Here is a 115343-nt window from a genome sequence, read left to right as displayed (position 1 = left end):
GTGTTGGCCCAGGTAGTGGCCAGGCTGCCCGTGTCATTCACTGGGCAGTTGTGGCTGGCCGAAGGCCTATGGCTGCTGACGGTGCTGCTGTTTGGGCTGTTCAGCCTGTTGTTTGTCGCGCGCTTGCTGCTGTTTCGCGACACCCTGTGGCCGATGCTGGATCACCCGGTGCAGTCGATGTTCCTGGGCGCGATTCCCATGGGGCTGGTGCAGGTGGTCAATGGCCTGCTGTTATTTGCCGAGCCTATGTATGGCGCGGTGGTGGTGCAGTTGGCGCACGGCCTGTGGTGGCTGGCGCTGGGCTTGGCCCTTGGGGTGGCGCTGGGCGTGCCGTACCTGATGTTCACCCGGCAAAAGCATGTGCTGGAGACCCTGACGGGGGTTTGGCTGCTGCCGATTGTCGCCCCTGAAGTGGTTGCCAGTGGTGCCGCGGTGCTGGCGCCGCATCTGCCTGCTGAGACCGCGCAGTTACTGCTGAGCCTTGGCTATGTACTGTGGGGTTTGTCCCTGAGCCTGGCGTTTGCCCTGATCGCCCTGGTGCTATTGCGACTGGCCTTGCACAAACTGCCGGACATGGATTTTGCCGCCAGCAGCTGGTTGCCACTGGGGCCGTTGGCCACTGGTTGTCTGGGTCTGATCGGTCTGGGCCAGGCTGCACCGCAGGCCTGGCAGGGAACCGCGTTACAGGGAGCGGCCGAGATGGCGCAGCAGCTTGGGCTGGTGGGTGGTCTGGCGCTGTGGGGCGCAGGCCTCTGGTGGTTGGTGGCGGCCAGTCTGTTTACCCAGCATTACATGCGTCGCGAGTTGCCTTTCAACTTGGGCTGGTGGGGTTTTACCTTCCCGCTGGGGGTGTTTACCTTGGCCACCTTTGCCTTGCAGCAGTTAACCGGGCTGGCGTTTTTCACCTGGGTGGGACTGTTGCTGGCGGCCAAACTAACGCTTATCTGGTTGCTGGTGATGCGTCACACCCTGCGTGGCCTCTGGCATGGCGAGCTGTTTCAGGCACCCTGTTTATGCACGGCGAAGCCCGTCTGAGGTGCGCGGTGAGGCGGTTATTGCCAATTGTCTTGACGCAACGACCATCTGTGATTGCCCCCATGGCCCCCGCTGGGCGAAAATAGCCGCCTTTTCGACCCCCAGTTGCCCAAGCAGCCCCGTAGGAGATTCAGTGATGCCCAGCCGTCGTGAGCGAGCCAATGCCATTCGTGCCCTCAGCATGGATGCCGTGCAGAAGGCCAACAGCGGCCATCCGGGTGCCCCGATGGGCATGGCGGATATCGCCGAAGTCCTGTGGCGCGACTTCCTCAAGCACAACCCGAGCAACCCGGAATTCGCCGACCGTGACCGCTTTGTGCTGTCCAACGGTCACGGTTCGATGCTGATCTATTCGCTGCTGCACCTGACCGGTTACGAGCTGTCGATCGACGACCTGAAGAACTTCCGTCAGTTGCACAGCAAGACTCCGGGTCACCCGGAATACGGCTACACCCCAGGCGTTGAGACCACCACTGGCCCGCTCGGCCAGGGCATCGCCAACGCCGTCGGTTTCGCCATTGCCGAGAAAGTGCTGGGCGCGCAGTTCAACCGCGACGGCCACCAGATCGTTGACCACTTCACCTACGCCTTCCTCGGCGACGGTTGCATGATGGAAGGCATCAGCCATGAAGTCTGCTCGCTGGCCGGCACCCTGGGCTTGGGCAAGCTGGTTGCCTTCTACGATGACAACGGCATCTCCATCGACGGCGAAGTCGAAGGCTGGTTCACCGACGACACCCCGGCGCGCTTCGAAGCCTATGGCTGGCAAGTGATTCGCAATGTCGACGGTCACGATGCCGACGAGATCAAGATGGCCATCGAGACCGCGCGTAAAACCGACGACCGTCCGACCCTGATCTGCTGCAAAACCACCATCGGCTTTGGCTCGCCAAACAAAGGCGGCAAGGAAGATTGCCACGGTGCGCCACTGGGCCTCGAAGAAATCGCCCTGACCCGCGCCACCCTTGGCTGGAACCACGGCCCGTTCGAAATTCCGGCCGATATCTACGCCGAGTGGGACGCCAAACAAGCCGGTGCCGCCGCTGAAGCCGAGTGGGATCAGCGTTTCGCTGCCTATGCTGCTGCCTTCCCCGAGCTGGCCAGCGAGTTCAAGCGCCGTGTCGCGGGTGAGCTGCCAGCCGACTTCGCCGAGAAAACCGCTGCCTATATCCAGGAAGTGGCCGCCAAAGGCGAAACCATCGCCAGCCGCAAGGCCAGCCAGAACACCCTGAACGCGTTTGGTCCGTTGCTGCCGGAATTCCTGGGTGGCTCTGCCGACCTCGCTGGCTCCAACCTGACCCTGTGGAAAGGCTGCAAGGGCGTGTCGGCTGACGATGCATCCGGCAACTACATGTTCTACGGCGTGCGCGAATTCGGCATGAGCGCGATCATGAACGGTGTGGCTCTGCACGGCGGCTTCGTGCCGTACGGCGCGACCTTCCTGATCTTTATGGAATACGCGCGCAACGCAGTACGTATGGCCTCGCTGATGAAACAGCGCGTGCTGTTCGTCTACACCCACGACTCCATCGGTCTCGGTGAAGACGGCCCGACGCACCAGCCGATCGAGCAGTTGGCCAGCCTGCGTGGCACGCCGAACCTCGACACCTGGCGCCCATGCGACGCCGTGGAATCGGCGGTGGCCTGGAAGTACGCCATTGAGCGTAATGACGGCCCATCCGCGCTGATCTTCAGCCGGCAGAACCTGCCGCACCAGAACCGCGATGCCCAGCAACTGGCGGACGTGGCCCGTGGTGGTTATGTGCTGAAAGACTGCGCTGGCGAGCCGGAACTGATCCTGATCTCTACCGGTTCGGAAATCGGCCTGACGGTCGCCGCTTTTGAGAAGCTGACTGCCGAAGGCCGTAAGGTGCGTGTGGTATCGATGCCGTCCACCAGCGTGTTCGACCAGCAGGACGCCGGCTACAAGCAGGCCGTGCTGCCGGTGCAGGTCGGTGCACGGATCGCCATCGAAGCCTCGCATGCAGACTACTGGTACAAGTACGTTGGCCTGGAAGGCCGCATCATCGGCATGACCACCTTTGGTGAGTCGGCCCCAGCCCCTGCGCTGTTCGAGGAGTTCGGCTTCACCGTCGAAAACGTCCTGGAAACTGCCGCCGAGCTGCTGGAAGCCTGAGTCAGAACGACGCCGTAGGGTGGATGACGTTCTTTTCATCCACCGTTACACCGCCGGTGGATCGGTGAAGCGCGATCCACCCTACGCTCACCCGAGATACCCGATGCCCAAGCGTCCCTATCGAATTGCCCTCAACGGCTACGGCCGTATCGGCCGCTGCGTGCTGCGTGCGTTACATGAGCGTGGCGCGGGGGCGCAGCTGGAAATCGTCGCACTGAATGACCTGGCCGATCAGGCCAGTATCGAATACCTGACGCGCTTCGACTCCACCCACGGGCGTTTTCCCGGCGAGGTGCGCGTCGATGGCGATTGTCTGCATATCAATGGCGACTGCGTGAAGGTGCTGCGCCAGGCGACCCCGGAAGGTGTCGACTGGGCGGCGCTGGATATTGACCTGCTGCTCGAATGCTCCGGTCAATACACCACGCGTGCCGCTGCACAGCGCTTTATCGACGCCGGCGCACCGCGGGTGTTGCTCTCGCAGCCTATGGCCGGTGAGGCGGATATCGACGCCACGGTGGTGTTCGGGGTCAATCAGAATTGCCTGACGGGCAGCGAACAGCTGGTATCGAACGCTTCTTGCACTACCAACTGTGGTGTGCCGCTGCTCAAATTACTGAATGAAACGGTGGGCATCGAGTACGTGTCGATTACCACCATCCACTCAGCGATGAACGATCAGCCGGTGATCGACGCCTACCACCACGAAGACCTGCGCCGCACGCGCTCGGCCTTTCAATCGGTGATTCCGGTGTCTACTGGCCTGGCGCGCGGTATCGAACGCTTGCTGCCGGAACTAAGCGGGCGCATCCAGGCCAAAGCCATACGCGTACCGACGGTGAATGTGTCCTGTCTGGATATCACCTTGCAAACTGCGCGTGATACTTCGGCGGCCGAGATTAATGCGGTGTTACGCCAGGCGGCTGAGAGCGGTCCGCTCAAAGGCTTGCTGGCGTATACCGAGCTGCCGCACGCCAGTTGTGATTTCAACCATGACCCGCATTCGGCCATTGTCGATGGCAGCCAAACGCGTGTCTCCGGCCCGCGTTTGGTGAATCTGCTGGCCTGGTTCGACAACGAGTGGGGGTTTGCCAACCGCATGCTCGATGTCGCCGAAAACTTCCTTTTAAAAGCCTGCCCAACTCCGTTCAACCAGCCCCCCGTGAAGGACTGATTTAATGACTGTTCTGAAGATGACCGACCTCGATCTCGCCGGTAAGCGCGTGCTGATCCGCGAAGACCTCAACGTGCCGGTAAAAGACGGTGTGGTGAAGAGTGACGCGCGCATCCTCGCGTCCCTGCCGACCATCAAGCTGGCGCTGGAGAAGGGCGCAGCCGTGATGGTCTGCTCGCACTTGGGTCGCCCTACTGAAGGTGAGTTCAGTGCAGAGAACAGCCTCAAGCCAGTCGCCGACTACCTGAGCAAGGCGCTCGGTCGTGACGTGCCGCTGGTTGCCGACTACCTGGGCGGCGTCGAAGTCGCTGCTGGCGAGATCGTGCTGTTCGAAAACGTGCGCTTTAACAAGGGCGAGAAGAAAAACGCTGACGAACTGGCCCAGCAATACGCCGCCCTGTGCGACGTATTCGTGATGGACGCCTTTGGCACCGCTCACCGCGCCGAGGGTTCGACCCATGGCGTGGCCAAGTTCGCCAAGGTGGCCTGTGCCGGCCCGTTGTTGGCGGCCGAACTGGACGCACTGGGCAAGGCGCTGGGTAATCCGGCTAAGCCGATGGCGGCGATTGTTGCGGGCTCCAAGGTGTCGACCAAGCTCGACGTGCTGAATAGCCTGAGCCAGATCTGCGACCAGCTGATCGTCGGCGGCGGCATCGCCAATACCTTCCTCGCGGCTGCTGGTTTCCCGGTCGGTAAGTCGCTGTATGAAGCTGATCTGGTTGAGACAGCCAAGGCCATCGCGGCCAAGGTTAGCGTGCCGTTGCCGGTTGATGTGGTGGTGGCCAAGGCCTTTGCCGAAGACGCTGAAGCCACTGTCAAACTGGTCGCCGATGTGGCTGAAGACGACATGATTCTGGATATCGGCCCACAGACCGCTGCGCAGTTTGCTGAGTTGTTGAAATCCTCGAAGACCATCCTGTGGAACGGCCCGGTCGGCGTATTCGAGTTCGATCAGTTCGGCAATGGCACCAAGGTACTGGCTCAGGCTATCGCCGACAGCCCGGCGTTCTCCATCGCCGGTGGTGGCGACACCCTGGCGGCTATCGACAAGTACGGCATTGGCGCGCAGATCAGCTACATCTCCACCGGTGGCGGCGCGTTCCTTGAGTTCGTCGAGGGCAAGGTGCTGCCGGCTGTAGCCATGCTGGAACAACGCGCCAATGGTTAAGCCAATCAGCCTGCTGGCGTTGCTCAGCCTGCTTGGCGCGTGCGCCAGTCAGCCGGCACCGTCGGATAACTGGACGCGTTGGGTGTGCGACAGCCAGGCCGAAGTGCTCTGGCGTTTCGCCGACAGCAGCCGCGAGTCGGTTGATGTACGTCTGGGTGGTGGCGATATTGTCTATCGCTTGAATCAGCAAGTATCAGGTTCGGGCGCGCTGTACAGCGACGGTTTGCTGTCCTTTCATACCAAGGGTGAGGAAGGGCTGGTCTACTGGACGGCTAACGATGACCTGATTGGCCGTGGCTGCAAGGCACCTTAGTAACCCATTAAATACAGAGCAGGCTTACCCCTGATCTGAATGACTTGAATAGCGCCTGCCCCTGCGGCAGGCTTGCACGATTAACGACCCCCACCGGGAGAAAGAACACCATGGCACTTATCAGCATGCGCCAGATGCTCGACCACGCCGCCGAATTCGGCTACGGCGTGCCGGCCTTCAACGTAAACAACCTTGAACAGATGCGCGCGATCATGGAAGCGGCCGACAAGACCGATTCCCCGGTGATCGTTCAGGCTTCCGCCGGTGCGCGTAAATACGCCGGTGCACCGTTCCTGCGCCACCTGATCCTGGCCGCTATCGAAGAGTTCCCGCATATCCCGGTGTGTATGCACCAGGACCACGGCACCAGCCCTGACGTCTGCCAACGCTCGATCCAGCTGGGCTTCAGCTCGGTGATGATGGACGGCTCGCTTAAAGAAGACGGCAAAACCCCGGCTGACTACGACTACAACGTGCGTGTCACCCAGCAGACCGTCGCCTTTGCCCACGCCTGCGGCGTGTCGGTGGAAGGTGAGTTGGGTTGCCTGGGCAGCCTGGAAACTGGCATGGCCGGCGAAGAAGACGGCGTTGGCGCAGAAGGCGTGCTCGATCACAGCCAGATGCTGACCGACCCGGAAGAGGCGGCTGACTTCGTTAAGCAGACTCAGGTCGATGCCCTGGCCATCGCCATCGGCACCAGCCACGGCGCGTACAAGTTCACCAAGCCGCCTACTGGCGATATCCTTGCTATCGACCGCATCAAGGCGATCCATGCGCGCATCCCCAATACTCACCTGGTGATGCACGGCTCCAGCTCGGTACCGCAAGAGTGGCTGGCGATCATCAACCAGTACGGCGGCGACATCAAAGAAACCTACGGTGTGCCGGTTGAAGAAATTGTCGAAGGCATCAAGCACGGCGTGCGCAAGGTCAACATCGACACCGACCTGCGTCTGGCCTCTACAGGTGCCATGCGCCGCATGATGGCTGAGCACCCGAGCGAGTTCGACCCGCGTAAGTTCTTCTCCGCGACCGTGACCGCCATGCGTGATATCTGCATTGCCCGTTACGAAGCGTTCGGCACTGCCGGTAACGCGTCGAAGATCAAACCGATGAATCTTGAAGCCATGTTCCAGCGTTATGCCAAGGGTGAGCTGGCCGCCAAGGTCAACTAAGCCTGGGATCAGTCCCATCGCCTGCAAAAAGCCCGCTCATTGAGCGGGCTTTTTGCTTCAGCTATTGCTGATGGGGAGTGGGCGATGCTCAACCTTCAGCCTGTAGAACGTCGCGCTGCCGGCTTCGGTTTCATAACCGGTGTTGTCCTGGGTATAAACCCCGGCCTTGAAATACAGCAGTCGGGTGGCCCAACCGCCATCCAGGCGGGCATTCCATTTTTCTTTGTTGACGGTCAGCCCCAAGGTGCCGCTCGGGGTCAGGTGGATGCTGTACTTGAGCTCCTGGTTGAGCGGGATGCCGCTGGCCAGGAAGACCGTCTGCACGACGCCGTCAGGAATCATGCGTAATTTGGCCACCACCGTGCCGGTGGCGGTGCTCGCCTTGTACTGGTACTCAAGCTTGAGCATGGGCATGTCGTTCTTGTAGCCATGGATCTGGCCGATCACCACCCGGCCGGACGAGGGCACCTGGTTGAGTTTGAGGGTGGCGCTCAGGTAGTTGTCGGCACTCGGGTAGGTCCAGTTGTGCAGTTTGCCGTCGGCAAAGGTCTCGCGCAGTTCGCTGCGCGGGTAGCTTGAGCCGCTGGTGGTACTGCCATTGACGGGCGCCCAGAAAAATATGCTGGCAGCATCGGACTGGAAGTAGTGGTCCTGATAACCACCGACCAGCAGGGGGGTGGCGATGGTGGTTGCCGGTACGCCGACAGGAATGGTGAGGTTCCAGGTTGCAAGGTCGATCATTGACTGAGTTCTCTATTGAGAACTTTCAGTCGGGCATATCTCATCCGCGAGTTAGTAGCTATGTACTCGGCATTCCGGCCTGTGCGCTCGAACTAAAAGTTAGGGCTAGGGGGAAGCGGCAGTGTTGCCACCTCGCTCGAAGACCAAGAGGTCGTCGAACAGGGGGCTTTATACGTGGGAAGACCGGGATTGTTAATTTTTTCTTGGCGCCAATAAAGTGCTGTTTTTTCGCGTGGCCATTATCTGGCCAGTAATAAAAGGCGCACAAAAAATGGCGCAGAAAAATTCGTACCTTGATAACTAAGGAGAGTTTTTTGCGAGAAGCGTCAGTTTTTTGGAAGAAACATGCAGATGAGCGTTTTTTCGTGCGGAACTATCCGACGAGTGGATGGCGTGCGGGCGAGGATCTGCCGCGTAACTTCGGCGGTTCCCCGTGGTTTCTGTGTGGCAAGGCCGTGTTGCGCCACCCAGTCGATGTGCCCGCCACGGATTGGCTGGCGTTGTATATCCGCCTGGCCGAAGCCGAGCAAAGCGCCTTTGCCTTCAATGCGCAGTGCCGGGCGCAGGCTTGTCGCCTTACGGTCGAGCAACTGCTGCAGATCTACCGCAGACAAACCCTGTGCCTTTAACGCGGCGTTTTGCCGTTTCGACTAGCGCTTAGGGTTTGGCCGGCAAACTGGCCAGAAACGCCAGAATCGCGGCCTGCACACGTGGTGTGTCATTCGGCGAGAGAATGTCGCCAGCCAGCACGTGGTGGGATGGGTCCTGGGTGTCCGTAAGGGCGATCAGTTGCTTGTGCGCCGAGCCAAAGCGGGCAAAGGCCGCTTCGATGGCCGGTGCTTGGTAAAACCATGTAAAACACCCAGCGTATGCCGCTCCGCATGCTGGTCCATACTCGGGCCACTGTCGTTTCTGGATACCCGTTTGCATGCCGAGTAAATCGCGCACCTTGCTGTATTTTCTTTTGGCTGTGCTGCTGACGAGTGTGTTGGGGGCTGTGCTGCAGACGCAGTTCAATCTGGCCAACCTGCAAGCCCTCGGTGCGCCAGTGCCGCTGACGGTGCGCTTGCACACCACTGGCTTGGACCTGCTGGGCTTCAGCCCGACTTTCGCGGTGCTGGTGATCCTCGGCTTTATCTGTGCGCTGCCGGTGGCGAGTCGATTCGCGCGCGCCTGGCCGAGTGGCCGCTGGCTGTTGTTTGCTCTGGCAGGCGCGCTGGCGGTGTGGTCAGCGCTGGCGCTGGCTAATGCGCTACTGCCGATGCCGACGCTGATTGCGGCTAATCGCAGCCTGGGCGGCACCGCTGGGCTAATGGCCTGCGGCAGCCTGGGGGCGTTGTTGTTTGCGCGGCTGTGGCAGCGTGCCGCGCCTGCCCAACTCTGACTTGTTTACCTTCGTGCAAAAGGCCCGTGCCATGTTGAAGACATCCCGCGCTCTGTTATTCCTCGGTCTGCTGGGCAGCAGCCTGGCGCATGCCATGGATTACCGCATCGAAACCGTGACCGGTGGCCTGGAGCATCCATGGTCGCTGGCCTTTCTGCCGGACGGGCGCATGTTGGTGACCGAGCGAGTAGGGCGCCTGCGCATCATCGAAGCGGATGGCCGCCTTAACCCGCAACCGGTCGGCGGCGTACCAGAGGGGTTTGTCGCTGCGCAGGCGGGACTGATGGAGGTCATGCTTGATCCGCAATTCGCCAGCAATCAGCAGCTCTACCTGAGCTACGCCTACGGCACCGCCCAGGCCAACAACACGCGTTTGGCCAAGGCGCGGCTGGTCGACGGGCAGTTGCAGGATGTCCAGGTGCTGTTCAGTGCGCTGCCGGCCAAAGCCGGGGCCGCGCATTACGGCGGGCGCATGGCCTTTCTCCCGGATAACACCCTGCTGCTGACCCTCGGCGATGGCTTTGACCTGCGCGAGCAGGCGCAGAACACGAGTAACCACCTGGGCAAAATTGTCCGGCTTAATCGCGATGGCAGCATCCCCCAGGACAACCCGCTGGTGGGGCAAGCCGGTGCCGCAGCGGAGATTTATAGCCTGGGTCATCGCAACGTGCAGGGCATCGTCTATGACGCCGAGCGGCAGCGCCTGTACAGCCACGAACATGGCCCGCGTGGTGGCGACGAGTTGAACCTGATTAAACCGGGCAACAACTATGGCTGGCCGCTGATCACCTACGGCATCGACTACAGCGGTGCGCAGATTTCCCCTTACACCGAACTAACGGGCTTGCAGCAGCCGCTGCTGCACTGGACACCGTCGGTAGCGCCGTCGAGCCTGACGCTGTACCGCGGCGCGTTATTCCCGCAGTGGCAGGGCGACCTGTTCGCCTCAACCCTGGCCGAGCGCAGCGTGCGACGTATTCGTTTGCAGAACGGCAAGCTGGCAGGGCAGGAGGTGCTGTTCGAAGAGCTTGGCGAGCGCATCCGGGATGTACGCAGCGGTCCGGATGGCGCGCTGTACCTGCTCACTGACAATGCCGATGGGCGCTTGCTGCGCGTTGTGCCGGCTACCGAATGACGCTAAAAGCCGCCCCCCGTCGCGGGCGGCTTGCGGCATAATCGCGGGCCTTAATGTGCCCGCGTCACTTCGCCCATGACCCCGCTTAAATATCTGCAAGGCTATCCAGCTCCGCTGCAAGAGAAGATTCGTCAGCTGATTGCCGAGCAGCGCTTGGGCGATTATCTGGCGCGGTCCTACAGTGGCAAGCACGCGATTCAGAGCGATAAGGCGCTGTACGCCTATATCCAGGGCCTTAAGCAGGAGCACCTGCGCAATGCGCCGGCCATCGACAAGGTGCTCTACGACAATCGCCTCGATTTGACCCATCGCGCGCTCGGCCTGCACACGGCGATTTCACGCGTGCAGGGCGGCAAGCTCAAAGCGAAGAAGGAAATCCGCGTGGCCTCGTTGTTTCGCGAGGCGGCGCCGGAGTTTCTGCAGATGATTGTGGTGCACGAGCTGGCGCACTTGAAGGAGGCTGAGCACAACAAAGCCTTCTACAAGCTCTGCGAATACATGCTGCCTGGCTACCATCAGCTGGAGTTCGACCTACGGGTTTACCTGACCTGGCGCGAGCTGGTGGGGGCCGCCGGCACGTTGTCAGCCTCGCAGCATTAGGTTGAGCTGGTCGACGACCTCGGCCCAGTCGGCGTCTTCACGAATCTCTTCACGCAGAAAAGCCGCCTGAGCGTTGTCCCAGAAGGGGGCGTCGGCGAGTTTGCAGCCTTCAGCCAGGGGTGAGTGTTGCTCGATAAATCGCTCAATGGCGGCGTCGTCATTGGGCAGGCCGAGTTGTTTGAAGAGGCTGGCAAGGTCGTGCGTCTGCGGGTACATGGCGGTCTCCTGAGACTGTGCGGGGCGGTCTTTCAGTTATAGCTGCTATCAGTCGACCGAGAGAATCGCCAACAGTTGCACGCCACTGGCGACCCGCAGGGTGATCTCATCGTCGACGCCCTTGCCGAGCAAGAGTTGCCCCAGCGGCGCTTGTGGGCCAATCACCTGCACCGTCTGGCCGTCCTGTTGCAGCTTCATGGCCGCACCGTCTGGGCCGAGGAACAAGCATTGACGCCTATCCTCGTCGTCGCTCAGCGCGATAAGGGCGCCGAGCTGAATCCCCAGTTGCGGGTCAAAGCTACGCAGCACCAGCTGTTTCCAGTTCGCCAGGGTCTGGCGAATGGCTGCTGCCCGACGCGCTTGGCCGGTTGCCAAGTAGGAGGCTTCCAGGCCGAGGGTGTCGTATTTGTTCTCGGCGATGTTCTCTTTAGCGGTGGCAGTTTCGTAGGCGGTTAATGCCGCCTGCTGGGCTTGCAAGTGGTCATCTTCAAGGCGCTTGAGCACCTGTTGCAGCAGTTCAGTCTTGTTCATGGCGGGCACTGTGTGGGCAGCTGTGCAGGGTAGCGGAAAAGCGCCAGGGCAGGGCCGCGATCCCGCACGATCGAGCGTTGCATGCATCGCCAGGCACAGCGCGAGGCGGCGCCGGGGGTTTAATCCTGAGCCTGGCCCCTGAGCAGGTGCGCGGCGAGTGTGCGCAGTGGCCCGAGCTGCCGGCAGATCAGCGCCAGCTGGGTCTGTAGCAGCCGATGTGGGTCATCCAGCTCGTCGCTGAGCGCTTCCAGCTCGCTGGCAAGCTGCTCTTCCGCATCGCTGTGAATCGCCACCGGGCGCTCGTCATGCAGGCAGCTGGCAATCTCATCCAGGCTGGCCGCTAACTGGCTGGCGCTGGCCAGCAGTAGGTGGTCGCTGCCGCTCAGGCTAGCCTCGCCGCGGTGGGCGCCGAGGCCCGAGAGGTAGCTCAAGAGGGTGTGCGACAGCACCAGAAAGCGAAAGCCGACATCTGCTTGCTTACGAAAATGCCCCGGCTCCATCAGCATATTGCCGAGCGCGGTCGACAGCGTGGCATCGGCGTTGTGGGCGTTGCGCCGGGCCAGGCGATAGCTCAGGTCGTCACGCTTGCCGCTGGCGTATTGCTGGATGATTTGCTGCAAGTAACGGCTGTTGCAGCTCAGGGTATTGGCCAGCAGGCGATTGAGGCGGCGGCCTTGCCAGTCCGGCAGGATTAACAGCACCGCCAAACCGGCGATCAGGCTGCCCAGCAGGGTGTCGACCAGCCGTGGAATAAACAGCCCATAGCCATTGCCCAACTGATTGAAGCAGAACAGCACCAGCAGGGTGATCGCCGCTGTGGCCAGGGTGTAGCGGCTGCTGCGCAGGGCAAAGAACACCACGCCGGCGACCACCGCAAACAGCGCTTGTACCAGCTGATTGGGAAACAGGTCGAACAGCGCCCAGCCCAGCAACAGGCCAAGCACGGTGCCGCTGATGCGCTGCACCAGCTTGCGCCGGGTGGCGCCGTAGTTCGGCTGGCAGACAAACAGCGTGGTCAGCAGAATCCAGTAACCCTGGGTTGGGTGAATCCAGTGCAGCACGCCGTAGCCGGCGGCCAGGGCGATAGACAGGCGCAGGGCGTGGCGAAACAGCAGCGAGGTGGGGGTTAGCTGCAGGCGCAGGCGTTCCCAGACATCCTTGAGCGACTGCGGCTCACGGTCGAGCAGGCTGCTGTCCTGTTCTTCGGCCATGGCATCAGGGTTGCTGGCGTTGCCCAGTAGCGTATCCAGGCTGCGCAGGTTGCCGGCCAGGGCTCCGAGCGAGCGCAGTAGGTGGCGCCAGGCCGGATTGCTCTGCAGCCGCAGGTGTTCGAGGGAGTCGTGCAGGTCGGTCAGCGCCTGGCGGCATAGCTCGCGGTATTCAAACGGTTGACGCAGTTCGATGGCCTGGGCCAAGCGCTGGCAGGCTTCACCATGCAAATGCAGCAGGCGTTGGCAGCGAAACATCACATCGCTATGGAAGAACGCTTCGGCCAGCTCGTTGTAAGGGTAGTGCGAGGAGCTGGCGCGCTCGTGGATATCCTGAGCGAGGAAGTACAGCTTGAGGTAGCGGCTGACTTTTGGCCCTGGCCGGCCATTGCCTACGCGGTGCAGGATGATTTCCTTGGCCGCATTCAGCGCTGCGACCACGCGACCATTTTGTTTGGCCAGGGCCAGGCGCCGCTCTTCTACATCCAGCTGGCGTAGCGGCTCGAACAGTGCCGCTTTGAGCTTGAGATACTGGCCCAGCTCACGAAAAAGCCGGGCCAGGCTGTGTTGCACCGGCTGGTTGGCGAACAGCGCATTCCACAGTACCGACAGCACGCCGTACCAGGCGGCGCCGGCGACCAGCAGCAAGGGTTCCTGCCACAGACCGGCGGCACCGCCGCGCTGCTCCACGCCGATCATGCTGTACACCGCGAGAATCAAGGTCGCCGAGCCGAGTGTGGCGTAGCGTTCGCCGAGTGCGCCGAGCATGGTCAGGGCAAAACTGGCCAGGGCCAGAGCGATGACGAACAGCCAGGGGTAGGGGAACAGGAACTCCACCGCATAGGCCGCCACGCTGAAGCAGCCGAGGGTCACCAGCAGCGCCACCAAGCGGCCCTGCCAGCTGTCGTCGGTTTCCGCCAGGGCGCTGGCGATCACCCCGAGAAACAGCGGGATCAGCGCATGCATCCAGCCTTGCGACCAGCACAGCAGCAAGACGCCGCTGAGGGCGATAAACACCCGCAGGCTGTAGCTGAATTTGTCCTGCGCCCAGAGGCGCCGCAGCGAGTGGCGTAGCGAAGGTGACGACATCAAACAGGGGCCTTGGACGTGAGACGTGCGCTCAAGACTAATGCAATAGCCTGCCCGGCGGCACGCTCTGTCGCTATCAGTCCAGGCCAAAGGCTAAATCGGCCGGCTTAACCCGTATGGTCTGGCCGCGACATCGCCTGCGCGACGCGGTAAGAGGCCTGCGGTTACAGCGGCCAGACCACGAGCAACAGCGGCACGCTGACCAGCACCACGAGGATTTCCATCGGTAGGCCGAGGCGCCAGTAGTCGCCGAAGCGGAAGCCGCCTGGGCTGAGAATTAGCGTGTTGTTCTGGTGGCCAATCGGGGTGAGGAATGAGCAGGAGGCGCCGATCGCCACCGCCATCAACAACGAGTCTGGGCTGACCCCGAGTTGGCTGGCCGCGCTTAAGGCGATTTGGCACATCACCGCAGCGGTGGCGGCATTGTTCATAAAGTCCGAGAGGGTCATGGTCACCACCAGGATCAGCGTCAGCACCACCACCGGATTGCCCTGCGCGACATGCTCCATCAGCAGGCGCGCCAGCAGGTCGGCCGCGCCGGTCGCAGACATGGCGCCAGCGACGGGGATCATCGCACCCAGCAGGACGATCACCGGCCAGTCGATGGATTGATAGAGCAGGCGCAGGGGCACGATCCGCGCCACCATAAACACCAGCACGCCAGCGGCGAAGGCCACGGCTGCCGACAGTACGCCGAACGCGGCGAGGATCACCGCCAGCACCATTACGCCAGCGGCGAAGCCGGCTTGGGCCGGGTTAGGAATGCTGATGGCGCGGTCGGCCAGCGGCACACAGGCATAGTCGTTGGCAAAGTCGTTGATGTCCGCAGAATCGCCTTGCATGAGCAGCACATCGCCGCGCTCAAATATGGTCGAGCGCAGGCGTTTGATCGAGCGGTGACTCTGCTGCGAGATCGCCAGCAGGTTGATGTTGTAACGGTGACGCAGGCGGATATTGCTGGCTGATCGGCCAATCAACTGGGAGTCCGGGCGGACCAGCAGTTCCTGCAGCACCCTGTCGTCATTGTTGCTGTCCTTCTTTTCCTCGGTCTTTTTCTCGGCTGAGGCCTCGTCGTCTTTCTCGTCCTTATCCGGCGTCGGCTTATGCGCGGCTTCCAGCTGCAACCCCAGTTTGCTGAGCACTTCGCCGAGGGATTCAGGCTCGGCCTCGATCACCAATACGTCATCGGCCTGGAGGATGCGTCGCGGGTTGGGGGCTGATAGACGCAGTTTGTTGCGCACCATGCCCACCACTTGGGCATCGGCCTCTTCGAGCAGTTGTTCGACTTCGCGCAGGCTTTTGCCATCGGCCTTGGCGCCTTCTTTGACGCGGGCCTCGGTGATGTAGGTGCCGGTGTCAAAGCTGGCGACGCCGACCACTTCCCGGCGCGGCACCAGCCGCCAGCCGATCAGCGTAATGAAAAGCACACCGGTCAGCGCCACGGCGACGCCCACGGGGCTGAAATCGAACATGGCGAACGGCCCGGCGCCGCTCTGCGCGCGGAAGCTGGAGACGATCAAGTTGGGCGGTGTGCCGATCAACGTGGTCATGCCGCCGAGAATGGTGCCGAAGGCCAGCGGCATCAGCAAACGCCCCGGCGGCAGCTCTTGTTTGCTGGCGATCTTCAGGGCAATCGGCATCAGCAGGGCGAGTGCGCCAACGTTGTTCATAAAGGCCGATAACACCGCACCAAGCCCGGTCAGGGCGGCAATCGAAAGCATGGGCCCGGCATTGGCGGGCAATACCCGTTGCGCCATGGCGTCCACCGCGCCGGTCCGCTGCAAGCCGAAGCTGAGTACCAGCACGCAGGCCACGGTAATGACCGCTGGATGGCCGAAGCCGGCAAAGGCTTCCTGATCAGGCACCAGGCCGGCGATGACGCAGGCCAGGAGGGCGCCGAGCGCGACAATGTCATGCCGCCAGCGGCCCCAGAGGAACAGCCCCATGGTGGCGGCAAGGATGGCGAATATCAGGCCTTGGTCTTGGGTCATGCGGGCAAACCATCCTTAGAGTGGGGGCGCAGGGCGCGCGACTTAATCGTGCGCAGTGCTCATGCTAGGCGCCGCACATGCGGATAGCCGCTTATACATAGTGCGCCGCCGCGTAGCCCGACGCCCAGGCCCATTGAAAGTTAAAGCCGCCCAGGTGGCCGCTGACATCGAGTACTTCACCGACAAAATACAGCCCCGGTGATTTCAACGACTCCATGGTTTTCGACGACACTTCGCGGGTATCGACCCCGCCCAGGGTAACTTCGGCGGTGCGGTAGCCTTCGGTGCCGGCGGGCACCAGCTGCCAGTCACTCAACTGCTCGGCAAGCGCCTTGAGTTCGGCGTGGGTGTACTGCTTCATCGGCTTGGAGGCGAACCAGTTGTCGGCCAGCAGCCCGGCCATTTTCTTGGTAAACAGTTCGGCCAGCAGGGTTTTCAGCTCGCTGTTCGGCCGCTCGCGTTGCTGCTGCTCCAGCCACTCGGGCAGGTCGATATGCGGCAGCAGGTTGATGCTGATAGCGTCACCAGGTTGCCAGAACGAGGAAATCTGCAAAATTGCCGGGCCGCTAAGGCCGCGGTGGGTAAACAGGATGTTTTCCTTGAAGCTCTGGCCGTTGCAGCTCACCAGGCAGTCTTCCACCGAGGTGCCGGACAGCTCAGTGCACAGCGCTTTGAGCTGCGGGTCCGTGAGGGTGAAGGGCACCAGGCCGGCGCGGGTCGGCAGCAGCTCGTGGCCGAATTGCTTGGCCACCTGATAGCCAAAGCCGGTGGCGCCCAGAGTTGGAATCGACAGGCCGCCAGTGGCGATCACCAGCGACTCGCAGCGCACTGTGCCGGCGCTGGTCTGCAGCTGATAGCCGCTGTCCAGTTTGCTGATCTCGCTCACCGAGGTGTCCAGGCGCAGCTCGACGCCGGCGTCGTCGCACTCGCTGAGTAGCAGGCCAAGAATGTCGCTGGCCTTGTTGTCGCAAAACAGCTGGCCGAGCTTCTTCTCGTGGTACGGCACGCCATGCTTGGCCACCAGGCCGATAAAGTCCCACTGGGTGTAGCGCGCCAGGGCGGATTTGCAGAAGTGCGGGTTCTGCGAGAGAAAGTTGCCGGGTTCGCAGTACATATTGGTGAAATTGCAGCGCCCACCGCCGGACATCAGGATCTTTTTACCTGGCTTGTTGGCGTGGTCAATCAACAGTACCTGGCGTCCGCGCGCTGCCGCTGTCAGCGCACACATAAGCCCGGCGGCGCCGGCTCCGATAATCACGACCTGGGGTGTAAGCACAACTATTTCCTCGACATGCGGCGCGCGCCAAGGCTGGCGCAAAACAGCGCGCATCTTAACTGATGGCTCTGCCGCCGGTAGCGTTTCAGGGTGGGGTTACTGCGGGCTATTGCGCCACGGGAGTGATGCTTAGCCCTATAAAAAACAGGCCGGACTGGTGATTCGGCGGGCGCATCAGGACCGTCAGCGCCAGGCAAACAGTGCGGCATCACCGCCACACTGCAGCCCTAGGCAGGGGTGACTAGAGCGAGCGTACGCGCAGCGAGCGACCTTTGATTTTGCCTTCGCTGAGGCAGTTGAGCGCCTTCAGTGCCAAGCTGCGCTCAACCGCGACATAGGCTTGGAAGTCGAAGATGGCGATCTTGCCGACCTGTGCGCCGGGGATGCCAGTTTCGCCCGTCAGCGCGCCGAGAATATCGCCGGGGCGCAGTTTGTCTTTGCGCCCCGCGCCAATGCACAGGGTGATCATCGGCGGCTGCAGCGGCGCGCCACCCTGATTTTTCAAGCTGCTCAGTGGGTGCCAGTTGAGCGGCGCCTTTTGCAGGGTTTCGATGGCCTGGGCGCGATGGCCTTCGGCCGGTGCCACCAGGCTCATGGCCAGACCCTTTTCACCGGCACGCCCGGTACGGCCGACGCGGTGAATGTGAATTTCCGAGTCGCGCGCCAGTTCGACGTTGATCACCATGTCTAGCGCGTCGATATCCAGGCCGCGGGCAGCGACATCGGTGGCCACCAGTACCGACAGACTGCGGTTGGCGAACATCGCCAGCACTTGATCGCGGTCGCGTTGTTCCAGGTCACCGTTCAGCGCGGCGGCCGAGATGCCTTTGGCGGTGAGGTGGTCGACCACTTCCTGGCACTGCTGCTTGGTAAAGCAGAAGGCTACGCAGGATTGCGGGCGGTAGCAGTTGAGCAGCTTGACCACGGCGTCCATGCGCTCTTCCGGGGCTATCTCGTAGAAACGCTGTTCGATTTGCGTGTCATCGTGAAAGGCGTCGGCTTTGACCTGTTGCGGATCACGCATGAACTTCGCGGACAGCTGCTTGATGCTGCTCGGGTAGGTGGCGGAGAACAGCAGGGTTTGCCGGCGGCTTGGCGTCTGCTCGATGATCTCGGCGATGCTGTCGTAGAAGCCCATGTCGAGCATGCGGTCGGCTTCATCTAGGACCAGCGTATTGAGGCCGTCGAGTTTCAGCGTCTCTTTGCGCAGGTGCTGTTGGATGCGCCCCGGGGTGCCGACGATGATCTGTGCACCATGCTCCAGCGAGGCAATCTGCGGGCCGAACGGCACGCCGCCGCACAGGGTAAGAATTTTGATGTTGTCGGCAGAACGCGCCAGGCGGCGCAGTTCTTTGGCCACTTGGTCAGCCAGCTCACGCGTCGGGCAGATTACCAGTGCCTGGCAGCCAAAGTAGCGCGGGTTAAGCGGGTTGAGCAGGCCAATGCCGAAGGCGGCGGTCTTGCCGCTGCCGGTTTTGGCTTGGGCAATCAGGTCCATGCCCTTGAGCATTACCGGCAGGCTCTGCGCCTGAATCGGGGTCATCTCGCTGTAACCGAGGGACTCGAGGTTCGCCAGCATGGCGGCGGAAAGCGGCAGAGAAGAGAAAGCGGTGTTGGTCACGGTACAGGCCTGCTAAACGAAATGGCGTGCAGTGTAACAGGCTAGATGCGGCGGCTTAGCTCTAACGGTCAGCCGGTCTTTACAGTGGTCATAACCTATTTACGATCTCGCGAGCTAGAGCACTGCAAGGCAAAAACAGGCGAGGAAGCGGAGTTTACTTGTGTAAATGAGCATTCCGAGTCGGTTTTTAACGCAGCAGGGCCGACGCGTAGCAGATCGTATATAGGTTCTAGAACAGGTCGATGGGGTCGACGTCTAGCGACCAACGCACCGCGCGGCCGCTGGGCATCTGCTCCAACGCGTGCATCCATGTATTGAGCAAACGGTGCAGCGGCGCGCGGGCGTTGGCTTGTACCAGCAGTTGTGCGCGATAACGCCCGGCGCGGCGCTCCATCGGCGCGGGGATCGGGCCGAGCAGTTCGATGCCGCTGAGTTTCAGCTCATCCAAGAGCAGCTCGGCTTCCGTGCAGGCATCGTCGAGAAAGCCTTCTGCTTGACCTGGTTTGTGTGCCTCGGCGCGCAGCAGGGCAAGGTGGCAGAACGGCGGCAGGCCCGCGCTGCGGCGCTCGCTCAGGGCCTGCTCGGCGAAGGCGAAGTAGCCTTGCTCAGTCAACTGCACCAAGAGCGGGTGGTCAGCCAGATGGCTTTGGATAATCACTTTGCCAGGCTCTTCGGCCCGCCCGGCCCGCCCAGCCACCTGCACGATCAACTGAGCCATGCGTTCGCTGGCGCGAAAATCTGCCGAAAACAGCCCGCCGTCGGCATCGAGAATCGCCACCAGGGTCACGCGCGGGAAGTGATGGCCCTTGGCGAGCATTTGGGTGCCGACCAGAATGCACGGCTCGCCGCGTTGCACGGTGTTGAACAGGGTGGTCATGGCCTCTTTGCGCGAGGTGCTGTCGCGGTCCACGCGTAGTACCGGTACATCGGGGAAGAGAATCTCCAGGCGCTCTTCGGCGCGCTCGGTGCCAGCACCCACTGGGCGCAGGTCGACGTTGTTGCATTTCGGGCAGTTGCTCGGCTGATGCTCGGCGTGGCCGCAGTGGTGGCAGCGCAACTCGCGCGAGCGCTGGTGCACGGTCATGCGTGCGTCACAGCGCGGGCATTCCGACAACCAGCCGCAGTCATGGCACAGCAGCGTCGGGGCGAACCCGCGACGGTTAAGGAAGACCAGCACCTGCTGGCCGGCTTTTAAGGTCTGGGCGATGGCTTGTTGCATTGGGCCGGAGATGCCGGAATCCAGCGGCCGGCTTTTAACATCCAGGCGCAGAAAACGCGGCTGCTTGGCGCCGCCGGCGCGCTCATGCAGGTGCAGCATGGCGTAGCGGCCGCTGTGGGCGTTGTGCAGGCTTTCCAGGGAGGGGGTAGCCGAGCCGAGGACTATCGGGATGTTTTCCTGATGCGCACGCACCACGGCCAAATCACGCGCGTGATAGCGCAAACCTTCCTGCTGTTTATAGGAGGCGTCGTGCTCTTCATCGATGATGATCAACCCTGGACGCTGCATCGGCGTAAACAATGCTGAGCGGGTGCCGATGATGATGTCGGCCTCGCCATCACGGGCAGCCAGCCAGGCGTCCAGGCGTTCGCGGTCATTTACCGCCGAGTGCAGCAGGGCGATACGGGCGTTGAAGCGCTGCTCGAAGCGCGCCAGGGTCTGCGGGCCGAGGTTGATCTCTGGGATCAGCACCAGCGCCTGCTTGCCGGCTTCCAGGGTTTCGCGGATCAGCTGCAGGTAAACCTCGGTTTTGCCGCTGCCGGTAACGCCTGCCAGGAGAAAGGCGTTAAAGCTGTCGAAGCCTGAACGGATGGCTTCGGAGGCCGCGCGTTGTTCGGCATTCAGCGGCAACTCTGGTTGCGCGAGCCAGTTAGCGTGGCGCTTGCTCGGGGCGTGCCGACGCACCTCCACCTGGACCAAGCCTTTTTCCAGTAACAGGTCGAGGCTGTCTTTGTTCAGTTGCAGCTTGCTCAGCAATTGATGAGCAACGCCATGCGGATGCTGGGCGAGGGTCTTCAGGGCATCACGTTGGCGCGGCGCGCGGCTCAGGCGCGGATCATCGAGCTGCGCCCCTTCAGTGATCGACCAGAAGCGCTCCTGACGCGCTTCTGCCGGCTCGCCCTGGCGCAGCAGCACAGGCAGCGCCCAGCTTAGGGTGTCGCCAAGGCTGTGCTGGTAGTACTGGGCGGTCCATAGGCACAGCTTAAAAAACGCCGGCGGCAGTGGTGATTGCGCGTCAAGCAGTTGCAGAGCCGGCTTGAGTTTGTCTGCGGGCACCTCGCTGTGATCCGTCACCTCAATCAAGATGCCGATCATTTCCCGTCGCCCAAACGGCACGCGCAGCCGCGCGCCCGGCTGCAACGCGCTGCGCGGCACACCGGCGGGGGCGCGGTAGTCGAACAGGCGGCGCAGCGGCGAGGGCAGGGCGAGGCGCAAAATGACGTCGGACAAACAATGGCTCCCGTGATCAGCCGCGGTCGGCGAGGCGCGATCTTAGCATGCAGCCAGTCGACGGCCGGCCTTGCGTCGCGGTGGTGCTCTGGTATTATCGCCGGCCTAATTCCGTGCGGTACCTGACAATAGTGTCTGGTGGCGGCGCGACAGCCCTGAGGAATCACCATGAAAGCCGATATCCACCCGAACTATGTAGCCATCACCGCCACTTGCAGCTGTGGCAACGTGATCGAAACTCGCTCCACCCTGGGCAAAGCGCTGCCTCTGGACGTGTGCAACGAGTGCCACCCGTTCTACACCGGTAAGCAGAAAATGCTGGATACCGGCGGCCGTGTTGATCGCTTCAAGCAGCGTTTCGGCATGTTCGGCGCTAAGCAAGAAGCATAAGTGCAGCGCCAAGCCTAATGGCTGGTCATGCATTATTGAAAAAGGCGTCCCTTGTGGGCGCCTTTTTCGTTTTCGGCTTTTACGTAGGCGCCGCACTGGCGTTCTGCCCGGCCCCGGGCAAGCTGCCCAGCGTTAAGGTGCAGCGTGTTGTCGACGGCGACACCCTGCGCCTGGTGGATGGGCGTAACGTGCGCTTGATTGGCCTGAATACGCCGGAGATCGGCCGCCAAGGGCGTGCCAACGAACCCTTTGCCGACGCCGCCCGCAAGCGTTTGCAGGCTCTGGTAGCCGCCAGCGATGGTCAGGTTTCGTTGCGCTACGGTCAGCAAACCAAGGATCACTACGGGCGCACCCTGGCGCATGCCTATGACAACCGTGGGCGCAATTTGGAGGCGCAGTTACTCGGCGAAGGCCTGGGCTATCAGGTGGCCGTTGCGCCTAATCTGGCTCTTGTGCACTGCCAGCAAGCGGCCGAGCGCAGTGCGCGGCAGGCCCGTGTTGGGCTGTGGCAGCGCTCGCCGGTGAAGTCCCCCGCGCAGCTGACGCAGGGCGGGTTTGCTCTGCTACGGGGGCGCGTCGAGCATGTCGAGCGTAATGCGGGCGGGGTATGGCTGGAAATGGCTGATGGCCTGGTACTGCATATCGCACCGCGCGCGCTGGCTAATTTCGACTTGCGCGCTGTCCAACGGCTTGAGGGGCGTAAGGTCGAGGCGCGGGGTTGGGTGATTGATCGCGCCAAGCGTGGCGGCTTGCGTAAGGGGCAGGCGCGCTGGATGCTGCCGTTGACCGATAAGGCCATGTTGGAGGTGCTGCCATGATTGTGCGTGTGCTGCTATTGCTGGTGCTGCTGCAACTGGCGGGTTGCGCGGTCAACCCGGCCACCGGGCGCAGCAACTTCGTGATGATGAGCGAGCAGCAAGAGCTTGACCTCGGCCGTCGCTACAACCAGCAAATCCTCAAGGAAAACCCGCGCTACGCCGATGAGAAACTGCAGGCTTATGTGCAGCAGGTCGGTGAGCGCGTGGCCAAGAGCAGTCACCGCGCCCAGCTGGCCTATCAGTTCACGGTGGTCGACAGCCCCGATATCAATGCCTTTGCCTTGCCGGGTGGCTATATCTACATCCATCGCGGGCTGTTGGCGTACCTCAGCTCTGAAGCCGAGCTGGCTGCCGTACTGGGCCATGAAGTGGGGCACGTGACGGCGCGCCACAGTGTGCAGCAACAAAGTCAGTCAACTGCTTGGGGCTTGCTGGGCCAGGCGGTGGCGATTGGTACGGGTGTTGGTGCGGCCGCCGATGTCACCGGTGTAGTGGGTAACGCTTTTGTCCGTGGTTATGGCCGCGACATGGAGCTTGAGGCTGATGGCCTGGGCGCTCAATACCTGGCGCGCAGCGGTTATGACCCGCAGGCGATGATCGAAGTGGTCAAGGTGCTGAAGAATCAGGAAGACTTCGCCCGCGACCAAGCGGCTGCGCGCGGAGAAGCGCAGCCGGCTGGCGGCTACCATGGGTTGTTTGATACCCATCCGGATAACGACCGACGTTTGCAGCAGGTACTGGGTCCCGCGCGGGCCTTGGCCACAGGCCGGCAGGAGGTTAATCGCGAAGTCTTTCTTAAGCGCTTGGAGGGGCTACCCTTCGGAGACTCTGCCGAAACTGGGGTGCGCCGTGGTCAGCGCTTTTACCATGCGGATTTGAATTTCACCCTGATGTTTCCCAAGGGCTGGAGCCTGATCAATCGTGCGGATGCGCTTATTGGCCACACCGAGGATCAGCAAGCGTTTATTGCGATGACGCTGGAGGACAATCCGCAACAATTGTCGCCAGCTGAACTGCTGCGCCAGCGCGTTGGCGGCCAGCGGCTGGTGGCTGGCGTCGAGTTGCAGCAGGCTGGCCTCAAGGGCTATAGCGCGGTCATCCCCGGCAATGCCGCCAAGCGCGTGGCGGTGATTCAGCATGGTCCGCAGGTTTATTTGTTTGTGGCGGCGGTGCGTGGTCGGGCCTCGCTGGAAAGTCAGGACGAGCAGTTTTTGAGCGTGATCAAAAGCTTTCGGCCGATGACCCGCGCCGAGCGCAAAGAGGCGCAGCCCTTGCGGTTGCACATGGTCAAGGTCAAGCCGGGGCAAACCTTGGAGGCGCTAGCCAAGCACAGCAAGTTGCCCGGTGATGCGCTGAAGGCGTTGCGCTTGCTGAATAACCTCTACCCCGCAGGGCAGCCGCGAGCTGGTGATTGGCTGAAGGTCGTGCGCTAGGGCCTGCGTGCGCATACCGACTCGTCAGTCTTGTGCAGTTGTATACAACTTGCGTATCCTCGGCCGCCTGCCTGTTCAACAGCCCAAAGCGGAAATGCCCATATGTCTGATTTGAAAACAGCCGCTCTCGATTATCACGCCAATCCCCGTCCGGGTAAGCTGAGTGTCGAGCTCACCAAGCCAACCGCAACCGCCCGCGATCTAGCCCTGGCTTATAGCCCGGGTGTCGCTGAGCCTGTGCGCGAAATCGCGCGTGATCCGGAGTTGGCGTATCGCTACACCGGTAAAGGCAACCTGGTGGCAGTGATCTCTGACGGTACCGCTATTCTCGGTCTTGGCGATCTCGGTCCGTTGGCTTCCAAGCCCGTTATGGAAGGTAAGGGCGTACTGTTCAAGCGCTTTGCCGGTATCGACGTATTCGACATTGAAGTCGAGTCCGAGAGCCCGCAGGCCTTTATCGACACTGTACGCCGTATCTCCATTACCTTCGGCGGCATCAACCTGGAAGACATCAAGGCACCTGAGTGCTTTGAAATCGAACGCACGTTGATCGAACAGTGCGATATCCCGGTATTCCACGATGACCAGCACGGCACCGCGATCGTGACGGCTGCGGGCATGCTGAATGCCTTGGAAATCGCCGGTAAAACCCTGCCAGACGCCAAGATTGTGTGCCTGGGCGCTGGTGCAGCCGCGATCTCCTGCATGCGCTTGCTGGTGAGCATGGGTGCCAAGGTTGAGAATATCTTTATGGTCGACCGCAAAGGCGTGATCCACGCTGGCCGCGATGACCTGAACCAGTACAAGGCGGTCTTCGCCAGCGAAACGGACAAGCGCACCCTGTCGGACGCGCTGGATGGTGCTGACGTATTTGTTGGTTTGTCTGGTGCTAACCTGCTGGCCCCTGAAGACCTCAAGCGCATGGCGGCAAGCCCGATCGTGTTCGCCTGCTCCAACCCGGATCCGGAAATTCAGCCAGAGCTGGCCCATCAAGTGCGTGATGACGTGATCATGGCCACCGGTCGTTCCGACTACCCGAATCAGGTCAACAACGTACTGGGCTTCCCGTTCATTTTCCGTGGTGCTCTGGACGTTCGTGCGACCCGCATCAACGAAGAGATGAAAATCGCGGCTGCTCTGGCGCTGCGTGACCTGGCCAAGTTGCCGGTGCCGCAGGAAGTCTGTGATGCTTACGGCGGCATTGCCCTGTCGTTTGGTCGCGAGTACATCATTCCGAAGCCAATGGATCCACGTCTGATCACGTTGGTCTGCGACGCTGTGGCCAAGGCTGCGATTGAAAGCGGTGTGGCGACGTTGCCCTATCCGAAGCATTATCCGTTGCAGTCGGTAAACGACGTGTTCAACGGCTAAGCGCTTAGCTAAAACGCAATAAAAAACCCGCTTCGGCGGGTTTTTTATGGTCGCTAGTTCGGCTCGATAAAGCGTACGTGCTTGCCGTTATGGGCTTTAGAACAGGTCTATCGGCGCAATTTCATCGGCGGGCAGCGGGCTGCCTGGGATGTAGGTGCCCGGCTCGAACTCGCCTATTGGTGGCGGGGAGTCTTCACTCTTGAAGAGTTCGAAGTACGCGTTCGGAGTGTCCGGGGAGGCCGCGCGACCGCTGTGTGGATCGATGCGCAGGGTCAGTATGCCTTTAGGTTCGGGCAGTACGTGGCTGGGTTTGTCTTTCAGTGCAGCGGCCATGTAGCTCATCCAGATCGGCAGGGCCACGGTGCCGCCATATTCATTGCGGCCCAGGCTTTCCGGTTGGTCGAAACCGGCCCAGACAGTGGTGATGTAGTCTGCGTTATAGCCGGAAAACCAGCTGTCTTTCGACTCGTTGGTGGTGCCGGTTTTGCCCGCGAGGTCATCACGACCCAGTGCCAGGGCGCGGCGGCCGGTGCCGCGCTTGATCACATCCTGGAGCAGGCTGGTCATGATGTAGGCCGTGCGTTCATCGATGACTTGCTCAGCAAGCACCGGCTCAGCCGGTAGCGGCGAGTCGCCTGCGCTGAGTTGTACCGCGTTACTCAACTCGGCGCGCAGGGCAATGCCTGCTGGCGATTGAGCTGGGTTAGCGTTGAACAGTTGTTTGCCATCACGGTCTTCGATCCGCTCAATCAAATACGGCTCGGTCTTATAGCCGCCACTGGCGAAAACACTCCAACCCTCGGCGATTTCCATGGGCGTGAGGCTTGCGGTACCCAGGGCCAGAGAAAGATTGGGCGGTAGGTCCTTTTTCTCAAAACCGAAGCGCTCGATGTAGTTCAGGGTGCTGTCGATGCCGAGGTCTTGCAGTAGGCGAATAGAGACCAGGTTGCGCGAGCGGTACAAGGCTTCACGCAGGCGGATCGGGCCGAGGAAGGTGTTGTTATCGTTCTTTGGTCGCCAGGTTTGCGAGCGAGGGTCTTCGGCAAGCACGATCGGCGCATCATTGATCAGGGAGGCTGCGGTGTAGCCGTTATCTAACGCGGCGCTGTAAACAAATGGCTTAAAGCTTGAGCCTGGTTGGCGCTTGGCCTGTGCGGCACGGTTGTAGTTGCTCTGCTCGAAAGAGAAGCCGCCGACCAGCGCACGAATTGCACCGCTGTTAGGGTCTAGCGAGACCAGAGCGCTCTGCGCCGCAGGGAGTTGAACGAAGCGCAAAGTGTCGTCTGCTTGGCGCTGCACGCGGACCAGGTCGCCGATCTGGCTAACATCCGCAGGTTGCTGTGGGCGAGGCCCGAGGCTGTTGGTATTAAGGAAGGGGCGTGCCCATTTCATGCTGTCCCAGGTCACGACGTGCTCTTCGCCGTTACGCAGCAGGACCATGATGCCGCTCTTCTCAACGCTTGTGACAATGGCTGGGTCTAGGCCGCCGAGCGATGACTGCTTGTTTAGTTCGCTCAGCCAATGTTCTTTGGTCATGCCCGGAAGGCGGCTTTCTGGGCCGCGATAACCGTGGCGTTGATCGTAACTAATCAGTCCTTCACGGACTGCGCTATTGGCCGCCTGTTGCAGGTCGCTGGGCACCGTTGTGGTGACGTTAAATCCCTCGGTGTATGCCTCGCCACCATAGCGGCCGACCATTTCAGCGCGCGCCATTTCAGCAATGTAAGGGGCGGCCAGTTCGGGGGTTGATACGTGATAGCTGACATTGATCGGTTCGGCCAGCGCTTCTTCATAGCGCTGCTTGTCGATGCGTCCCAGGCTGTACATGCGCCCGAGAATCCAGTCGCGGCGCTCCATCGAACGGGTCGGATTGACCAGTGGGTTGAAGCGTGAAGGGGCTTTAGGCAGGCCGGCAATCATTGCCATTTGCGCAAGGCTGGTCTCGCGAATGGATTTTCCATAATAAACCTGTGCTGCGGCTTCGATACCGTAGGCTCGGTTGCCCAGATAAATCTTGTTCACATAAAGTTCAAGGATTTCGTTTTTACTGAGCTCCCGTTCAATTTGTAGCGCAAGAAGTATCTCGTTGATCTTGCGCGAAAAACTTTTCTCACTCGTGAGGAAAAAGTTCTTCGCCACTTGCATGGTAATGGTGCTGCCGCCCGATTGAATCTGCCCGCTTTTCAAGATTTGCGTTGCAGCGCGCATCAGGCTGCTAAGGTCGACGCCATAATGGTTGGCAAAATTGTCGTCTTCGGCGGATAGCAATGCGCCTATGAAGTCCGGTGGGATATCAGCGAACGCTATAGGCGAGCGACGCATTTCACCGAATTCGGCAATCAGTTTGGCGTCGCTGCTGTAAATACGCAGGGGAATCTGCAGCTGAATGCTGCGCAACGATTCGACGGACGGGAGGCTGGGGCTAAGATAGAGAAAGGCCCCGCTGAAACTGAGTACCACCCCACAAAAAACAGCGAGGCAAGACCAGCAAAAAAAACGCAAAAGACGCATCAAGATTTTTGGATTTCCAGATAAAAGAACGAGTTAAGCGAAACACGAGGTTAAAAGAGAAAAACTGATCACATTATAAGCGGTTTTTTTGCCGGGTAGCCATTTGCGCTTCTGTCAAGACTGTTATTTAATGTGAAAAAACATAAATAGTCCGTAAGTCGCGGATGCCAATAGGAAATCGGTCGTGCTAGGGCTCTTCAATAAGAAAGCGAATACGCTACTCGGGATCGATATCAGTTCGACCTCCGTCAAGCTCCTCGAATTGAGCCGCTCCGGAAGCCGCTATAAGGTAGAGGCTTACGCAGTCGAGCCACTCCCGCCAAACGCGGTGGTCGAAAAGAACATCGCCGATCTGGAGGGTGTGGGGCAGGCCCTTTCACGCGTGCTTGTTAAAGCCAAGAGCGGTGTGAAAACCGTCGCTGTGGCAGTGGCGGGATCTGCAGTGATTACCAAGACCATCGAAATGGAAGCTGGGCTTTCTGATGATGAGTTGGAAAATCAGCTGAAGATCGAAGCCGACCAGTACATTCCTTACCCGTTGGAAGAAGTAGCAATTGACTTCGAAGTGCAGGGCGCGTCTGCGCGCAATGCAGATCGTGTCGAGGTGCTGTTGGCCGCGTGTCGCAAAGAAAATGTTGAAGTCCGCGAGGCCGCTTTGGCGCTTGCCGGTCTTACCGCCAAAGTGGTTGATGTCGAGGCTTATGCGCTTGAGCGAGCCTACAGCTTGCTGATTGATCAGCTTGGTGGAGGTCGTGATGAGCTGACCGTCGCGGTTGTCGATATCGGCGCAACGATGACCACGCTCAGCGTTTTGCACAACGGTCGCACTATTTATACGCGTGAGCAGTTGTTCGGCGGCAAGCAGCTCACGGAGGAAATTCAGCGTCGCTATGGTCTATCTGTTGAAGAGGCCGGTCTCGCCAAGAAGCAAGGCGGATTGCCAGACGACTATGACAGCGAAGTGCTGCAGCCCTTCAAAGAAGCGGTGGTTCAGCAGGTGGCTCGATCCCTGCAGTTCTTCTTCGCTGCAGGCCAGTTCAACGATGTCGATTACATCCTGTTAGCCGGCGGCACTGCGTCAATTCAAGATCTTGATCGCTTGATCCAGCAGAAAATAGGCACCCAGACATTGGTTGCCAATCCATTCGCTGAGATGGCCTTGAGTGGCAAGGTTAATGCGGGTGCACTCGCCAGTGATGCGCCGGCCTTGATGATTGCCTGTGGTCTGGCGATGAGGAGTTTCGACTAATGGCGCGGATTAACTTACTCCCGTGGCGTGAACAATTACGTGAAGAGCGTAAACAGCGCTTTTTAGTGACACTCGCTGGCGTATTCATTGTTGCGGCCGGTGCTGTGTTTCTGGGTGACCAGTACCTCAACAGCGCTATCGAGCAACAAACGGCTCGAAATGAATTCGTACGCAAAGAAATCGCGGTTCTCGATGCTCGGATCAAAGAAATCAGTGAGCTTAAAACCCGTCGGCAGCAGCTTCTTGAGCGAATGAAGATTATTCAAGATCTGCAGGGTAATCGGCCGATTATCGGCCGTGTGTTCGATCAATTGGTTCGAACGTTGCCCGATGGTGTGCATTTTACTGGCGTGAAGATGACAGCGAAAAATATCGCTATTGTGGGTGCCGCAGAATCAAACAATCGTGTATCGAACCTCATGCGTAATTTGGATTCGTCGGAGTGGTTGACTGCGCCAAACCTCACCGAGGTTAAATCTGTCACGGCAGGGGCGATTGATCAGGCGAATGTCTTTCAATTGAGTGTTCAGCAGACCCAGCCTGCGCTCGCAGCAGAGGAGGCTAAGCAATGAGTCTTAATGATTCCTTAGAAAGTCTGCGCCAGATTGATTTAAATGATCTTGACTTCAATAACGTTGGCTCATGGCCTGCTGCAGTAAAATTTATTGCAGGTGCTTTGTTATTGGTGGTCGTCGTAGCGTTGGGCTACAACTTTCATCTCAAAGACTTGCAAGCCAGCCTTGAGGGTAAACAGGCTGAAGAGCTTGTTCTCAAAGAGCAGTTCTCAAGTAAAGCTTTCCAAGCTGCAAACCTAGACGCCTATAAAGAGCAAATGAAAGAGATGGAAGTTTCATTTGGTGCGCTTTTGAAGCAGCTACCAAGTGATACGGAGGTTCCAGGCTTGCTTGAAGACATAACCCGCACAGGGTTGGGAAGCGGTCTGGAGTTTGAGGAGATTAAACTTTTGCCCGAGGCGGCTCAGCAGTTTTATATAGAGCTTCCTATACAGATCACTGTTGTGGGTGCCTATCACGATCTGGCTACCTTCGTCAGTGGTGTTGCGAGTCTTCCGCGGATTGTTACGCTGCATGACTTTGATCTTGTCCCGGCCAACGACAGTGGCTCATCTAAGTTGCGCATGAGCATATTGGCCAAGACTTATCGTTATAACGATAAGGGGGGAGTGCAGTGAGATTTCTTAAGCTTGTATTGGTCTTATCGTTTTTGCTCGTCTCTGGCTGTGATGGCCATGGTAATTTTTCTGATCTTCAAGCTTATATGGACGAAGTGCGCGCTCGCCCTAAGGGTGAGATTGAGCCGCTGCCAACGTTTCAGCCCTATGAGAGCTTTACCTATAGCGCTGCTGCACTGAGAAGTCCATTTCAACCCCCAGTTAAGCTAGAGATGGCTGAGAGGCAAAAGGGTTCTAAGGATGTGAAGCCAGATGAGGCGCGCACAAAGCAGTTTCTTGAAGGTTTTAATATAGAAACTTTTATCATGGTCGGTACCTTGGCGAATGATTCCGGTGCTTTTGCTTTGGTGAGTGGTGCAGGTGGCGTTCATCGGGTTCGAGTCGGTGATTATCTGGGTCGTAACCATGGCCGGATAATTGCCATAGACGAATCAAGAGTTGATGTAATTGAAATCGTTCCGGATGGCGAGGGTGGTTGGTTGGAGCGGCCGCGCAGCTTGTCCCTTAAGGAGCGCTCTTAAAAGAGCGGAGTGACTATGAAAAAATATAACCGATCTGCTCAGTGGAATATGATCATGAACATATCCCCCTCTTTTTTAGGGCTTTCACTTTTGGCGGCGCTTTTTTCGCCATCTTTAATGGCTGCTGACCTGCAAACGCTTGATGTGTCTGCGTTGCCCGGAGATCGTGTCGAATTAAAATTAACATTTGACGAGCCTGTCCTCGCTCCACGCGGCTATACCATTGAGCAGCCCGCGCGTATTGCGCTTGATTTGCCGGGGGTTTCTAACAAGCTCGGTGCAAAGACCAGAGAGCTCGGCGTAGGTAATGCGCGCAGTGTCACCGTTGTTGAGGCGAAAGACCGCACGCGCCTGATCATAAACCTGACCAACCTGTCTCCATATAGCACCCGTTCAGAGGGGAGCAGCATTTTTGTGGTGGTTGGAGAAGGGGGCGCTAATACTGCAGCTAACGTTCAGTCCGCGCCTTCTGCGCCAGTTGCGACGGCTAAAAAATATGTGCCTCAGTCAAACGCGATTAGCAATATTGACTTTCAGCGCGGAGAATTAGGTGAGGGTAATGTTGTTATTACGCTGTCCGACGCTTCTGTCAGTCCTGATATACAAGACCAAGGCGGAAAAATCCGCTTAGATTTTGCCGGCACGCAGTTACCTGAGTCGCTCAGGGTCAAACTTGATGTGAAGGATTTTGCGACACCCGTTCAGTTTGTCAGTGCGACAGGCACCGCCAATAAGGCAAGTATTCTTATTGAGCCGTCGGGCGTTTATGACTACCTGGCTTACCAGGCCGATAATAAACTCACTATCAGTGTGAAGCCGTTGACCCAAGATCAAGCTGAGCAGCGTAAAGCTGATAGCTTCTCTTACACGGGTGAAAAGCTTTCGCTTAACTTCCAAGATATCGATGTCCGTTCTGTTTTGCAGTTAATTGCAGACTTTACTGATCTGAATTTGGTTGCTAGTGATACGGTTGCTGGGAATATTACGTTGCGCCTGCAAAACGTGCCGTGGGATCAGGCCCTTGATCTTGTGCTCAAGACTAAGGGTCTGGATAAGCGGAAAATTGGTAATGTGTTGCTGGTTGCGCCGGCTGATGAAATAGCTGCGCGTGAGCGTCAAGAGCTTGAATCAAAGAAGCAGGTTGCAGACCTTGCGCCTTTGCGCCGTGAGCTGATTCAAGTCAACTACGCCAAGGCCTCTGATATGGCCCAACTTTTCCAGTCCGTGACCAGTGCAGACGGTGCTGTGGCTGATCGTGGTTCGGTGACTGTTGATGATCGGACCAACAGTATTATCGCCTACCAAACCCAAGAGCGACTTGATGAGTTGCGACGTATTATTGCGCAGCTTGATGTGGCTGTGCGACAGGTCATGATTGAGGCTCGTATTGTCGAGGCCAATGTTGACTATGACAAAGCGCTCGGTGTTCGCTGGGGTGGAAGCGCAAGAAACGGGCGCTGGGATGTTAGCGGTAAAGATGGTGTTCAGGGATTTGATGACGAAACTGGTCTGCGAGCCCCCTTCATTGGGACCGATACAGTGGGTAGCACCACCTTGGAAGATGGTTTAGCGCGCTTGCCTTTTGTTGATATGGGCGTTGCGAGCAGTACTTCAGGTATAGGGATAGGTTATCTCGGTAGTAATGTTGTGCTTGATCTGCAACTCTCCGCCATGGAAAAAACCGGTAATGGTGAAATTATTTCTCAGCCCAAGGTTGTGACCTCTGATAAGGAAACAGCGAAGATCCTCAAAGGGGCAGAAATTCCTTACCAACAGGCAAGTTCTAGCGGTGCAACCACAACGTCTTTTAAAGAGGCGGCTTTATCTCTTGAGGTCACGCCACAGATCACTCCTGATAATCGAATTATCATGGAGGTAAAGGTCACCAAAGATGCGCCGGACTTTGCCCGAGCGTTGAATGGTGTGCCGCCGATTAACAAGAACGAAGTTAACGCTAAGGTTCTCGTGAGCGATGGTGAGACAATTGTCCTCGGTGGCGTGTTCTCAAATACCCAAACTAAAGGCGTTGAGAAGGTTCCTTTTCTGGGAGATCTGCCGTATTTAGGGCGTTTGTTCCGTCGCGATATTGTTCAGGATAATAAATCTGAACTCTTGGTGTTTCTCACTCCGCGCATCATAAATAGCCAAGCTGTTGCGGTGAGCCGTTGATCTAGTGCGTAATTTGATCCTCGTTGGCCCTATGGGTGCTGGTAAAAGCACCATCGGGCGCTTGCTTGCCAAAGAGCTGCGCTTGCCGTTCAAGGACTCTGATAAAGAGATTGAGCAGCGTACAGGTGCGGATATTCCCTGGATTTTTGACGTGGAAGGTGAGCAGGGTTTCCGTGAGCGTGAGCAGGCGGTAATCGAAGCGCTTTGTGATGTAGAGGGTATGGTCTTGGCAACGGGTGGTGGGGCGGTAATGCGCGCCGAAAATCGTGTTGCTTTGAGGCGGGGTGGTCATGTGGTTTATCTGCATGCTTCTGTTGAGCAGCAGATAGATCGTACCTCACGTGACCGTAATCGCCCTCTACTACGCTCAGCAGATCCCGGCAAAATATTGGCTGAACTGTTCGCGCTGCGTGATCCGCTTTACCGCGAAATTGCCGACGTGGTGGTCGAAACTGACGAGCGTCCGCCGCGGCTGGTGGTGCAAGAGATCCTTGAGCGTCTCGAGGCGCTTTCTCCCCGTTAAAGCGCAGGCTGAACTGCGCTATTCTAGGTCCCTTTGTAGCTTGGGGGCTTTATGCAGACTCTTCATGTCGATCTTGGTGAACGCAGCTACCCGATCTATATCGGGGCTGAGATGTTGGCTCGTGGTGATTTGCTGGCAACGCACATCATTGGTCGGCAAGTTGCGATAGTGACGAATGAGACAGTGGCGCCTTTGTATCTGGCGGCACTTGAGCGTTCACTTGCAGATCGTGTGATTGCCACGGTGGTTTTGCCCGATGGCGAAAGCTATAAAACGTGGGAAACCCTGCAGCTGATTTTTGATGGGCTGCTGGGTGCGCGGCATGATCGGCGCACCACGGTAATCGCCTTGGGTGGCGGTGTAATTGGCGATATGGCGGGATTTGCGGCGGCTTGCTACCAGCGCGGCGTGAATTTTATCCAAGTGCCGACCACGCTGTTGTCGCAGGTCGACTCATCCGTCGGTGGTAAAACCGGCATTAATCATCCGCTGGGCAAAAATATGGTCGGGGCCTTTTATCAGCCGCAAGCGGTGTTGATCGACACCAATACCTTGGCCACTTTGCCCGCTCGCGAGCTTTCTGCTGGATTGGCCGAGGTGATCAAGTACGGCTTGATCTGCGATGAATCATTCTTGTCCTGGCTCGAGGTGCATATGCCTGCCCTGCGTGCCCTTGATCAGGAGGCGCTGACTGCTGCGATTGCGCATTCGTGCGCTGCTAAAGCCCGCGTTGTGGCAGCTGATGAGCGTGAGTCGGGGGTGCGTGCGACTTTGAATCTGGGGCACACCTTTGGTCATGCCATTGAGACGCATCAGGGGTATGGTGTCTGGCTGCATGGGGAAGCGGTTGCTGCGGGTACGGTCATGGCGTTGGATATGTCGGAGCGTCTGGGCTGGATTACACGGGCTGAGCGTGAGCGTGCAGTGCGGTTGTTTATAGCTGCGGGCTTGCCGGTGGTCCCGCCTGAGGATATGACTCCGGAGCACTTTATGGAGCATATGGCGGTCGACAAGAAGGTGCTGGATGGCAAGTTGCGCCTGGTCTTATTGCGCGGCTTGGGGCAGGCGACTGTAACCGGTGATTTCCCCCGCGAAATTTTGAATGCCACGCTGAGTGCAGACTATGCGGCGCAGCTGGCTCAGCTTAAAAATTAACGAGTACCCCATGACAAGTTTGCATGCTGACCAGGCGTTTCTCGACCATTACCAGTTCACTCACGATCCCTTTGCTTCGCGGGTTCCGGGGTTCAAGTTCTTTCCGGCGCAGCGTAAGCCTGTGCTGGGTCAGCTGCACCATCTAGCACGCTACAGCCAGTTGTTGTTGGTGGTGAGCGGTCCGGAGGGCAGTGGTAAAACGCTGCTGCGCCAGGCGCTGGTGGCGAGCACCAACAAACAGGCGGTGCAGAGTGTGGTGGTGTCCGCTAAAGGCGCGTCTGACCCCTCAAGCATTTTGCGCCAGGTCGCTCAGGGCATTCAGGTGCAGCGTCCGGAGTTGTCGGCCATTCTTGCTCAGGTTGGGCAGTTGGCGCTAACTGGGCAGGAGGTTTACGTACTGGTTGATGATGCTGAGGAGCTTAGTGATGCTGCGCTGAGCGCTCTGCTAAGCCTCGCTGCGGGGAGTGCCGAGGGGCGTCCGCATGTGTTTCTGTTTGCCGAGACGCAGCTGCTGTCGCGTCTTGAGCAGTTGGCGGCAGGCGAGGAATGTTTTCATGTCATCGAGTTGCAGCCCTACAGCGAGGACGAAACGCGCGAGTACTTGGCTCAGCGCCTTGAGGGTGCGGCGCAGGGTCTTGAGGTGCTTAGTGACGATCAGGTCGCTGAGATTTACGCGCAGTCTGAGGGTTGGCCGGGGTTAATCAATCAAGTGGCGCGGGAGTCGTTGGTTGAGGCGATGCTGGCGCAGCGCAGTGCGGCAAGCCGCGGTGGTTTTTCTTTCAGCTTGCCGCGTAAGCATCTGCTTGCCCTGTTTGTGGTCGCTATCGGGGTCCTGGCTGCTTGGCTTATGCAGGGTCGGGTCGATAAGGATGTTGATGCGCCAACCATTGCTCAGTTGCCCCTTGGTGGTGCTGCACCTCCTGCGGTGGTTGCGCCGGCTGCGACTGAAGCGGTTGCACCTGCAATCCAGTTCGAGGGTGCAAGCCAGCCATTGCCGCTGCCTCTGGTGGGCGAGGCGCAGCCTGTTATTCGTGAGCCTTTGGCGCAAGCGGCAGGCTTGAGTAGTGCGGAAGAGGCTGAGGGCGCTTCGGATGCTGCGAACGTCGCAATGGAGCCAGCATCTGTGGGGGTGGCGAGCGTTCCGGTTGCACCTGTGGTTGCTGAAGTGGCGAAGGTTGCGCCGCCAGTTGCGCCGCCTGCCGCCCCCGCAATCAAGCCTGTTGCGCCTAAAGCGGCTGTGGTGCCTGCTCCTGTTAAGCCTGTTGTCGCCGGTGGTTGGTATGCCAGCCAGGCGGGCACGCGCTTTACCTTGCAGATACTCGGTGCTCGTTCGGAAAGCGCTGCGCAAGCGTTTGTAAAAGCCAATGGTGCGGATTATCACTATTTCAAGAAGCAGCATCAGGGTAAGCCGCTTTATGTGGTTACCTATGGCAGCTTCAGCACCCGAGACGCGGCGCAAGCGGCCTTGCGAGCTTTGCCGGCCAAAATTCAGGCGGGTAAGCCGTGGCCGCGTAACTTCGCCGGCATCCAGCAGGAGATTGCTCAGGCGCGTTAATCTAGAGCTGACTCGCTAGTCGATAGCACGACCTTGCGGTCTTATCCTTCGCTTTAGCGACATAAGCTTTCATATTTTCGCCAGCTGGGTTTGTGGCGGCCTGAGTGGATATGTACAATGGCTGCCCTTTCGCCTGCGCAAAGCTGGTGCTTTGTCCTGCGCGCACGGTAAGTTATTGAATTAGAAAGTAATTGCCTTGCAAAAGGCCGTCTGGTGAGAGTCCCTATGAAAGCAGGTTTGTACCGTCCTGATGAGTTCAAGGATAACTGCGGCTTCGGCCTAATCGCCCATATGCAGGGTGAGGCTAGCCATCACCTGCTGCAGACCGCGATTGAAGCCCTGACATGCATGACCCACCGTGGCGGCATCAACGCCGACGGTAAAACCGGTGACGGTTGCGGTCTGCTGATTCAGAAGCCTGATACTTTCCTGCGGGCCATGGCCCAGCAGCACTTTGCCGCCGAGCTGCCCAAGCAGTACGCCGTGGGCATGGTGTTCCTTAACCAAGACCCGGTGAAAGCAGAGGCTGCCCGCCAGAACATGAATCGCGAGATTCTCGCTGCCGGGCTGAGTCTGGTTGGCTGGCGCAAAGTGCCGATCGATACCAGCGTGCTCGGGCGTCTTGCCCTTGAGCGCCTGCCGCAGATCGAACAGGTGTTTATCGGCGGCGAAGGCCTGTCCGATCAGCAGTTCGCGATCAAGCTGTTCAGTGCCCGTCGTCGTTCGTCGGTGGCCAACGCCGCGGATAGCGATCACTACATCTGCAGCTTTTCGCACAAGACCATCATCTACAAAGGCCTGATGATGCCGGCCGACCTGCAGCAGTTCTACCCGGACCTGGGTGATGAGCGCCTGCAGACCGCCATTTGCGTATTCCACCAGCGCTTCTCGACCAACACCTTGCCGAAGTGGCCGCTGGCTCAGCCGTTCCGCTTTCTCGCGCACAACGGCGAAATCAACACCATCACCGGTAACCGCAACTGGGCGCAGGCACGCCGCCTGAAGTTCGCCAACGATCAGATCTTTGATCTGGACGACCTCGGCCCATTGGTTAACCGCGTCGGTTCCGACTCCTCGAGCATGGACAACATGCTCGAGCTGATGGTCACCGGTGGTATCGACCTGTTCCGTGGCGTGCGCATGCTTATTCCGCCAGCCTGGCAGAACGTCGAGACCATGGACGCCGACCTGCGTGCGTTCTACGAATACAACTCCATGCACATGGAGCCTTGGGATGGTCCGGCCGGTGTAGTACTCACCGACGGTCGTCATGCGGTCTGCCTGCTTGACCGTAATGGCCTGCGCCCGGCGCGCTGGGTCACCACCAAGAATGGCTACATCACCCTGGCCTCTGAAATTGGCGTGTGGAACTACCAGCCTGAAGATGTGCTTGCCAAGGGCCGTGTTGGCCCGGGGCAGATCTTGGCGGTGGACACCGAGACCGGGCAAATCCTCGGCAGTGACGACATCGACAACCGCCTGAAGTCGTGTCATCCCTACAAGCAGTGGATGCGCAAGAGTGCCCAGCGCATTCGCGCGACCCTGGAAGACCGCGACCACGGTTCGGCGTTCTACGACCAGAACCAGCTCAAGCAGTACATGAAGATGTACCAGGTCACCTTTGAGGAGCGTGACCAGGTCCTGCGCCCGCTGGGTGAACAAGGCCAGGAAGCAGTCGGTTCGATGGGTGACGATACGCCGATGGCTGTGCTCAGCCAGCGCGTGCGTTCGCCGTACGACTACTTCCGCCAGCAGTTCGCGCAAGTCACCAATCCGCCGATCGACCCGCTGCGTGAAGCCATCGTCATGTCGCTGGAGATCTGCCTCGGTGCCGAGCGCAATATCTTCGAAGAGTCACCCGAGCACGCTGCGCGGGTGATTCTCAGCAGCCCGGTGATCTCGCCGGCCAAGTGGCGCGCATTGATGAGCCTGGATCGCCCGGGTTTTGAGCGTCATTTGATCGACATGAACTACGACGAGTCGATGGGCCTGGAAGCCGCCGTGCGCAACATGGCCGATCAGGCTGAGGAAGCGGTGCGCGCCGGCAAGGTGCTGCTGGTCCTGTCTGATCGCCATATCGCGCCTGGCAAGTTGCCGGCTCACGCCTCCCTGGTTACCGGTGCGATTCACCACCGTCTGACCGAGAAAGGCCTGCGTTGCGACTGCAACATTCTGGTCGAGACCGCCACCGCCCGCGACCCGCACCACTATGCGGTGCTGCTCGGTTTCGGCGCGTCAGCGATCTACCCGTTCCTCGCGTACGAAGTGCTGGGTGATCTGATTCGCACCGGCGAAGTGCTGGGCGATCTGTATGAAGTGTTTAAGTACTACCGCAAAGGCATCTCCAAAGGCCTGCTGAAGATCCTCTCGAAGATGGGTATCTCCACGGTCGCGTCGTACCGCGGCGCGCAGCTGTTTGAGGCAGTCGGCCTGGCCGATGACGTCACTGAACTGTGCTTCCGTGGTGTCGCCAGCCGCATCAAGGGTGCGCGCTTCGTCGATATCGAAGCCGAGCAGAAGTTGCTGGCGGTTGAAGCGTGGAATGCGCGTAAGTCGATCCAGCAGGGTGGTTTGCTCAAGTTCGTCTACGGCGGTGAATACCACGCCTATAACCCGGATGTGGTGAACACGCTGCAAGCTGCTGTGCAGCAGGGCAGCTACGAGAAGTTCAAGGAATACACGACGCTGGTTGATACCCGTCCGGTGTCGATGCTGCGTGACTTGCTGCAGTTGAAACTGGCCGACCAGCCGTTGCCGCTGGAGCAGGTTGAGCCGCTGGGTGAGATTCTCAAGCGCTTCGACTCCGCCGGTATTTCCCTGGGTGCGCTGTCGCCGGAAGCCCACGAAGCCATTGCTGAGGCCATGAACCGCCTAGGCGCGCGCTCCAACTCCGGTGAGGGCGGTGAAGACCCGGCCCGTTACGGCACCGTGCGCAGCTCGAAAATCAAGCAGGTGGCCACTGGTCGTTTCGGTGTCACGCCGGAATACCTGGTAAACGCTGAAGTGCTGCAGATCAAAGTGGCCCAGGGCGCCAAGCCCGGTGAGGGCGGTCAGCTGCCGGGTGGCAAGGTCAACGGCCTGATCGCCAAGCTGCGTTATGCGGTGCCGGGTGTGACCCTGATTTCGCCGCCGCCGCACCACGATATCTATTCCATTGAAGACCTGGCGCAGCTGATCTATGACCTCAAACAGGTCAATCCGCAGGCGCTGGTGTCGGTCAAGCTGGTAGCGGAGGCCGGTGTCGGCACCATCGCCGCCGGTGTGGCCAAGGCTTATGCCGACCTGATCACCATCTCTGGGTATGACGGTGGTACCGGCGCTTCGCCGCTGACCTCGATCAAGTACGCCGGCGCGCCGTGGGAACTCGGCCTGGCCGAGACCCACCAGACCCTGCGTGGCAACGATCTGCGCGGCAAGGTGCGGGTACAGACCGACGGCGGCCTGAAAACCGGCCTGGACGTGATCAAAGCCGCAATCCTTGGCGCCGAGAGCTTCGGCTTCGGCACTGCACCAATGATTGCTCTGGGTTGTAAGTACCTGCGTATCTGTCACCTGAACAACTGCGCCACCGGCGTGGCGACGCAGAACGATAAGCTGCGTAAGGATCACTTCATCGGCACCGTCGAAATGGTGATGAACTTCTTCACCTACGTCGCCGAAGAAACCCGCGAGTGGCTGGCCAAGCTCGGTGTGCGCAGCCTGGAAGAGCTGATCGGGCGTACCGATCTGCTCGACATGCTGCCGGGTGAGACTGACAAACAGCAGCACCTGGACCTGACGCCGCTGCTGGGCAGCGACCACATCCCGGCCGACAAGCCGCAGTTCTGTCTGGTTGACCGCAATCCGCCCTTCGACCAAGGCCTGCTGGCCGAGAAGATGGTCGAGATGGCTAAGCCCGCGATTGATGCGGCGAGCGGTGCTGAGTTCGACCTGGACATCTGTAACTGTGACCGTTCCATTGGTGCCCGTGTCTCCGGGGAAATCGCCCGCGTACACGGCAACCAGGGCATGGCTAAAGCGCCGATCACCTTCCGCTTCAAGGGCACTGCGGGTCAGAGCTTCGGTGTGTGGAACGCCGGTGGTCTGAACCTCTACCTGCAAGGCGACGCCAACGACTACGTCGGCAAGGGTATGACCGGCGGCAAGCTGGTGATCACCCCGCCGCAAGGCAGCCCGTTCAAGACCCAGGACAGCGCCATTATCGGCAACACCTGCCTGTACGGCGCCACCGGCGGCAAGCTGTTCGCAGCGGGTACGGCGGGCGAGCGCTTCGCCGTGCGTAACTCCGGTGCTCACACCGTCGTTGAAGGCACCGGTGACCACTGCTGTGAATACATGACTGGCGGCTTTGTCTGCGTGCTGGGCAAGACCGGCTACAACTTCGGCTCGGGTATGACCGGTGGTTTCGCCTATGTGCTTGACCAAGACAACAGCTTCTACGACCGGGTGAACCACGAGCTGGTGGAGATTCAGCGGATCAGTAACGAGGCGATGGAAGCCTACCGCACTCACCTGCAGCAGGTGCTGACCGAGTATGTGCAAGAAACATCGAGCGAGTGGGGCCAAAACCTGCTGGAAAACCTGGACGACTACCTGCGCAAGTTCTGGCTGGTCAAGCCGAAGGCGGCAAGCCTGAAGTCGTTGCTCTCCAGCACCCGTGCCAACCCGCAATAAGAATGCGCCTGAAGTGGTTTGATGAGGTATTGCAATGACTGAACGTCTGAATAACGACTTCCAGTTCATCGAAGTCGGGCGCAAAGACCCGAAGAAGAAACTGTTGCGTCAGCGTAAGAAAGAGTTCGTCGAGATCTACGACAACTTCAAGCCGGCGCAAGCCGCGGACCAGGCGCATCGCTGCCTGGGTTGCGGTAATCCGTATTGCGAGTGGAAGTGCCCGGTGCACAATTTCATTCCCAACTGGCTGAAGCTGGTGTCCGAGGGCAACATCCTCGCCGCCGCCGAACTGAGCCACCAGACCAACACCCTGCCGGAAGTCTGCGGCCGGGTGTGCCCGCAGGACCGTCTGTGCGAGGGTGCTTGCACCCTTAACGACGGCTTCGGCGCGGTGACCATCGGTTCGGTGGAGAAGTACATCACCGACACGGCCTTCGCCATGGGCTGGCGTCCGGACATGTCCGGCGTTGTGCCGACGGGCAAGCGTGTGGCGGTGATCGGTTCCGGCCCCGCCGGCCTGGGCTGCGCCGATGTTCTGGTGCGCAACGGTGTGACGCCGGTGGTGTTCGACAAGAACCCAGAAATCGGCGGCCTGCTGACCTTCGGTATCCCCGAGTTCAAGCTGGAAAAGACCGTACTCAGCCATCGCCGCGAAGTCTTTACCGGCATGGGCGTCGAGTTCCGCCTGAACACCGAGATCGGCAAAGATATCAGCATGGAGCAGCTGCTCGATGAGTACGATGCCGTCTTTATGGGCATGGGTACTTACACCTACATGAAGGGCGGCTTCCCCGGTGAAGACTTGCCGGGTGTGCATGATGCGCTGGACTTCCTGATCGCCAACGTCAACCGCAACCTCGGTTTCGAGAAGTCGCCGGAAGACTTTATCGACATGAAAGGCAAGCGCATCGTCGTACTCGGCGGTGGTGACACGGCGATGGACTGCAACCGCACCTCCATCCGCCAGAACGCCAAGAGCGTGACCTGCGCCTATCGCCGCGACGAAGAAAACATGCCGGGCTCGCGCAAGGAAGTGAAGAACGCCAAAGAAGAGGGAGTGAAGTTCCTCTTTAACCGTCAGCCCATCGCCATTGTGGGTGAAGACAAGGTCGAAGGCGTGAAGGTGGTCGAGACCCGTCTCGGCGAGCCGGATGCCCGTGGCCGTCGCAGCCCCGAGCCGATTCCGGGTTCCGAGGAAATCATCCCGGCGGAAGCCGTGCTGATCGCCTTCGGTTTCCGTCCAAGCCCGGCCGCCTGGTTCAGCGATTTCACCATCGACACTGACAGTCAGGGCCGTGTGGTGGCACCGGAGCAAAGCCAGTTCAAGCACCAGACCAGCAACCCGAAGATCTTCGCCGGTGGCGACATGGTCCGTGGTTCTGACTTGGTGGTGACGGCGATCTTCGAAGGGCGTAACGCCGCCGAAGGCATCCTCGACTACCTTGGGGTCTAAGCCACTGCGCTAAGCGTTGGGCCGAGGCAAATCGTCGCAATGGATAAAAGGCACGGCACCCGCCGTGCCTTTTGTTATGCGCTTTGCGACAATGTCGCATCATTTCGCCTGCGGGCGGTGAACGGGCTCGTATTGCAGCGCGTTGACCGTGCGGGGTGCTCACACTTTTGTCGGATGCCACCATGACCGTCTTGAAGAACGACCGTTTCCTTCGTGCCCTGCTCAAGCAACCTGTCGACGTCACCCCGGTGTGGATGATGCGTCAGGCCGGTCGTTACCTGCCCGAATACCGCGCCACCCGCGCCAAGGCGGGGAATTTCGTCAAGCTGATGAAGAATCCTGAGCTGGCCTGCGAGGTCACGCTGCAGCCGCTGGATCGTTACCCACAGCTGGATGCGGCGATTCTGTTCTCGGACATCCTGACCATTCCCGACGCCATGGGCCAAGGTCTGTATTTTGAAACCGGCGAAGGCCCGCGTTTCAATAAAGTCATCAGTTCCATGGCCGATATCGAAGCGCTGCCTATCCCTGATCCCGAGCAGGACCTTGGCTATGTGATGGACGCCGTGCGCACCATTCGCCGCGAGCTGAATGGCCGCGTGCCGTTGATCGGCTTCTCCGGCAGCCCCTGGACCCTGGCCACTTACATGGTCGAAGGCGGCTCCTCCAAGGATTTCCGCAAGTCCAAGGCCATGCTCTACGACAACCCGCAGGCCATGCATGCGTTGCTCGACAAGCTGGCGCAGTCGGTTACCGCCTACCTTAACGGCCAGATCAAGGCTGGCGCGCAAGCGGTGCAAATCTTCGATTCCTGGGGTGGTTCGCTGTCGGCAGCGGCCTATCAGGAGTTTTCCCTGGCCTATATGCAGAAGATTGTCGACGGCTTGATCCGCGAGCACGACGGTCGTCGCGTGCCGGTGATCCTGTTCACCAAAGGCGGCGGTCTGTGGCTGGAGTCTATGGCTGATACCGGTGCCGAGGCGCTGGGCCTGGATTGGACCTGTGATATCCGCAGCGCCCGCGCCCGCGTCGGCGACAAGGTCGCCTTGCAGGGCAACATGGACCCGAGCGTGCTGTACGCTAACCCGGCGGCGATCCGCGCTGAAGTTGGGCGCATCCTCGCGGCCTACGGCCATGGCAACGGTCAGGTGTTCAACCTCGGCCACGGCATCACCCCAGAAGTGGACCCGGCGCATGCTGGGGCGTTCTTCGAAGCGGTGCATGAGTTGTCGGCGCAATACCACGCGTAGATGTATAAAAGGGCCGCACTTGCGGCCCTTTTGCATTGTGTGGGTTGGCGATGGCATGGCCATTCTCATCCTCGGCGGGCCTGAGGGTTTGCATTTACCCTGCGCAGCAACGCATGGGATGAATGCCTAGCTCTCGTTGGCGCCTGTGCATAGAATCGAGCAGTCTGCTATCAGGGAGGTATTTTATGCGGCGCGTAATTTTCAATCAGAAGGGCGGTGTGGGTAAGTCCAGCATTGCCTGCAACCTGGCCGCAGTCAGCGCTTCCCAGGGCTATCGCACGCTGTTGATCGACTTGGACGCACAGGCCAACTCGACGCATTACCTCACCGGCTTGACCGGCGATGAGATTCCTATGGGGATCGCCGAGTTCTTCAAGAACACCTTGTCGTCCGCGCCCTTCGGCAAGAAAGGCCGTGTTGATATCTACGAAACGCCGTTCGACAACCTGCATGTGGTCACCGCCACCGCTGAGCTGGCTGACCTGCAGCCCAAGCTTGAGCAGAAGCACAAGATCAACAAGCTGCGCAAATTGCTCGAAGAGCTGGGCGAGGATTACGAGCGCATCTACCTGGATACCCCGCCTGCACTGAATTTTTACACCGTTTCAGCGTTGATCGCGGCCGACCGGGTACTGATTCCCTTTGACTGCGACAGCTTCTCGCGTCAGGCGCTGTATGGCTTATTGCGGGAAATTGAAGAACTCAAGGAAGACCACAACGAGGGGCTTGAGGTTGAAGGCATTGTGGTTAACCAGTTCCAGCCGCGCGCTACCTTGCCGCAGCAACTGCTCGATGAGTTGGTTGCCGAAGGCTTGCCGGTGTTGCCGGTCAATTTGATGAGTTCGGTGAAGATGCGCGAGTCACACCAGGCCTGCATGCCGCTGGTTTATCTGGATCGCAACCATAAGCTGACCCAGCAGTTTGTCGAGCTGCATGACCTGCTCAATGCCCGCTGATCGTTACGCGGCCAACAAAAAAGCTGCCTAGGCAGCTTTTTTTGTTGGCGGGGTTCAGAGTCTCATGGCGATCTCGCGACCTAAAGGCGTAACCCGCCAACACGCGATTCAGCGTTGGCGGGTTACGCTGCTGCGCAGCTAACCCACCCTAGCGCACCACATAGATATCGCAGGGTGCCTTGTGCAGGAAGTGCTGCGCCAGGCTGCCGAGCAGGGCTTGCGACAGTGCGCTGCGGCCGTGGCTGCCGAGTACCAGCAATTCGGTATCGGTGCTTTTCAGGTGGGCTTGCAGGCAACGCAGAATGCCGCCTTGTTCTACCGAGTGACTGAGCGTCGGGCCCTTTTTCGGCAGGTTCTGCGCTTCATCTTCCAGCAGCTGGTTGATCAGGGCTTTCTGCGTGGCCAGTTGCGCCTCGACCTGCTTGGCTGTGCCCTTGTCGGGCTCAAACACGTGCAAGGCATGTAGTTCAGCGGCTTCTGGCAGCAGCCGGTAGGCCTGGCCGAGCGCGCTGCAGGCGCAGAGCGAAAAGTCGATGGCCGCTAGGGCACGTTTATACGGGCTGGAATCATTGCGTGCGACCAGCAACAACGGCACCGGGCAGTTGCGGGCGATGCGGTCGAGGCTGGTGCCAGAGAAGAAATCGTGGCGCTGGTGATGGGCGCCGAGGACCAGCAGGTCGCAACCCAGTTCATTGAGCTGCTGCAGCACGGTGTCCGAGGGCTTGCTGCCACTGCGGATCAGCAGTTGCGTGCCAGCCGGTGCATAGGTGGTGAGGCTGCGATCCAGAGCCTGTTTGGCCTGGTCATGCTCCTGGCTGCTTTTGCTCGGGTCGAGCACATGCAGCAGGGTCAGTTTGGCGTTGAACTGTTTGGCCAGTTGCGCGGCGCGGCACAGCGCCATATCAGCGGTATCGCGCAGGTCGTGAGCAATGAGGATATGACTGGGCATGGTCGGCACTCTCCTGCCGATGCATGTCGGCACATTTATTGTGACCTCGAGTCATAGCTGGACTTTTGACCTAGGGCAAGGTCATGCGTCAGCGTCTACGCAATTGGTACAGGCCACGACTCTCGACCACTACTTCACCACTGTCGTCGGTTAGCTGCAACTCTAAAAGGTATTCAGCCTTGCCTTGGTCTGTTGCCTGGTTTTGCAGGCGCTGGATTTCCTCGGCGCTAAGGCGTGCCTCGACCCGAATCGCGCCGGTAGCGGGGCGGCGAAAGCGCAGGTTCATCTCCTTGATGATGGGATAAAAATGCTGGGTATCGAAGCTGGTGAGAAATAACGCGCCGCCGGGAATCTCCGCCAGGGTGAACAGCGCGCCGGCATACATGCTGCCGATATGGTTCTGGTTGCCCTCTAGAGGCATCCGCAGGCGCACCCAGCCAGGCTCAAGGACTTCGGCCTTGAGGCCGCTGCGCTGAACAAAGGCGATCTGTTCTTCGGTGAGCTGGCGCACCAGTTCAAGGGGCATCGGCATGGCTTGGCTCCACAGGTTGTGAGTGTGCAGCCAGCCTAATGCGTGCTTAAGAGCAGGGTAATGACCGCGCTGGCATCGCGGCATTGACTGAATCGCTCAGCGCCGCAGCTCAGATGCCGTGCTGACGTAGCCAGCCGAGCAGTTGTGGCAATGGCAGTGCGCCACTCTGGCGGGCGATTTCCACGCCGCCCTTAAGCAGGATCAGGCTCGGGATCGAGCGAATGCCCATCTCGGTGGACAGTTGCGGGTTGGCTTCGCTGTCCAGTTTTGCCAGGCGACAGCGGCCCTGCAATTGGCTGGCGGCCTGGGTAAAAATTGGCGCGAAACTGCGGCATGGGCCGCACCAGCTGGCCCAGACGTCAATCAGCAAGGGTAAATCGCCTTTGTTCTGCGCGGCGAAGCTGGCCTGACTCAGCTCGAAGGGCGTGCTCGGCAGCACTTCAGCCTTGCAGCGGCCACAGCGCGGCGCATCGCCCAGGCGTTCAGAGGGAATACGGTTGAGGCCATTGCAGTGCGGGCAGGGGATCAGCAGGGGATTGGACATGGGCGACTCCAGACGCGGGATAGTCCTAATCTGGAGTCGCTGACGCCGATATCAAGTGCGCGGGTGTGCCTTAAACGATTTGTGCGGCCTGCAACGCCTGGCTGAGGTCGGCGAGAATGTCATCGCTGTGTTCGATGCCAATCGATAGGCGCACCATGTCGCGCGGTACACCGGCGCGTTCCAGCTCTTCGTCATTCAGTTGGCGATGGGTGGTCGAGGCCGGGTGGCAGGCGAGCGATTTAGCATCGCCGATATTCACCAGGCGCACCACCAGCTGGAGCGCGTCGATAAAGCGCGCCCCGGCTTCCTGACCGCCGACAATGCCGAACGACAGGATCGACGCAGGCTTGCCTGCGCAATATTTCTGCGCCAAGGCATGCTCGGGATGATCCGGCAGGCCGGCATATTTGACCCAAGCCACCTGCGGGTGGTTTTGCAGGTAATGGGCGACCTTCAGCGCGTTCTCGCAGTGGCGCTCCATGCGCAGCGCGAGCGTCTCCAAACCTTGCAGGATCAAAAAGGCGTTGAACGGCGACAGCGCCGCACCGGTATTGCGCAGTGGCACCACGCGGCAGCGGCCGATAAAGGCGGCAGGCCCGAAGGCTTCGGTGTAGGTCACGCCGTGGTAGGACGGGTCCGGCGTATTGAGCAGGGCAAAGCGCTGTTTATTGTCAGCCCAGGGGAATTTGCCGGAGTCGACGACAATGCCGCCGATGCTGGTGCCGTGGCCGCCGATGTATTTGGTCAGTGAGTGCACGACGATGTCGGCGCCGTGTTCAAACGGCCGGCAGAGCATCGGCGTGGCCACCGTGTTGTCGACGATCAGCGGCACGCCATGGCGGTGTGCGGCGTCAGCCAGTGCTTGCAGGTCAACGATATTGCCCGCCGGGTTGCCGATGGATTCGCAGAATACCGCCTTGGTCTTGTCGTCGATCAGCGCTTCCAGGGCGGCGATGTCGTCGTGCGCGGCGAAGCGCGTCTGGATGCCAAAGCGCGGCAGGGTGTGGGCCAGCAGGTTGTAGGTGCCGCCGTACAGCTTGGCCACCGAGACGATGTTGTCACCGGCTTCGGCCACAGTCTGGATGGCGTAGGTGATCGCGGCCATACCCGAGGCCACAGCCAGTGCACCGACGCCACCTTCCAGCGCGGCGACGCGCTCTTCGAGCACGGCGTTGGTCGGGTTCATGATTCGTGAATAGATATTGCCGGCGACCTTCAGGTCGAACAGATCGGCCCCGTGCTGGGTGTCGTCGAAGGCAAAGGAGCTGGTCTGGTAGATCGGCACGGCCACCGCCTTGGTGGTCGGGTCAGGGCTGTAGCCGGCGTGGATGGCCAGGGTTTCCAATTTCATACGCACGTTCCTTCGGGGCAGATGGCAAGGTACGCAGCATGGCCAAAGCAGCACCGCCTGGTCAATGCACCGGCGCATTCAGCGCAAAGTGTGCGGGCCGAGGCCGGTGCCGAGCGCGTGCTTAGACCGGTACCAGTGGCCAGAACCAGGGGATCACCACACTGGCAACCGCCCACAGCAACAGGTTGAGCGGTATGCCGACCTTCATAAAGTCGGTGAAGCGATAGCCGCCGGCGTTGTATACGAAGGTATTGGTTTGATAGCCGATGGGGGTGGCAAAGCTGGCGCTGGCGGCAAACATCACGGCGACCACAAAGGCGCGCGGATCCACCCCCAGGTGCTGAGCCAGGCCGATGGCAATCGGCGTGACCAGTACCGCGACGGCGTTGTTCGAGAGCATCTCGGTGAGGATCGAGGTCAGCAAGTAAATCAGCGACAGCATCAGCAGCGGCCCGGCCCAGGGCAGCCAGCCCATCACGCTTTCCACCAGCAGTTTGACCAGGCCGACTTTGTCCATGGCGATGCTGATGGCCAGCATGCCGAAGATCAGGCTGAGGATCTTCCAGTCCACCGCTTTGTAGGCGTCTTCCACATCCAGGCAGCGGGTCGCCAGCACGGTCACCGCGCCGATGATCGCCAGGCCTTCGATGGGCATCACGCCAAAGGCCGCCAGCAGCATTACCGCCAGGGTGGCGATGATCGCAATCGGCGCTTTGTCGCGGCGGAATGCGCGCTCCTGCACGGCGTTAAGGCTGATCAGCTCGCCGTTGTCGGCAAAGCGTTTGATTTGCGTCGGCGTGCCTTCGACCAGCATCACGTCGCCGAACTGCAACTCGAAGTCATCCAGGTTGCCCTGGATGTTCTCGTCCTGGCGGTGCACGGCGAGCACGGCGATGCCATAGCGCGCGGTGAGGTCTAGGTCGCGCATGGGCCGGTGGCTGTAGCGCGAGTTACGTCCGACGATGGCCTCGGCGAGGATCACATCGTGGCTGCTGATGGTTTCAAAGGCATCGCTGCGGTTGAAGATCAGGTGGCCGCTTTCGCGCAGCTCGACCACATCCTTGACCTGGCCGTGCAGCACCAACTGATCGCCGGCCAGCAGCAGGGTGTCGTGGGCGGGCTCGGTGAGCTCCTGCTCGTCGCGGAAAATTTTCAGCACCTGCAGGCCGCTGCCACCGTTGAGATGGGCTTCGTGCAGGGTTTTGCCGATCACCGGGGAGTCGTGCGGCACCAGCAGTTCGGTCATAAAGGTGCGCGCAAGATCCGGGCGCAGCTGCTTGGACAGGGTTTCGCGGTCGGGCAACAAGTGCCGGCCAATGGTCAGCAGATAAGCCATACCGGCGGCGGCGAGGATCAGCCCGGCGCCGGTAATTTCGAACATGCCGAAGGGCTCCAGGCCCGCCTTGCGCGCCACCCCATCGACCAGAATATTGGTCGAGGTGCCGATCATGGTCAGCGTGCCGCCAAGGATGGTCGCGTAGGACAGCGGAATCAGCAGTTTCGACGGCAGGGTGCCGGCACGCCGGGCCAGGGAGATCGCCACCGGGGTGAGAATGGCCACCACCGGGGTGTTATTCAGAAAGGCCGAAATGACCAGGGCGGTAATCGTCAGACCGGTGAGCACGCGGATCGGGCTGGTGCCGACCAGATCGCCCAGCCAGTTGCCGAGGGCGTCGATACAGCCGGTGCGCTCTAAAGCGGCGGACAGCACAAACATACAGGCGATGGTCACCGGGGCCGAGTTGCTCAGTACGCTGAGCACTTCGGTTGGGGTCAGCAGCTGGGTAATCAGCAGCGCGGCCACGGCAATGGCGGCGACTATATCCGGGCTCCACTTCTCGCGTACAAACGCGTACAGCACCCAAACCAACAGGGCGCCAACAAACAGCAGGGGCAGCGGTAGTGAATCCCAGAACATGAACGTCCTTTTGAGCTATCGGCGTGCCGACCTATGGGGGCTATGGCGGCGCAAGGCGCAGAAGATAAGGGTTGCTGCTTAGAGAGTCTAAGAATGTTTGGGAAGGTTTATATGCCTTTTCGATTTAACAGATAAGGCTGTACGGACCGCTCTGCTGGCCACTGTGCCTGTGCGGCGGCGCCTGGGCGAATTAGGCTCAAGGCTTTGTCGGAAGGGGATCGCTATGCGTCAGTTAGGCATCTTGGGCGGCATGAGCTGGGAATCTACGGCCAGTTATTACCGTTTGCTCAATCAGGGCGTGCGCGAGCAGTTGGGCGGCCTGCACTCGGCGCCGCTGTTGCTGCATTCCGTGGACTTCGCTGAAGTGGCCGAGCTGCAGCAACGTGGCGACTGGCAGGCCGCCGGCGAGCTTTTGGCCAGGGCCGCACAGGGCTTGCAGCAGGCTGGGGCGACCGCTTTGCTGCTCGCCACCAATACCATGCACAAGGTCGCGCCGGCGCTGGAGGCCGCGATCGATATCCCGTTGCTGCATATCGGCGATGCGGTTGGTCAGGCCTTGCAGCGTCAAGGGATCAAGCGCGCTGCCTTGCTTGGGACGCGTTTTACTATGCAGGAGGCCTTCTACCGTCAGCGGTTGGCCGAGCGTTTTGCGATTGAGGTGATCACCCCTGAGCCTGTGCACATGGAGGAAGTCGACCGGGTGATCTTTGCCGAGCTGTGTCAGGGCCAGTTCCTCGCGCCGGCGCGCGACTTCTACTTGGATTGCTTGCGCACGCTGAAAGAGCAGGGCGCCGAGGTGGCGATTCTTGGTTGCACCGAAATTGGTTTGTTACTGGAGGGCGTGGACGCACCGCTGCCGTTGCTCGACAGCGCCGAGTTGCATGTGGCGATGGGGCTGGAGTGGATGTTGGGGGTGTAGGAAATCCTGTGGGAGGCGCTTTAGCGGCGATTGTCGCGGCTAAAGCCCCTCCCACGGCTGGCTACGAGGAACAGCTGATTTCCAGGTGCTTACCCCACTCCGGTGGACGCTGGGCGTAGCGCTCGAAGCCCGGCTGCTCGTCGAAGGGCTGTGACAGCACCTGATGCAGTTCGCGCACCGGGGCATAATCGCCCTGCTCGGCGGCTTCGATCGCCTGCTGCGCTAAGTAGTTGCGCAGGATGTATTTGGGGTTGACCGCCTGCATGCGCGCCTGGCGCTGCACCTGGTCAGCGCCGTCCTGAGCGCTGCGTATTAGGTAGTCGGCGGCCCAGGTGTCGAAGCCGGCGAGGTCGGTAAAGTCATCACGCAGGCGCGCCACAGCCTCGGCCGCTGGGCTGTCGCCGAGCTCGCGGAAGAAGTTGGTGTAGTCCACCGCGCTGCTTTGCATCAGTTGCAGCAAGCGCTGCACCCGGGCTTCATCGCCCTCATCGGCGCTCAGTAGGCCTAGGCGTTTACGCATCAGATCGAGGTAGTGCGCCTGATACAGCGGCAGGAACAGGCCGAGGCTTTCGCGCAGGGCATCGACCTCGACCAGTGGCACCAGCGCTTGACCGAGGGCAGCGAGGTTCCATTGGGCGATGGGCACCTGATTGCTGAAGCTGTAGCGCCCGGTGTCATCCGAATGGTTGCAGATGTGCTGGGCGTCGAAATCGTCGAGGAAGGCATAGGGACCGTAGTCGAAGGTGATGCCGAGGATCGACATGTTGTCGGTGTTCATCACCCCGTGACAGAAACCGTACGCCTGCCAGTAGGCGATCATCGTGGCGTTACGCTCGATGATCTCGCGGAACATCGCCAGATAGGGCTGCGCGTCTTGTAGGCACTCGGCGTAGTGGCTGTGCAACACATGCTCGGCCAGTTGCTTCAGCTGGTCGTGCTGCTGGGTGTAATAGAAGTATTCGAAGTGGCCGAAGCGCACATGGCTGGGCGCCAGGCGCAGCACCATCGCCGCGCTTTCTTGCTTCTCGCGCCACACCGGGGTGCTGGAGCCGGTCACGCACAGCGCCCGCGAGGACGGAATACCAAGGGCGTGCAGGTGCTCGCTGGCGAGAAATTCACGGATCGAGGAGCGCAGTACCGCGCGGCCATCGCCCATGCGTGAGTAGGGGGTTTGCCCGGCGCCTTTGAGGTGCAGGTCCCAGTACTCGCCGGCTTCGTTGAGCACCTCGCCCAGCAGCAGGCCGCGGCCATCGCCCAGGCGCGGGTTGTAACCGCCGAACTGATGCCCGGAATAAACCATGGCCCGTGGCTCGGCCGTACTCCAGAGCTTGTGCCCGCTGAAAATCTGCGCAAATACGGCACTCTCGGCCTCGCTCGGGTCGAGGTCGAGCAACGCCATCGCCGCTGTGCTGGCCACCACTAAGCGCGGCTCGGCAATCGGCTCGGGCAATACGTGGCTAGAAAAGGCGTCGCCAAGGCGGGCGAAACGGTTGTCGAATTGCAACTCGATGAGCGACTTCACGTTCAGGCTCCAGCCAGGCACAGCGGCCCGGCGGTGGTGAGGGGCTGGCCCGCATGTGCGGGCGAGTAACTGATTTACTGCGGATCTAGAGGCGGCTCGGGCGGCGACTGTTGTTGCTTAGCCGTAGCCGCGACCCCGGCTTGTATCAGTTCTCCGCTGCTCAGATTGAGCTCATGGCCCTGCAGGTTTTTGATCAACACATCGACCTGATTGAATGCCATCTCGACGTTATGTTCGCGGAAGCTCAGGGCGATGCGCGTGAGGATTTCGTCGGTGGCGGCGTTGCGGTCGCCCAGCTCACGGACATGGAAGCGCAGCTCGTAGTCGAAGGTGCTGGCGCTGATCGTCAGGAAGAACAGCAAGGGCTCCGGGTCGCGCAGTACCCGTGGGTTCTCTATCGCGGCTTGCATCATCAGCTTGCGCGCCAGGGCCAGGTCCGACTCGTAGGCCAGGCCGATTTTCACAATGACGCGGGTGACGGTGTCGTTCAGCGACCAGTTGATCAGTTGGTCGGTGACGAAGGTTTTGTTCGGCACGATGATTTCTTTGCGGTCGAAATCGGTGATGGTGGTGGCGCGAATACGGATTTTACTGACCGTGCCGGACAGGTTGCCGATCGTCACCACGTCGCCAATGCGAACCGGCCGCTCGAACAGGATGATCAGGCCGGAGATAAAGTTGGCGAAGATTTCCTGCAGGCCGAAGCCCAGGCCCACCGACAGGGCGGCGACCAACCATTGCAACTTGTCCCAACTGACCCCGAGGGTCGACAGGGTGATGACAAAGCCGATGCCGAAAATGGCGTAGGACAGCAGCGTGGTGGTGGCGTAGGCGCTGCCTTGGGCCAGTTTGAGCCGCGACAGCACCAGCACCTCAAGCAGGCCGGGTAAGTTGCGCCCCAGGGCCAATGTGATGCCAATAATGATCAGCGCGCCGAGTACATCGCTGAGGCTGATGGGCACCAGCACGGCGGCATCGCCGGTACCGCTGCTGTACTCATACAGTGCGATGTTATCCAGGTAGGCAAATACTGAGATCAGATCCGCCCACACCCAATACAGGCTGAAGATAAAGGCGCCGAGTAGGGACAGGCGAATCAGCCGCAGCGATTGTTGATTGACCTGCTCAATATCCAGTGTCGGCTCTTCAATGACGATATCCGTGCCTTCACCGCCCTCTTTGCTGCTTTGTGCCTGGCGCTTGCTCAGGGCGCGTTGGTAAGCCAGGCGTCGTGCCGCCACAGACAAACCGCGGATAAAGGTGGCTTCGATGATCAGCCAGATCATCAGCAGGTACAGGGTGGTGATCAGGCGGTCACTGAGTTTCAGCGCGGTGTAGTAGTAACCAAACCCGACCGCAATGATCAGCGCCAGGGGCAGCAGACTGAGGGCGATACCGATAAGCAGGCGAAACGCCGAGCCATGCTCGCGGGCCGGGCCGGTGAGCAGGGTTTTGTACAGCAACCAGACCATCAGGGCGTAGCAACTCAGCACCACGGTCAGGCCGATGACGTCATCGCCAAGGCCGGCGGGCTGGTGTTTAGCCACTGTGACGACGGCGACCAAGGCCATCACCACCAAGCCCAAACGGCGCACTTGCTTGTGCAGGAAGGCCACCTGCGCGTGCCCCCAGCGGAAGTGCAACTCGGCCACGCCGCCATCGGCAAGGATGCGGTAGACGGTATAGAACACCAGCCAGGCCTGAGCCATCTGGAACAGCGCCTCGCCCAGGTTGGCGTTCTGCCCGCGGGCATCCATTTGCAGGGCGAAGCCGCAGAGCGCCAGGAGCAAGGTGCCGGGTAATGCCAGTAGCACGTTAAGCATGATCGCCATGGGCGTATGCAGCTGGCTGTCACGCTTGAAGTGGCCAATGTCCTGGTGCAGTTCGCCGAGCTTGCGGTACAGGTAGCTGCGGCGCCACAGCAACACGGTAATCAGCAGCAGTAGCGGCAGGAACAACAGCGGTCGCTCGGTTAGGCCGGCCGCCAGTTGACGCAAATTAGCGCCCCAGGGCAGTTCGGCAATCTGCCGCTCCAGCAAATGCGGCACCGACTTGAACCATTCCAGGTCCAGCGGCTTGTTGCTGGGGATCCAGAACATCTGCTCGTCGAGGGTGGCCCGCAGGGTTTCGGCGGTGGTTTGTAGCTGTTTCTGGTTGAGCTGCAGGGTGATCGACTCGTTGAGCAGCGTATTTAATTCGCGGTTCAGGCGGTCGATCAGCTCGCGGCGGGTGTTGATGATATCCAGCAGGTCGGTGCGCAAGGCCGGGGTATTCGCATCTTCCGTGTGGTTGCTGAGCAGTTTGTCGACGTAGACGCTGGGGTTGTTGATGGCCTCGCGCTGCTGGTTCAGCTCAAACTGATACAGGCGCAGGTCAGCGATTTGGTCTGGCAGGCTGCTGTCGATCTGCAACGTTGGCAGGGCCTGCTGCTGTTTATAGAGAATGCGTGAGAGCAGCAGGCTGCCTTGCAGTACGCTGATTTGTTCCGCCAGGGCTTGGTCGCTCTGGCTCAGGCTGTCGAGCTGCTGCTTGGTCTGCAGGTTGAGGCGGGTCAGTTCATTGAGGCGGTCGGTGGCGTTCAGCAGGTAGTCGGACAGCTTCAGATTCATTGCGCTTTCACGCGCCAGCAGGGTGTCGCTGCCGGCTTTCTCGGCTTCGCGCGATTGTTCGGCCACCGCCTGTTCAGACAGGTTGCGGCGTTTTTCGTTGATCAGGTTCTGCAGGTCGAGGAGTTCTTGCTCGAGGCGTTTGATCCGTTCATCGAGCAAGGTTCGGCGGCTATTGCCGAGGTCCTGCAGCAGGCTATTGCCGGCCAGCTCCTGACGCCGCAGCTGGGTTTGTGCGTCGAGCTTGGCCAGTTCGGCATTCAACTGGTCACGGCGCTCATTGCTCAGCGGTTTACTGCCGTCGCGGCCGTTTTTCAGGAGGTTGTTGATCTCCAGGCTACGGGTCTGGTTGCTGCTGATTTCCGCCTGGGCGCGCTCTGGGCGGGTCTGCGCGGTGATCACCAGGCTATTGGCCTCGATGATCTGCTTTTGCCATTCGTTGAGTTGCGCGTTGCGCTCGGCCAGTAGCTGCTCAAGCTGTGGCAGGGCGCTTTTGCCGTAGCGCAGGTTGACCTGAGTGGGGGGCTGTTTTTCAGCCGCTCGTAATCGCGCTGGGCTTCGCTAATCTGCCGTGGGGCATCCTCTAGCTGCTTTTCCAGGGCGGCCAGGCGCTGTTCGCTGTCGGCTGTCTCGACCAGCAGCGCCAGGGTTTTCTCCAGTGTCTGCTTGACGGCCTGCTGCTCGGCTTCCGGCAGCTTGCGCTCTGCCAGGCTGTCGAGGCTGCTTTGTACGGCAGCGCTGCTCGGTGGCTCAGCGGCGTGCAACTGGGGGACGCTCAGGCAAAGCCCGAGCAGGGCAACGGCTAGATAGGTGCGCAGAGAGGGCATAGTGGCAGTCGTTGGCTCGATAAAGAAGCTGAGTTTAACAGGCGTCTGGTTAACTGCCTGGGCCGCACGCAATGGCCTTTAGTGGGTTAAGGCTGGCGTGCAGCCGGGCGTAAACAGACTGTTAGAGGAAGAGCCCAGGGCCTGGGCGGCTGCCTTCGGGGAATCTGACGCCGACTTTGCGGATCTTGTTCCCTTCCATTGCGGCCACTGTCCAGGTCAGGCCTTGCCATTCCACCTGGTCGCCGATCACCGGCTCGCCGCCAATCTTATGGGCAATAAAGCGGCCCAGGTGCAGTTGGCCTTCGGCACCCTCCAGTTTCAAACCGTACAACGCGGCAACGGCAGCCAGTTCAGCATCGCCTTCAAGCACGAAGTCACCGAAAAAGCGCAGGTCCTGGCCGCGTTTCGGGGCCTGGCTGAACAGTTTGCCGAGTGCGGGCAGGTTATTTTCGTGGCCCACCACACAGAGCAAATCGCCGGCTTCCAGGGTCGTGCTGCCGGAAGGGTGCAGCAGTTCCATACCACGGAACAGCGCGGCGATACGTGTGCCTTCAGGCATTTTCAGCTCACGCAGCGCCGCGCCAATGCACCATTTTTCCGCGCCGAGGCGATAGATAAACAGCTCCCACTGGCTGGTCGGGTGCACGTCCAGGCCGGCACGTGATACTGGCGCAGGCTCCGGCGGCACGGTCACCCGCAGTAGCTTGGCGGCCCATGGCAGGCTGGTGCCTTGCAGCAACAATGAGACCAGTACGATAAAGAACGCCACATTGAAGAACAGCTGGGCATTCGGCAGCCCGGCCATCAGCGGGAACACCGCGAGAATAATCGGCACCGCGCCGCGTAGGCCTACCCAGGCGATAAAGACCCGCTCGCGGTCATGGAAGGCGCGGAACGGTAGTAGGCCGAGGAACACCGACAACGGCCGCGCGAAGAGGATCATCCACAGCGCTAAGCCCAGTGCCGGCAAGGCAATCGGCAGCAATTCGTGCGGGGTGACCAGCAGGCCGAGGACCAGGAACATACCGATCTGCGCCAGCCAGGTCAGGCCGTCGAGCATATGCAGAATGCCGTGGCGCGAGCGGATCGGCCGGTTGCCCAGCAGCAGGCCGCACAGGTAGATCGACAGAATGCCGCTGCCGCCCACCGCCGTGGTGATGGCAAAGATGATCAGGCCGCCGCTGACCACCAGCAGTGGGTACAGGCCCTTGGCCAGCTCCATGCGGTTAATCAGGTTGAGCAGCAGCCAGCCACCCCCTAAGCCGAGCAGTGCGCCAATGCCGAACTGTTGCACCAGCTGGATCAGCAGATTCCAGCTAATGCCGTCCTGGCCGCTGCCGAGCATGGCGATCAGGGTAACGGTAAGAAACACCGCCATCGGGTCGTTACTGCCGGACTCGATTTCCAGGGTGGCGCTGACCCGTTCGTTGAGGCCACGCCCGCCGAGCAGGCTGAATACGGCGGCGGCATCGGTGGAGCCGACGATGGCACCAATCAGCAAGCCTTCCATCCAGGTCAGGTCGAACAGCCAGGCCGCGGCAATGCCGGTCAGGCCTGCGGTTATCAGGACCCCCAGCGTGGCCAGGGAAAGCGAGGGCCATAACGCCACGCGAAAACTCGACACGCGGGTGCGCATGCCACCGTCGAGCAGGATGATTGCCAGTGCCAAGTTGCCGACCAGGTAGGCCAGCGGGTAGTTGTTGAAGATGATGCCGCCCGGCCCGTCGGTGCCGGCGAGCATGCCGACGCCGAGAAAGATCACCAAAATGGGGATGCCAAAGCGCGAGCCGAATGCGCTGACGAGAATACTCATTGCGACCAGCACACCACCGACCAAAAACAGATTATTGATGGTGCTGGCATCCAAGGCGCGTACTCCGTGCGGGTTGGTGAGCGTGCCACTATGCATGGCGCGTGCCAGCGATTCTAACCGTTGCCCGAATTTTCCGCTGAAAAAAACGCCCGGCATCGGCCGGGCGTGTTGTAACAGCATGCTATGCGCTTAGAACCAGGCATCCTGCATGCCTAGGCACGTATCGTCGCGGGCTTCGAGGATGGCCAGGTCGTGGTGGCAGCTCGGCACTTCCCAGGTGAGGAAGTAACGTGCGGCCTGCAGCTTGCCTTGGTAGAAGTCGACATCGGCGGCGTTGCCCTCTTTATCGCTCAGGCGCGCCAGGCCTTCTTCCGCACGGATCGCCTGTTCCAGCCAGCGCCAGCCGATCACGGTATGGCCGAACACCTTGAGGTACAGCGCCGAGTTGGCCAGCCCTTCATTCACCTTGCCGGCCATCAGGTCGCCGAGCAGCGCCAGGGTCACCGCCTGCAAGCGTGCCAGCAGTTGTTCCAGCGGCTGGCGCAGTGTCGTCAGCGAAGCATGAGCTTCAGCGCGTTGGCAGGTGCCGTGGATCAGCTTGAGCAACTGCTTGAGCGCCGCGCCGCCATTCATCGAGACCTTGCGCCCGAGCAGGTCGAGGGACTGGATGCCGTGGGTGCCTTCGTGGATCGGGTTGAGGCGGTTATCGCGGTAGTACTGCTCAACCGGGTAATCGCGGGTGTAGCCGTGGCCGCCGAGAATCTGGATTGCCAGTTCGTTAGCCTTGAGGCAGAACTCAGACGGCCATGATTTGACGATAGGGGTCAGCAGGTCGAGCAACTCCAGGGCGCTGCTGCGCTCTTCCTCGGTCTCCAGTGTCAGGGTGTCGTCGAACAGCCGTGCAGCGTACAGGCCGAGGTCGAAAGAACTCTCCACATAGGCTTTCTGCGTCAGCAACATGCGCCGCACATCCGCGTGCTCGATGATCGCCACTTGGCCGGAGGTCGGGTCCTTGCCGTCGGGCAGGCGGCCTTGCGGGCGCTGACGGGCGTAGTCCAGCGAGTACAGGTAGCCGGCGTAGCCGAGCATGACCGCACCCATGCCGACGCCGATACGCGCCTCGTTCATCATCTGGAACATGTAGCTCAGGCCGTGGTGCGGCTTGCCCACCAGGTAGGCGACACAATCGCCGTTGTCACCGAAGTTCAACGCGGTGGAGGTGGTGCCGCGCCAGCCCATCTTATGGAACAGGCCCGCTAGAACCACGTCATTGCGCCTGCCCAGGTTGCCGTCATCGTTAACCAGAAATTTGGGCACGATAAACAGGCTGATGCCCTTCACCCCGGCAGGTGCGTCCGGCAGCTTGGCCAGCACCATGTGTACGATGTTTTCGCTGAGCGGGTGATCGCCGCCGGAGATAAAGATCTTGTTGCCCTTGAGCCGGTAGGTGCCGTCTTCGGCCGGTTCCGCGCGGGTGCGGATATCCGACAGGGAGGAGCCCGCATGTGGCTCGGTCAGCGCCATGGTGCCGAAGAAGCGGCCGTCGATCATCGGCTGCAGGAAGCGCTGCTTCTGCTCTGCGCTGCCAAAATTCTCGATCAGGTTGGCCGCACCCATGGTCAGGAACGGGTACGAGGTAGTCGCCGCGTTGGCTGACTGGAAGTGCGCAAAGCACGCTTGCGACAGCAAGTTAGGCAGCTGCATGCCGCCGACCTCGAACTCGCGCGTGGCATTGAGGAAGCCGGCTTCGAGGAAGGCGTCTACCGCTGGCTTAACCTCGGGGATCAGCACCGCTGCGCCGTCGACATACTCGGGCTCGTGTTCGTCGTTTTTGCGGTTGTGCGGGGCGAACAGGTTCTCGGCGATGCTGCGCGCGGTGTCGATGGCGGCATCGAAGGTTTCGCGGTTGTGTTCGGCGAAGCGCTCGCGCTGGGTCAGGCCTTCGGCGTCCAGCACTTCATACAGCTCGAAGGCCAGGTTACGGGAACTGAGCAGGGACTCGGACATGCTTATACCTCCGGTTGCAATGGGCCGAGTCTAAGCAGACTGCGGCACAGCTCCCAGCACTATCAATAAGCGTGATAACGGCGCGTTGGACCGGGGCGGTCGAGTAGGGTGGATGGCGCTTTATCCATCCACCATATCGCAAGGGTGGATGAAAAAGACGTCATCCACCCTACGAGGTTGTGTAGTAAAGGTCGTGCTTATTGGATAAAGCCCTGAGCCAGCTCACGGGTTAGCTCAGTGGCGCCAATATTCTTGCAGCCACTGACATTCTGCCCCGCCCAGAGCGGGGAGAAATCGCCGCTGCCCTGGCTCTCTGCCTGGCTGCGCAGCGGCGCAATCGCGCTGGTCGCCAACGGGAAGGCTGGCGCCAGTGGGCTGATTGGGCCTAGCTCACGCATCACTCGGTTAACGATGCCGCGCGCCGGGCGCCCGCTGAACAGGTTGGTCAGGGCGGTATGCCGCGCCGCCGGGCTGAGCAGGGCGGCGCGGTGGATCGCGCTGGTGCTGGCCTCATCGCAACACAGGTAAGCGGTACCGATCTGCACGCCGCTCGCGCCGAGGGCCATGGCCGCGCGCACGCCTTGAGCATCGGCAATTCCGCCGGCCGCGATCACGGGCACATGCACGGCCTGGACGATCTGCGGCAGCAAGGCGAAGGTGCCGAGCTGGTTGTTGAGGTCTTCGCTCAGGAACATGCCGCGATGGCCACCGGCTTCCAGGCCCTGGGCGATGATCGCATCAGCGCCATGGGCTTCTAGCCAGCGTGCTTCCTCGACCATGGTCGCGGAACTGAGCACCTTGGCGCCGCACGCCTTAACCCGCGCGAGCAACTCGGCGCCGGGCAGGCCGAAGTGAAAACTCACCACGGCCGGGCGGAACTCATCGAGCACGTCGGCCATCTCGGCGCTAAACGGAAGGCGACCGGGCCCGCTGCTGATGCTGGCCGGGTCGATGTCGAGTTCGGCGTAGTAAGGGCTTAGCGCTTTGCGCCAGGCCGCTTCGCGTGCAGTGTCGACGGCTGGCGGGGTGTGGCAGAAGAAGTTCAGGTTGAACGGTTGCGTGGTTTTGCGTGTGAGGGCTTCCAGCTCGCGGCGTAACGCCTGGGCATCGAACAGCGCGCAGGCGAGCGAGCCAAGGCCGCCGGCATTGCACACGGCGGCAGTCAGTGTGTGGTTGTGCGAGCCGGCCATGGGGGCCTGGATCAGCGGCAGGGTGCAGCCGAGTAGCGATTGCAGGGTCATGGATGCGGCGCTCCAGAGGTAGGGTTGGCAGTGGGGGTGTACCAGGTCCAGGCGAGTGCCCAGAGCATGGCGGCAACGCCTAGGGCGAAACTTTGCGTGAGGCTGCCGCCGAAGGTCAGCCACATCCCTGCGAGCCAGGGGCCTGCCAATTGCGCGCCGCCGTATAAGGCGATCAGGGCCGCCGACAGCCGAGGGCCTTGATGCGGTTGTAGGGTGCGCGCCAGGCGTTGAGTCAGCAGCACGCTGCCCATAAAGCTGCCTCCCACGAGTACGGCGCACAGCAGGACACCGCCGGCGCTGGGGAACAGCCAGGGCGCGGCGCAGCCCACCGCTTGCAGCAGGTAGGTGGCCAGCAAGGCATGACGGTCGCCGAAGCGCGCGCCCAGCGCATTCCATAGCGGGATCGAAATCAGGCAGGCCAGGGCCGTCCAGCGCCAGGCGCCGCTGATCAGGCTGTGCCCAGGCGGTAATTGCTCCTGCGCCAGGGTCGGCAGGAAGGTCATCGGCAGGATGTAACCCAGGCCCGCGCCGGCATAGGCGAGAAACAGCGGAGTGCTGGCACGGTCAAACAAGCGGCTGCGGTTGGCGACCGGCGCGCTATGCCGCTGGTGCAGCTGCAGGCGGCTAAGTAGCCAGGCGCTGAGCAAGGCCAGCGGCAGGGCAATAGCTGCCATCGGCCACCAGCGTTCGGGGCCGTGCAGCCAGGACGCCGGTGCGTCGGCCAGCCAACCGGCCAGCGACAGCCCGGCGGCGAAACCCAGGTAGACCAGGCCACTGAGGCTGGCCCGTTGGCGTGCGGCGAGCCATTCCAGCACCAGCGCAGGGGCCAGTACAAAGACCACGCCGTTGCTAATGCCATTGGCCAGGCGCAGCCCCTGCAGCAGCAGGATGTCATCGCAGAAGCCCTGTGCCAGAGTCAGCAGGGCATTGAGCAGCAGTGCCAGCGGCAACGCCAGGCGTAAACGTGCTGGCGTGTACAGGGGCAATGCCAACAATGCACCGAGCAGGTAGCCGAGGTAGTTCCAGCTGGCCAGCTGCGCACCCTGTTCCAGGCTGAACAGCTGGTCGGCGAGGAAGTGCGGCAGCAGTGGGGTGAACGCGAAGCGGCCCAGTGCGTGTACCACCACCAACGCAGCACCGCCGGCGAACAGGGCAAGGAAAATCTGGCGTGGGGAGGCAGGTTGCATGGGGGCTCTCTTTGGCGGGCTGGCGCTACATTAACGGTTGCCGCTTAACGACTGCCAGTGAAGAATATTGAGCATGATTTTCACTTTAAGTGAGCATTGAGCTCTGCAGAGGTCGCCGTGTCATCTTGGCAACGCTTGAACCCGCAACTGCTTCGGCACTTTTTGGCGGTCAGTCGCAGCGGCTCGTTAACAGCCGCGGCGCAGTCATTGCATTGCGTGCCGTCGAATGTCTCGGCGCGTCTGCGGCAGTTGGAACAACAACTGGGTGTCGGCTTGTTTCAGCGTCAGGCGCAGCGTTTGCGCCTGACGCCAGCGGGTGAGCGCTTGCTGCCGCATGCCGAAGCCTTAGAGCAGCTCTGTCGCGAGGCCTGGAGCGCAGTGCAGGACGACAGCTGGAGCGGTGAGCTGCGCATCGGGGCCATGGAGACCACGGCGGCTGTTCGCTTACCAGAAGTGTTGGCGGCGTTTCACCGGGATGCCCCACGAGTCAGCCTGAGCCTGCAAACGGGGACTAGCCAGTATCTGATCAATGAGGTCTTGGCCGGGCGTCTAGAGGCTGCGCTGATCGGCGGGCCCTATAGCCATCCGCTGCTCAGCGATGAAGTGCTCTGGGCGGAGGAGTTGGTGCTGGTTCTGCCGCCCGAAACAACGCTGCCGGTGATGCTACAAAGCCCCGTGACCCTGCTAGGGTTCCCCAGTGGTTGCCATTACCGCGCCCGGCTGGAGCGATGGTGCGACGAGCAGGGCGTAGAGGTGGCCGCGCGGCAGAGCTATGGCTCGATAGAGGCGATACTCGGTGGCATTGCCGCCGGTATGGGACTTGGCTTGCTGCCGCGTAGCCTGCTGGAGCAGCACCCACGAGGCAATTTGGTGGCGTGGCAGCGTGTCGCTGCGCACCTGGCGGCGGCGCCGACCCTGCTAGTGCGCTGCCGTGATGCTGCGCCGCACCCGGCGCTGGAGCGCTTGTCGGCACTGCTGCGTGAACCATTGCCTAGCGCTAACCATTTGCAGGCCGTACGAAGCGGTTAAACTGTGCGGCCACAGGAGTCCGCCCAATGAACTACCGCCACGCCTTCCACGCCGGCAACCATGCCGATGTACTGAAACACTATGTCCTCAGCCGCCTGATTGCCTTGCTGTCACGCAAGGAGGCGCCCTTTGCCTACCTCGACAGTCATGCCGGCATTGGCTTGTATGACCTGCGCGGCGACCAGGCCAGCCGCACCGGCGAATGGCTCGAAGGCATCGCCCGGCTGTGGCAGGCCACGGACGTGCCAGACCCTCTGCTGGATTATCTGGAAGTGATCCGTGCGATGAATCCGGATGGCGAGCTGCGCCATTATCCAGGCTCGCCGGAACTGGCGCGCTTGCTGACCCGCGAGCAGGACCGTTTACACCTTAATGAGAAGCACCCGGAAGACGGCCGCTTGCTCAAGGAAAATATGCGGGGCGATCGCCGCGTGGCCGTGCACCTGGGCGAAGGCTGGCATGTGCCACGCGCCTTGCTGCCGACCCGTGAGAAACGCGCGTTGCTGTTGATTGATCCGCCGTTCGAGCAGGCCGATGAAATGGAGCGCTGCGCCCAGTCGTTGAGCGAAGCGATCAGCCGTATGCGCCAAGCCGTGGTCGCGATCTGGTACCCGATCAAGGACCTACGTCAGCTGCGCCGCTTTTACAGTGGCGTAGAAAAGAGCAAAGCGCCGACGCTGCTGCGTGTGGAGCTCTATGTGCATTCCACCGATGAGCCGACGCGGCTTAATGGCTCTGGCCTGGTGATCAGCAATCCGCCATGGGGCCTGGAAGATGAGCTTAAGCAGATTCTGCCCTGGCTGGCCAAGTTGCTCGGACAAACGCAGGGCGGCTGGCGCATGGATTGGCTGATTGAGGAAAAAATCGCCTAAGACCTACTGGTGCAGGCCTGGTCGTCTGACGTTTTGCAACACCGCATACCGCAAGGAGCTTGTATGAGTTTGTCGCTGCTGAACCGCTACGCCTTTTTTGCCTTCTGCGTGCTCTTCACCCTCGGTGGTTTGCCGTTTGTGGCAGGGCATGCCTGGCTATGGGCGGTGTTATTGATCACCGCGCTGCTCAGCGCGGTGGGCCTCAACGACCTGCTGCAGAGTCGCCATGCGGTGCGGCGCAACTACCCGATCCTCGGCAACATCCGTTACCTGGTTGAAGCGATTCGCCCGGAGATTCGCCAATACCTGCTGGAGTCCGATAGCGAGCAGCTGCCGTTCTCGCGGGCGCAGCGCTCGCTGGTGTATGCGCGGGCGAAAAATGAGAGTGCGGACAAGGCCTTTGGCACTCTAACGGATGTGTACCAGAGCGGTTTTGAGTTTATCGGCCACTCGATGCTGCCGGCGGCGCATGTCGACCCCAGCGGATTTCGCGTCAGTGTGGGCGGCCCGCAGTGCACCCAGCCTTACTCGGCATCGGTGTTCAATATCTCGGCCATGAGCTTTGGCTCGCTCAGCGCCAATGCCATTCGCGCGTTGAACCAAGGCGCCAAGCTCGGCGGTTTTTATCACGACACCGGCGAGGGCAGCATCAGCCCTTATCACCGTGAGCATGGCGGCGATCTGGTTTGGGAATTGGGCAGCGGTTACTTCGGCTGTCGTCAGGACAATGGCCAGTTTGACCCGCAGCGGTTTGCCGCGCAGGCCGCCAACCCACAGGTGAAGATGATTGAGATCAAACTCAGTCAGGGCGCTAAACCGGGGCACGGGGGGATTCTGCCGAAGCACAAGATCACCGCCGAAATCTCCCAGACCCGTGGCGTGCCCATGGGCCAGGATTGTGTCTCGCCGGCCAGCCACAGTGCGTTTTCCACACCCATTGAATTGCTGCAGTTTGTCGCCCAGTTGCGCGAGCTGTCAGCGGGCAAACCGGTGGGCTTCAAGTTCTGCCTGGGCCACCCGTGGGAGTTTATGGGGATTGCCAAGGCCATGCTGGAAACCGGGATTCTGCCGGACTTTATCGTGGTGGATGGCAAGGAAGGCGGCACTGGCGCCGCGCCTGTGGAATTCACCGATCACATTGGCGTGCCACTGCGTGAGGGGGTGCTATTTGTGCATAACACCCTGGTTGGCATTGGCTTGCGCGACAAAATCCGCATCGGCGCCAGCGGCAAGATCGTCAGCGCCTTCGATATCGCCAGTGTGCTGGCGTTGGGGGCCGATTGGGCCAACTCGGCGCGGGGCTTTATGTTTGCCATCGGCTGCATTCAGAGCCAGTCGTGCCACACCAACAAATGCCCGACCGGCGTGGCCACCCAAGACCCCTTGCGCCAGCGCGCGTTAGTGGTGCCGGACAAGGCCGAGCGTGTGCACAGCTTTCACCACAACACCCTCAAAGCGTTGGCGGAGATGCTCGCCGCAGCCGGCCTTGAGCATCCTTCGCAGGTTGAAGCCAAGCACTTGGTACGGCGCATGTCTGCGAGCGAGATCAAGCTCTACTCGCAGTTGCACGTCTTCCTCAAACCGGGCGAACTGCTCAGTGGTGAGGTGTCCGGGGAGTTCTATTCGCGAATGTGGCACATGGCGCAGGCAGGCAGCTTCGCGCCGGCCTGAGCACCCCGCGCCAACTCAGGCCGGCAGGCACACGCCCGTGCCGCCGAGGCCGCAATAGCCGCCGGGATTTTTCGCCAGGTACTGCTGGTGGTAGCTTTCGGCATAGTAGAACGGCGGCGCTTCACGCACTTCTGTGGTGATCGGGCCGAAACCGGCCTTTTCCAGCTCGGCCTGGAACGCGACTTGGCTAGCCTGAGCTGCCGCCAACTGTTCGGCGCCGTAGCAGTAGATCGCTGAGCGGTACTGGCTGCCGGTGTCGTTACCCTGGCGCATGCCCTGAGTGGGATTGTGCGCTTCCCAGAACACTTTCAGCAGTGCGTCATAGCTGGTCAGTTGCGGGTCGAAGATCACCAGTACGACCTCTGTGTGACCGGTCAGGCCTGAGCACGTTTCGTCATAGGTCGGGTTGGGCGTATGGCCACCGGCATAGCCCGCTGCGGTGGTCCAGACGCCGGGTTGCTGCCAGAAACGCCGCTCAGCGCCCCAGAAACACCCCAGCGCAAACACCGCCTGTTGCAAGCCGGCCGGGAAGGGTGCCTGCAGTGCATTGCCATTGACGAAATGCGCGGCGGGCACCGCCATAGCTTCGGCGCGGCCCGGCAGCGCTTGTTCGGCAGTGGGCAGTTCGAGTTTGTGGGCGAGAATTTGCGAGCGCAGAACCATGAGCCATTTCCTCAGCAGATGCATGTGTGTCATAGACCGTTAACCAGCGGGCTTGTTACAAGCTGAATTAGCCGCGATGTGGGTAGCGCTTCAGGCTTTCCAGCAGGTCGCGCCCGGCGATGGGTTTATCGAACAGGTAGCCCTGACCGATATCGCAGTGTTGGCGGCGTAGGAAGTTGAGCTGCGCGGCCGTCTCGATACCCTCGGCCACCACCTTGAGTTTCAGTTTATGGGCCATGGCAATCACCGCGGAGGTGATTTCCATGTCGTCCTGGTTGTCGGGAATATCCTTGATAAAGCTGCGATCAATTTTGATCACATCGATGGGGAATTTCTTCAGGTAGCTGAGCGAGGAATAACCCGTGCCGAAGTCGTCCATGGCCAGGGTCAGGCCCAAGCTTTTCAGGCTGTTGAGTTGCTGGCGCGTATCGTCGGTGGCTTCCAGCAGCAGGCTTTCTGTGAGTTCAAGCTCCAGCAGGGCTGGGTCGAGTTGTTCTTCGCGCAGGATGGTGGCGATCTCTCCGACCAGATCAGGGTCAGAGAACTGCTTGGGTGACAGGTTGATGGCTATTTGCATTGGCGTATGACCCACGGCGATCAGCTGTTTGCTCATGCGGCAGGCTTGGCGTGCCACCCACTTGCCAATGGGGATGATCAAGCCGGTTTCTTCCGCCACGCTGATGAATTTATCCGGGCTGATCATGCCTTTTTCCGGGTGATGCCAGCGCAACAGTGCCTCCAGGCCCAACAGTTTGCCGCTCTTCAGGCACAGCTTGGGCTGGTAGAACACTTCCAGTTCGTTCTGCATCAGCGCCCGGCGCAGGTTGCTCTCGACAAACAGCTTGTAATGCGCTTCGGCATTTAGCGCGTCGGTAAACACCTGCAGCTGGTTCTTGCCGTTGGCCTTGGCTTTGTGCAGCGCCAGGCCACTGTGTTTCATCAGCGTCTGTGGGTCATCGCCGTGCTCAGGCGCGCAGGCCAGGCCGATAGAGCCGGTGACGCTGATCAGCTGGTTGTCGACGAACAGCGGCTTGTCCAGGGTGTGGAGCAGCCTCTGCGCCATCAACTGGCTTTCGGCTTGATTGGTCTCGAGTAGCACGGCAAATTCGTTGCTGGCAAAGCGTGCCAGCACGCTGCTCGGCGACAGGGTATTGCGCAAGCGTCGCGCCAGGCTGATCAGCAGTTTGTCGCCAGTCTGGTGGCCGAGGCTGTCGTTGATCCGCTTGAAATTATCGATATCCACCAGCAGCAAGCTGATGGGTTTGCCGGGGTTTTCGCGAAAATGGTTTTCGAGCGAGCGAATAAAGGCATAGCGATTACCCAGCCCGGTGAGGTTGTCGCGAAAGGCCAGACGCTCGATATGCTGCTGCGCCTGCTTACTGGCGGTAATATCTTCGTAGATGCCGATGTAGTGGGTCAAGCTGCCGTCGTCGGCATACACCTTGGACAGCGATAACTGCCCCCAATAAGGGTCGAGGTTTTTCCGCCGGCTCTTGAATTCGCCCTGCCAGCTGTTGTGTTCGGCCAGGCTGGATGTGGCGTCGAACAGCAGGTCGCTGAGGTTTTCCAACGCGGGTATTTCGGAGAGGCGGCGGCCCTGCACTTCGCTGGCGCTGTACAGGGTGATGGCGGTAAAGCTCGGGTTGACGTACTCCACCAAACCGTCGCGGTCGAGCAGGATAAAGGCGCTGGAACTCTGTTCGACGGCGCGCTGGAACAGGTGCAGGGCATTGGTGGCGGAGCGCCGTTGCTGGTTCGCCAGGACGTGCGCGTATTGGTCAGCCAGCTCACCGGCAAAAGCAATTTCGTCGGCCTGCCAGGTGCGCGCTGAGCCGATATGTTCCAGGCACAGCACGCCCACCACTTCGCCGGCGATGCGGATGCTGGCGTCGAGCATGGCGGTGATGCCCATGGGGTGGAGGTAGCTGTCGCTAAGCTCACGTGTGCGTGGGTCTTGCTGCGCATTGTGGGCGTCCAGCGCGCGGCCGCTGTGCAGGGCTTGCAGGTAAGCGGGGTAAGGGCTGGCATCAATGTCCGCCTGCGGGATATGGCCCTCGTCCCGTTGATACAGGGCCATTGGCTGCAGCATGTGCCCTTTGAGGTTCCAGATGCCGACGCGGTTGACCCCATACAACTCGCAGGCGCGTTGGCTGATCAGTTCGGCCGCTTCACGCAGCGGTTCTTTGTCGCCGTAATGATGCCGTGCGAGGCTGACAATCAGCTGTTGCTGGGCTTGCGTGCGGCGCTGCTGGGCCTGCAGTTCGGCCTGGCTGCGCTGGTACAGTTCGAGTGTCTGCGGTGAGGCGGCGTTCTGCTCGGTCATCACCAGCAGGTAGCCGCGCAGCAGATGCCGGCCGCGCTGTTTAAAGGCTTCGCCGGTTTCCATCAGGGTCAGGCTGCCGCGCGGGGTGTGCAGGTGGTATTGCACGTTGTAATGCCGATGCTCGGCCAACTGCTGCTGGATGCTGTCATGCAACTGGTAGCGAGCCGTGGGCTCCATCAGGCTGGCGTAGGGGGCATCGAGCAGGGAGCAGAGCTCCTGAGCGGGCAGGCCGAATTGTCGCTCACAACCAGAATCGAGGTACAGCAGGGACCAGCTGGCCTCATTCAAACGCTCGAAACGCAGCAAGCCAAGGCGCGAAGGCACTGGCAACTGCGTCACAACCTCGGCCGCTAAACGACTCGCGGCATCGGGATGGTTTTTCATTCGATGGCTGGCTTCCAGTATGCTGATCGAGGCGGCAATCGACTCACTTTATTTACAGCGTCGGGTAAGGGTGCATCATGCAATTGCGACTGACAAGAAAACTAATATCCGCCACGCTGTTGGCCAGCGCGATAGCCGCCTCGCCGGTATTTGCTGCTGAATCCGGCGCGGGGTTGAGCAGTGCTGAGCAGGGCAATTACCTGCTTGAACTGAAGCGCCTGTACTTGACCGAAAATGAGCGGCAAGCGCTGCTGGCCCATTGCAATGATTTACTCAAAACCTATGCCCTGCGCGCGGCGTATCAGGTCGGCCAGTCGCAGCGTCAAGACATGCTCTATCAAGTGCGTGAAGGTTCGCCCGGCGAACTGCTGCTGCGTGAGGAAGTCCGTGGCCAGCACGGCACCGATTTAGCCGTGCGCAACCAGCGGGTGGCGCTGTTCGGGGTCGACCCGTTTGTGCGTTACAAGTGCCCGAGCAGCGGCGTCAGCTGTGTGCTGCACAACCCCAATGATGGCAGCCCGCTGCTAAGTATCGTTCGTGATCACCAGGGCGCCGCCGAGCTGGCCAAAGCCCTGAGCTTTCTGATCCGTAACTTGCAAAAAGGCTAAGCCGCTGTTGTTCATTGCGCCGTGTAAAGGTTGAGGCAAAAAAAACCCCGCCTATAAGGGCGGGGTCGAGGTTACGAGCGTGGCGGCTCGAAAGTTGAAGCGTTACAGCAGCATGGTGCGGATGTCCGCGAGCACATCACCCAGGCGCTTGGTGAAGCGCGCCGCCGCGGCACCGTTGATCACCCGGTGGTCGTAGGACAGTGACAGCGGCAGCATCAGCTTGGGCTGGAAGGCTTTGCCGTCCCAGACCGGTTGGATGGTCGCCTTGCTCACGCCAAGAATCGCCACTTCCGGCGCGTTGACGATCGGCGTAAAGCCGGTGCCGCCAATGTGCCCGAGGCTGGAGATGGTGAAGCAGGCGCCCTGCATGTCGTCAGCGGAGAGCTTCTTGGTGCGTGCTTTTTCCGCCAGTGCGGCGGCTTCGGCAGCCAGTTGCAGCAAGCTCTTCTGATCGACGTTCTTGATCACAGGAACCAGCAGCCCATCCGGGGTGTCCACGGCGAAGCCAATGTGCACGTACTTCTTGCGGATGATCGCCTTGCCGCTCGGCGCCAGTGAGCTGTTGAAGTCCGGCAGTTCCTTAAGCAGGAAGGCGCAGGCCTTGAGCAGCAGTGGCAGTACGGTGAGTTTGACCCCTGCCTTTTCTGCCACCGCTTTTTGCGCAACGCGGAAGGCTTCCAGTTCGGTGATATCGGCCGAGTCGAACTGAGTCACGTGAGGCACGTTGAGCCAGCTGCGATGCAGGTTGTTGGCGCCGACCTGCATCAGGCGGGTCATTGCCACTTCTTCGATTTCACCAAACTTGCTGAAGTCCACCACCGGGATCGGTGGGATGCCGGCACCACCGGATGCACCGGCGGCTGGGGCTTCTTTGGCCTTCTGCATCATCGCTTTGACGTAAGCCTGCACGTCCTCTTTGAGTACGCGGCCTTTCGGCCCGCTGCCCGGTACGACCGCCAGCTCGACACCAAACTCGCGAGCGAGCAAGCGTACGGCCGGCCCCGCATGCACCTTGGCACCATCGCGCTTCGGCATGGCTGCCACATTGGCGGCCGCGGCGGAGAGCGAGGCAATGGCGCTTACTTCAGCGGCAATTGCTGGGCTGGCGCCGGCAGGCACCTTGTGGGTTTCGCTAGCGCTTGAGGCAGCGGGCGCTGTGCTCTGGCTTGGTTTTTCAGCGGCTGCTGCTGGGGCGTCAGCCCCGGCAACCTTGAGCTTGAGGATCAGGTCGCCAGTGCCAACATCGGCATCCAGTTGCACCTCAATGCTTTCCACTACGCCGGCAGCCGGCGAGGGGATTTCCATGCTCGCCTTGTCCGACTCCAGGGTGATCAGCGACTGGTCGGCTTCGACCGTATCGCCAACCTTGACCAGCACTTCGATGACCTTAGCCTTGCTGTCCGAACCGATATCCGGCACATGGATATCCTGCACGCTGCTGCTCGCCGGCTTGGCGGCGGGCGCTGCAGCAGCGGGTGCTGGCGCGTCGGCTGCTTTGGCCGCTGGCGCGGGCGTCGCTTCTGCAGGCTTTTCTGTGGCCGCTTCAGCATCGCCTTCAACGTCCAGCTCAAGCAGCTCGTCGCCTTCTTTCAGGGTATCGCCGAGCTTCACTTTCAGGCTTTTCACCACGCCGGCTTTCGGCGCGGGGATTTCCATGCTGGCCTTATCCGACTCCAGAGTCAGCAGGCTCTGATCAGCCTCGATGCGATCACCGACCTTGACCATCAGCTCAATTACTTCACCCTCACCACCACCGATGTCGGGTACGCGAATCAATTCACTCATCGTTTCGCTCCTTAGCAGTCCAGTGGGTTGAGTTTTTCCGGGTTGATGCCGAACTTGGCGATGGCTTCAGCCACCACTTTAGGTTCGATATCGCCACGGTCGGCGAGGGCTTCCAGGGCAGCCAGGACAACCCAGTTGCGGTCCACTTCAAAGAAGTGGCGCAGCTTCTTGCGGCTGTCGCTGCGGCCAAAGCCGTCGGTGCCCAGGACTTTGAATTCCTTGCTCGGTACCCACTGGCGAATCTGCTCGGCGAACAGCTTCATGTAGTCGGTTGAGGCAATCACTGGGCCTTTACGGCCGCCCAGGCATTCTTCCACGTAGGTCTGCTTAGGCTTCTGGCCCGGGTGCAGACGGTTGCTGCGCTCTACGGCCAGGCCATCACGGCGCAGTTCGTTGAAGCTGGTGACGCTCCAGACATCTGCCGCGACGTTGAACTCATCACGCAGGATCTTCGCCGCCTCGCGGACTTCACGCAGGATGGTGCCGGAACCGAGGAGCTGCACGTGGTGCGCCGCTTCCTTCTTGTCCTCTTCGAGCAGGTACATGCCCTTGATGATGCCTTCTTCAACACCCAGCGGAATGGCCGGCTGCTGGTAGGACTCGTTCATCACGGTGATGTAGTAGAAGACGTCCTGTTGCTCTTCGGTCATCTTCTTCATGCCGTCCTGGATGATCACCGCCAGCTCATAGCCGTAGGTGGGATCGTAGGTGCGGCAGTTAGGGATGGTCGCCGCCAGCATGTGGCTGTGGCCGTCTTCGTGCTGCAGGCCTTCGCCGTTTAGCGTGGTACGGCCGGCGGTGCCACCGATCAGGAAACCGCGGGTGCGGCTGTCGCCAGCGGCCCAGGCCAGGTCACCAATACGCTGGAAACCGAACATCGAGTAGAAGATGTAGAACGGCAGCATCGGCTGGTTGTGGCTGGAGTACGAGGTACCCGCCGCAATAAACGAGCTCATGGCGCCGGCTTCGTTGATGCCTTCTTCGAGAATCTGGCCCTTCTTATCCTCGCGGTAGAACATCACCTGGTCTTTATCGACTGGCTCGTAGAGCTGGCCGACCGATGAGTAGATGCCCAGTTGGCGGAACATGCCTTCCATACCGAAGGTACGGGCTTCGTCCGGGATGATCGGGACGATACGCGAGCCAATGTCCTTGTCCTTGACCAGCTGCGCGAGGATCCGCACGAAGGCCATGGTGGTGGAGATTTCACGGTCGCCCGAGCCATCGAGGATGGCCTTGAGGGTTTCCAGTGGCGGCGTTGGGATGCTGAAACTCTTGGCTCGGCGCTGTGGCACGAAACCGCCCAATGCTTCGCGGCGCTCGCTCAGGTAGCGCGCTTCGGCGCTGCCGGCTTCTGGCTTGATAAACGGCAGGTTTTCCAGCTCGTCATCTTTAACCGGAATATCGAAGCGGTCGCGGAACTGCTTAAGGCTGTCGACATCGACTTTTTTGGTGTTGTGCGCGGTGTTCTTCGCTTCGCCGGCACCGGTGCCATAACCTTTAACAGTCTTGGCCAAGATGACAGTTGGCTGGTCTTTATGGTTGACCGCCTGGTGGTAGGCCGCATACATCTTGTACGGGTCATGACCGCCACGGTTGAGCTTCCAGATCTCGTCGTCGGAGAGATCAGCCACCATCGCCTTGAGTTCTGGCGAGTTGAAGAAGTGCTCACGGACGAACGCGCCGTCCTTAGCCTTGTAGTTCTGGTATTCGCCGTCGATGACTTCGTCCATGCGGCGCTGCAGGATGCCGTCGACGTCTTTGGCCAGCAGTGGGTCCCAGAAACGGCCCCAGACCACTTTGTTGACGTTCCAGCCACCGCCACGGAACACGCCTTCGAGTTCCTGGATGATCTTGCCGTTGCCGCGTACCGGGCCGTCGAGGCGCTGCAGGTTGCAGTTGATGACGAAGATCAGGTTGTCCAGCTTCTCGCGGCCAGCCAGGGAGATCGCGCCGAGGGATTCCGGCTCGTCGCACTCGCCGTCACCCATAAAGCACCAGACTTTCTGCTTGCCGGCGGGGATAAAGCCACGGGCTTCCAGGTACTTCATAAAGCGTGCCTGGTAGATCGCCTGGATCGGGCCGAGACCCATGGACACAGTCGGGAACTGCCAGAAGTCCGGCATCAACCACGGGTGCGGGTAGGACGAGAGGCCTTGACCATCGACTTCCTGACGGAAGTTGTTCATCTGGTCTTCAGTGATGCGGCCTTCCATAAAGGCACGGGCATAAATGCCGGGTGAAGCGTGGCCCTGGAAGAAGATCAGGTCGCCGCCGTGCTCCTCGGTAGGGGCCTGGAAGAAGTAGTTGAAACCGATGTCATACAGCGTCGCAGAGGACGCGAAGCTGGAAATGTGACCACCCAGATCGGAGTCTTTCAGGTTGGTACGCATGACCATGGCCAGGGCGTTCCAGCGCACCAGCGAGCGAATGCGGCGTTCCATGTACAGGTCGCCAGGCATGCGTGCTTCGTGGGTGAGCGGGATGGTGTTGCGGTACGGCGTGGTGATCGCGTAAGGCAACTGCGAACCGCTGCGGGTCGCGAGTTCACCCATACGGGTCATCAGGTAATGGGCACGGTCTTCGCCTTCTTTGTCGAGAACCGATTCCAGGGCGTCCAGCCATTCCTGGGTTTCGACGGGATCGAGGTCTTGCATGGCTTGCTCCAGGGCGGAAAGGCTTCCAGAATCGGAGGCCAGGTTTCGCGGACGACTTCGTGAGTGGCCGCGTGAATTCTTGGATTGACCGGGGTAGGACCGGCCGCGTGTAGTTTTACTACATTCCGGCGCCGATTTCAGCCTTTTGGATACAATCTTTGGTAGTAAAACTACAATTATTTTCTGCTAGTGCCGCTTCAGGCTCTTTGAGTGGGGTTTCCCGTCGAGGTTCGGCGCACTGGCAGATCGTTAAAAAGGATAGACCATGAGCCTGCCCGCGCTGGCCTCTTTACCTGCTGCCTTAGCCCCTCTTGCAACACGTGCCGAGCAGTCTCTGCAGCAGGCATTTGCCGGGCTCTCCCACGCCGCTTCGGCGGCTTACGCGGGTTGGCCGAGTGCGCGTCGCGCGGCCTTGCAGCGTGTGGTGGCGGCCAGTGATTTTGTGGTGCTGCAAGGCGAGCGTGATCCGCAGATGCTGCTTGACCTGGCGGCCAGTGGTGAGCTGGAGCGCAGCCTTGGCGCGGGCGAGCTGCGCAGTCAACTGGCGCACGCATTGGCGGAGTGCGGCAATGAGGAGGAGCTGGGGCGCCGCCTGCGGCGTTTCCGTAATCGTCAGCAGGTGCGCCTTATTTGGCGTGATATCAGCCGCCAGGCTGACCTGATTGAAACCTGCCGCGACCTATCCGATTTAGCCGATGCCTGTATCGATCTGGCCTATCAGTGGCTCTATACCGGCCATTGTGTGCAATTCGGTACGCCCATTGGTCGGCACACTGGGCAGGCGCAACAGATGGTGATTTTGGGGATGGGCAAGCTCGGGGCCCATGAGCTCAATTTGTCGTCGGACATCGACCTGATCTTCGGTTACCCCGAAGGTGGCGAGACCGAAGGCGTGAAGCGTCCGCTGGATAATCAGGAGTTCTTTATTCGTCTCGGCCAGAAGCTGATCAAGGCGCTGGACGTGATCACCGTCGATGGTTTCGTCTTTCGCACCGATATGCGTTTGCGCCCCTACGGTTCTTCCGGTTCGCTGGTGTTCAGCTTTAACGCGCTGGAGCAGTACTACCAGGACCAGGGCCGCGACTGGGAGCGCTACGCGATGATCAAGGCGCGTGTGGTCGGTGGTGATCAGGCCGCCGGCGCGCAGCTGCTGGAGATGCTGCGGCCGTTCGTTTATCGGCGTTATCTGGACTTCTCGGCGATTGAAGCGCTGCGCGCGATGAAGCAGTTGATTCAGCAGGAAGTGCGGCGTAAAGGCATGGCTGAGAACATCAAGCTGGGCTCCGGCGGTATCCGCGAGGTGGAGTTTATCGCCCAGGCCTTCCAGCTGATCCATGGCGGGCGCGACCTTAGCCTGCAGCAGCGCTCGCTGTTCGCGGTGCTCAATACCCTGCGTGACCAAGGCTACTTGCCGGCGGCGGTGACCGATGAGCTGCGTGATGGCTATGCCTTCTTGCGCTATGCCGAGCATGCCCTGCAGGCCATCGACGACCGGCAGACGCAGATGCTGCCGGACAACGATCAAGACCGCGCGCGCGTGGCTTTTATCATGGGCTTCGACAGCTGGCAGGCGTTCCATGAACAGTTGATGTACTGGCGTGGCCGGGTCGACTGGCACTTCCGTCAGGTCATTGCTGATCCTGACGAGGAAGAGGGTGCATCGACCGAAGAGGCTGTTGGCTGTGAATGGCTGCCGCTCTGGGATGATGTGCAGGACGAAGAGTCAGCGTGTCGGCAATTGGCTGAGGCTGGCTTTGCCGAGCCGCAAGCAGCCTGGCGGCGACTACTGGGGCTGCGCAACGGTAATCAGGTGCGTGCCATGCAGCGTCTCGGGCGTGAGCGCCTGGATGCGTTTATTCCGCGCTTGCTGGCCCAGACCGTTGAGCATGCCAATCCGGACTTGGTCTTGGAGCGTGTATTGCCGCTGATTGAGGCCGTGGCGCGGCGCTCGGCGTACTTGGTGCTGCTCACGGAAAACCCCAGTGCGTTGCAACGACTGTTAGCTCTATGTGCCGCCAGTCCGTGGATCGCCGAGCAGATCACCCGCTTCCCGCTGTTGCTCGATGAACTGCTTAACGAGGGGCGCTTGTTCAATCCGCCGCTGGCCCCTGAGTTGGCAGCTGAGTTGCGCGAACGGTTGATGCGGATTCCCGAGGAGGACCTGGAGCAGCAGATGGAGGCGCTGCGCCATTTCAAGCTGGCGCATCGTTTGCGCGTAGCGGCCTCGGAAATTTCCGGCAGCCTGCCATTAATGAAAGTCAGCGATTACCTGACCTGGCTGGCCGAGACCATTCTCGATCAGGTGCTCGCCCTGGCCTGGCACCACACCGTGAGCCGCTACGGTGTACCGCGTCGGGCCGATGGCAGTCTGTGTGATCCGGATTTCGTCATCGTTGGCTACGGCAAGGTCGGTGGAATCGAGCTGGGGCATGGCTCGGACCTCGATTTGGTGTTTATCCATGACGGCGACCCGCATGCGGAAACCGATGGTGAAAAGTCCATCGATGGCGCGCAATTTTTCAATCGCCTGGGCCAACGCATCATTCATCTACTGACCACGCAGACCAACTCCGGTCAGCTTTATGAGGTGGACATGCGCTTGCGGCCTTCTGGTGCGGCCGGCCTGCTGGTCAGCTCGCTGGGCGCGTTCGAGCGCTATCAGCAAGGCGAGGCCTGGACCTGGGAGCACCAGGCGCTGGTGCGGGCGCGGGTGCTGGTGGGCTGTGCGCGGGTGGGCAAGGCGTTTGAGGCGGTGCGCGCGGCCGTGCTGGGGCGTGAGCGCGACCTGAATACGCTGCGCACTGAAGTTGGCGAGATGCGCGCGAAGATGCGTGACAACCTCGGCAGCAAGGCCACGGCGGCCGGCACCGCGGCGAATGCCTTCGAGGCCACGGCCCCGTTCGACCTCAAGCAGGACGCCGGAGGTATCGTCGATATTGAATTTATGGTGCAATACGCGGCCCTGGCCTGGTCGCGCCAGTACCCGGAATTGCTTGAGTTCACGGACAATATTCGCATTCTGGAAGGGCTGGAGCGGGCCGGTTTGTTGCCGGGCGAAGACGCCCGCTTGCTGCAGGATATTTACAAGGCTTACCGTTCAGCGGCACATCGCCAGGCTCTGCAAAAGCAACCTGGGGTGGTCAGTGGTGAGCAGTTTGCCGAGGAGCGGCGCACGGTGATGCGCATCTGGCGAACGCTGGGTTTGAGCTGAATATAAGGATGTCGGGCACCCAGGGTGGCCGGCCAACGTTGTACCAATCGAGTTTGAGGAGCAGGCAACTATGTCGATGGCTGATCGTGATGGCGTGATCTGGTATGACGGCGAGCTGGTGCCGTGGCGCAACGCGACCACTCACGTGCTGACCCATACCCTGCACTACGGCATGGGCGTGTTCGAGGGCGTGCGCGCCTACAACACCCCGCAGGGCACGGCGATCTTCCGCCTGCAGGCGCACACCGACCGCCTGTTCGACTCGGCCCACATCATGGGCATGAAGATTCCGTACAGCAAAGACGAAATCAACGAAGCCACCCGCGCCGCCGTGCGTGAAAACAACCTGGAAAGCGCCTATATCCGCCCGATGGTGTTCTACGGATCTGAAGCCATGGGCCTGCGTGCCAGCGGCTTGAAAACCCAGGTGATTGTCGCGGCCTGGAGCTGGGGCGCCTACATGGGCGATGAAGCCTTGCAGGTGGGTATTAAGGTGCGCACCAGCTCCTTTACCCGTCACCACGTGAATATTTCGATGACTCGCGCCAAGGCTAACGGCAACTACATCAACTCGATGCTGGCCCTGCAGGAAGCTGTCTCCGGTGGCGCCGATGAAGCCATGCTGCTGGATACCGAGGGTTATGTCGCCGAAGGCTCTGGGGAGAACATTTTCCTGGTGCGCAATGGCGTGATCTACACCCCGGAAGTGACCTCCTGCCTGAACGGGATTACCCGCAACACCATCCTGACCCTGGCGGCCGAACACGGTATTGAAGTGGTCGAGAAGCGCATCACCCGCGATGAGGTGTATATCGCTGACGAAGCCTTCTTCACCGGCACGGCTGCCGAAGTCACGCCGATTCGCGAAGTTGATGGTCGGCAGATCGGTGCAGGCCGCCGTGGGCCGGTCACCGAAAAACTGCAAACCGCCTATTTCGACCTGGTGGCGGGTAAAACCGATGCCCACGCTGAGTGGCGCACCCTGGTCAAGTAAGCGACATACTTCGCCGGACGGGTTAAGCACAGTGCAACCCATCCGGCGATGAAGGCTTGGCGGCTAGCCGAGCGTGAGTCTGTCCGGGAGGCGAAAGCCTCCTTGGTCGTTTCTGGAAGTGGCATGAAAATACTGATCGTAGGCCCCAGCTGGGTGGGTGACATGGTGATGGCGCAGACGCTGTTTCAGTGCCTGCAGCAGCGCCACCCTGGCTGTGAAATCGATGTGCTGGCACCCGAGTGGAGTCGGCCGATACTTGAACGCATGCCCGAAGTGCGTCAGGCCCTGAGCTTCCCGCTCGGCCATGGCGTGCTGGAGTTGGCGACGCGGCGCAAGATCGGCAAGTCCCTGGCGGGCCAGTACGATCAGGCGATTCTGCTGCCCAATTCGCTCAAATCCGCGTTGGTGCCATTCTTCGCCGGCATCCCCACGCGCACCGGCTGGAAAGGCGAGCTGCGTTACGGCCTGCTCAATGACATTCGCATTCTGGACAAAGAACGCTACCCGCTGATGATTGAGCGCTTTATGGTGCTGGCTTTCGAACAAGGTGCTGAACTGCCGAAGCCGTATCCGCGCCCGGCGCTACAGATCAATGCGCAGAGCCGCGATGCCGCCCTGGCCAAGTTCGGTTTAAGCCTGGATCGGCCGGTGCTGGCGCTGTGTCCCGGTGCCGAGTTCGGTGAAGCCAAGCGCTGGCCGAGCGAGCACTACGCCAAGGTCGCTGAACTGAAGATCCGTGCAGGGTGGCAGGTCTGGATATTTGGCTCGAAGAATGATCATGCGGTCGGTGAAGATATTCGCGGTCGGCTGATTCCTGGCTTGCGTGAAGAAGCCAGCAACCTGGCCGGCGAAACCAGCCTGGCCGAGGCAATCGACCTGATGTCGTGTGCGGGCGCCGTGGTCTCCAACGACTCCGGCCTGATGCATGTGGCTGCGGCGTTGAATCGCCCGCTGGTGGCGGTCTACGGTTCAACCTCGCCGGGCTTCACCCCGCCGCTGGCTGAGCATGTGGAAATCGTGCGTCTGGGCTTGGAATGCAGCCCCTGTTTCGACCGCACCTGCCGTTTCGGCCATTACAACTGCCTGGGCCAGCTTAAGCCGCGCCCAGTGATCGAGGCGTTGGATCGCCTGGTCAGTGATCCGGTTGAGGTTGAATAGTTTGCGGGTACTGTTGATCAAAACCTCCTCGCTGGGCGATGTGGTACACACCTTGCCGGCGCTCACCGATGCTGCGCGCGCCATTCCCGGCATTCAGTTCGACTGGGTGGTGGAAGAAGGCTTTGCCGAGATTCCGGCTTGGCATCCGGCCGTCGCGCAAGTGATCCCGGTGGCGATTCGCCGCTGGCGCAAGCACCTCTGGCAGACGCTCAAGAATGGTGATTGGCAGCGCTTTAAGCAGCGCCTCGGTGAAACCCAGTACGACTTGGTGATTGACGCCCAGGGCCTGCTGAAAAGTGCCTGGCTGACCCGTTACGTCAAAGCGCCCGTGGCTGGCTTAGACCGCGACTCCGCGCGTGAGCCGCTGGCCAGCCGTTTCTATGATCGCCGCTATGCCGTGCCGCGTGAGCAGCATGCGCTTGAGCGTACCCGTCAGCTCTTTGCCCAGGCGTTGGGGTATGCGCTGCCGGCAGGTGTCGGCGACTACGGCCTCAATCGCGCGCAGCTCGCCGATGCTGCGCCGCAGCCTTACCTGCTGTTTCTGCACGGCACCACCTGGCCAAGCAAGCATTGGCCAGAAGCCGACTGGCGCCAGCTGGCTGAGCAAATGAGTGCCCAGGGTTGGGCGATCCGTCTGCCTTGGGGTAACGCCAGCGAGAAAGCCCGCGCCGAGCGAATTGCTGCCGGTATTGAAAACGCTGCCGTGTTGCCCAAATTGAATCTGGCGGGTGTGGCCAAGGTGATTGCCGGCGCCAGTGCCTGTGTGGCGGTGGACACCGGCCTGGGTCACTTGGCCGCCGCGCTGGATGTGCCGAGTATCTCCCTATACGGCCCAACACTGCCCGGACGGGTGGGGGCCTATGGCCGTGGCCAAGTGCACCTGTGCGCCACCGGGCCGAACGCCGGTTCGGGCGATCGACATAAACCCTGTTTCGAGGGCCTAGGCGCTGAGCGTGTTGCCGCGCAATTACAGGCCCTGTTGCTGGCCGAGGGCGTTGTCTGATGCAGCTCGCATTTATCCTTTACAAGTACTTCCCATTTGGCGGCCTGCAGCGTGACTTTATGCGCATTGCCCTGGAGTGCCAGGCGCGCGGCCATGCGATTCGCGTGTATACGCCGATCTGGGAAGGCGAGGTGCCGGCGGGCTTCGAGGTTGTAGTGGTGCCGGTCAAGGCGCTGTTCAACCACAAGCGCAATGAAAAGCTCACGGCGTGGGTCGAGGCCGACCTGGCCAAGCGTCCGGTGGATCGGGTGATCGGCTTCAACAAAATGCCCGGCCTGGATGTCTATTACGCCGCCGATGGCTGTTATGAAGACAAGGCGCAGACCCTGCGTAACCCGCTGTACAAGTACTGGGGGCGCTACAAGCACTTCGCCGATTACGAGCGGGCGGTGTTTGCCCCCGAGTCGAAGACTGAGATTTTGATGATCTCCGAAGTGCAGCAGCCGCTCTTCATCAAGCATTACCACACCCCGCTGCAGCGCTTTCACCTGCTGCCACCAGGTATCGCCCAAGACCGCCGTGCGCCGGCCAATGCTGCCGAGATTCGTGCTGAGTTCCGGGCCGAGTTCAAGCTGGCGGATAACGACCTGCTTCTGGTGCAGATCGGCTCCGGCTTCAAGACCAAGGGCCTGGATCGTAGCCTCAAGGCCCTGGCCGCCTTGCCGCGCGAATTGAAACAACGCACGCGACTTATTGCCATTGGTCAGGATGATCCGCGTTCATTTCAGTTGCAGGCCAAGGCGCTGGGCGTGTCCGATCAGGTGCAGATTCTCAAGGGCCGCAGCGATATTCCGCGTTTCCTGCTCGGTGCCGATCTGCTGATTCATCCGGCCTATAACGAAAACACCGGCACCGTACTCCTGGAAGCGCTGGTCTCCGGCTTGCCAGTGCTGGTGACGGATGTTTGCGGCTATGCCCATTACATCGCCGAGGCGGATGCCGGGCGGGTGCTAAGCGGGCCATTCGAGCAGGAGCGGCTTAATCATCTGCTCGCCGACATGCTGGCCGACGACTCGCGTCGTGCCCTCTGGTCACGCAATGGTCTGGCTTACGCCGACCGCGCGGACCTGTATTCCATGCCGCAACATGCGGCCGACATCATCCTGGCGGCGCGTCCATGAAGTTGCATTTGGCTGAACCCTTTAAAAGTCTGTGGGCCGGTCGCGATGCATTTGCTGCCGTTGAGGCCCTGCAAGGGCAGGTGTACCGCGAGTTGGAAGGGCGTCGCACGCTGCGTACCGAAGTCGATGGGCGTGGCTACTTTGTGAAGATCCACCGTGGCATTGGTTGGGGCGAGATCATCAAGAATCTGCTCACCGCCAAACTACCGGTGCTCGGTGCGCGCCAGGAGTGGCAAGCGATTAAGCGCCTGACTGACGTCGGCGTAGCCACCATGACTGCCGTGGCCTATGGCGAGCGCGGCCGCAATCCGGCGGCGCAGCATTCGTTTATCGTCACCGAAGAGTTGGCGCCGACTACCGACCTTGAGCAGCTCAGTCTGAACTGGGCGAAACAGCCGCCTGAACCGAGGCTCAAGTGGGCGTTGATCAATGAAGTGGCGAGCATGGTTGGCAGCATGCACCGCGCCGGGGTCAATCATCGCGACTGTTACATCTGCCACTTCCTGCTGCATACCGATAAGCCGGTCACGGCGGATGATTTCCGCCTGTCAGTGATCGACCTGCACCGCGCCCAGGTCCGCAGTCAGTTGCCCATACGCTGGCGCAATAAGGACTTGGCCGCGTTGTATTTCTCGGTGCTGGATATCGGCCTGACCCGACGCGACAAGCTGCGCTTTTTGCGCCGCTACTTTGCCGTGCTGAACGGGCAGCAGCCGTTGCGCCAAACGCTCAGCACCGAACGCCCGCTACTGGCGTGGCTGGAGCGTAAGGCGGACGCGCTGTATGCGCGCAAGCAGCGTTACGGGGATGCGCTCTGATGGCTGGGTGGACGCTGGATGCACAGTACCAAGAGCTAGCAGAGGATTTTGGCAGCTTGCAGGCAGTGTTTGCGTTGCAGGGTGAACGCTTGACCACGGACCCGCTGTCTGAGGTCATCCGCATTGAGCGCGCGGGCGTGCGTTACTACGTCAAGCGCTACTGGGGCGGTGGCAAGGGCCTGCGCCGCTACATCGGTCGGCCACGGGTCAAGGCGGAATGGCAGAACCTGAAATACTTCGCCAAGTGGGGCGTGGCTACGGCGCCGATTGTGGCGTTCGGTCTGGAGCGTCAGTTCGGGCGTTTTGTCCGTGGGGCGTTGATTACCCGCGAGTTGAGCAATACCGAAGACCTGGGCTTGCTGGCCAATAACGATGATCCACGCCTGCAGGATCGCCATTGGGTTGATACCGTCAGCCTTCAGCTGGCCCGCGCCACGCGGACCTTGCATGAGCATCACTTCACTCATAACGATCTCAAATGGCGCAACTTGCTGGTTAACGATCGGGTGGAGTTGTTTCTGATCGATTGCCCAACGGGGACGTTCTGGTGGGGCCGTTATTACGCTATCGCATCATCAAGGACTTGGCTTGCCTGGATAAGGTGGCTAAGTACAAATTGTCGCGTACTCAGCGTTTGCGCTTTTATCTGCAATACCGAGGTCGCAGTCGTTTGAGCACCGCCGACAAGCATCGCGTTCGTCGAGTTGTGGGCTTCTTTGAGGGCCGTGAATGATGGACTTTATCGCGTCGCAGGATCGCGACCTGCTTGAACAGCACGGCCTGGCCAGTTTTGATGCGCTGTGGGCGCTAAAGCTTGAAGCTGTTGATGAGCCCAATACCGAGCGCGGTGGCTGGAGCAGTGTCTATCGCCTGGACCTTGGTGAGGCGGCTTTTTACCTGAAGCGTCAGAGCAACCATCTGACCCGCAGCCTGTTGCGCCCGTTTGGTGAACCGACCTTTGCCCGTGAGTTTCGCAATATTCAGCGCTATCAGCGCCTGGCTATTCCGGCGTTGCAGGCGGCGTTTTTCGCCCAGCGGCGAGTCGCGGGCGAGCGGCGGGCAATCTTGCTGACGCGCGCGTTGGATGGTTGGAACGACTTGGATAGCTTGCTGGCGGAGTGGCGCGCACGCAGCGAATCGCAGCGCAGCGCTATTTTGCAGGCGTGCGGTACGTTGGCTCGGCAACTGCACGGCGCTGGGCAGATGCATGGCTGTTTTTATCCCAAGCATATTTTCCTGCGCGAAACTGCAGCTGGCTTTGATGCGCAGCTCATCGATCTGGAAAAGACCCGGCCGCTGCTGTTCGGGCGGCGTGATCGGATCAAAGATCTGGAGCCCCTGTTGCGCCGCGCCAGTGTCTGGAATGACGCTGAGGTGGCTGTATTGCTGGCCGCTTATCTAGATGGGAGTTCTGATCTAGATGCCTGGAGTGCGCAGCTCGGGGCTCGCCGGCGCAACAAGGAGGCGCGCTGATGAGCTTGGCGGGCCTTAGTCAGGCCGGACGTTCGCCGTCTCTGCCGCTGACCCTGGGGCTGGCCGATGCGGCGGGCTCGGCAGCGTTGACTCTGCAGCGGCTGCTGCGTGTCCTGCCTGGGCAGCGCTATGTGGGTCTGGCCGAGTGGCGCGGGCGCCCGGTGCTGGCCAAGTTGTTGGTCGGCGCCAAGGCCGCGCGGCATTTCCAGCGTGAGCTTGAAGGTGCGCGTCTGCTGGCTGAACAGGACTTGCCTACACCGAAATTGCTGGCCGACGGCTTGCGCGAAGGCGAGGGCGGTTGGCTGTTATTTGAGTATTTGGACGGGGCCGAGAGCTTGTGGGATGCCTGGCGTGCGGTGGAAAACCAGGCGTTGCTCAGTAGCGATCAACAAGCCGTATTAGCTGAAGCCTTGACGTGTATTGCGCACATGCACGCCAAGGGGCTCTGGCAGGCTGACCTGCACCTGGATAATCTATTGCGGTACAACGGCCAATTGTTCGTTATCGATGGCGGCGGTGTTCAGGTTGAGGTGGCAGGGCAGCCGTTGTCGCGCAGCAAGGTGCTGGAAAACCTTGGCGTATTCTTCGCCCAGTTGCCCGTCGAGCTGACGCCCTTTATCGAAGAGCTGCTGGTGCATTACCTGCTGGCTAACGGCGAGCATGCCTTGCCGCTGGAAGCGCTGCTCAACGAGGTGGCCAAGGTCCGTAAGTGGCGTGTGCGCGATTATCTGCGCAAAGTCGCCCGTGATTGCAGCCTGTTCGCCGCTAAAGTAGGTGCCTTTGGCCTGCGCGTGGTGCGCCGTGAAGATGAGGCCGCCTTGCAGCCCTTGCTGGCGAATCTGGATCGGCTCACCGAGCAAGGTCATATCTACAAGACCGGTGGCGCCGCGACTGTGGCGCGGGTCGAGCTGAATGGGCGGCCCTTGGTGGTCAAGCGCTACAACGTAAAGAGCATCGCCCATTGGCTGAAACGTTTCTGGCGGCCCAGTCGCGCGTGGCATAGCTGGGTTGAGGGTAACCGCCTGCAATTGTTGGGCATTGCTACCCCGCGACCATTGGCCGTCGTGGAGCAGCGCTGGTGCTGGTTGCGCGGGCGTGCCTACCTGATTACCGAATACTGCGGCGGGCAGGATATAATCGCGCGCTTTAACAGCTGCCACGACGGATCACCCCCGGAAACTGAGCTGTTAGCGCTGGATCGTTTGTTCGCTGCCTTGCTGCGCGAGCGCATCAGCCACGGCGATTTCAAAGGGCACAATCTGTTTTGGGATGAAGACTTGGCTCGCTGGTCGTTGATCGACCTCGACGCCATGCAGCAGCACCGCAGTGCACGCAGTTTCGCCAGGGCTTATGCCCGCGACCGTGCCCGTTTTCTGCGCAACTGGCCTGCCGACTCGGCGCTGCACCAGTTGCTCAACCAACGTATACCGCTGACGCCCGCCGTCGGCTCAGCAGACTAAAAGAGGCAAACTCAGTGGCATTGACCATTCTCGGCCTGTCCGGCGCCCTCAGCCATGACCCTTCCGCCGCCCTGTACATCGACGGCAAGCTGATCGCCGCCGTCGAAGAAGAGCGCTTCGTGCGCGACAAGCACGCGAAGAACCGCATGCCCTACGAGTCGGCCAAGTTCTGCCTGGAGCAGGCTGGGATCAAGCCGTCTGATGTTGATGTGGTGGCGATCCCGTTTGCCCCGATCAGCATCTTCGAAAAGGCCCGTTGGCAGTACGCCAAGCGCTACTGGTATGCGCCGGATCGTGCCCTTGACGCGATCCTCATGGGCAATCGCCGCTACAAGCGCTACTACAAGCACATTCAATGGTGCTTGCAGCAGCTGGGCTTTGATCTGAAGAAAATCAAGATCGAGCCGGTTGAGCACCACCTGGCCCACGCCGCCAGCGCTTACCACTGTTCGGGCTTTACCGAGAAGACCGCCATTCTTGGCATTGACGGCAAGGGCGAATACGCCACCACCTTCTTCGGCTACGGCGAGAACGGCAAGATCCACAAGATCAAAGAATTCTTTGATCCGGATTCGCTGGGCGGCCTGTATGGCGCGATTACTGAATTCCTCGGCTTTGAGATGCTCGACGGCGAGTTCAAAGTAATGGGCATGGCCCCTTACGGCGACGCCAGCAAGTACGACTTCTCGCGCTTGGCCAAATTCGAGAATGGCGAGTTGGTGATTAACACCGAGTACGCCAACGTCATCGGCCTGCGCCGCTACAAAGAAAACGGTAAGGGCTTCTACTTCTCCAAGAAGCTGATCGAGTGGCTGGGGCCTAAGCGCGAAGGCGACATTGCCGACGACCCTTACATCCACTACGCCGCCAGCATGCAGGCGCTGTTCGAGAAGTTGGCGCTGCAGATGATGGAGCACTACCTCGGTGACATCATCCGCGAAACCGGCAAGATCGCTTTCGCCGGCGGCTGCGCACTGAACGTTAAGCTCAACCAGAAAATCATTGCCCGCGACGACGTGAAGGAGCTGTTCGTCCAGCCCGCTTCTGGCGATGCTGGTACTGCGGTGGGGGCGGCGGCTTACATCTCGCACCAGCGCGGTGTGCCGGTGGAGAAGATGGAGCACGTTTACCTCGGCCCGTCCTACACCAACGAAGACGTGATCGCCGCTTGTGCCCGTCATCCGAGCAAGCCGGTGTTCAAGCAGATCGACAACATGCCGCAGCGCATCGCCAAGATCATGGTCGACGCCAACCCGGTGGCCTGGTTCCAGGGGCGCATGGAATTCGGCCCGCGTGCCCTCGGTGGTCGTTCGATCATCGGTTGCCCTAGCGTGCCGGGTGTAGCGGATCGGATTAATGAACAGATCAAGTTCCGCGAGCGCTGGAGGCCTTTCTGCCCGTCGATGCTCGATACTGTCGGCCCGCAAATGCTCAAGGTCGATCACCCGAGCCCGTTTATGACCTTCACCTTCGAAGTGAATGAAGAGTGGAAAACCCGCGTTAGTGAGGTGGTGCACGAAGACGGCACCTCGCGCGCCCAGGTGCTCAAGCGCGAATACAACCCGCGCTACTACGCCATGATGCTGGAGCTGGAAAAACTCACGGGCAACGGCGTGTCGCTGAACACCTCGCTCAACCGTCGTGGCGAACCGATGATTTGCTCGCCGACCGACGCGCTGAACATGTTCTACGGCTCCGACCTGCAGTACCTGATCATGGAAGACATCCTCGTGGTCAAGGATGGCAAGGATTGGTATGACAACGTCTGAGGCCCCCGGAGCTGATCAGCCGTGGGTATTGCAGTTCTGCCACGGCTACGACGGCCCCTTCCTCGATTGTGCGCGGCAGTATGCCGCGTTGTTTGCCGGCACCCGTTATAAGGTTTGTACGGTCTACCTGACCGGCAAACCGAGTGCAGAGGTCGAGCACGGCTCGGCTTCTGACGAGGTGATGTTTCTCGACTACTCCAGTCGTGAAGTGCGCGGCCTCAAGCTCAAGGCGATTCGCGACCTCAAGCGCATCGTCGCTTCGCACGATTTTAGGCTGTGTATCGCCCATCGCTTCAAGCCGATTTATATCGCCTTGCTGAGCAGCGATTTGCCGGTGATCGGCGTGCACCATGCGTTTGGTGATTATCAACGCTTCTCGCGTCGGCTGTTCGCCAATGCTTTCAAGAAACGCTTGGCGCTACTCGGCGTATCCGATGCGGTGCGTGATGACATGCGTGCCTGCTTACCGAACTGGCCGGTTGAGCGTATCCAGACCCTGTACAACCGTATCGACATTGCCGCTGTGCAGGCTGGGCAGGTCTCCCGTCGCGACGCCCGCGAGTACTTAGGCTTACCGCAGGATGCCTGGGTTGTCGGCAATGTTGGTCGCCTGCATCCAGATAAGGATCAGGCTACGTTGATCCGTGGGTTTGCTCAGGCGTTGCCGCAGCTGCCGGAGGGCAGCCTATTGGTCATCATGGGCAGTGGCCGGCTGGAAGCCGCGCTGAAAGCACTCGCTGATGAGCTGGCGGTTGCCTGCTCGGTACGCTTTCTTGGTCAGGTCGCTGATGGCCGGCGTTATTTCAAAGCGTTCGATACCTTTGCGCTGACCTCCGATCACGAGCCCTTCGGCATGGTGTTGCTGGAGGCGATGGCGGCTGGTGTGCCGGTGATCGGCAGCGACTGTGGTGGCGGGCGTGAGGTGGTCGAGGGCGTCGGTGTACTGTTTCCGCTTGGCGATACCTTGGCGCTGGCTGCCGCCATGCGCCACATGGCTGAGCTGGATATCGAGCAGCGCGAGCGGTGCGCTTTGATCATGTTGCAACGGCTCGAATCTGGCTTCTCCGATACTGCCGTGCGCGAGGCGTTCTGGCGCCTCGGTCTGCTAGGCGGCTAACGGCAACATACAAACCGCAAGCCCAAGGGCTTAGCGGGCGATAGGTACGCTATGACGACGCAGCCAAGTATATGTTTCGTAATCCCCTATTTCGGGCGCTGGCCTTTCTGGATGCAGTTTTTCCTCGAGAGCTGCCGCCGCAATCCAGATGTAGACTGGTTGCTGTTCAGTGACTGTGGCGTGCCGTCTGAGCTGCCTAGCAATGTGCGGATTGAAAGCATCAGCTATGCCGACTATTGCGCACTGGTTGGTAAGCGTCTGGGGATTCCGTTTGCGCCAGAGAATGCATACAAGCTCTGCGATATCAAACCGGCATTGGGCTTTATTCATGAAGACCGTCTGCAGGGCTATGACTTCTGGGCCTTCGGTGACATCGATCTGGTCTTCGGCCAGTTACGCGATTATTTCACCGCCGAGCGGCTCGCGCGATTCGATCTGTTCTCTACCCACGAGCGGCGAGTGTCTGGGCATTTATGCCTTATCCGTAATGTACCGCGTATGCGCGAAGCCTTTATGCGGATGCCAAACTGGCAGACGCGTTTCTGTGATCAGCAGCATCATGCGCTGGACGAGGGGGCTTTCAGCCGGATTTTTCTATGGCGTAAGAACTTCCCGCAGCCATTGTTTCGCCTCGTCGGGCTTTTCAATCCGTGGCGCCGTCGTAGCGAGTTCGTCGAGGCTTTCAGTACGCCTTCTGGCTGTATTCCTTGGATCGATGGCAGTACTGAGTTTCCGACCTGCTGGTATTGGCGCGAGGGACGCTTGAGCAACGACCTTGATCAAGGGCGTGAGTTTCCTTATTTCCATTTCGTCGTGTGGAAGCGTGATGCCTGGCCGGCACTTGGCGAGCCATCGGCCGATACACTGCAAGCGTTGGCAAAACAGCCGGAATGGCGGATCAGCTCACAGGGGTTTGCTCAGGATTATCGATGAACAGACGAATAAAGGTTTTACAGCTGCAGCCCGATTACAACGTTAAATCGCATGACTTCGCCGATTTGGCCGAGCAGATCGTTAAGGCGTTACCGAGTGAGCGTTATGAGGTGGTCGCGGCATTCTTGCGTGGTAAGCCGCAGCCGGGAGAGCCGGGAGAGCCGGTAAGCCGGGCTGCCCGCTCGGTATATTTTGAGTTCGCCGATAAGCAACTTAAAGGGTTGCGGCTGCGGGCGATGTGGCAGCTCTATCAGCTTTGCCGCGCCGAGCAGTTCGATGTGGTGATCTGCAACCGCTTTAAACCGGTCAACATGATGTTGCAGTTGAACCGCTGGTTAAAGGTGCCGTTGTGCATCGGTATCTCTCACGGGTTTGGCGAGTACGATCGTTTTTACCGGCGCCGGCAAGCGTCGCGCCTGATCGACAAGGCTTGGCGTTTTGTGGGTGTATCGCCTGCTGTCAAGCAATACCTGCTGGACTGTGCGTGCGGCTTTACCGAGCACAATACGGTTGCTATCACTAACGCCATTGATATTGAACAGGCCACCGCCTTGCAGCATTCGCGCGAAGATGCTCGCCGCCTGCTAGGGCTTGACCCCAATGTGCGTCTGGTGGGTGCACTTGGGCGTTTGGTACCAGTTAAAGGACATATCTATCTGCTTCAGGCGTTTGCCAAGCTCAAAGACCTTTTCCCGCAGGTGCAGCTGGCGATTATTGGCAAAGGTCGCGAAGAGTCGCGGCTTTTGGCTGAGGTTGAGCGGCTTGGTCTCGGTGGGCGTGTTCACCTGCTCGGCTTTCGTGAAAACGCTCTGCAGTATGTCCGTGCTTTTGATATTTGGACCATGCCGTCTCTGGCTGAAGGCCTGGGCTTGGCCTTGCTGGAGGGGATGAGCGGGCACTTGCCGGTAATCGCCACGAATGTGCCGGCAATGCTGCCGCTGATCGAGGGGGCTGGCGGGCTGGCAGTGCCTCCGGCTGACGTTGAGGCGTTGAGTCAGGCTTTAAACAGTTATTTAAATTTGAGCGATCAGCAGTTGCAGGAAAAGGGTGAGCGGGCTTTTGCCTACCTGTGTGCCCATCACGATATTGAAACCTTCCGTCAGCAGTATCGGCAACTCATTGACGAGTCGCTGAGTCAGGCGAGTGCCTCCTAATGAGTCAGAGTTCCGAGCTGGTCAGCGTCATCATCGCCTCCTATAACCACGCGCCTTATATTGAGGAGTGCATTCTCAGTGTGCTGGGGCAAACCTACCCGCATGTCGAGCTTTTGGTCGTGGATGATGGTTCGACCGACGACAGCGTTGAGCGTATTCAGCGCTTGCAGGCCGAGCATGGCTTCGATTTTCAAATGCAGCAAAACCAGGGGCTGACCCGCACGCTGAACTCGGCAATTGCTCGAGCCAAAGGTGAGTTGATTGTGCCGTTCGGTTCGGATGATGTGATGCTACCTGAGCGCCTGGCCAAGCAGGTGGCCTATATGGCGGATAAGCCTGGCGTTGGGATATGTGCCGGCAATATCGAACTGATCGATTCGCAGGGCACACTATTTCCCGAGACTCGCCAGCGTCGCGATGTCCCGTTTCGGCGGATGGACTTCGATGATGTGTTTATGGAGCGTAAGCCCTATGCGCCCGCCACAACCTTGATGATCCGCAAAGAAGCCTTGGATAAAGTAGGTGGTTTTGACCCTGAAATTCGCCTGGAGGATCTGGCGATTGAGTTGAAGATTACCCATGCCGGTTACACCATCGACTGCTTGGGTGAGGTGTTGGCGCGTTACCGCAAGCACGCCACTAATTCGTACAAGAACCACCGTTTTATGATCGATAGCATCCTGCGTATTTATGCGTTGTACAGCGACCATCCGCAGTATGAGTTTGTCCGTACGCGCTTTCTCAGCTCCATGTTCCTCAAATGCTCCAACCGTGATCGCCAGTTGGCGCGCGAGTTGTTGGCGCAGATTCCGTTTAAACAGTGGTCGAAGAAAACCTGGCGTGGCTTGGCGCGCCTGTATTTCTCACCTTTGGAAAAGGGCTGAATCGTATGGGTTTCTGGCAACGGTTCTTGGAAAAGCGCGCCAAAAAGCAGATTCGCCGGCTGCCCAAGTTCGAGCGTGGTCCCGCAAGGTTCCTGCAGCGCTATCCGCAGTATGAGGTAGGTGTTGGTACCTATGGTGTGCCCGCCGTGCATGACTGGCAGGACGGAACATCACTCAAGATCGGCAGCTATACATCAATTGCCATGAGCGTGGAGATATTTCTTGGCGGCCACCACCGCACTGAATGGGTCAGTACTTACCCTTTTCCTGCCCTGATCTCAGAGGCATCCGGAATTAAAGACTATGCAGTGAGCCGAGGGAATGTAGTAATCGGCAGTGATGTATGGCTGTGCACTAATTGCGTGATCTTGTCAGGCGTCACGGTAGGGCATGGCGCCGTGGTTGCAGCCGGTGCTGTGGTGAGCCGAGATGTAGCCCCTTACTCGATAGTGGCAGGTAATCCGGCGCGGCACGTACGCTGGCGTTTTTCACCTGAGGTCTGCGCGGCGCTGCTTGAGGCCGCTTGGTGGGAGTGGCCGGAGCAAGAGGTGCGTAGCATCAGCCCACTGTTGTGCAGTGACCAGCTCGATAGCTTTCTGCAGTATGCCTGGCAGCGTGCGGCGCAGAAGGCTAAAGCGCTGTAGGTTTGTACGGATTACGTAAACAGCTTGAGTGCCTGCTGCTTGGCGATGCGGCTATAGCCTGCTTTTAGTGCGTCACGGTGTTCTTCGAACAGCCACTTCTGGTCGTCGACATAGCGGCGCATGTGCTTCAGATTACGCTTGCGTTTATGCAGGCTGAGTGCGAAATGGCTGATGCGCATGTCTGCGAGGTCAATCAAACCCAGCTGTCCGTCAGGTTGCACCAGTACGTTGCCCAGGTGCACCGAGCGGAAGTAGACGCCGCTGCCATGCAGTTTGGCCAGCAGCTCGCCAAACTGCTCCACAAGCTCCTGGCGTCGCTCGCCAGAGCTGTGACTCAGTACGTGGCGCAAGGTTTGCCCGGGGAGTGGCCAGTAATGCACAGCAGTTTTATTGATCGGATCAATCAGCCAATACACGTGGATGATTTTCGGGCTGCTAAAGCCTAAGTCCTTTAGACGTACTGCGTTCTCTGCAAAGCGTTTGGCGTAAGGCTTGAGGGTTTCGCGGGAAAATGCTGAGCGTTTACGGAACAGTTTGAGAAAACTGCCGTCTGCTAACTTCAGCACTTTTGGCCCAAGGCCGTCGAGTTCAAGCACGCTGGCGTTGGCTGAGAGTGCGGTCAGCTCGGGCCGGGAAAGCGTTTGCATCAGCGCAGGGCTCCTTGTGTTTGCTGCGTGCGTATAGTCAGAGCGGCAATCAGCGCCAAGGGAATCCAGGTTACCAGCCAGTGTTCTTTGGGTCTCGGCAGGATGCCGCCTCCCTCCGTTAGGCCAGCACCGATGCCGTAAACCAGCAGCGCCCCACAAACGATGAACAAGTAGTTGTTTCGGTGCTTCCAGCACTGGAAGAGGGCCAGTCCGTGCATGGCGAGCCAAAGGGCGAGACCGATAATGCCGGTGTAATACAGCACCCCTAGGGCAAAACTATGAGGCTCGCGAAAGCTATAAGGTATTCCAGATAGAAACAGCTCTAGGTGTGCACCAAAGCCGAGTCCTTGCCAAGGTTGTTGAGCAACCATGCTGAGAGTGTTGGCCCACAGTTCGGGCCGATAAGACAGGCCGCGATTGGATAAAACTTCCGGGTAGAGCAGGACGAGGGCTAACACAGCCAATACGCCAGAGAGCAATAGCCAGATTGAGCGTTTATTCCAGCACGCGACTATCAACCAGGCGCAGGTCAGTGCAGTTGCCACAAATGGCGTGCGTGAGCCGGTGGCCAGTAATGCCATTCCCATCAGTAAGGCTGCGGCTAGTGCGAGCCCGCTGTGGCTAGGATTTACGGTCATGCTCAGTGCCAGCCAAAACGCGCAAAAAAAACCGAACACATGCGAACTCAGCAGGGGATTGTCTAGTGCGCCGTAGCCAATCAGCCGTTCGCCCGGAGTTGCGTTGGCCATGAACATCATCAGGCTATAAGCGGTTAGCGGCAGCATCAATACGGCCGCGAGCAGTGTGCTTTGAGCGAGTCGCGTATTGGCTTGCAGGGCTATCAGCGCACAGGCGGCAAACAGCATCAGAATATAGAGCGGGCGCTTGAATAGCGTGCCGAAGGACCGCTCGGTGTCTGACCAGCTAATGCTGATCAAGGCCCAGGTCGAGAACATGAATAAGGCGATGGTCACGGGGTCTCGCAAGAGCGCTAGGCAGATACGGGGACGCAACGCCAGGGCGATTAAAGTGGGCGCGGCTATCAGCGCGTAGAAGGCCTTGTGATAAAGGCTGCGCTCAGGCAGGGCGGCCAGCCCTGTAAGCAGCACGACAAACCCTAGCGGCAGTAACCAGTTGCATATAAATGCGTACGTTCGCTGCGTCCATGAGTCGATTTGTATGTGCATCTAGATGTAGGTCCAGTCAGGCAGTTGAGCCGCGATTCTACAGGATCAAGGCTGGCCTTTCCTTGGCGCAACCTACTTTCATCCAGACTGACGTTTGTCGATAGACAGTTGCTGCCTGGTTAGGCGCGCGGCCCAGTACTGAGGCGGTACGTTGCCGAAGGAGGTTCCGAACCAACATCTGTAAATCTATGGGGCGGCCGCTAACCTGCCTCGGCAGGCTTAATCGCAGGCTGGGTGGGCTATGTTAATATTCCGCTTTTACTGAGAGTGGGCGGGTTTATGAGTGGAAAAGCTGCAAGCCAAGACGCGTCATCGAGCCTGAAAATCTATCTGCGCTTGCTCTCCTATATTCGTCCTTATCTTGGTTTTTTTGCGCTGAGTATTGTGGGCTTTTTGATCTTTGCCTCGACTCAGCCGATGCTCGGTTACATCCTCAAGTATTTTGTTGATGGCCTTTCTAATCCTGACGCAAGCTTGTTCCCTCGCGTGCCCTACCTTCGGGATTTGCAATTGGTGCAGGCTGTGCCGCTGCTGATTGTATTGATCGCCTTTTGGCAAGGGGTCGGCTCTTTCCTGGGGAACTACTTCCTGGCCAAGGTTTCGCTGGGGCTGGTGCATGACCTGCGTGTGGCGCTGTTCAATAATTTACTGACGCTGCCCAATCGTTATTTTGATAGCCACAATTCCGGGCATGTGATCTCACGGATTACCTTTAACGTGACCATGGTCACCGGGGCTGCTACGGATGCGATCAAAGTGGTCATCCGTGAAGGCATGACGGTGGTTTTCTTGTTCGCCACCTTGTTATGGATGAACTGGATGTTGACCTTGGTAATGGTCGCCATTCTGCCAGTGATCGGGCTCATGGTGAGTAGTGCGAGCAAGAAATTCCGCAAGCAAAGCAAGAAAATTCAAGTGGCTATGGGGGATGTCACCCATGTTGCCTCAGAAACCATTCAAGGGTACCGGGTCGTGCGCAGTTTTGGCGGCGAAGCCTACGAGCAACAACGGTTTCTCGGCGCGAGCAGCAGTAATACGGACAAGCAGCTGCGCATGACCAAGACATCAGCGGTTTATACACCGATGCTACAGCTTGTGATTTACAGCGCTATGGCCGTGCTGATGTTTCTGGTGTTGTTTATGCGTGGTGATGCCAGTGCCGGCGATTTGGTCGCTTACATCACTCTGGCCGGCCTGCTGCCTAAGCCGATTCGCCAGCTTTCCGAGGTCAGTTCGACTATTCAGAAAGGCGTGGCGGGAGCGGAGAGTATTTTTGAACAGTTGGATGAAGTCCCTGAAGTGGATCACGGCACTCAGGAGCGTGAACGGGTAAGCGGGCGGTTGGAGGTGAGCAACCTGAGTTTTCAGTATGACGGTAGCGATAAGCCCGTTCTGAATGACATCAGCTTCGTCGCCGAGCCTGGGCAAATGGTCGCTCTCGTGGGGCGATCGGGTAGTGGTAAGTCGACATTGGCGAATCTTATTCCGCGCTTTTACCACCATGATCAGGGCCAGATTTTGCTCGACGGTCTGGATGTTGAAGACTACAAACTGTTAAACCTGCGCCGCCATATCGCTTTGGTTACTCAGCACGTGACCCTGTTTAACGACACGGTGGCCAATAACATCGCCTATGGCGATTTGCAGGGTGCGCCGCTGGAAGAAGTTCGTAAGGCGGCGGAGGCCGCTTATGCAGCCGAGTTTATTGAGAAGATGCCGCAAGGCTATGACACCCTAGTCGGTGAAAATGGCGTGCTGCTGTCGGGTGGTCAGCGTCAGCGTCTGGCGATTGCTCGGGCATTGTTGAAAAACGCCCCGCTATTGATTCTCGATGAGGCCACCTCTGCTCTCGATACCGAGTCGGAGCGGCATATTCAGGCCGCGCTGGATGAAGTGATGAAGGGCCGTACGACCCTGGTAATCGCCCACCGGCTGTCCACTATCGAGAAGGCTGACCTGATTTTGGTGATGGATCAGGGGCGCATCGTCGAGCGTGGCACTCATACCGAGCTGCTGGCGCAGAATGGTTACTACGCACGCCTGCATGAAAAAGATTTTGTTGAGGGCGATGGCGCTGTGTCGTTGGAGCACGACGCCTGATGCTCAGTCATTTACGCGCCTGGCGTGAGCGCGGCTGGACGCCTATCGATGCTGTCACTTATGCCGAGACCTGGCAGCGCTTTGGCGGCAGTGTGGCCACGCATCCGCAGGTCATTGAGCGTCTGGCGGGCCTTGCTGGCTTGCCGGTGCGCTATTTGGGCTGGTTTGAGCAGGGCGAGATACGTGCGGCCCTGCCCGTCTGGGGCCGTCATCTGGTGTTGTCCAAGGATGTGCTTAAACAGCGCGGTAAGCGCGGCCTGTTTGATTTGGGTAACGCTGAAATCATCCTGCCTATGGCCTGCGACGTGCGCGTCCCGTTGCGTCACAAAGTCCGCTACCTGTCGCCCTTAAATGCCGAGCAGGTGCTCGGCCGTCGTGAGCAGCCGGAAGGTTTGGCGTTGGCCCGCGAGCCTGAGGAATACAGCAAGAAATTCCGCTACAACCAGCGCCGCGAGCAGCGGTTGCTGGAGGAGGCCGGTGGTGTTGTGCGGCCTATGCTGGAGTTGTCCGCCGCCGAGCAGGCACTTATTTACGCCGATCTATTTCAGCGTCGCTGGGGTTTTGAGGCGACTGGCAAAGCCCATCTCGCCGAGGTGTTCGGCTTAATGCGCGAGTTTATGGCCGGATCGCTCATCTACCTGAATGATCAGCCGGTGGCTATCCAGATACTCTACCGCGTCGAGGCCCCGCAATGGGTCAGCCTGGAGTACATCAACGGCGGCGTTGACCCGCAAAACCGCGAGTTCAGCCCTGGCAGCGTACTCAGCTTTATCAACACCCAAACGGCCTGGGCCGAAGCGCGAGCGCTGTGTAAGCCGCTGCGCTATTCCTTTGGTCGTGCTGATCGCGAATATAAAGATCGCTGGTGCAACCGTGTGCCGGTCTATCAGGTCTGACTATGTCTGCACGCAAGCAAACCCTGCTCAAACGGCATCGTCGGCAAAAACGCATCGCTCTGCTACTGGCTTTGGTCGTACTGCTGGTGATGGCCGTTGTGGTCGCCTGGTGGTGGCTGCCATTGCTCCTGTTACTGGGCTGGGTGGCGCATGAAGCGTGGTTTGCTGATCACCTGTTTTATGCCCCGAGTGATGACTACAGCTACAACTTTACTGACGGAGTGCCCGCGTTTGCAGGGCGGATCGAGGCAGGCTGCCTGCGGTTGGATGCAGATATTATTGCGGCCGATGCCCTGATTCTCCAAGTGCAGCTCAAGACCAGCTGGCTAGGCCGCTGGCTGGACCCTTTTGTGCTGGTGGGGGCGGATCGGCAGGACTTTGAGCGCGGCGTGAATGGCCGCCGCTACCTGAACCTGTCAGGTCAAAACGCGCTGTTGAACAGCGGCACGCTGCAGGTGCGAGGTCGATTCTGCAGCATTGAACCGATGGTCACTCTGTATGCCCTGAGCAACCCGGATTACGCCGCGCAACGGCTGATGGTCATAGCCCCGCATGCCGATGACGCGGAGTTGGCGGCGTTCGGGCTCTACAGCCGAGCAGCGGATGTCAGCATTGTGACCCTGACCCAGGGCGAGATTGAGGCTAAGCCCTATGAAGCGTTGGGCCTTGATCAGGCCGGTGCGGCCCGCCTCAAAGGGCGCCTGCGTGCCTGGGATAGCCTGGCAGTTCCGCTGTGGGGCGGCGTGCCGCAGAGCCGATGTGTGCAGCTGGGTTATTACTGCCTGCAATTACCTGCGATGCAGGCGCAGCCTGAGCTGGGCGTTGGTTCGCGTGAGTCCGGTGAGAGTGATATCCGTAGCGTGCGTGCTGCCAACGCTATCCAGTTGCCCGGCGATGCCGACGGCGTGCCTAGCTGGCGCAACCTATTGGCCGATTTAGCGGCGAGCCTTGAGCACTTTCGGCCAGAGGTGGTGGTCACACCGCATCCGCAGCTGGACCCACACAGCGATCATGTGGCCAGCACCCAGGCACTGCTGGAGGCGATTGAACTGAGCGCCTGGAAGCCGAAAGCGCTACTGCTGTACGCCAACCACTTGCATGACAACGATCGCTGGCCCATGGGCCCGGCGGGCTTCGGGATTGCCTTGCCGCCGGCCATTGAAGCGCTGCCGGCAGATGGTTTGTGGAGCCCAGTTCTGAATGCTGCGCAGCAGTTGGATAAGGCCATGGCCCTGGCCATGCAGCATGACTTACAAGGCGCATTACCGCTCAAGCGGCGCATCCGCCGACTGATTCAGCGCGTACTGGTGGGGCGCCGTTGGCCGGCAACCGGTGACGATGAGTTCTTCCGCAAGGCAGTGCGCCGCCATGAATTATTTTGGGTGCGTACGCTCGGCGGCTAGCCGGCGTGTTAGCCCGCAAATGTTATGATCTGCGGCGATTTGCATCAGCCGCTTCTGGAGTTTTTATGAAATTGTCCATGCCACGTTTCGACCAGGCCGCCGTTCTGGTGGTGGGCGATGTCATGCTCGATCGCTATTGGCATGGCGGCACTTCGCGAATCTCGCCGGAAGCGCCAGTGCCGGTGGTGAAGGTCGAACAGATTGAGGATCGTCCTGGTGGTGCCGCCAACGTGGCGTTGAACATTGCTGCCCTCGGTGCGCCGGCAGTCTTGATCGGCGTGACCGGTCAGGATGAGGCCGCTGATAGCCTGAGCAACAGCTTGCACGCGGTCGGCGTGAAAACCCTGTTTCAGTGCATCAAAGATCAGCCCACCATCGTCAAATTGCGCGTCATGAGCCGCCATCAGCAGTTGCTGCGCATGGACTTCGAAGAGGCGTTTCGCACCGACTGTGCCGCGTTGGCCGCCAGCGTCGAGGCGCAGCTTGATGGTATCAAGGTGTTGATCCTCTCCGACTACGGCAAGGGCGCGCTGCAAAATCATCAGGCCCTGGTGCAGCTGGCGCGTAGCAAAGGCATTGCTGTGCTGGCTGACCCTAAAGGTAAGGATTTTTCAATCTACCGCGGCGCCAGCCTGATTACCCCGAACCTCAGCGAGTTCGAGGCCATCGTCGGCCAGTGTCATGATGAGGCCGAGTTGGTGGCCAAGGGCGCGGCATTGATGACCGAGCTGGAGTTGGGGGCTCTGCTGGTCACCCGTGGCGAGCACGGTATGACCCTGCTGCGCCCGCAGCATCCGGCTCTGCATCTGCCGGCGCGTGCGCGGGAAGTATTTGATGTCACCGGTGCCGGCGATACGGTGATTTCCACCCTTGCGGCCAGCCTTGCCGCTGGCGAAGAGCTGCCGCATGCCGTGGCGCTAGCCAACCTGGCCGCCGGTATTGTGGTGGGCAAATTGGGTACGGCTGCGATTAGCGCGCCCGAGCTGCGTCGTGCGATTCAGCGTGAGGCCGGCTCCGAGCGCGGCGTGTTGAGCCTTGATCAATTGCTGTTGGCCATCGAAGACGCCCGCGCCCATGGCGAGAAGATCGTCTTCACCAACGGCTGCTTTGACATCCTGCATGCCGGTCATGTGACCTACCTGGAACAGGCGCGCGCGCAGGGCAATCGCCTGGTGCTGGCGGTCAACGATGACGCTTCGGTCAGCCGCCTGAAGGGCCCGGGTCGGCCGATTAATGCCGTAGACCGACGCATGGCCGTGTTGGCTGGCCTTGGCGCCGTTGATTGGGTGGTGAGCTTCAGTGAAGACACGCCGGAAAACCTGTTGCGTGCGGTCAAGCCGGATGTGCTGGTCAAGGGCGGTGATTACGGTATTGAACAGGTGGTGGGCGCCGACATTGTCACGGCCTACGGTGGTGAAGTGCGGGTACTTGGGCTGGTGGAAAACAGCTCGACCACCGCGATTGTCGAAAAAATCCGCAGCAAGTAAGCCTCTGCTGCCGATGAAGCCCTGCCTAGGCAGGGCTTTTTTGTGGCATACCGTTTTGCAGGGCCAGCCAATCTTTCCAGCGGATGCGCTCATCGCGCACCAGCCAGCCGTCTTGAGGCGCAAAGCTTTCCGCCAGCCACAGGCCGCGGGTGCTGGCAGGTACCAGTTGGCCCTGTTTCAGGGTCAGCAGTTCGGCCGTTGGCCGGCCCTGGTTCAGCGGGATCAGAAACAGGTCGGGGCGGGCGCGGTTGAGGCGGGCGATCAGCTGGCCATCTTCCAGGTGTTCATCGACATGCAGCAGACTGAGCTGGTGAGTTTCCTTGGGCAGATCCAGGCGCAGGTCGTACACCAGCTGCAGCGAGGCGGTCGGCAGGTGCACATAGGCGCGGGGGCGTTCGAGCAGTTTGAGGTTGCCGCATTGCACCGGTCGCGCCGCACCCGATAGCGCGCTGAGGTTGAAATGCGTGCTTTCCCGATAGTGCAGGCTCTTTTGGTAGGGCGTTGGCAGCCAAGTGTCGCCAAAGCGTCCGCCCAGCCAACCATCGGGGGTTTCCAGCAGGCACTCTTCGGCGACTTCCTGGATCACGGTGAGCAAGGGCAGGTTGAGTTCATGGGCCGGTACGTAGCCTGAGATCAGCTTGAGCACCACATCGCCACGGTCGGCGCGGCGTTGGCGCACCAGTACCCAGTAATCGCGACCTTGCCAGTTGAGGGTTAGGCGCACTGAAACCCCCAGGTTTGCCAGTTCCACGGCAAAGCGTTGGGTGTCGGCGACTGTTACCGGCTTGCGCTTTTCCAGCATCTGCGCAAAGTTCAGCGGCATGCCCAGGCTCTGGTAACTCAGGCCTTCCGGGCTGGCCTCGACCAATAGCTGCAGGGTTTTAAAGGTGCTGGGGTCTTTGCGGATCAGGGTGCGCGGCATGGCAACTCCTCGCGGCGGGTAAGGCCAGAGAGCTTGGCACAGATAGAGGGTTGTGCGCGGTCAGGCAATATCCTGAATTACAGCCGCCGCGGTGGCGACGTTATGCGCCAGGTGGTGCGGGTTGATGGTGCCGATGATCGCGCTGGTGGCTGCCGGGTGGCCGAAAATCAGTTCGAAGCTAGCGCGTACCGGGTCTTCGCCTGCCAGGCACGCGTGGCCGCTGGCCAGGGCCTTTTTGACCAGAATGCCTTTGCCGTGCAGTTCGGCGTAGTCCAGCACGGCCAGCTCGGTCTGCTCATTGAGGTTGTAGGTGACCATGGCGCAATCGCCCGTTTCCAGCGCCAGCAGGCCGCCCTCAAGGGTTTTGCCGGAGAGGCCGAAGCCGCGAATCTTACCCTCGCGCTTAAGCTCTGCCAGCGTCTCGTACACGCCGCTGTCACGCAGGATCGCCACATCGTTGCCGTCTGAATGCACCAATACCAGGTCGATAAAATCGGTTTCCAGGCGCTTGAGGCTGCGCTCTACGGAGAGGCGTGTATGCGCCGGGCTAAAGTCGAAGTGCGACTGGCCGTTGTCGAACTCTTCACCCACCTTGCTAACGATGACCCATTGCTGGCGCTGGCCGCGTAGTAGCGGGCCAAGGCGGGTTTCGCTGCTGCCATAGGCCGGTGCGGTGTCGATCAGGTTAATGCCCAGATCATGGGCCTGGGCCAGCAGCTCACGGGCGGCGGCGTCATCGGGAATTGTGAAGCCGTTGGGGTACTTCACGCCCTGATCACGGCCTAGCTTGACCGTGCCCAACCCCAGCGGCGAAACCAGCAGCTCGGTGGCGCCCAGCGGGCGGTGTAAGTTGTGCAGGCTGTGCAGTGGATGCATCAGAACAGTTCCTCCCAGGCAGGTGCTGCAATGGCCGGACGTGGCAGCTCGGGCAGCGGTGCGTGCGGCGTCGGCTGAATACCGTCACGACTGAGTGCGGCCAGCACGCGATCAGCAAAGTCTGGCGCCAGAGCCAGTTTAGTTGGCCAACCGACCAACAGATTGTTTTGCTCATGCAAGAAGGCGTTATCTGGGCGCACCAGGCCGGATTGTGACGGCTCTGCACGTTCCACCCGTAGTGTGGCCCACTGGGCGGCAGACAGGTCGACCCAAGGCAGCAAGTCGCTGAGTTCTTTCTGTGCTGCTTTGACCTGGCTGGCCTCATCACGGGCGACGCCATCGGCTTCGGCCAGATCCCCCCCAGGTACCAGACCCATTGGCCGTCGGCAGCCGGGTGCGTGGTGACAGTCACGCGCGGCTTCGGTCCACCACCCAGGCAGTGGGCGTACAGTGGTTTTAGGGTCGGCCCTTTGACCAGCACCATATGCAGCGGGCGCAGTTGTTGCGCGGGTTGGCTCAGACCGAGGCTGCTCAGTAGCTCGGCGTTGCCGCGGCCGGCGCTAAGGATGATGCGCTGGGCGCGAATCTCGCGGCCATCGACGCGCAGGCCAACCAGCGCGCCATTTTCCTGCAGCGGTTCGATGCGCTCGGCGGCCAGCAAGCCATCGCCGGCCAGCTCGCTCAGGCGGCTGATCAGGCTGGGGACATCCAGCACCAGCTCGGCCAGTCGGTAGACCTTGCCCTTGAATTTCGGGTGCTGCAGGGCCGGTGGCAGTTGCTCGCCCTTGACCTGATCGACCCGGCCGCGTACGGCCTTGCTGGCGAAGAAGCTGGTGATGTTGCCGGCCAGGCTGCCGGGCGACCACAGGTAGTGGGCATCGGAAAGCAGGCGCACGCCGGTGAGGTCCAGTTCGCCGTTGCCGGCTAAGGCTTCGCGCCAGCGCCGGGGCATGTCGGCGATGGCTTCGGAGGCGCCGGTGAGTGCGCCGTGTAGGGCGTATTTGGCACCGCCGTGGATGATGCCTTGGGATTTCACGCTCTGTCCGCCGCCGAGACTGGCATTTTCCACCAGCACAGTGGCAAAGCCCTGGCGGCGCAAGCGCGCATTCAGCCAAAGGCCAGCAACACCGCCGCCAACGATCAAAACATCAGTGCTTAATGCTTGGGACATGCATGCGTCTCACCGGGAAAACAGGTGCGCAGTATAACCCGCCAGCGTCTGGGTCAATGGCCGACGCTTTGCGAGAACATCTGAATCACTACCACTCCGGCAACGATCAGCCCCATGCCGAGTATGGCTGGCAGGTCGAGGCGCTGCTGATAGAGAAATACAGCTGCGATGCTCACCAGCACAATGCCCATGCCCGCCCACACCGCATAAGCGACGCCAACCGGGATGGTTTTTACCACCAGGCTGAGCATCCAGAACGATAGGCCGTAACCGACTACGACCAGTAGCAGCGGTAAGGGTTTATTGAAGCCATCCAGGGCCTTCATCGAGGTGGTGGCAATGACTTCAGCCGTGATGGCAATGGCGAGGTAGAGGTAGCCGCCCATGGTATGGACTCCTGTGTGATCTGCGCGCCATTCTAGGCCTATGCCAGATGGGATAAAGTGATTGCCTATCTGAATGGGAGATAGGTTGTGCAGTGGAGCCTGGATCAGATTCGCCTGTTTGTCAGCGTCGCCGATGGCCAGTCGTTCTCTGCCGTGGGGCGGCAGATGCAGCGCGCGCAATCGGCGGTGAGCCATGCGATTGCCTTGTTGGAGGCCGACCTTGGCGTGCGCCTGTTCGAGCGTAGCAGCGGCCGCCAGCCGCGCCTGACCGATGCCGGCGCAGCCCTGCTGGAAGAGGCGCGCGAGGTGTTGCGTCAGTGTCAGCGTCTTGAGGGCCGGGCGCTGGGGCTCGTGCGTGGTGAGGAAGTGTGTCTGCGCCTGGCTCAAGATGAGGCCATGCCCTATCAGCCGGTACTCGACAGCCTCGAGGCGCTGGCCCAGCAGTTCCCGCTACTGGAGGTGCAGCTGGCCAGCGGTGCTCAGGGCGATGTGGCGCGCAAGCTGCTGGAGCATCGCGCCGATCTCGGCCTGCTGTTTCACCATGAGCAGATGCCTGATGCATTGGAGCGCCAACGCCTGGGCACCATCGAGATGGTGACGGTGTGTGGCGCCGGGCATGCGTTAGCGCATTTCGGGCATGTTGATCGGCGAGAGCTGGCACGCCATCGGCAGCTGTTGATGGCCCCGCAGGACAGCCACTACCCCGGCGGTGAGCAGCTCAGCCCCTCGGTTTGGCGCACCGACAGTTTCTACGCCATGGCCGAGCTGCTGATGCGCAATTTGGGCTGGGCCTGGTTGCCGCGCCATGTGGTGCAGTACCCAACCTATCAAGGCCAGCTGGTTGAGCTGAACAGTGATTGGACCCCGCCGCCGCTGGTGGTTGAGCTGGTTTGTCGGCGTGATGAAGCGCTGGGGCCGGCGGCGTTGTGGTTGGCTGAGTGCTTCGCCGAGCATTTGCGGGCTATCGGTTGAGGTCGGTTGGCGCGTGACTCGACGATGTTTGCCAAAGTGCATAAGCTGCGCGCCATGAATAGAAGCCTCTACACCCTGTTGTTTCATCTCGGTCTGCCACTGGTGGCCGGGCGACTGGCCTGGCGCGCTTGGCGTGCGCCGGCCTATGCCCAGCGCATCGGTGAGCGTTTTGCCTTCGGCCTACCGCCGCTCAAACCGGGCGGTATTTGGCTGCATGCCGTGTCGGTGGGTGAAAGCATTGCTGCCGCGCCACTGGTGCGAGAATTGCTGGCGCGTTACCCCGATAGGCCGATCACCATGACCTGCATGACGCCCACCGGTTCGGAGCGCATTCAGGCCATGTTCGGCACGGCCGAATACGCCGGGCGTGTGCAGCATTGCTACCTGCCGTATGACCTGCCTTGGGCGGCAGCGCGCTTTCTCGATCGCGCGCAGCCCAAGCTCGCGGTGATCATGGAGACCGAATTGTGGCCCAACCATATTCACCAGTGCGCCAAGCGTGGCATCCCAGTGGCGGTGGCTAATGCGCGATTGTCTGAGCGTTCGGCGCGGGGTTATGCGCGCTTTGCCAAGCTGACTGCGCCGATGCTCGCCGAGTTGGATTTGATTGCCGTGCAAACGGCAGTAGAGGCCGAACGCTTCAAAAGCCTTGGTGCGCGCGAGGCGTGCGTCGAGGTGACCGGGTCGATCAAGTTTGATTTAACCATTGACCCTGATTTGCTCGAACGTGCCGCGCTGCTGCGCGAGCAATGGCATGCCGAGTCGCGCCCGGTATGGATCGCCGCAAGCACCCACGCCGGTGAGGATGAAATTGTCCTGGCGGCCCATCGTGAGCTGCTCAAACAGCTGCCTGATGCCTTGCTGATCCTGGTGCCGCGACACCCTGAGCGCTTCAACTCGGTGTTCGAGTTGTGTCAGCGCCAAGGCTTTAGCACGCGGCGACGTTCTTCTGGTGAGCCCCTTCAGGCAACTGATCAGGTGCTGCTTGGCGATACCATGGGCGAGCTGTTGTTTCTCTATGCCCTGGCGGACATCGCCTTTGTCGGCGGCAGCTTGGTGGCCAATGGCGGGCATAACCTGCTCGAACCTGCCGCCTTGGGCAAGCCGGTGCTGAGCGGCCCGCACCTGTTCAACTTCCTGGAGATTGCTGCGCAGTTGCGGGCTGCCGGTGCGCTGAGCGAGGTGGCAGATGCCGTCGCTTTGGCGCAGCGCGTGGCGCAGTTGTGGCACGAGCCTGAGGCGGCGCAAGCGATGCGCGCGGCCGGGCAGGGCGTGATGCAGGCTAATCAGGGCGCACTGGCGCGCTTGCTGGCTGGGCTGGAGCGATTACTGAATAAGTAATCTGCAGCGTTAATCGCAGCCAATAAAAAGCCCGCTGATTTTAGCGGGCTTTTTATTGGGCCTAACTCAGTACTGCGGGTTGCCACGTAGTTGGGCTTCGGCCGCTTTGGCCAGGTCCGGCGGGAGGAAGTCTTTGTCCGGGTTGTAGTCGGATTTCAGGTACTGCTCCAGCGCAGCCAGATCATCTGGGCTAAGGGTGCCAGCGGCTTGCTTCAAGCGCAGGTTGTTGAGGATGTAGTCATAGCGCGCGTTGTTGTAGTTGCGTACCGAGCTGTACAGCTGACGTTGAGCATCGAGTACGTCAACGATGTTACGCGTACCAACCTGGTAGCCGATTTCGGTGGCTTCCAGGGCGCTCTGGTTGGAGATGATCGACTGCTTACGTGCCTGCACAGTTTCCACGTCGGTGTTGACCGCGCGGTGCAGGTTGCGGGTGTTCTGCACCACCTGGCGGCGCAGGCTTTCACGCAATTGCTCGCTCTGATTCAGGCGCTGGTAGGACTCGCGCACCTGCGAGCTGGTCAGGCCGCCGCTGTACAGCGGGATATTCAGTTGCAGGCCGATTGAGCGCTGCTCGACATCACCGCTGAAGCGGTTGGCGGAGGCTGCGTTGTTGCTGAAGCCGAGGCTGTCGTTATCGCCTTTCTGGTAGCTGGCGACCGCATCCAGGGTGGGCGCGTGGCCAGATTTACGCTGGCGCAGGGTTTCTTCAGCGGCTTCAACCGCGTAGTTGCTGGCTTGCAGGTTGAGGTTCTGCGCGGCGGCGGTGTCGACCCAGGCTTTGGCGTCGTTCGGCGTCGGGGCGAGAATTGGCAGGCTGTGCTCAATGCCTTCGAGGGCATTGAAGTCACGGTTGGTCAGGGTGATCAGGGCCTGGAAGGCGTCTTCAACCTGACGCTGGGCGATGATGCGGTTGGCGCGGGCGGTGTCGAAACCGGCCTGGGCTTCCAGCACGTCGGTTTTATCTGACAGACCGACATCGAAACGCTCATTGGCCTGGTCCAGCTGGCGCTTGAATGCGGCTTCTTCGGCCTTGGTCGAGGCCAGGTTGTCCTGGGCGCGCAGCACGGCAAAGTAGCTTTCGGCGCTTTGCAGAATCAGGTTCTGCTCGGTGGCCGAGAGTTCCAGAGCGGCTTGCTCATCGGCGGCTTGAGCGGCCTGCAACTGGAACCAGCGATCAGCGCGGAACAGCGGCTGGCTGAGGTTGGCCTGATAGACCATGCCACTGCGCGAGCTGGTATTGGCAGGCGAGTCGACTTGAGTGCGGGTGTCGCTCAGGTTGGCACCGGCCGAGAGATTTGGCAGCAGGCCTGCACGGGCCTGGGGCACAACTTCGCTGCGCGCTTTGTAGTCGGCGCGGGCGGCAGCTAAGTCGGCGTTATTGGCGGCGGCCTCTTGATACACCGTGACCAGGTCAGTTTTGGTGGACAGCGGGGCTTGTTCAGCCCAGGCCATTGCGGTCGGCGCGGCGGCCACAGCAAGAGCCAAAGAAAGTCTGCGCAGCATTAGGGTGATCCTGGTTTTGGCGGTAATCGGCAAGGCTAAGGGGCCGTGCCCAAGGGGTCAAGGGCCGTGGTGGCAGCGGTAGTGTAGTTTGCAACAAGCTATGTTGCCTGGATGCAACAATGCAGCTGCGCATGCCGCTTCGTCACAAGCCGACGCGACGGTCATGTTTTTTGACTCGCGGGTTGGTTTTATTGCCTGGGGTTGATTAGACTGGCCGGGTTCTTGTCGGGGTGCCCTAATTGAGGGGCTGAGATTGGCTACTGCCGGATCCCGTTGAACCTGATCAGGTTAAAGCCTGCGTAGGGAACAAGATGTGCTCGCCTTTCCCCTGGCGAGCCTCTGGCACCGCCCCAGGTGCGCCTCTCGCCGCTCATCCGTCCAGGTTCGCTCCGACATTCAGCCCTGGAGAGCCGCCGATGAGCACACAACAACAAAATCTGAACCCGATGCTGAGTGAGTCAGCCCAGGTCGACCAGCAGTCGATCCAACCCTTTCCGCGTTCGCAGAAAATTTATGTGCAAGGCTCGCGCCCGGACATTCAAGTGCCGATGCGTGAAATCAGCCTGGATGTCACGCCCACTGACTTCGGCGGCGAGGTCAACGCCCCGGTCATGGTCTACGACACCTCCGGTCCCTACACCGACCCCAAGGTGATCATCGATGTGCGCAAAGGCCTGGCCGATGTGCGCTCGCCATGGATTGAGGCGCGTGGCGACACCGAGCGTCTGCCCGGCCTGAGTTCCAACTTCGGTCAGCAACGCCTGGCCGACGCCGAGCTGACCAAACTGCGTTTTGCCCACGTGAATAATCCGCGCCGCGCCAAGGCCGGGGCTAACGTCAGCCAGATGCACTACGCGCGCCAAGGCATCATCACTGCCGAGATGGAATACGTCGCCATCCGCGAGAACATGAAGCTGGAAGTGGCGCGTGCCGCTGGCCTGCTTGATCAACAGCATCCCGGCCACAGTTTCGGCGCCAGTGTGCCGAAAATCATCACCCCGGAATTTGTCCGTGACGAGATCGCCCGCGGTCGCGCGATCATTCCGGCCAACATCAACCACACTGAACTGGAACCGATGATCATCGGCCGTAACTTCCTGGTGAAGATTAACGGCAACATCGGTAACTCGGCGCTGGGTTCTTCAATTGAAGAAGAAGTGGCCAAGCTGACCTGGGGTATTCGTTGGGGCTCGGACACGGTCATGGACCTCTCCACCGGCAAGCACATCCACGAAACCCGCGAGTGGATCATTCGCAACTCGCCGGTGCCAATCGGCACCGTGCCGATCTATCAGGCGCTGGAAAAAGTCGGCGGCGCGGCCGAAGAGCTGACCTGGGAACTGTTCCGCGACACCCTGATCGAGCAGGCCGAGCAGGGCGTGGATTACTTCACCATCCACGCGGGGGTGTTGCTGCGCTATGTACCGATGACCGCCAAGCGCGTCACGGGCATCGTTTCGCGGGGCGGTTCGATCATGGCCAAGTGGTGCCTGGCGCACCATAAAGAGAACTTCCTCTACACCCACTTCGAAGACATCTGCGAAATCATGAAGGCCTATGACGTCAGCTTCTCGCTGGGCGATGGCTTGCGTCCGGGCTCGATTGCCGACGCCAACGACGAAGCGCAGTTTGGTGAGCTGGAAACCCTCGGCGAGCTAACCAAGATCGCTTGGAAGCACGACGTGCAGTGCATGATCGAGGGCCCGGGCCACGTGCCGATGCAGTTGATCAAAGAGAACATGGACAAGCAGCTGGAGTGCTGCGACGAGGCGCCGTTCTACACCCTCGGCCCACTGACCACCGACATCGCGCCAGGCTACGACCACATCACCAGCGGCATTGGTGCGGCGATGATCGGCTGGTTCGGCTGCGCCATGCTCTGCTACGTCACGCCTAAGGAGCACCTGGGGCTGCCAAATAAGGATGACGTGAAAACCGGCATCATCACCTACAAGATCGCCGCGCATGCTGCGGACTTGGCCAAAGGTCATCCGGGCGCGCAGATTCGCGACAACGCACTGTCCAAGGCGCGCTTTGAATTCCGTTGGGAAGACCAGTTCAACCTCGGTCTCGACCCTGACACGGCGCGCTCGTATCACGACGAAACCCTGCCGAAGGATTCGGCCAAAGTCGCGCATTTCTGCTCCATGTGCGGGCCGAAGTTCTGCTCGATGAAGATCACCCAAGAGGTGCGGGTCTACGCCGAAGAGCAGCGTATCGCCGCGCTAGAGCTGGATGAGGCGGAATTAGGCATGCAGGCCAAGGCCGCTGAGTTCAAGTCGCAGGGCAGTGAGCTGTACCACAAGGTCTGAGATACAGCGTCGGTTTGACCGAAGTACCACCCAGGGTTTGCGCCCTGGGTGGTTTTTATTTTTTCTGAGGCGTTTTTTATCGTGATGACGACCAACACCTATTCGCCCCACCAAAGCGTGGGCAGTAATCAGCGCGTGCTGGGTGCGCGGGACATGTTCTCGCTGTGGTTCTCCCTGGGTATCGGCTTGATGGTCTTGCAGCTGGGGCCTTGCTGGCGCCGGGGCTGGGCATGAGTGGCGCGTTACTGGCGATTGTTTGTGGTACGGCTGTCGGCGTGCTGTTGCTTGGCGCCGTTGCCGTGATCGGCAGTGACACCGGACGTTCCAGCATGGCGGCTTTGAAGCTCAGCCTGGGCAGTAAGGGCGCGTTGCTGCCGGCCCTGCTCAATGTGCTGCAGCTGGTTGGCTGGGGCGCGTTCGAGATCATCGTGATGCGCGATGCCGCCGGCGTTTTGGCCGAGCGCGCATTCGGTGCGGGTAGCGGCTGGAGTAATCCACTGCTGTGGACCTTGTTCTTCGGCACGCTAGCGACCCTGCTGGCAGTCACCGGGCCGCTGACCTTTGTGCGTAAAATATTGCGCAAGTGGGGCATCTGGTTGCTGCTCGGCGCCTGCCTGTGGCTGACCTGGAACCTGTTTGATAAGGCCGATCTGGCCCGTATCTGGGCGCGCGGTGGCGATGGTTCGATGCCCTTTGCGCTGGGCTTTGACATTGCGATTGCCATGCCACTGTCTTGGTTGCCGCTGATTGCCGACTACTCGCGCTTCGGCAAGAGCGCGGCGCGAGTGTTTGGTGGTACGGCGTTGGGCTTCTTCCTCGGCAATGTTTGGCTGATGAGCCTGGGCGTGGCCTACACCTTGGCCTTTGCGACCGGTGCTGAGGCCAACGCGTTGCTACTGGCCCTGGCCGGTGCAGGCTTGGGCATCCCGCTGCTGCTGATTTTGCTCGATGAGTCGGAAAACGCCTTTGCGGATATCCACTCTGCTGCGGTGTCTGCCGGTATCGTGCTGCCGCTGCGGGTTGAACCGTTGGCCTTGGCGATTGGCGTGCTGTGCACCCTAATTGCCTGGTTGGCGCCGCTGGCCGAGTATCAGAACTTCCTGCTACTTATCGGCTCGGTGTTTGCGCCGCTGTTTGGCGTAGTGCTGGTTGATCACTTTATTTTGCGCCGTCGCCGCGCGGAGCTGGCTCCCGTGTGCGCCTGGCGTGGCGATACCTTGCTGGCATGGGGCAGTGGCGCCGCGGTGTATCACCTGCTCAGCCATTATTCGCCAGAAATCGGCGCCACCCTGCCGGCGTTCTTGTTGGCCGCAGGGCTGCAGTTGCTGCTGGGCGGGTTGAGTCGCAAGCGCCTGGCGGCGATCAGCTGAGAGGCAGGCCTTGGCCGCGATAACCGTGCGGCAGCGCTGCGCCGCTGTTTGCCGGGCAGGTGCAATGGAGGCTTGCCAGGCGCCTAGAAACAGCGTGTAAGCTGTGCTGAATGCGCGGGCCGGCAATGCCGTCGCCGGTCGCGTCAGTAACGTTTTTGGAGTGCGCGATGAATGCTCAAGATGATGTTCAAGTAATCGAGCGCGAGGCCTGTTTCAGCGGTTTCTATAAGCTTGACCGGCTGCGTTTGCGCCATCGCCAGTTTGCCGGTGAGATGGGCCCTGAGCTGAGTCGCGAATTGTTCGTACGCCGCGACGCGGTGTGTGTGCTGCCCTACGACCCGCAGCGCGACTGCGTGGTGCTGATTGAGCAGTTTCGCATCGGGGCGCTGTATAAAAGCGCTAATCCCTGGCTGCTGGAGCTGGTGGCTGGGCTGATCGATAAAGACGAGGTGCCAGAAGAGGTGGCGCGCCGAGAAGCGCTAGAAGAAGCCAATCTGCCGCTGAGCTCTTTATGGCCCATCACGCAGTATTACCCCTCGCCTGGTGGCTCGGATGAGCGTGTGCATCTGTTTGTCGGGCGTTGCGACAGCGCCGGTGCGGGTGGTGTGCATGGGTTGGCGGAAGAGGGGGAGGACATTCGGGTGCATGTTTGGCCGTTGGAAGATGCCCTAGATGCAGTCAAGGACGGGCGTATCGACAATGCCGCGAGCATTATGGCGTTGCAGTGGTTGGCGCTGAACCGCGTTGAAGTCAGGGGCCTGTGGTCATGAACCTGCTGCGCGAGCGCTACCGGGTCGACCTGGTCGAGCTGCAAGCCGCTTGTGAGGCTAACTATGCGCGCCTGATGCAGCTGTTGCCGGCGATGCGTGAGAGCGGTGAAGCGCGGCGGGTCGCGCTAAGTCAAGGTGAGCAGCAGCTCGGCGTGCTGGCGCTGGACGTGCTGGAAACGTGCCCTTACACCTCGACCCTCTCCGTGCGCCAAGAGCTCGGCCTGGCCTGGTTGCCATTGCCGCAGCTGGAGGTGCGGGTGTATCACGATGCGCGCATGGCGGAAGTCGTGGGCGCACAAAGCGCGCGACGGTTTCATGGCCGCTACCCGTACCCGAATGCGGCGATGCATCAGCCGGATGAAAAGACCCAGCTCAATCTGTTTCTCGGCGAATGGCTCAGCCATTGCCTGGCTTACGGCCATGAGTTAGCGCCGGTCCGCTAGTGTTCGCGCGCGATTGGCTGACTCCTGCTGCGGGTGTACGCGTCTCGACTGCGCTAGCCTTTGCTGCACGTGCTGGATTTACAGCGGGCGTTCTGTGACCTATTCCCCTTTAGCGGGTTTACCGTCGGCCGGGCTGCCAGCATAATTCATGCATTCCGCCCAAGGAGAAGGTCTTGCCGGACGCACTGAATAAAAGCACTGCTGTTGATCGCTCGGTCCTGCTGGTGCAGTTATCCGACAGCCATCTATTTGCCGATGCAGCAGGCAGACTATTGGGTATGGATACCCAGGACAGCTTGCAGCGGGTGATTGAACGCGTGCTGCAAGAACAGCCGCAGATCGACCTGGTGCTGGCCAGTGGCGACCTCTCGCAGGATGGCAGCGTTGAGTCCTACCAGCGCTTTCGTGACATGACCGCGGCCATTCCCGCGCCGGCGCGTTGGTTTCCCGGTAACCATGATGAAGTGCCCGCCATGCAGGCCGCCTGTGTCGGCACGGATCTGCTCAATCCGGTGATCGATCTGGGTAACTGGCGGGTGACGCTGCTTGATTCCTCTATCCCAGGCGCCGTGCCGGGCTATCTCGATGATCAGCAACTGGCGCTGTTGGAGCGCGCGTTGAGCGAAGCGCCAGATCGCCATCATCTGATTTGTCTGCACCATCATCCGGTGTCCATCGGCTGCAAATGGATGGAGCCGATCGGGGTGCGCAATCGCGATGCCCTGTTTGCCGTGCTGGAGCGTTTCAGCAATGTGCGTGCGCTGCTTTGGGGGCATATCCATCAGGAACTCGACCAGCAGCGCGGGCCGATTCGTCTATTAGCGTCGCCTTCTACCTGCGTGCAGTTCGTCCCCGGTAGTGAAGAGTTCCAAGTCGATAAGAGCGCGCCCGGCTATCGCTGGCTGCGCTTGTTTGACGATGGCCGCCTGGAAACGGGCGTGTCACGGGTTACGGGCATCACGTTCGAAATCGATTACACCATCAAAGGCTATTAAGGCGTTGCCTGGCGCGGCGGCGAAGCGGTTGCAGCCGGTCGCCGCTAACGGTTAGCCTCCCGCCCATGACCCCATCCATACTTTATCTCCACGGGCTTAACAGCTCGCCGGCGTCGCTCAAGGCCAGCCTGTTGCTGCGCGCCATGCAGCAGCTGGGCTTGGCCGCGCAGTTGCGTGTGCCTGCGTTGCACCATCATCCACGGCAGGCGCTTGCCCAACTCGACGCGTTGATTAGCGAGCTTGGTCGCCCCGTGCTGGTTGGCAGCTCGCTGGGCGGCTACTATGCGACCCATCTGGCTGAGCGACATGGGCTGCCGGCGCTGTTGATCAACCCCGCCGTGCGCCCGCACCTGCGTTTCGAGGGCTACCTGGGCCCGCAGAAGAATTATTACAACGATGAAACCTGGGAGCTAACCGCCGACCATGTGGCGGCGCTGGCCGAGTTGGACGTCGCCATGCTGCAAGATCCCGCACGTTATCAGGTGTGGCTGCAGACCGCCGATGAAACCCTCGATTACCGTGACGCCCAGGCGTATTACCGGGGCAGCGCGCTGCGTATCCAGGCCGGTGGCAATCATGGCTTTCAGGGTTTTGCCGAGCGCCTGCCTATGCTTTTCGCTTTCGCCGGTATTCCTCGCCATTTGTGGCAGGATATCGACTTTTCCGCTCTCAATTGACGAACACGAGACCCCATGGCCCAGCAAGGTTCTAGTTCTTACAACGCCGATGCCATCGAAGTCCTTTCCGGCCTCGACCCGGTGCGCAAACGCCCGGGCATGTATACCGACACCAGCCGGCCCAACCACCTGGCTCAGGAGGTCATCGACAATAGCGTCGACGAAGCGCTGGCCGGGCACGCTAAATCGATCCAGGTGATCCTGCATGAGGACAATTCCCTGGAGGTGCTCGACGACGGTCGCGGCATGCCGGTGGACATTCACCCAGAAGAGGGCGTGCCTGGGGTCGAGCTGATCCTGACCAAGCTGCATGCCGGTGGCAAGTTCAGCAACAAGAACTACCAGTTCTCCGGTGGCCTGCATGGCGTGGGTATCTCGGTGGTCAACGCGCTGTCGACCCGCGTGCTGGTTACGGTCAAACGCGACGGCAATGAGTACCAAATGAGCTTCGCCGACGGCTACAAGGCCAGCGATCTGGCCGTAGTCGGCACGGTGGGCAAGCGCAACACCGGGACCAGCGTGCACTTCTGGCCCGATCCCAAGTATTTCGATGCGTTCAAGTTTTCGGTCAGCCGCCTCAAACATGTGCTTAAGGCCAAAGCCGTGCTCTGTCCGGGGCTGGCCGTCAGCTTTGAAGACAAAGCCAGTGGCGAGAAAGTCGAGTGGCTGTATGAAGACGGCCTGCGTTCTTACCTGGTCGATGCGGTCAGCGAGTTTGAACGCCTGCCCAATGAACCTTTCTGCGGCAGCCTGGCGGGCAACAAAGAGGCCGTGGACTGGGCGTTGCTGTGGCTGCCGGAAGGTGGCGACGCGGTGCAGGAAAGCTACGTCAACCTGATTCCTACGGCCCAGGGCGGCACCCACGTGAACGGGCTGCGCCAGGGCCTGTTGGATGCCATGCGCGAGTTCTGCGAGTTCCGCAGTCTGCTACCGCGGGGGTCAAGCTGGCGCCGGAAGATATCTGGGAGCGCATCGCCTTCGTGCTGTCGATGAAGATGCAGGACGCGCAGTTCTCCGGGCAGACCAAAGAGCGCCTGTCGTCCCGTGAGGCGGCCGCGTTCGTCTCCGGCGTGGTGAAGGATGCCTTTAGCCTATGGCTTAACGCACACCCTGAACTCGGTCAGCAGCTTGCCGAATTGGCCATCAGCAACGCCAATCGTCGCCTTAAAGCCGGCAAGAAGGTTGAGCGCAAACGCGTTACCCAAGGGCCGGCGTTGCCCGGCAAGCTGGCCGATTGTGCCGGCCAAGATCCAATGCGCTCAGAACTGTTCCTGGTCGAGGGTGATTCCGCCGGCGGCTCGGCCAAGCAGGCGCGCGATAAAGAATTCCAAGCGATTCTGCCGCTGCGCGGGAAGATTCTAAATACCTGGGAAGTCGATGGCAGTGAAGTGCTGGCCAGTCAGGAGGTGCACAACATCGCCGTGGCGGTTGGTCTCGATCCGGGCTCCAGTGACCTTTCGCAGCTGCGCTACGGCAAGATCTGTATCCTCGCCGATGCCGACTCCGACGGCCTGCACATCGCCACCTTGCTCTGCGCCTTGTTCGTCCAGCATTTCCGCCCGTTGGTGGACGCGGGTCACGTCTATGTCGCCATGCCGCCGCTGTACCGTATCGATTTGGGCAAAGAGATTTTCTACGCCCTGGATGAAGGCGAGCGCGATGGCATTCTCGACCGTCTGGTGGCCGAGAAACGCCGAGGCAAGCCGCAGGTCACGCGCTTTAAAGGCCTCGGTGAGATGAACCCGCCGCAGCTGCGTGAAACCACCATGGACCCCAATACCCGGCGTCTGGTGCAGTTGACGCTGGAGGACTACCCCGGCACCCAGGAAGTGATGGACATGCTGCTGGCGAAGAAACGCGCCGGCGACCGTAAATCCTGGCTGGAGTCCAAGGGCAACCTGGCCGAGGTGTTGCTCTGATGCAGCGGTTGTTGGCTGTCTGCCTATTGCTTTGCTCACCTTTGCTGGCGAGTGCGGCGGCGCTGGAAGAGCTGAAATTGCTCAACGAACAGCCGGTCAGTGGCGTCAGCGGCGGCAACCTGTCCGGGCTGGCCTGGTGCGATGGCGCGCTGTGGGCGGTTTCTGATCGTGATGATCAGGAGCTGTATCGCCTGCAATCGGATGAGTCGCAGTGGCAAGCCACGGCCGAGACCTTTGTCGCGCCGCCCGTGCCGGACGTAGCGTTGCCCTGGGGGCTACGCGTGCGCAGTTGGGGCGCTGGGCTGGTGCGTGGTGGCGAGCTGGATTTCGAGGGCATCAGTTGTGATGCCGCC

Annotated in this window: 87 protein-coding genes, 5 pseudogenes and 1 riboswitch (2 of these 93 only partly in view); of the genes and pseudogenes, 60 read left to right on the top strand and 32 right to left on the bottom strand. The window is 60.3% G+C overall.

All coding sequences use genetic code 11. The features are described from left to right. The 6 genes from ACEPAJ_RS19605 to fba form a co-directional block, all read left to right on the top strand. Window positions 1–1035, top strand: the 3' portion of a protein-coding gene (locus ACEPAJ_RS19605) for a TDT family transporter (RefSeq protein ID WP_425917199.1). The gene continues 90 nt to the left of window position 1, outside the view; 1035 of the gene's 1125 nt are visible here — the last part of the coding sequence; its start codon lies beyond the left edge, outside the window; it ends in the stop codon at window positions 1033–1035. A 136-nt stretch (window positions 1036–1171) separates the two neighbouring features. Beyond that, the gene (tkt, locus tag ACEPAJ_RS19600; protein WP_425917197.1) at window positions 1172–3172 is read left to right on the top strand and encodes a transketolase; all 2001 of its coding nucleotides are present in this window, start codon (window positions 1172–1174) and stop codon (window positions 3170–3172) included. Window positions 3173–3275: 103 nt separating this feature from the next. Further along, a complete protein-coding gene (epd, locus tag ACEPAJ_RS19595; protein ID WP_425917195.1) occupies window positions 3276–4346 on the top strand; it encodes an erythrose-4-phosphate dehydrogenase in 1071 nt (356 codons plus the stop codon). A 4-nt stretch (window positions 4347–4350) separates the two neighbouring features. Further along, on the top strand, window positions 4351–5514 hold the full coding sequence (locus tag ACEPAJ_RS19590) for a phosphoglycerate kinase (protein WP_425917193.1): 1164 nt from the start codon (window positions 4351–4353) through the stop codon (window positions 5512–5514). Beyond that, window positions 5507–5827 (top strand): MliC family protein, encoded by a 321-nt coding sequence (locus tag ACEPAJ_RS19585; protein WP_425917191.1) that lies wholly within the window; start codon window positions 5507–5509, stop codon window positions 5825–5827. Before ACEPAJ_RS19590 ends, ACEPAJ_RS19585 begins: the two co-directional genes overlap by 8 nt. A gap of 110 nt (window positions 5828–5937) precedes the next feature. Beyond that, window positions 5938–7002, top strand: a complete 1065-nt coding sequence (gene fba / locus ACEPAJ_RS19580; protein WP_425917189.1) for a class II fructose-bisphosphate aldolase — start codon at window positions 5938–5940, stop codon at window positions 7000–7002. 57 nt (window positions 7003–7059) lie between these two features. Here fba and ACEPAJ_RS19575 read toward each other — a convergent pair whose 3' ends face one another. Then, on the bottom strand, window positions 7060–7743 hold the full coding sequence (locus tag ACEPAJ_RS19575; protein ID WP_425917187.1) for a polysaccharide lyase family 7 protein: 684 nt from the start codon (window positions 7741–7743) through the stop codon (window positions 7060–7062). A 365-nt stretch (window positions 7744–8108) separates the two neighbouring features. On the opposite strand from ACEPAJ_RS19575, the gene ACEPAJ_RS19570 reads away from it, so the two are divergent. Continuing rightward, window positions 8109–8372: a hypothetical protein gene (locus ACEPAJ_RS19570; protein ID WP_425917185.1), complete on the top strand. Its 264-nt coding sequence runs from the start codon at window positions 8109–8111 to the stop codon at window positions 8370–8372. Window positions 8373–8400: 28 nt separating this feature from the next. On the opposite strand, the gene ACEPAJ_RS19565 is transcribed toward ACEPAJ_RS19570, so the two are convergent. Next, window positions 8401–8691, bottom strand: a complete 291-nt coding sequence (locus tag ACEPAJ_RS19565; protein ID WP_425917183.1) for a hypothetical protein — start codon at window positions 8689–8691, stop codon at window positions 8401–8403. Between ACEPAJ_RS19565 and ACEPAJ_RS19560 the strand changes: the two genes are divergently transcribed. From ACEPAJ_RS19560 to ACEPAJ_RS19550, 3 genes are all read left to right on the top strand, one after another. Then, window positions 8672–9127, top strand: a complete 456-nt coding sequence (locus ACEPAJ_RS19560) for a hypothetical protein (RefSeq protein WP_425917181.1) — start codon at window positions 8672–8674, stop codon at window positions 9125–9127. The two genes, ACEPAJ_RS19565 and ACEPAJ_RS19560, sit on opposite strands and share 20 nt — an antisense overlap. Before the next feature lie 31 nt (window positions 9128–9158). Further along, window positions 9159–10262, top strand: a complete 1104-nt coding sequence (locus ACEPAJ_RS19555; protein WP_425917179.1) for a PQQ-dependent sugar dehydrogenase — start codon at window positions 9159–9161, stop codon at window positions 10260–10262. A gap of 75 nt (window positions 10263–10337) precedes the next feature. Then, complete coding sequence (locus tag ACEPAJ_RS19550) at window positions 10338–10862, top strand: YgjP-like metallopeptidase domain-containing protein (RefSeq protein WP_425917177.1); 525 nt, start codon at window positions 10338–10340, stop codon at window positions 10860–10862. Here ACEPAJ_RS19550 and ACEPAJ_RS19545 read toward each other — a convergent pair. From ACEPAJ_RS19545 to ACEPAJ_RS19515, 7 genes are all read right to left on the bottom strand, one after another. Next, on the bottom strand, window positions 10845–11078 hold the full coding sequence (locus tag ACEPAJ_RS19545; protein ID WP_425917175.1) for a DUF2789 domain-containing protein: 234 nt from the start codon (window positions 11076–11078) through the stop codon (window positions 10845–10847). The two genes, ACEPAJ_RS19550 and ACEPAJ_RS19545, sit on opposite strands and share 18 nt — an antisense overlap. A 48-nt stretch (window positions 11079–11126) precedes the next feature. After that, entirely contained in the window at window positions 11127–11609 is a 483-nt protein-coding gene (locus tag ACEPAJ_RS19540; RefSeq protein WP_425917173.1) for a GreA/GreB family elongation factor, read from the bottom strand. Window positions 11610–11728: 119 nt separating this feature from the next. Then, a complete protein-coding gene (gene yccS, locus ACEPAJ_RS19535) occupies window positions 11729–13906 on the bottom strand; it encodes a YccS family putative transporter (RefSeq protein WP_425917171.1) in 2178 nt (725 codons plus the stop codon). 164 nt (window positions 13907–14070) lie between these two features. Next, the gene (locus ACEPAJ_RS19530; RefSeq protein WP_425917169.1) at window positions 14071–15897 is read right to left on the bottom strand and encodes an SLC13 family permease; all 1827 of its coding nucleotides are present in this window, start codon (window positions 15895–15897) and stop codon (window positions 14071–14073) included. Between the two features lie 91 nt (window positions 15898–15988). Next, window positions 15989–17173 (bottom strand): NAD(P)/FAD-dependent oxidoreductase, encoded by a 1185-nt coding sequence (locus ACEPAJ_RS19525; RefSeq protein ID WP_425917167.1) that lies wholly within the window; start codon window positions 17171–17173, stop codon window positions 15989–15991. A gap of 241 nt (window positions 17174–17414) precedes the next feature. After that, window positions 17415–18794, bottom strand: a complete 1380-nt coding sequence (gene dbpA, locus ACEPAJ_RS19520) for an ATP-dependent RNA helicase DbpA (protein WP_425917165.1) — start codon at window positions 18792–18794, stop codon at window positions 17415–17417. Between the two features lie 229 nt (window positions 18795–19023). Further along, entirely contained in the window at window positions 19024–21243 is a 2220-nt protein-coding gene (locus ACEPAJ_RS19515; protein WP_425917163.1) for a primosomal protein N', read from the bottom strand. 168 nt (window positions 21244–21411) lie between these two features. On the opposite strand from ACEPAJ_RS19515, the gene rpmE reads away from it, so the two are divergent. From rpmE to ACEPAJ_RS19495, 4 genes are all read left to right on the top strand, one after another. After that, entirely contained in the window at window positions 21412–21633 is a 222-nt protein-coding gene (rpmE, locus tag ACEPAJ_RS19510; protein WP_090240350.1) for a 50S ribosomal protein L31, read from the top strand. Window positions 21634–21650: 17 nt separating this feature from the next. Then, window positions 21651–22451, top strand: coding sequence for a thermonuclease family protein (locus ACEPAJ_RS19505; RefSeq protein WP_425917161.1), 801 nt, complete (start codon window positions 21651–21653; stop codon window positions 22449–22451). After that, entirely contained in the window at window positions 22448–23884 is a 1437-nt protein-coding gene (locus ACEPAJ_RS19500) for a M48 family metalloprotease (RefSeq protein WP_425917159.1), read from the top strand. Before ACEPAJ_RS19505 ends, ACEPAJ_RS19500 begins: the two co-directional genes overlap by 4 nt. 102 nt (window positions 23885–23986) lie before the next feature. After that, complete coding sequence (locus tag ACEPAJ_RS19495; protein WP_425917157.1) at window positions 23987–25255, top strand: malic enzyme-like NAD(P)-binding protein; 1269 nt, start codon at window positions 23987–23989, stop codon at window positions 25253–25255. A gap of 96 nt (window positions 25256–25351) precedes the next feature. On the opposite strand, the gene ACEPAJ_RS19490 is transcribed toward ACEPAJ_RS19495, so the two are convergent. Next, window positions 25352–27766 (bottom strand): penicillin-binding protein 1A, encoded by a 2415-nt coding sequence (locus tag ACEPAJ_RS19490; protein ID WP_425917155.1) that lies wholly within the window; start codon window positions 27764–27766, stop codon window positions 25352–25354. 184 nt (window positions 27767–27950) lie between these two features. Here ACEPAJ_RS19490 and ACEPAJ_RS19485 point away from each other — a divergent pair, with 184 nt between their 5' ends. The 12 genes from ACEPAJ_RS19485 (at window position 27951) to ACEPAJ_RS19430 (ending at window position 44463) form a co-directional block, all read left to right on the top strand. Then, complete coding sequence (locus ACEPAJ_RS19485) at window positions 27951–29015, top strand: pilus assembly protein PilM (RefSeq protein WP_425917153.1); 1065 nt, start codon at window positions 27951–27953, stop codon at window positions 29013–29015. Further along, complete coding sequence (locus ACEPAJ_RS19480) at window positions 29015–29587, top strand: PilN domain-containing protein (RefSeq protein WP_425917151.1); 573 nt, start codon at window positions 29015–29017, stop codon at window positions 29585–29587. The genes ACEPAJ_RS19485 and ACEPAJ_RS19480 overlap by 1 nt, the downstream gene beginning before the upstream one ends. Further along, on the top strand, window positions 29584–30207 hold the full coding sequence (pilO, locus tag ACEPAJ_RS19475; protein ID WP_425917149.1) for a type 4a pilus biogenesis protein PilO: 624 nt from the start codon (window positions 29584–29586) through the stop codon (window positions 30205–30207). The genes ACEPAJ_RS19480 and pilO overlap by 4 nt, the downstream gene beginning before the upstream one ends. Then, window positions 30204–30728, top strand: coding sequence for a type 4a pilus biogenesis lipoprotein PilP (gene pilP / locus ACEPAJ_RS19470; RefSeq protein WP_425917147.1), 525 nt, complete (start codon window positions 30204–30206; stop codon window positions 30726–30728). The genes pilO and pilP overlap by 4 nt, the downstream gene beginning before the upstream one ends. Window positions 30729–30782: 54 nt before the next feature. Continuing rightward, a complete protein-coding gene (gene pilQ, locus ACEPAJ_RS19465) occupies window positions 30783–32897 on the top strand; it encodes a type IV pilus secretin PilQ (protein WP_425918121.1) in 2115 nt (704 codons plus the stop codon). Window positions 32898–32901: 4 nt separating this feature from the next. Further along, the gene (gene aroK / locus ACEPAJ_RS19460) at window positions 32902–33420 is read left to right on the top strand and encodes a shikimate kinase AroK (protein ID WP_425917145.1); all 519 of its coding nucleotides are present in this window, start codon (window positions 32902–32904) and stop codon (window positions 33418–33420) included. A 51-nt stretch (window positions 33421–33471) separates the two neighbouring features. Further along, entirely contained in the window at window positions 33472–34575 is a 1104-nt protein-coding gene (aroB, locus tag ACEPAJ_RS19455) for a 3-dehydroquinate synthase (protein ID WP_425917143.1), read from the top strand. A 10-nt stretch (window positions 34576–34585) separates the two neighbouring features. After that, window positions 34586–36130 carry an SPOR domain-containing protein gene (locus ACEPAJ_RS19450; protein WP_425917141.1) on the top strand — a complete coding sequence of 515 codons (1545 nt, stop codon included), beginning with the start codon at window positions 34586–34588 and terminating at the stop codon, window positions 36128–36130. A gap of 225 nt (window positions 36131–36355) precedes the next feature. Beyond that, window positions 36356–40804: a glutamate synthase large subunit gene (gltB, locus tag ACEPAJ_RS19445; RefSeq protein WP_425917139.1), complete on the top strand. Its 4449-nt coding sequence runs from the start codon at window positions 36356–36358 to the stop codon at window positions 40802–40804. A gap of 34 nt (window positions 40805–40838) precedes the next feature. Beyond that, window positions 40839–42257, top strand: a complete 1419-nt coding sequence (locus ACEPAJ_RS19440) for an FAD-dependent oxidoreductase (protein ID WP_425917137.1) — start codon at window positions 40839–40841, stop codon at window positions 42255–42257. Between the two features lie 182 nt (window positions 42258–42439). Then, window positions 42440–43507 (top strand): uroporphyrinogen decarboxylase, encoded by a 1068-nt coding sequence (gene hemE / locus ACEPAJ_RS19435; RefSeq protein ID WP_425917135.1) that lies wholly within the window; start codon window positions 42440–42442, stop codon window positions 43505–43507. Window positions 43508–43692: 185 nt separating this feature from the next. Further along, window positions 43693–44463, top strand: coding sequence for a ParA family protein (locus tag ACEPAJ_RS19430; RefSeq protein ID WP_425917133.1), 771 nt, complete (start codon window positions 43693–43695; stop codon window positions 44461–44463). A 148-nt stretch (window positions 44464–44611) separates the two neighbouring features. Here ACEPAJ_RS19430 and ACEPAJ_RS19425 read toward each other — a convergent pair whose 3' ends face one another. The 5 genes from ACEPAJ_RS19425 to ACEPAJ_RS19405 all read right to left on the bottom strand — a co-directional run bounded on the left by ACEPAJ_RS19425 (window position 44612) and on the right by ACEPAJ_RS19405 (window position 49757). Next, window positions 44612–45412, bottom strand: coding sequence for a universal stress protein (locus ACEPAJ_RS19425; RefSeq protein WP_425917131.1), 801 nt, complete (start codon window positions 45410–45412; stop codon window positions 44612–44614). An 88-nt stretch (window positions 45413–45500) separates the two neighbouring features. Then, window positions 45501–45944 carry a YiiD C-terminal domain-containing protein gene (locus ACEPAJ_RS19420; RefSeq protein ID WP_274089076.1) on the bottom strand — a complete coding sequence of 148 codons (444 nt, stop codon included), beginning with the start codon at window positions 45942–45944 and terminating at the stop codon, window positions 45501–45503. A 109-nt stretch (window positions 45945–46053) separates the two neighbouring features. After that, the gene (gene trxC / locus ACEPAJ_RS19415) at window positions 46054–46488 is read right to left on the bottom strand and encodes a thioredoxin TrxC (RefSeq protein ID WP_274089077.1); all 435 of its coding nucleotides are present in this window, start codon (window positions 46486–46488) and stop codon (window positions 46054–46056) included. 70 nt (window positions 46489–46558) lie between these two features. Continuing rightward, on the bottom strand, window positions 46559–47839 hold the full coding sequence (locus ACEPAJ_RS19410; RefSeq protein WP_274089078.1) for a bifunctional O-acetylhomoserine aminocarboxypropyltransferase/cysteine synthase: 1281 nt from the start codon (window positions 47837–47839) through the stop codon (window positions 46559–46561). A 121-nt stretch (window positions 47840–47960) separates the two neighbouring features. After that, window positions 47961–49757 (bottom strand): SLC13 family permease, encoded by a 1797-nt coding sequence (locus tag ACEPAJ_RS19405; RefSeq protein ID WP_274089079.1) that lies wholly within the window; start codon window positions 49755–49757, stop codon window positions 47961–47963. A gap of 223 nt (window positions 49758–49980) precedes the next feature. Here ACEPAJ_RS19405 and ACEPAJ_RS19400 point away from each other — a divergent pair, with 223 nt between their 5' ends. Then, window positions 49981–50676, top strand: a complete 696-nt coding sequence (locus tag ACEPAJ_RS19400; RefSeq protein WP_274089080.1) for an aspartate/glutamate racemase family protein — start codon at window positions 49981–49983, stop codon at window positions 50674–50676. 61 nt (window positions 50677–50737) lie between these two features. Here ACEPAJ_RS19400 and selO read toward each other — a convergent pair whose 3' ends face one another. The 6 genes and pseudogenes from selO to ACEPAJ_RS19370 all read right to left on the bottom strand — a co-directional run bounded on the left by selO (window position 50738) and on the right by ACEPAJ_RS19370 (window position 61879). After that, window positions 50738–52198 (bottom strand): protein adenylyltransferase SelO, encoded by a 1461-nt coding sequence (gene selO, locus ACEPAJ_RS19395; RefSeq protein WP_274089081.1) that lies wholly within the window; start codon window positions 52196–52198, stop codon window positions 50738–50740. 74 nt (window positions 52199–52272) lie between these two features. Continuing rightward, a pseudogene (gene mscK, locus ACEPAJ_RS19390) lies at window positions 52273–55631 on the bottom strand (mechanosensitive channel MscK). Window positions 55632–55752: 121 nt separating this feature from the next. Next, window positions 55753–57498 (bottom strand): potassium/proton antiporter, encoded by a 1746-nt coding sequence (locus ACEPAJ_RS19385; protein WP_425918119.1) that lies wholly within the window; start codon window positions 57496–57498, stop codon window positions 55753–55755. A gap of 135 nt (window positions 57499–57633) precedes the next feature. Then, window positions 57634–59451 carry an acyl-CoA dehydrogenase gene (locus ACEPAJ_RS19380; RefSeq protein WP_425917127.1) on the bottom strand — a complete coding sequence of 606 codons (1818 nt, stop codon included), beginning with the start codon at window positions 59449–59451 and terminating at the stop codon, window positions 57634–57636. Window positions 59452–59648: 197 nt separating this feature from the next. Next, entirely contained in the window at window positions 59649–60692 is a 1044-nt protein-coding gene (locus ACEPAJ_RS19375; protein WP_425917125.1) for an NAD(P)H-dependent flavin oxidoreductase, read from the bottom strand. Then, window positions 60689–61879 carry a YbfB/YjiJ family MFS transporter gene (locus tag ACEPAJ_RS19370; protein ID WP_425917123.1) on the bottom strand — a complete coding sequence of 397 codons (1191 nt, stop codon included), beginning with the start codon at window positions 61877–61879 and terminating at the stop codon, window positions 60689–60691. Before ACEPAJ_RS19370 ends, ACEPAJ_RS19375 begins: the two co-directional genes overlap by 4 nt. Before the next feature lie 117 nt (window positions 61880–61996). Here ACEPAJ_RS19370 and ACEPAJ_RS19365 point away from each other — a divergent pair, with 117 nt between their 5' ends. The 3 genes from ACEPAJ_RS19365 to ACEPAJ_RS19355 all read left to right on the top strand — a co-directional run bounded on the left by ACEPAJ_RS19365 (window position 61997) and on the right by ACEPAJ_RS19355 (window position 65451). Further along, window positions 61997–62908, top strand: coding sequence for a LysR substrate-binding domain-containing protein (locus tag ACEPAJ_RS19365; RefSeq protein ID WP_425917121.1), 912 nt, complete (start codon window positions 61997–61999; stop codon window positions 62906–62908). 26 nt (window positions 62909–62934) lie between these two features. Further along, on the top strand, window positions 62935–63780 hold the full coding sequence (locus ACEPAJ_RS19360) for a 23S rRNA (adenine(2030)-N(6))-methyltransferase RlmJ (RefSeq protein ID WP_425917119.1): 846 nt from the start codon (window positions 62935–62937) through the stop codon (window positions 63778–63780). A 63-nt stretch (window positions 63781–63843) separates the two neighbouring features. Beyond that, window positions 63844–65451 carry an FMN-binding glutamate synthase family protein gene (locus ACEPAJ_RS19355; RefSeq protein WP_425917117.1) on the top strand — a complete coding sequence of 536 codons (1608 nt, stop codon included), beginning with the start codon at window positions 63844–63846 and terminating at the stop codon, window positions 65449–65451. 15 nt (window positions 65452–65466) lie between these two features. Here the strand turns inward: ACEPAJ_RS19355 and msrA are convergent, their stop codons facing one another. After that, window positions 65467–66114 carry a peptide-methionine (S)-S-oxide reductase MsrA gene (gene msrA, locus ACEPAJ_RS19350; RefSeq protein ID WP_425917115.1) on the bottom strand — a complete coding sequence of 216 codons (648 nt, stop codon included), beginning with the start codon at window positions 66112–66114 and terminating at the stop codon, window positions 65467–65469. Between the two features lie 67 nt (window positions 66115–66181). Continuing rightward, entirely contained in the window at window positions 66182–68821 is a 2640-nt protein-coding gene (locus ACEPAJ_RS19345) for a putative bifunctional diguanylate cyclase/phosphodiesterase (protein ID WP_425917113.1), read from the bottom strand. 77 nt (window positions 68822–68898) lie between these two features. Between ACEPAJ_RS19345 and ACEPAJ_RS19340 the strand changes: the two genes are divergently transcribed. Further along, window positions 68899–69429, top strand: a complete 531-nt coding sequence (locus ACEPAJ_RS19340) for a hypothetical protein (RefSeq protein WP_425917111.1) — start codon at window positions 68899–68901, stop codon at window positions 69427–69429. A 102-nt stretch (window positions 69430–69531) separates the two neighbouring features. On the opposite strand, the gene aceF is transcribed toward ACEPAJ_RS19340, so the two are convergent. Both aceF and aceE read right to left on the bottom strand, forming a co-directional pair. After that, window positions 69532–71214 (bottom strand): dihydrolipoyllysine-residue acetyltransferase, encoded by a 1683-nt coding sequence (gene aceF, locus ACEPAJ_RS19335; RefSeq protein WP_425917109.1) that lies wholly within the window; start codon window positions 71212–71214, stop codon window positions 69532–69534. A gap of 11 nt (window positions 71215–71225) precedes the next feature. Continuing rightward, window positions 71226–73871 carry a pyruvate dehydrogenase (acetyl-transferring), homodimeric type gene (gene aceE, locus ACEPAJ_RS19330; protein WP_425917107.1) on the bottom strand — a complete coding sequence of 882 codons (2646 nt, stop codon included), beginning with the start codon at window positions 73869–73871 and terminating at the stop codon, window positions 71226–71228. Window positions 73872–74136: 265 nt separating this feature from the next. Here aceE and glnE point away from each other — a divergent pair, with 265 nt between their 5' ends. From glnE to ACEPAJ_RS19255, 15 genes and pseudogenes are all read left to right on the top strand, one after another. Further along, window positions 74137–77082, top strand: coding sequence for a bifunctional [glutamate--ammonia ligase]-adenylyl-L-tyrosine phosphorylase/[glutamate--ammonia-ligase] adenylyltransferase (gene glnE / locus ACEPAJ_RS19325; protein ID WP_425917105.1), 2946 nt, complete (start codon window positions 74137–74139; stop codon window positions 77080–77082). A 70-nt stretch (window positions 77083–77152) separates the two neighbouring features. Next, on the top strand, window positions 77153–78076 hold the full coding sequence (ilvE, locus tag ACEPAJ_RS19320) for a branched-chain-amino-acid transaminase (RefSeq protein ID WP_425917103.1): 924 nt from the start codon (window positions 77153–77155) through the stop codon (window positions 78074–78076). A gap of 123 nt (window positions 78077–78199) precedes the next feature. After that, window positions 78200–79234: a lipopolysaccharide heptosyltransferase II gene (gene waaF, locus ACEPAJ_RS19315; RefSeq protein ID WP_425917101.1), complete on the top strand. Its 1035-nt coding sequence runs from the start codon at window positions 78200–78202 to the stop codon at window positions 79232–79234. 1 nt (window position 79235) lies between these two features. Beyond that, entirely contained in the window at window positions 79236–80237 is a 1002-nt protein-coding gene (gene waaC, locus ACEPAJ_RS19310) for a lipopolysaccharide heptosyltransferase I (protein ID WP_425917099.1), read from the top strand. Next, on the top strand, window positions 80237–81358 hold the full coding sequence (locus ACEPAJ_RS19305; RefSeq protein WP_425917097.1) for a glycosyltransferase family 4 protein: 1122 nt from the start codon (window positions 80237–80239) through the stop codon (window positions 81356–81358). Before waaC ends, ACEPAJ_RS19305 begins: the two co-directional genes overlap by 1 nt. Further along, window positions 81355–82176 carry a lipopolysaccharide core heptose(I) kinase RfaP gene (gene rfaP, locus ACEPAJ_RS19300; protein WP_425917095.1) on the top strand — a complete coding sequence of 274 codons (822 nt, stop codon included), beginning with the start codon at window positions 81355–81357 and terminating at the stop codon, window positions 82174–82176. Before ACEPAJ_RS19305 ends, rfaP begins: the two co-directional genes overlap by 4 nt. Continuing rightward, window positions 82176–82909, top strand: a pseudogene (locus tag ACEPAJ_RS19295) (lipopolysaccharide kinase InaA family protein). The gene rfaP and the pseudogene ACEPAJ_RS19295 overlap by 1 nt, the downstream one beginning before the upstream one ends. Continuing rightward, window positions 82906–83649 carry a lipopolysaccharide kinase InaA family protein gene (locus ACEPAJ_RS19290; protein ID WP_425917093.1) on the top strand — a complete coding sequence of 248 codons (744 nt, stop codon included), beginning with the start codon at window positions 82906–82908 and terminating at the stop codon, window positions 83647–83649. Before ACEPAJ_RS19295 ends, ACEPAJ_RS19290 begins: the two are co-directional and overlap by 4 nt. Next, window positions 83649–85109, top strand: a complete 1461-nt coding sequence (locus ACEPAJ_RS19285) for a lipopolysaccharide kinase InaA family protein (protein ID WP_425917091.1) — start codon at window positions 83649–83651, stop codon at window positions 85107–85109. The genes ACEPAJ_RS19290 and ACEPAJ_RS19285 overlap by 1 nt, the downstream gene beginning before the upstream one ends. A gap of 14 nt (window positions 85110–85123) precedes the next feature. Further along, window positions 85124–86878, top strand: coding sequence for a carbamoyltransferase family protein (locus ACEPAJ_RS19280; RefSeq protein WP_425917089.1), 1755 nt, complete (start codon window positions 85124–85126; stop codon window positions 86876–86878). Continuing rightward, the gene (locus tag ACEPAJ_RS19275; RefSeq protein ID WP_425917087.1) at window positions 86865–87995 is read left to right on the top strand and encodes a glycosyltransferase; all 1131 of its coding nucleotides are present in this window, start codon (window positions 86865–86867) and stop codon (window positions 87993–87995) included. The genes ACEPAJ_RS19280 and ACEPAJ_RS19275 overlap by 14 nt, the downstream gene beginning before the upstream one ends. A 51-nt stretch (window positions 87996–88046) precedes the next feature. Beyond that, on the top strand, window positions 88047–88928 hold the full coding sequence (locus ACEPAJ_RS19270) for a DUF6625 family protein (protein ID WP_425917085.1): 882 nt from the start codon (window positions 88047–88049) through the stop codon (window positions 88926–88928). Then, window positions 88925–90082, top strand: coding sequence for a glycosyltransferase (locus ACEPAJ_RS19265; protein ID WP_425917083.1), 1158 nt, complete (start codon window positions 88925–88927; stop codon window positions 90080–90082). Before ACEPAJ_RS19270 ends, ACEPAJ_RS19265 begins: the two co-directional genes overlap by 4 nt. Further along, complete coding sequence (locus tag ACEPAJ_RS19260) at window positions 90082–90966, top strand: glycosyltransferase family 2 protein (RefSeq protein ID WP_425917081.1); 885 nt, start codon at window positions 90082–90084, stop codon at window positions 90964–90966. The genes ACEPAJ_RS19265 and ACEPAJ_RS19260 overlap by 1 nt, the downstream gene beginning before the upstream one ends. 5 nt (window positions 90967–90971) lie before the next feature. Next, a complete protein-coding gene (locus ACEPAJ_RS19255) occupies window positions 90972–91610 on the top strand; it encodes a CatB-related O-acetyltransferase (RefSeq protein ID WP_425918117.1) in 639 nt (212 codons plus the stop codon). 11 nt (window positions 91611–91621) lie between these two features. On the opposite strand, the gene ACEPAJ_RS19250 is transcribed toward ACEPAJ_RS19255, so the two are convergent. Both ACEPAJ_RS19250 and ACEPAJ_RS19245 read right to left on the bottom strand, forming a co-directional pair. Continuing rightward, the gene (locus tag ACEPAJ_RS19250) at window positions 91622–92257 is read right to left on the bottom strand and encodes a lipopolysaccharide kinase InaA family protein (protein ID WP_425917080.1); all 636 of its coding nucleotides are present in this window, start codon (window positions 92255–92257) and stop codon (window positions 91622–91624) included. Continuing rightward, window positions 92257–93231 carry an O-antigen ligase family protein gene (locus tag ACEPAJ_RS19245; protein WP_425917078.1) on the bottom strand — a complete coding sequence of 325 codons (975 nt, stop codon included), beginning with the start codon at window positions 93229–93231 and terminating at the stop codon, window positions 92257–92259. The genes ACEPAJ_RS19250 and ACEPAJ_RS19245 overlap by 1 nt, the downstream gene beginning before the upstream one ends. Window positions 93232–93723: 492 nt before the next feature. Between ACEPAJ_RS19245 and msbA the strand changes: the two genes are divergently transcribed. The 4 genes from msbA (at window position 93724) to hldE (ending at window position 99330) form a co-directional block, all read left to right on the top strand. After that, the gene (gene msbA / locus ACEPAJ_RS19240; RefSeq protein ID WP_425917077.1) at window positions 93724–95544 is read left to right on the top strand and encodes a lipid A export permease/ATP-binding protein MsbA; all 1821 of its coding nucleotides are present in this window, start codon (window positions 93724–93726) and stop codon (window positions 95542–95544) included. Further along, window positions 95544–96440: a GNAT family N-acetyltransferase gene (locus ACEPAJ_RS19235; protein ID WP_425917075.1), complete on the top strand. Its 897-nt coding sequence runs from the start codon at window positions 95544–95546 to the stop codon at window positions 96438–96440. Before msbA ends, ACEPAJ_RS19235 begins: the two co-directional genes overlap by 1 nt. 2 nt (window positions 96441–96442) lie before the next feature. Further along, window positions 96443–97843, top strand: coding sequence for a PIG-L deacetylase family protein (locus ACEPAJ_RS19230; protein ID WP_425917073.1), 1401 nt, complete (start codon window positions 96443–96445; stop codon window positions 97841–97843). A gap of 65 nt (window positions 97844–97908) precedes the next feature. Next, the gene (gene hldE / locus ACEPAJ_RS19225; protein WP_425917071.1) at window positions 97909–99330 is read left to right on the top strand and encodes a bifunctional D-glycero-beta-D-manno-heptose-7-phosphate kinase/D-glycero-beta-D-manno-heptose 1-phosphate adenylyltransferase HldE; all 1422 of its coding nucleotides are present in this window, start codon (window positions 97909–97911) and stop codon (window positions 99328–99330) included. Between the two features lie 25 nt (window positions 99331–99355). Here hldE and ACEPAJ_RS19220 read toward each other — a convergent pair whose 3' ends face one another. The 4 genes and pseudogenes from ACEPAJ_RS19220 to ACEPAJ_RS19205 form a co-directional block, all read right to left on the bottom strand. Continuing rightward, the gene (locus tag ACEPAJ_RS19220; protein ID WP_425917069.1) at window positions 99356–100252 is read right to left on the bottom strand and encodes a metal ABC transporter ATPase; all 897 of its coding nucleotides are present in this window, start codon (window positions 100250–100252) and stop codon (window positions 99356–99358) included. A gap of 60 nt (window positions 100253–100312) precedes the next feature. Beyond that, window positions 100313–101128: an aldo/keto reductase gene (locus ACEPAJ_RS19215; protein WP_425917067.1), complete on the bottom strand. Its 816-nt coding sequence runs from the start codon at window positions 101126–101128 to the stop codon at window positions 100313–100315. Continuing rightward, a pseudogene (locus tag ACEPAJ_RS19210) lies at window positions 101128–102299 on the bottom strand (NAD(P)/FAD-dependent oxidoreductase). Before ACEPAJ_RS19210 ends, ACEPAJ_RS19215 begins: the two are co-directional and overlap by 1 nt. A gap of 53 nt (window positions 102300–102352) precedes the next feature. Then, window positions 102353–102685 carry a DMT family transporter gene (locus tag ACEPAJ_RS19205; protein WP_425917065.1) on the bottom strand — a complete coding sequence of 111 codons (333 nt, stop codon included), beginning with the start codon at window positions 102683–102685 and terminating at the stop codon, window positions 102353–102355. Window positions 102686–102772: 87 nt separating this feature from the next. On the opposite strand from ACEPAJ_RS19205, the gene ACEPAJ_RS19200 reads away from it, so the two are divergent. Both ACEPAJ_RS19200 and waaA read left to right on the top strand, forming a co-directional pair. Continuing rightward, window positions 102773–103657 (top strand): LysR family transcriptional regulator, encoded by an 885-nt coding sequence (locus ACEPAJ_RS19200; protein WP_425917063.1) that lies wholly within the window; start codon window positions 102773–102775, stop codon window positions 103655–103657. Between the two features lie 54 nt (window positions 103658–103711). Continuing rightward, window positions 103712–104998, top strand: a complete 1287-nt coding sequence (gene waaA, locus ACEPAJ_RS19195) for a lipid IV(A) 3-deoxy-D-manno-octulosonic acid transferase (protein WP_425917061.1) — start codon at window positions 103712–103714, stop codon at window positions 104996–104998. Between the two features lie 66 nt (window positions 104999–105064). Here the strand turns inward: waaA and ACEPAJ_RS19190 are convergent, their stop codons facing one another. Then, window positions 105065–106504: a TolC family outer membrane protein gene (locus ACEPAJ_RS19190; protein ID WP_425917060.1), complete on the bottom strand. Its 1440-nt coding sequence runs from the start codon at window positions 106502–106504 to the stop codon at window positions 105065–105067. Between the two features lie 216 nt (window positions 106505–106720). Next, window positions 106721–106827, top strand: a riboswitch (TPP riboswitch). A 123-nt stretch (window positions 106828–106950) separates the two neighbouring features. Here ACEPAJ_RS19190 and thiC point away from each other — a divergent pair. From thiC to ACEPAJ_RS19150, 8 genes and pseudogenes are all read left to right on the top strand, one after another. Next, on the top strand, window positions 106951–108816 hold the full coding sequence (gene thiC / locus ACEPAJ_RS19185; protein ID WP_425918115.1) for a phosphomethylpyrimidine synthase ThiC: 1866 nt from the start codon (window positions 106951–106953) through the stop codon (window positions 108814–108816). Window positions 108817–108897: 81 nt separating this feature from the next. Continuing rightward, window positions 108898–110186: pseudogene (gene cytX / locus ACEPAJ_RS19180) on the top strand (putative hydroxymethylpyrimidine transporter CytX). Window positions 110187–110353: 167 nt separating this feature from the next. After that, complete coding sequence (locus tag ACEPAJ_RS19175; RefSeq protein WP_425917058.1) at window positions 110354–110956, top strand: NUDIX domain-containing protein; 603 nt, start codon at window positions 110354–110356, stop codon at window positions 110954–110956. Beyond that, entirely contained in the window at window positions 110947–111399 is a 453-nt protein-coding gene (locus ACEPAJ_RS19170; protein WP_425917056.1) for a DUF1249 domain-containing protein, read from the top strand. Before ACEPAJ_RS19175 ends, ACEPAJ_RS19170 begins: the two co-directional genes overlap by 10 nt. 173 nt (window positions 111400–111572) lie before the next feature. After that, window positions 111573–112394, top strand: a complete 822-nt coding sequence (gene cpdA / locus ACEPAJ_RS19165) for a 3',5'-cyclic-AMP phosphodiesterase (protein WP_425917054.1) — start codon at window positions 111573–111575, stop codon at window positions 112392–112394. 65 nt (window positions 112395–112459) lie between these two features. After that, window positions 112460–113071 (top strand): YqiA/YcfP family alpha/beta fold hydrolase, encoded by a 612-nt coding sequence (locus ACEPAJ_RS19160; RefSeq protein ID WP_425917052.1) that lies wholly within the window; start codon window positions 112460–112462, stop codon window positions 113069–113071. Between the two features lie 15 nt (window positions 113072–113086). After that, window positions 113087–114990, top strand: a pseudogene (gene parE, locus ACEPAJ_RS19155) (DNA topoisomerase IV subunit B). Further along, window positions 114990–115343: the beginning of an esterase-like activity of phytase family protein gene (locus ACEPAJ_RS19150; RefSeq protein WP_425917050.1), read on the top strand. The gene runs 630 nt beyond the window's last position; the window shows 354 of its 984 coding nt (coding positions 1–354); its start codon is at window positions 114990–114992; its stop codon lies off the right edge, out of view. The pseudogene parE and the gene ACEPAJ_RS19150 overlap by 1 nt, the downstream one beginning before the upstream one ends.

The organism is Pseudomonas sp. GWSMS-1, assembly GCF_049847425.1.
Classification (GTDB): domain Bacteria; phylum Pseudomonadota; class Gammaproteobacteria; order Pseudomonadales; family Pseudomonadaceae; genus Aquipseudomonas.
The sequence above is the reverse complement of the archived record's forward strand: the minus strand, read 5'-3'. Positions and strand labels throughout refer to the sequence as shown.

Bases quoted from the DNA above. Each gene is read 5' to 3' on its own strand.
- rfaP (WP_425917095.1), top strand. From the start codon at position 81,355: ATGAAGTTGCATTTGGCTGAACCCTTTAAAAGTCTGTGGGCCGGTCGC.
- ACEPAJ_RS19285 (WP_425917091.1), top strand. From the start codon at position 83,649: ATGAGCTTGGCGGGCCTTAGTCAGGCCGGACGTTCGCCGTCTCTGCCG.
- fba (WP_425917189.1), top strand. From the start codon at position 5,938: ATGGCACTTATCAGCATGCGCCAGATGCTCGACCACGCCGCCGAATTC.
- hemE (WP_425917135.1), top strand. From the start codon at position 42,440: ATGACCGTCTTGAAGAACGACCGTTTCCTTCGTGCCCTGCTCAAGCAA.
- ACEPAJ_RS19190 (WP_425917060.1), bottom strand. From the start codon at position 106,504: ATGCTGCGCAGACTTTCTTTGGCTCTTGCTGTGGCCGCCGCGCCGACC.
- hldE (WP_425917071.1), top strand. From the start codon at position 97,909: ATGAAATTGTCCATGCCACGTTTCGACCAGGCCGCCGTTCTGGTGGTG.
- ACEPAJ_RS19370 (WP_425917123.1), bottom strand. From the start codon at position 61,879: ATGCAACCTGCCTCCCCACGCCAGATTTTCCTTGCCCTGTTCGCCGGC.
- ACEPAJ_RS19590 (WP_425917193.1), top strand. From the start codon at position 4,351: ATGACTGTTCTGAAGATGACCGACCTCGATCTCGCCGGTAAGCGCGTG.
- tkt (WP_425917197.1), top strand. From the start codon at position 1,172: ATGCCCAGCCGTCGTGAGCGAGCCAATGCCATTCGTGCCCTCAGCATG.
- msbA (WP_425917077.1), top strand. From the start codon at position 93,724: ATGAGTGGAAAAGCTGCAAGCCAAGACGCGTCATCGAGCCTGAAAATC.
- rpmE (WP_090240350.1), top strand. From the start codon at position 21,412: ATGAAAGCCGATATCCACCCGAACTATGTAGCCATCACCGCCACTTGC.
- ACEPAJ_RS19555 (WP_425917179.1), top strand. From the start codon at position 9,159: ATGTTGAAGACATCCCGCGCTCTGTTATTCCTCGGTCTGCTGGGCAGC.
- ACEPAJ_RS19290 (WP_425917093.1), top strand. From the start codon at position 82,906: ATGATGGACTTTATCGCGTCGCAGGATCGCGACCTGCTTGAACAGCAC.
- ACEPAJ_RS19345 (WP_425917113.1), bottom strand. From the start codon at position 68,821: ATGAAAAACCATCCCGATGCCGCGAGTCGTTTAGCGGCCGAGGTTGTG.
- ACEPAJ_RS19250 (WP_425917080.1), bottom strand. From the start codon at position 92,257: ATGCAAACGCTTTCCCGGCCCGAGCTGACCGCACTCTCAGCCAACGCC.
- ACEPAJ_RS19220 (WP_425917069.1), bottom strand. From the start codon at position 100,252: ATGCCGCGCACCCTGATCCGCAAAGACCCCAGCACCTTTAAAACCCTG.
- ACEPAJ_RS19500 (WP_425917159.1), top strand. From the start codon at position 22,448: ATGATTGTGCGTGTGCTGCTATTGCTGGTGCTGCTGCAACTGGCGGGT.
- ACEPAJ_RS19540 (WP_425917173.1), bottom strand. From the start codon at position 11,609: ATGAACAAGACTGAACTGCTGCAACAGGTGCTCAAGCGCCTTGAAGAT.
- ACEPAJ_RS19265 (WP_425917083.1), top strand. From the start codon at position 88,925: ATGAACAGACGAATAAAGGTTTTACAGCTGCAGCCCGATTACAACGTT.
- ACEPAJ_RS19255 (WP_425918117.1), top strand. From the start codon at position 90,972: ATGGGTTTCTGGCAACGGTTCTTGGAAAAGCGCGCCAAAAAGCAGATT.
- ACEPAJ_RS19205 (WP_425917065.1), bottom strand. From the start codon at position 102,685: ATGGGCGGCTACCTCTACCTCGCCATTGCCATCACGGCTGAAGTCATT.
- ACEPAJ_RS19545 (WP_425917175.1), bottom strand. From the start codon at position 11,078: ATGTACCCGCAGACGCACGACCTTGCCAGCCTCTTCAAACAACTCGGC.
- ACEPAJ_RS19375 (WP_425917125.1), bottom strand. From the start codon at position 60,692: ATGACCCTGCAATCGCTACTCGGCTGCACCCTGCCGCTGATCCAGGCC.
- ACEPAJ_RS19305 (WP_425917097.1), top strand. From the start codon at position 80,237: ATGCAGCTCGCATTTATCCTTTACAAGTACTTCCCATTTGGCGGCCTG.
- ACEPAJ_RS19560 (WP_425917181.1), top strand. From the start codon at position 8,672: ATGCCGAGTAAATCGCGCACCTTGCTGTATTTTCTTTTGGCTGTGCTG.
- waaA (WP_425917061.1), top strand. From the start codon at position 103,712: ATGAATAGAAGCCTCTACACCCTGTTGTTTCATCTCGGTCTGCCACTG.
- epd (WP_425917195.1), top strand. From the start codon at position 3,276: ATGCCCAAGCGTCCCTATCGAATTGCCCTCAACGGCTACGGCCGTATC.
- thiC (WP_425918115.1), top strand. From the start codon at position 106,951: ATGCTGAGTGAGTCAGCCCAGGTCGACCAGCAGTCGATCCAACCCTTT.
- ilvE (WP_425917103.1), top strand. From the start codon at position 77,153: ATGTCGATGGCTGATCGTGATGGCGTGATCTGGTATGACGGCGAGCTG.
- ACEPAJ_RS19495 (WP_425917157.1), top strand. From the start codon at position 23,987: ATGTCTGATTTGAAAACAGCCGCTCTCGATTATCACGCCAATCCCCGT.
- gltB (WP_425917139.1), top strand. From the start codon at position 36,356: ATGAAAGCAGGTTTGTACCGTCCTGATGAGTTCAAGGATAACTGCGGC.
- ACEPAJ_RS19355 (WP_425917117.1), top strand. From the start codon at position 63,844: ATGAGTTTGTCGCTGCTGAACCGCTACGCCTTTTTTGCCTTCTGCGTG.
- ACEPAJ_RS19215 (WP_425917067.1), bottom strand. From the start codon at position 101,128: ATGCATCCACTGCACAGCCTGCACAACTTACACCGCCCGCTGGGCGCC.
- ACEPAJ_RS19425 (WP_425917131.1), bottom strand. From the start codon at position 45,412: ATGCCCAGTCATATCCTCATTGCTCACGACCTGCGCGATACCGCTGAT.
- ACEPAJ_RS19530 (WP_425917169.1), bottom strand. From the start codon at position 15,897: ATGACCCAAGACCAAGGCCTGATATTCGCCATCCTTGCCGCCACCATG.
- aroB (WP_425917143.1), top strand. From the start codon at position 33,472: ATGCAGACTCTTCATGTCGATCTTGGTGAACGCAGCTACCCGATCTAT.
- yccS (WP_425917171.1), bottom strand. From the start codon at position 13,906: ATGTCGTCACCTTCGCTACGCCACTCGCTGCGGCGCCTCTGGGCGCAG.
- ACEPAJ_RS19275 (WP_425917087.1), top strand. From the start codon at position 86,865: ATGACAACGTCTGAGGCCCCCGGAGCTGATCAGCCGTGGGTATTGCAG.
- ACEPAJ_RS19410 (WP_274089078.1), bottom strand. From the start codon at position 47,839: ATGAAATTGGAAACCCTGGCCATCCACGCCGGCTACAGCCCTGACCCG.
- ACEPAJ_RS19440 (WP_425917137.1), top strand. From the start codon at position 40,839: ATGACTGAACGTCTGAATAACGACTTCCAGTTCATCGAAGTCGGGCGC.
- ACEPAJ_RS19235 (WP_425917075.1), top strand. From the start codon at position 95,544: ATGCTCAGTCATTTACGCGCCTGGCGTGAGCGCGGCTGGACGCCTATC.
- ACEPAJ_RS19550 (WP_425917177.1), top strand. From the start codon at position 10,338: ATGACCCCGCTTAAATATCTGCAAGGCTATCCAGCTCCGCTGCAAGAG.
- ACEPAJ_RS19450 (WP_425917141.1), top strand. From the start codon at position 34,586: ATGACAAGTTTGCATGCTGACCAGGCGTTTCTCGACCATTACCAGTTC.
- glnE (WP_425917105.1), top strand. From the start codon at position 74,137: ATGAGCCTGCCCGCGCTGGCCTCTTTACCTGCTGCCTTAGCCCCTCTT.
- ACEPAJ_RS19175 (WP_425917058.1), top strand. From the start codon at position 110,354: ATGAATGCTCAAGATGATGTTCAAGTAATCGAGCGCGAGGCCTGTTTC.
- waaF (WP_425917101.1), top strand. From the start codon at position 78,200: ATGAAAATACTGATCGTAGGCCCCAGCTGGGTGGGTGACATGGTGATG.
- msrA (WP_425917115.1), bottom strand. From the start codon at position 66,114: ATGGTTCTGCGCTCGCAAATTCTCGCCCACAAACTCGAACTGCCCACT.
- ACEPAJ_RS19340 (WP_425917111.1), top strand. From the start codon at position 68,899: ATGCAATTGCGACTGACAAGAAAACTAATATCCGCCACGCTGTTGGCC.
- ACEPAJ_RS19360 (WP_425917119.1), top strand. From the start codon at position 62,935: ATGAACTACCGCCACGCCTTCCACGCCGGCAACCATGCCGATGTACTG.
- ACEPAJ_RS19575 (WP_425917187.1), bottom strand. From the start codon at position 7,743: ATGATCGACCTTGCAACCTGGAACCTCACCATTCCTGTCGGCGTACCG.
- ACEPAJ_RS19585 (WP_425917191.1), top strand. From the start codon at position 5,507: ATGGTTAAGCCAATCAGCCTGCTGGCGTTGCTCAGCCTGCTTGGCGCG.
- ACEPAJ_RS19490 (WP_425917155.1), bottom strand. From the start codon at position 27,766: ATGCGTCTTTTGCGTTTTTTTTGCTGGTCTTGCCTCGCTGTTTTTTGT.
- pilO (WP_425917149.1), top strand. From the start codon at position 29,584: ATGAGTCTTAATGATTCCTTAGAAAGTCTGCGCCAGATTGATTTAAAT.
- ACEPAJ_RS19480 (WP_425917151.1), top strand. From the start codon at position 29,015: ATGGCGCGGATTAACTTACTCCCGTGGCGTGAACAATTACGTGAAGAG.
- ACEPAJ_RS19160 (WP_425917052.1), top strand. From the start codon at position 112,460: ATGACCCCATCCATACTTTATCTCCACGGGCTTAACAGCTCGCCGGCG.
- ACEPAJ_RS19380 (WP_425917127.1), bottom strand. From the start codon at position 59,451: ATGTCCGAGTCCCTGCTCAGTTCCCGTAACCTGGCCTTCGAGCTGTAT.
- ACEPAJ_RS19405 (WP_274089079.1), bottom strand. From the start codon at position 49,757: ATGTTCTGGGATTCACTACCGCTGCCCCTGCTGTTTGTTGGCGCCCTG.
- aceE (WP_425917107.1), bottom strand. From the start codon at position 73,871: ATGCAAGACCTCGATCCCGTCGAAACCCAGGAATGGCTGGACGCCCTG.
- ACEPAJ_RS19420 (WP_274089076.1), bottom strand. From the start codon at position 45,944: ATGCCGATGCCCCTTGAACTGGTGCGCCAGCTCACCGAAGAACAGATC.
- ACEPAJ_RS19400 (WP_274089080.1), top strand. From the start codon at position 49,981: ATGCGTCAGTTAGGCATCTTGGGCGGCATGAGCTGGGAATCTACGGCC.
- ACEPAJ_RS19260 (WP_425917081.1), top strand. From the start codon at position 90,082: ATGAGTCAGAGTTCCGAGCTGGTCAGCGTCATCATCGCCTCCTATAAC.
- ACEPAJ_RS19270 (WP_425917085.1), top strand. From the start codon at position 88,047: ATGACGACGCAGCCAAGTATATGTTTCGTAATCCCCTATTTCGGGCGC.
- aceF (WP_425917109.1), bottom strand. From the start codon at position 71,214: ATGAGTGAATTGATTCGCGTACCCGACATCGGTGGTGGTGAGGGTGAA.
- ACEPAJ_RS19505 (WP_425917161.1), top strand. From the start codon at position 21,651: ATGGCTGGTCATGCATTATTGAAAAAGGCGTCCCTTGTGGGCGCCTTT.
- trxC (WP_274089077.1), bottom strand. From the start codon at position 46,488: ATGTCCAATCCCCTGCTGATCCCCTGCCCGCACTGCAATGGCCTCAAC.
- pilQ (WP_425918121.1), top strand. From the start codon at position 30,783: ATGAACATATCCCCCTCTTTTTTAGGGCTTTCACTTTTGGCGGCGCTT.
- ACEPAJ_RS19230 (WP_425917073.1), top strand. From the start codon at position 96,443: ATGTCTGCACGCAAGCAAACCCTGCTCAAACGGCATCGTCGGCAAAAA.
- ACEPAJ_RS19430 (WP_425917133.1), top strand. From the start codon at position 43,693: ATGCGGCGCGTAATTTTCAATCAGAAGGGCGGTGTGGGTAAGTCCAGC.